Source organism: Novosphingobium aquae (assembly GCF_037572715.1).
In the GTDB taxonomy this organism is placed as follows: Bacteria; Pseudomonadota; Alphaproteobacteria; order Sphingomonadales; family Sphingomonadaceae; genus Novosphingobium; species Novosphingobium aquae.
Genome location: NZ_JBBHJY010000009.1, coordinates 1 through 113640 on the forward strand (window position 1 = coordinate 1; position 113640 = coordinate 113640).

At 57.0% G+C, this 113640-nt stretch carries 118 protein-coding genes, 3 tRNA genes and 2 pseudogenes (1 of these 123 only partly in view); 67 read left to right on the top strand and 56 right to left on the bottom strand.

Annotated features, from left to right (window positions below; genetic code table 11):
* Positions 1 to 90 precede the first annotated feature (90 nt).
* The 11 genes from WG900_RS15905 to WG900_RS15955 all read right to left on the bottom strand — a co-directional run bounded on the left by WG900_RS15905 (position 91) and on the right by WG900_RS15955 (position 10677).
* Positions 91 to 945 carry an SDR family NAD(P)-dependent oxidoreductase gene (locus WG900_RS15905; RefSeq protein ID WP_339968628.1) on the bottom strand — a complete coding sequence of 285 codons (855 nt, stop codon included), beginning with the start codon at positions 943 to 945 and terminating at the stop codon, positions 91 to 93.
* Between the two features lie 4 nt (positions 946 to 949).
* Entirely contained in the window at positions 950 to 1699 is a 750-nt protein-coding gene (locus WG900_RS15910; RefSeq protein ID WP_339968630.1) for an SDR family NAD(P)-dependent oxidoreductase, read from the bottom strand.
* A gap of 87 nt (positions 1700 to 1786) precedes the next feature.
* Positions 1787 to 3862, bottom strand: a complete 2076-nt coding sequence (locus WG900_RS15915) for a hydantoinase/oxoprolinase family protein (RefSeq protein ID WP_339968632.1) — start codon at positions 3860 to 3862, stop codon at positions 1787 to 1789.
* A gap of 202 nt (positions 3863 to 4064) precedes the next feature.
* Positions 4065 to 5864 (bottom strand): hydantoinase B/oxoprolinase family protein, encoded by a 1800-nt coding sequence (locus WG900_RS15920; protein ID WP_339968634.1) that lies wholly within the window; start codon positions 5862 to 5864, stop codon positions 4065 to 4067.
* A 100-nt stretch (positions 5865 to 5964) separates the two neighbouring features.
* Positions 5965 to 6585 carry a MarC family protein gene (locus tag WG900_RS15925; RefSeq protein WP_339969023.1) on the bottom strand — a complete coding sequence of 207 codons (621 nt, stop codon included), beginning with the start codon at positions 6583 to 6585 and terminating at the stop codon, positions 5965 to 5967.
* Positions 6586 to 6587: 2 nt separating this feature from the next.
* Positions 6588 to 7301, bottom strand: a complete 714-nt coding sequence (locus WG900_RS15930; protein WP_339968637.1) for a hypothetical protein — start codon at positions 7299 to 7301, stop codon at positions 6588 to 6590.
* Positions 7298 to 8200 (bottom strand): bifunctional methylenetetrahydrofolate dehydrogenase/methenyltetrahydrofolate cyclohydrolase FolD, encoded by a 903-nt coding sequence (gene folD / locus WG900_RS15935; RefSeq protein ID WP_339968638.1) that lies wholly within the window; start codon positions 8198 to 8200, stop codon positions 7298 to 7300. The genes WG900_RS15930 and folD overlap by 4 nt, the downstream gene beginning before the upstream one ends.
* A complete protein-coding gene (locus WG900_RS15940; protein WP_339968640.1) occupies positions 8197 to 8496 on the bottom strand; it encodes a YggT family protein in 300 nt (99 codons plus the stop codon). The genes folD and WG900_RS15940 overlap by 4 nt, the downstream gene beginning before the upstream one ends.
* 89 nt (positions 8497 to 8585) lie before the next feature.
* A complete protein-coding gene (locus WG900_RS15945) occupies positions 8586 to 9077 on the bottom strand; it encodes a hypothetical protein (protein ID WP_339968642.1) in 492 nt (163 codons plus the stop codon).
* Positions 9078 to 9123: 46 nt separating this feature from the next.
* Positions 9124 to 10020, bottom strand: a complete 897-nt coding sequence (gene argB / locus WG900_RS15950; RefSeq protein WP_339968644.1) for an acetylglutamate kinase — start codon at positions 10018 to 10020, stop codon at positions 9124 to 9126.
* Positions 10021 to 10041: 21 nt separating this feature from the next.
* Complete coding sequence (locus WG900_RS15955) at positions 10042 to 10677, bottom strand: queuosine precursor transporter (protein ID WP_339968646.1); 636 nt, start codon at positions 10675 to 10677, stop codon at positions 10042 to 10044.
* A gap of 119 nt (positions 10678 to 10796) precedes the next feature.
* Here WG900_RS15955 and WG900_RS15960 point away from each other — a divergent pair, with 119 nt between their 5' ends.
* On the top strand, positions 10797 to 12047 hold the full coding sequence (locus WG900_RS15960) for a NupC/NupG family nucleoside CNT transporter (RefSeq protein ID WP_339968648.1): 1251 nt from the start codon (positions 10797 to 10799) through the stop codon (positions 12045 to 12047).
* 119 nt (positions 12048 to 12166) lie between these two features.
* Complete coding sequence (locus WG900_RS15965; protein ID WP_339968650.1) at positions 12167 to 12646, top strand: thermonuclease family protein; 480 nt, start codon at positions 12167 to 12169, stop codon at positions 12644 to 12646.
* On the opposite strand, the gene WG900_RS15970 is transcribed toward WG900_RS15965, so the two are convergent.
* Positions 12628 to 12795, bottom strand: a complete 168-nt coding sequence (locus tag WG900_RS15970) for a hypothetical protein (protein WP_339968652.1) — start codon at positions 12793 to 12795, stop codon at positions 12628 to 12630. The genes WG900_RS15965 and WG900_RS15970 overlap by 19 nt on opposite strands.
* A gap of 617 nt (positions 12796 to 13412) precedes the next feature.
* Between WG900_RS15970 and WG900_RS15975 the strand changes: the two genes are divergently transcribed.
* The 7 genes from WG900_RS15975 to WG900_RS16005 all read left to right on the top strand — a co-directional run bounded on the left by WG900_RS15975 (position 13413) and on the right by WG900_RS16005 (position 19208).
* Positions 13413 to 13499, top strand: a tRNA-Leu gene (locus WG900_RS15975).
* A 203-nt stretch (positions 13500 to 13702) separates the two neighbouring features.
* Positions 13703 to 13774, top strand: a tRNA-Thr gene (locus tag WG900_RS15980).
* 155 nt (positions 13775 to 13929) lie between these two features.
* On the top strand, positions 13930 to 14118 hold the full coding sequence (locus WG900_RS15985) for a helix-turn-helix transcriptional regulator (protein ID WP_339968653.1): 189 nt from the start codon (positions 13930 to 13932) through the stop codon (positions 14116 to 14118).
* A gap of 94 nt (positions 14119 to 14212) precedes the next feature.
* Positions 14213 to 14596 carry a hypothetical protein gene (locus WG900_RS15990; RefSeq protein WP_339968655.1) on the top strand — a complete coding sequence of 128 codons (384 nt, stop codon included), beginning with the start codon at positions 14213 to 14215 and terminating at the stop codon, positions 14594 to 14596.
* A 799-nt stretch (positions 14597 to 15395) separates the two neighbouring features.
* Positions 15396 to 16550 carry a type IV secretory system conjugative DNA transfer family protein gene (locus WG900_RS15995; protein ID WP_339968657.1) on the top strand — a complete coding sequence of 385 codons (1155 nt, stop codon included), beginning with the start codon at positions 15396 to 15398 and terminating at the stop codon, positions 16548 to 16550.
* A 36-nt stretch (positions 16551 to 16586) separates the two neighbouring features.
* Positions 16587 to 18143 (top strand): type IV secretory system conjugative DNA transfer family protein, encoded by a 1557-nt coding sequence (locus WG900_RS16000; RefSeq protein WP_339968659.1) that lies wholly within the window; start codon positions 16587 to 16589, stop codon positions 18141 to 18143.
* Positions 18144 to 18344: 201 nt separating this feature from the next.
* Positions 18345 to 19208, top strand: coding sequence for a hypothetical protein (locus WG900_RS16005; RefSeq protein WP_339968661.1), 864 nt, complete (start codon positions 18345 to 18347; stop codon positions 19206 to 19208).
* Here the strand turns inward: WG900_RS16005 and WG900_RS16010 are convergent, their stop codons facing one another.
* Positions 19209 to 19433 (bottom strand): hypothetical protein, encoded by a 225-nt coding sequence (locus WG900_RS16010; protein WP_339968663.1) that lies wholly within the window; start codon positions 19431 to 19433, stop codon positions 19209 to 19211.
* An 89-nt stretch (positions 19434 to 19522) separates the two neighbouring features.
* Between WG900_RS16010 and WG900_RS16015 the strand changes: the two genes are divergently transcribed.
* The 34 genes from WG900_RS16015 (at position 19523) to WG900_RS16180 (ending at position 48714) form a co-directional block, all read left to right on the top strand.
* Complete coding sequence (locus tag WG900_RS16015) at positions 19523 to 20080, top strand: CHC2 zinc finger domain-containing protein (protein WP_339968665.1); 558 nt, start codon at positions 19523 to 19525, stop codon at positions 20078 to 20080.
* Between the two features lie 161 nt (positions 20081 to 20241).
* Complete coding sequence (locus tag WG900_RS16020) at positions 20242 to 20376, top strand: hypothetical protein (protein ID WP_339968667.1); 135 nt, start codon at positions 20242 to 20244, stop codon at positions 20374 to 20376.
* A 204-nt stretch (positions 20377 to 20580) separates the two neighbouring features.
* Entirely contained in the window at positions 20581 to 21048 is a 468-nt protein-coding gene (locus WG900_RS16025; protein WP_339968669.1) for a hypothetical protein, read from the top strand.
* A gap of 313 nt (positions 21049 to 21361) precedes the next feature.
* Positions 21362 to 22105, top strand: coding sequence for a hypothetical protein (locus WG900_RS16030; protein WP_339968671.1), 744 nt, complete (start codon positions 21362 to 21364; stop codon positions 22103 to 22105).
* Between the two features lie 1081 nt (positions 22106 to 23186).
* A complete protein-coding gene (locus WG900_RS20240; RefSeq protein WP_417598204.1) occupies positions 23187 to 23333 on the top strand; it encodes an LIM domain-containing protein in 147 nt (48 codons plus the stop codon).
* 2 nt (positions 23334 to 23335) lie between these two features.
* Positions 23336 to 23857: a terminase small subunit gene (locus WG900_RS16035; RefSeq protein ID WP_339968673.1), complete on the top strand. Its 522-nt coding sequence runs from the start codon at positions 23336 to 23338 to the stop codon at positions 23855 to 23857.
* Positions 23858 to 23897: 40 nt separating this feature from the next.
* The gene (locus WG900_RS16040; protein ID WP_339968675.1) at positions 23898 to 25277 is read left to right on the top strand and encodes a terminase large subunit domain-containing protein; all 1380 of its coding nucleotides are present in this window, start codon (positions 23898 to 23900) and stop codon (positions 25275 to 25277) included.
* Positions 25278 to 25292: 15 nt separating this feature from the next.
* Positions 25293 to 27284, top strand: coding sequence for a phage portal protein (locus WG900_RS16045; protein ID WP_339968677.1), 1992 nt, complete (start codon positions 25293 to 25295; stop codon positions 27282 to 27284).
* A gap of 33 nt (positions 27285 to 27317) precedes the next feature.
* Positions 27318 to 27962 (top strand): HK97 family phage prohead protease, encoded by a 645-nt coding sequence (locus WG900_RS16050; protein WP_339968679.1) that lies wholly within the window; start codon positions 27318 to 27320, stop codon positions 27960 to 27962.
* Positions 27963 to 28023: 61 nt separating this feature from the next.
* Positions 28024 to 29238 carry a phage major capsid protein gene (locus tag WG900_RS16055; protein ID WP_339968681.1) on the top strand — a complete coding sequence of 405 codons (1215 nt, stop codon included), beginning with the start codon at positions 28024 to 28026 and terminating at the stop codon, positions 29236 to 29238.
* A gap of 4 nt (positions 29239 to 29242) precedes the next feature.
* Positions 29243 to 29461: a hypothetical protein gene (locus WG900_RS16060; RefSeq protein ID WP_339968683.1), complete on the top strand. Its 219-nt coding sequence runs from the start codon at positions 29243 to 29245 to the stop codon at positions 29459 to 29461.
* 75 nt (positions 29462 to 29536) lie between these two features.
* Positions 29537 to 29977: a hypothetical protein gene (locus WG900_RS16065; protein ID WP_339968685.1), complete on the top strand. Its 441-nt coding sequence runs from the start codon at positions 29537 to 29539 to the stop codon at positions 29975 to 29977.
* An 87-nt stretch (positions 29978 to 30064) separates the two neighbouring features.
* Positions 30065 to 30859, top strand: coding sequence for a hypothetical protein (locus tag WG900_RS16070; RefSeq protein WP_339968687.1), 795 nt, complete (start codon positions 30065 to 30067; stop codon positions 30857 to 30859).
* A 221-nt stretch (positions 30860 to 31080) separates the two neighbouring features.
* Positions 31081 to 33774 (top strand): hypothetical protein, encoded by a 2694-nt coding sequence (locus WG900_RS16075; protein ID WP_339968689.1) that lies wholly within the window; start codon positions 31081 to 31083, stop codon positions 33772 to 33774.
* Positions 33775 to 33789: 15 nt separating this feature from the next.
* A complete protein-coding gene (locus WG900_RS16080) occupies positions 33790 to 34356 on the top strand; it encodes a hypothetical protein (protein WP_339968691.1) in 567 nt (188 codons plus the stop codon).
* 50 nt (positions 34357 to 34406) lie between these two features.
* Complete coding sequence (locus WG900_RS16085) at positions 34407 to 34658, top strand: hypothetical protein (protein WP_339968693.1); 252 nt, start codon at positions 34407 to 34409, stop codon at positions 34656 to 34658.
* A complete protein-coding gene (locus tag WG900_RS16090; RefSeq protein WP_339968695.1) occupies positions 34655 to 35017 on the top strand; it encodes a hypothetical protein in 363 nt (120 codons plus the stop codon). The genes WG900_RS16085 and WG900_RS16090 overlap by 4 nt, the downstream gene beginning before the upstream one ends.
* Before the next feature lie 4 nt (positions 35018 to 35021).
* Entirely contained in the window at positions 35022 to 35459 is a 438-nt protein-coding gene (locus WG900_RS16095) for a hypothetical protein (RefSeq protein WP_339968696.1), read from the top strand.
* A gap of 22 nt (positions 35460 to 35481) precedes the next feature.
* Positions 35482 to 35652, top strand: coding sequence for a hypothetical protein (locus WG900_RS16100; protein ID WP_339968698.1), 171 nt, complete (start codon positions 35482 to 35484; stop codon positions 35650 to 35652).
* A 3-nt stretch (positions 35653 to 35655) separates the two neighbouring features.
* A complete protein-coding gene (locus WG900_RS16105) occupies positions 35656 to 36639 on the top strand; it encodes a phage tail tube protein (protein ID WP_339968700.1) in 984 nt (327 codons plus the stop codon).
* Between the two features lie 7 nt (positions 36640 to 36646).
* Positions 36647 to 36982 (top strand): hypothetical protein, encoded by a 336-nt coding sequence (locus WG900_RS16110; protein ID WP_339968702.1) that lies wholly within the window; start codon positions 36647 to 36649, stop codon positions 36980 to 36982.
* Positions 36983 to 37081: 99 nt separating this feature from the next.
* Positions 37082 to 38500, top strand: coding sequence for a phage tail tape measure protein (locus WG900_RS20245; protein WP_417598215.1), 1419 nt, complete (start codon positions 37082 to 37084; stop codon positions 38498 to 38500).
* Positions 38497 to 39939, top strand: coding sequence for a hypothetical protein (locus WG900_RS16125; protein ID WP_339968704.1), 1443 nt, complete (start codon positions 38497 to 38499; stop codon positions 39937 to 39939). Before WG900_RS20245 ends, WG900_RS16125 begins: the two co-directional genes overlap by 4 nt.
* Before the next feature lie 14 nt (positions 39940 to 39953).
* Positions 39954 to 41036, top strand: a complete 1083-nt coding sequence (locus WG900_RS16130; RefSeq protein WP_339968706.1) for a hypothetical protein — start codon at positions 39954 to 39956, stop codon at positions 41034 to 41036.
* 2 nt (positions 41037 to 41038) lie between these two features.
* Positions 41039 to 41494 carry a hypothetical protein gene (locus WG900_RS16135; protein WP_339968708.1) on the top strand — a complete coding sequence of 152 codons (456 nt, stop codon included), beginning with the start codon at positions 41039 to 41041 and terminating at the stop codon, positions 41492 to 41494.
* 17 nt (positions 41495 to 41511) lie between these two features.
* Entirely contained in the window at positions 41512 to 41799 is a 288-nt protein-coding gene (locus WG900_RS16140; RefSeq protein ID WP_339968710.1) for a hypothetical protein, read from the top strand.
* A 7-nt stretch (positions 41800 to 41806) separates the two neighbouring features.
* On the top strand, positions 41807 to 42658 hold the full coding sequence (locus tag WG900_RS16145; protein ID WP_339968712.1) for a hypothetical protein: 852 nt from the start codon (positions 41807 to 41809) through the stop codon (positions 42656 to 42658).
* A 692-nt stretch (positions 42659 to 43350) separates the two neighbouring features.
* Positions 43351 to 43947: an ERF family protein gene (locus tag WG900_RS16150; RefSeq protein WP_339968714.1), complete on the top strand. Its 597-nt coding sequence runs from the start codon at positions 43351 to 43353 to the stop codon at positions 43945 to 43947.
* Between the two features lie 10 nt (positions 43948 to 43957).
* Positions 43958 to 44359 carry a single-stranded DNA-binding protein gene (locus WG900_RS16155; RefSeq protein ID WP_339968716.1) on the top strand — a complete coding sequence of 134 codons (402 nt, stop codon included), beginning with the start codon at positions 43958 to 43960 and terminating at the stop codon, positions 44357 to 44359.
* Positions 44360 to 45344: 985 nt separating this feature from the next.
* Positions 45345 to 45581: a superinfection immunity protein gene (locus WG900_RS16160; RefSeq protein WP_339968718.1), complete on the top strand. Its 237-nt coding sequence runs from the start codon at positions 45345 to 45347 to the stop codon at positions 45579 to 45581.
* A gap of 436 nt (positions 45582 to 46017) precedes the next feature.
* On the top strand, positions 46018 to 46377 hold the full coding sequence (locus tag WG900_RS16165; RefSeq protein WP_339968720.1) for a hypothetical protein: 360 nt from the start codon (positions 46018 to 46020) through the stop codon (positions 46375 to 46377).
* A 950-nt stretch (positions 46378 to 47327) separates the two neighbouring features.
* A tRNA-Thr gene (locus WG900_RS16170) sits at positions 47328 to 47421 on the top strand.
* Between the two features lie 2 nt (positions 47422 to 47423).
* Positions 47424 to 47780 (top strand): RusA family crossover junction endodeoxyribonuclease, encoded by a 357-nt coding sequence (locus WG900_RS16175; RefSeq protein ID WP_339968722.1) that lies wholly within the window; start codon positions 47424 to 47426, stop codon positions 47778 to 47780.
* A 133-nt stretch (positions 47781 to 47913) separates the two neighbouring features.
* A complete protein-coding gene (locus WG900_RS16180; RefSeq protein ID WP_339968724.1) occupies positions 47914 to 48714 on the top strand; it encodes a hypothetical protein in 801 nt (266 codons plus the stop codon).
* Position 48715: 1 nt separating this feature from the next.
* Here WG900_RS16180 and WG900_RS16185 read toward each other — a convergent pair whose 3' ends face one another.
* The 3 genes from WG900_RS16185 to WG900_RS16195 all read right to left on the bottom strand — a co-directional run bounded on the left by WG900_RS16185 (position 48716) and on the right by WG900_RS16195 (position 52091).
* Positions 48716 to 49804, bottom strand: a complete 1089-nt coding sequence (locus WG900_RS16185) for an HNH endonuclease family protein (RefSeq protein WP_339968726.1) — start codon at positions 49802 to 49804, stop codon at positions 48716 to 48718.
* Complete coding sequence (locus WG900_RS16190) at positions 49801 to 50889, bottom strand: adenine-specific methyltransferase EcoRI family protein (RefSeq protein ID WP_339968728.1); 1089 nt, start codon at positions 50887 to 50889, stop codon at positions 49801 to 49803. Before WG900_RS16190 ends, WG900_RS16185 begins: the two co-directional genes overlap by 4 nt.
* A gap of 71 nt (positions 50890 to 50960) precedes the next feature.
* On the bottom strand, positions 50961 to 52091 hold the full coding sequence (locus WG900_RS16195; RefSeq protein ID WP_339968730.1) for a tyrosine-type recombinase/integrase: 1131 nt from the start codon (positions 52089 to 52091) through the stop codon (positions 50961 to 50963).
* A 359-nt stretch (positions 52092 to 52450) separates the two neighbouring features.
* Between WG900_RS16195 and WG900_RS20250 the strand changes: the two are divergent.
* Both WG900_RS20250 and WG900_RS16205 read left to right on the top strand, forming a co-directional pair.
* A pseudogene (locus WG900_RS20250) lies at positions 52451 to 53020 on the top strand (tyrosine-type recombinase/integrase); the annotation flags it as partial.
* Entirely contained in the window at positions 53021 to 53674 is a 654-nt protein-coding gene (locus tag WG900_RS16205) for a tyrosine-type recombinase/integrase (protein ID WP_417598315.1), read from the top strand.
* Between the two features lie 43 nt (positions 53675 to 53717).
* Here the strand turns inward: WG900_RS16205 and WG900_RS16210 are convergent, their stop codons facing one another.
* Positions 53718 to 53930 (bottom strand): helix-turn-helix transcriptional regulator, encoded by a 213-nt coding sequence (locus WG900_RS16210; RefSeq protein WP_339968732.1) that lies wholly within the window; start codon positions 53928 to 53930, stop codon positions 53718 to 53720.
* Positions 53931 to 54109: 179 nt separating this feature from the next.
* Here WG900_RS16210 and WG900_RS16215 point away from each other — a divergent pair, with 179 nt between their 5' ends.
* Together WG900_RS16215 and WG900_RS16220 are read left to right on the top strand one after the other, a co-directional pair.
* A complete protein-coding gene (locus WG900_RS16215; protein WP_339968735.1) occupies positions 54110 to 54400 on the top strand; it encodes a type II toxin-antitoxin system RelE/ParE family toxin in 291 nt (96 codons plus the stop codon).
* 22 nt (positions 54401 to 54422) lie between these two features.
* Entirely contained in the window at positions 54423 to 54785 is a 363-nt protein-coding gene (locus tag WG900_RS16220; protein WP_339968737.1) for a HigA family addiction module antitoxin, read from the top strand.
* 273 nt (positions 54786 to 55058) lie between these two features.
* Here WG900_RS16220 and WG900_RS16225 read toward each other — a convergent pair whose 3' ends face one another.
* Complete coding sequence (locus WG900_RS16225) at positions 55059 to 55361, bottom strand: Abi family protein (protein WP_339968739.1); 303 nt, start codon at positions 55359 to 55361, stop codon at positions 55059 to 55061.
* 108 nt (positions 55362 to 55469) lie between these two features.
* Positions 55470 to 55964 carry an Abi family protein gene (locus WG900_RS16230; RefSeq protein ID WP_339968741.1) on the bottom strand — a complete coding sequence of 165 codons (495 nt, stop codon included), beginning with the start codon at positions 55962 to 55964 and terminating at the stop codon, positions 55470 to 55472.
* A gap of 380 nt (positions 55965 to 56344) precedes the next feature.
* Here WG900_RS16230 and WG900_RS16235 point away from each other — a divergent pair, with 380 nt between their 5' ends.
* On the top strand, positions 56345 to 56941 hold the full coding sequence (locus WG900_RS16235; RefSeq protein ID WP_339968743.1) for an IS66 family transposase zinc-finger binding domain-containing protein: 597 nt from the start codon (positions 56345 to 56347) through the stop codon (positions 56939 to 56941).
* On the opposite strand, the gene WG900_RS16240 is transcribed toward WG900_RS16235, so the two are convergent.
* Positions 56827 to 57744, bottom strand: coding sequence for a HEPN domain-containing protein (locus WG900_RS16240; RefSeq protein ID WP_339968745.1), 918 nt, complete (start codon positions 57742 to 57744; stop codon positions 56827 to 56829). The genes WG900_RS16235 and WG900_RS16240 overlap by 115 nt on opposite strands.
* 574 nt (positions 57745 to 58318) lie before the next feature.
* Here WG900_RS16240 and WG900_RS16245 point away from each other — a divergent pair.
* Together WG900_RS16245 and WG900_RS16250 are read left to right on the top strand one after the other, a co-directional pair.
* Entirely contained in the window at positions 58319 to 58546 is a 228-nt protein-coding gene (locus tag WG900_RS16245) for a hypothetical protein (protein WP_339968747.1), read from the top strand.
* Positions 58547 to 58581: 35 nt separating this feature from the next.
* Positions 58582 to 58992, top strand: coding sequence for a nuclear transport factor 2 family protein (locus tag WG900_RS16250; protein ID WP_339968749.1), 411 nt, complete (start codon positions 58582 to 58584; stop codon positions 58990 to 58992).
* Positions 58993 to 59286: 294 nt separating this feature from the next.
* On the opposite strand, the gene WG900_RS16255 is transcribed toward WG900_RS16250, so the two are convergent.
* The gene (locus tag WG900_RS16255) at positions 59287 to 60564 is read right to left on the bottom strand and encodes a TolC family protein (protein ID WP_339968751.1); all 1278 of its coding nucleotides are present in this window, start codon (positions 60562 to 60564) and stop codon (positions 59287 to 59289) included.
* A 192-nt stretch (positions 60565 to 60756) separates the two neighbouring features.
* On the opposite strand from WG900_RS16255, the gene WG900_RS16260 reads away from it, so the two are divergent.
* Genes WG900_RS16260 through WG900_RS16270 form a run of 3 tightly spaced genes read left to right on the top strand, consistent with a single transcriptional unit; the run spans position 60757 to position 64909 of the window.
* The gene (locus WG900_RS16260; RefSeq protein WP_339968753.1) at positions 60757 to 62013 is read left to right on the top strand and encodes an HlyD family secretion protein; all 1257 of its coding nucleotides are present in this window, start codon (positions 60757 to 60759) and stop codon (positions 62011 to 62013) included.
* Entirely contained in the window at positions 62010 to 64181 is a 2172-nt protein-coding gene (locus WG900_RS16265) for a peptidase domain-containing ABC transporter (protein WP_339968755.1), read from the top strand. The genes WG900_RS16260 and WG900_RS16265 overlap by 4 nt, the downstream gene beginning before the upstream one ends.
* Positions 64178 to 64909, top strand: coding sequence for a 2OG-Fe(II) oxygenase family protein (locus WG900_RS16270; protein ID WP_339968757.1), 732 nt, complete (start codon positions 64178 to 64180; stop codon positions 64907 to 64909). Before WG900_RS16265 ends, WG900_RS16270 begins: the two co-directional genes overlap by 4 nt.
* 7 nt (positions 64910 to 64916) lie before the next feature.
* On the opposite strand, the gene WG900_RS16275 is transcribed toward WG900_RS16270, so the two are convergent.
* The 17 genes from WG900_RS16275 to WG900_RS16355 all read right to left on the bottom strand — a co-directional run bounded on the left by WG900_RS16275 (position 64917) and on the right by WG900_RS16355 (position 81497).
* Complete coding sequence (locus tag WG900_RS16275; protein WP_339968759.1) at positions 64917 to 65819, bottom strand: hypothetical protein; 903 nt, start codon at positions 65817 to 65819, stop codon at positions 64917 to 64919.
* Between the two features lie 163 nt (positions 65820 to 65982).
* Positions 65983 to 67647, bottom strand: a complete 1665-nt coding sequence (gene tnpC, locus WG900_RS16280) for an IS66 family transposase (RefSeq protein ID WP_339968761.1) — start codon at positions 67645 to 67647, stop codon at positions 65983 to 65985.
* Positions 67648 to 67706: 59 nt separating this feature from the next.
* Complete coding sequence (gene tnpB / locus WG900_RS16285) at positions 67707 to 68048, bottom strand: IS66 family insertion sequence element accessory protein TnpB (RefSeq protein ID WP_339968763.1); 342 nt, start codon at positions 68046 to 68048, stop codon at positions 67707 to 67709.
* A complete protein-coding gene (tnpA, locus tag WG900_RS16290; RefSeq protein WP_339968765.1) occupies positions 68045 to 68398 on the bottom strand; it encodes an IS66-like element accessory protein TnpA in 354 nt (117 codons plus the stop codon). The genes tnpB and tnpA overlap by 4 nt, the downstream gene beginning before the upstream one ends.
* A 165-nt stretch (positions 68399 to 68563) precedes the next feature.
* On the bottom strand, positions 68564 to 68749 hold the full coding sequence (locus WG900_RS16295) for a hypothetical protein (protein WP_339968767.1): 186 nt from the start codon (positions 68747 to 68749) through the stop codon (positions 68564 to 68566).
* 166 nt (positions 68750 to 68915) lie between these two features.
* A complete protein-coding gene (locus WG900_RS16300) occupies positions 68916 to 69788 on the bottom strand; it encodes an NmrA family NAD(P)-binding protein (RefSeq protein WP_339968769.1) in 873 nt (290 codons plus the stop codon).
* A 64-nt stretch (positions 69789 to 69852) separates the two neighbouring features.
* The gene (locus WG900_RS16305) at positions 69853 to 70395 is read right to left on the bottom strand and encodes a flavin reductase family protein (RefSeq protein WP_339968771.1); all 543 of its coding nucleotides are present in this window, start codon (positions 70393 to 70395) and stop codon (positions 69853 to 69855) included.
* 86 nt (positions 70396 to 70481) lie between these two features.
* Entirely contained in the window at positions 70482 to 71240 is a 759-nt protein-coding gene (locus WG900_RS16310) for an SDR family NAD(P)-dependent oxidoreductase (RefSeq protein WP_339968773.1), read from the bottom strand.
* Positions 71237 to 72568, bottom strand: coding sequence for a histidinol dehydrogenase (gene hisD, locus WG900_RS16315; RefSeq protein ID WP_339968775.1), 1332 nt, complete (start codon positions 72566 to 72568; stop codon positions 71237 to 71239). Before hisD ends, WG900_RS16310 begins: the two co-directional genes overlap by 4 nt.
* 26 nt (positions 72569 to 72594) lie before the next feature.
* The gene (locus WG900_RS16320) at positions 72595 to 73449 is read right to left on the bottom strand and encodes a fumarylacetoacetate hydrolase family protein (RefSeq protein ID WP_339968777.1); all 855 of its coding nucleotides are present in this window, start codon (positions 73447 to 73449) and stop codon (positions 72595 to 72597) included.
* 31 nt (positions 73450 to 73480) lie between these two features.
* Positions 73481 to 74242: an SDR family NAD(P)-dependent oxidoreductase gene (locus tag WG900_RS16325; RefSeq protein ID WP_339968779.1), complete on the bottom strand. Its 762-nt coding sequence runs from the start codon at positions 74240 to 74242 to the stop codon at positions 73481 to 73483.
* Between the two features lie 63 nt (positions 74243 to 74305).
* Positions 74306 to 76438 (bottom strand): TonB-dependent receptor, encoded by a 2133-nt coding sequence (locus WG900_RS16330; RefSeq protein ID WP_339968781.1) that lies wholly within the window; start codon positions 76436 to 76438, stop codon positions 74306 to 74308.
* A 208-nt stretch (positions 76439 to 76646) separates the two neighbouring features.
* Positions 76647 to 78368 carry a CocE/NonD family hydrolase gene (locus WG900_RS16335; protein ID WP_339968783.1) on the bottom strand — a complete coding sequence of 574 codons (1722 nt, stop codon included), beginning with the start codon at positions 78366 to 78368 and terminating at the stop codon, positions 76647 to 76649.
* A 3-nt stretch (positions 78369 to 78371) separates the two neighbouring features.
* Positions 78372 to 78806: a GlcG/HbpS family heme-binding protein gene (locus WG900_RS16340; RefSeq protein WP_339968785.1), complete on the bottom strand. Its 435-nt coding sequence runs from the start codon at positions 78804 to 78806 to the stop codon at positions 78372 to 78374.
* Positions 78807 to 79022: 216 nt separating this feature from the next.
* Positions 79023 to 80054 carry a LysR family transcriptional regulator gene (locus WG900_RS16345; protein WP_339968787.1) on the bottom strand — a complete coding sequence of 344 codons (1032 nt, stop codon included), beginning with the start codon at positions 80052 to 80054 and terminating at the stop codon, positions 79023 to 79025.
* A gap of 18 nt (positions 80055 to 80072) precedes the next feature.
* Positions 80073 to 80840 (bottom strand): SDR family NAD(P)-dependent oxidoreductase, encoded by a 768-nt coding sequence (locus tag WG900_RS16350; RefSeq protein ID WP_339968789.1) that lies wholly within the window; start codon positions 80838 to 80840, stop codon positions 80073 to 80075.
* Between the two features lie 33 nt (positions 80841 to 80873).
* Positions 80874 to 81497 (bottom strand): TetR/AcrR family transcriptional regulator, encoded by a 624-nt coding sequence (locus WG900_RS16355; RefSeq protein ID WP_339968791.1) that lies wholly within the window; start codon positions 81495 to 81497, stop codon positions 80874 to 80876.
* Between the two features lie 170 nt (positions 81498 to 81667).
* Between WG900_RS16355 and WG900_RS16360 the strand changes: the two genes are divergently transcribed.
* Positions 81668 to 82894: an acyl-CoA dehydrogenase family protein gene (locus WG900_RS16360; protein ID WP_339968793.1), complete on the top strand. Its 1227-nt coding sequence runs from the start codon at positions 81668 to 81670 to the stop codon at positions 82892 to 82894.
* Positions 82891 to 83862, top strand: a complete 972-nt coding sequence (locus WG900_RS16365; RefSeq protein WP_339968795.1) for a VOC family protein — start codon at positions 82891 to 82893, stop codon at positions 83860 to 83862. The genes WG900_RS16360 and WG900_RS16365 overlap by 4 nt, the downstream gene beginning before the upstream one ends.
* 161 nt (positions 83863 to 84023) lie before the next feature.
* Here the strand turns inward: WG900_RS16365 and WG900_RS16370 are convergent, their stop codons facing one another.
* Together WG900_RS16370 and WG900_RS16375 are read right to left on the bottom strand one after the other, a co-directional pair.
* Complete coding sequence (locus WG900_RS16370) at positions 84024 to 85601, bottom strand: N-acyl-D-amino-acid deacylase family protein (RefSeq protein ID WP_339968797.1); 1578 nt, start codon at positions 85599 to 85601, stop codon at positions 84024 to 84026.
* Positions 85602 to 85624: 23 nt separating this feature from the next.
* Positions 85625 to 85975 (bottom strand): RidA family protein, encoded by a 351-nt coding sequence (locus WG900_RS16375; protein WP_339968799.1) that lies wholly within the window; start codon positions 85973 to 85975, stop codon positions 85625 to 85627.
* Positions 85976 to 86278: 303 nt separating this feature from the next.
* Here WG900_RS16375 and WG900_RS16380 point away from each other — a divergent pair, with 303 nt between their 5' ends.
* From WG900_RS16380 to ggt, 4 genes are all read left to right on the top strand, one after another.
* Positions 86279 to 89272 (top strand): TonB-dependent receptor domain-containing protein, encoded by a 2994-nt coding sequence (locus WG900_RS16380; protein ID WP_339968801.1) that lies wholly within the window; start codon positions 86279 to 86281, stop codon positions 89270 to 89272.
* Positions 89273 to 89315: 43 nt separating this feature from the next.
* Positions 89316 to 90245: a LysR family transcriptional regulator gene (locus tag WG900_RS16385; protein ID WP_339968803.1), complete on the top strand. Its 930-nt coding sequence runs from the start codon at positions 89316 to 89318 to the stop codon at positions 90243 to 90245.
* 77 nt (positions 90246 to 90322) lie between these two features.
* Positions 90323 to 91609, top strand: a complete 1287-nt coding sequence (locus WG900_RS16390; protein WP_339968805.1) for an FAD-dependent oxidoreductase — start codon at positions 90323 to 90325, stop codon at positions 91607 to 91609.
* The gene (ggt, locus tag WG900_RS16395; RefSeq protein ID WP_339968807.1) at positions 91606 to 93339 is read left to right on the top strand and encodes a gamma-glutamyltransferase; all 1734 of its coding nucleotides are present in this window, start codon (positions 91606 to 91608) and stop codon (positions 93337 to 93339) included. The genes WG900_RS16390 and ggt overlap by 4 nt, the downstream gene beginning before the upstream one ends.
* A 79-nt stretch (positions 93340 to 93418) precedes the next feature.
* On the opposite strand, the gene WG900_RS16400 is transcribed toward ggt, so the two are convergent.
* The 3 genes from WG900_RS16400 to WG900_RS16410 all read right to left on the bottom strand — a co-directional run bounded on the left by WG900_RS16400 (position 93419) and on the right by WG900_RS16410 (position 97163).
* Positions 93419 to 95761 carry a TonB-dependent receptor gene (locus WG900_RS16400; protein WP_339968809.1) on the bottom strand — a complete coding sequence of 781 codons (2343 nt, stop codon included), beginning with the start codon at positions 95759 to 95761 and terminating at the stop codon, positions 93419 to 93421.
* 87 nt (positions 95762 to 95848) lie between these two features.
* A complete protein-coding gene (locus WG900_RS16405; RefSeq protein WP_339968810.1) occupies positions 95849 to 96253 on the bottom strand; it encodes a C-glycoside deglycosidase beta subunit domain-containing protein in 405 nt (134 codons plus the stop codon).
* Positions 96246 to 97163, bottom strand: a complete 918-nt coding sequence (locus WG900_RS16410) for a sugar phosphate isomerase/epimerase family protein (protein ID WP_339968812.1) — start codon at positions 97161 to 97163, stop codon at positions 96246 to 96248. Before WG900_RS16410 ends, WG900_RS16405 begins: the two co-directional genes overlap by 8 nt.
* Before the next feature lie 152 nt (positions 97164 to 97315).
* On the opposite strand from WG900_RS16410, the gene WG900_RS16415 reads away from it, so the two are divergent.
* Positions 97316 to 97939, top strand: a complete 624-nt coding sequence (locus tag WG900_RS16415; protein ID WP_339968814.1) for a TetR/AcrR family transcriptional regulator — start codon at positions 97316 to 97318, stop codon at positions 97937 to 97939.
* A gap of 380 nt (positions 97940 to 98319) precedes the next feature.
* Here WG900_RS16415 and WG900_RS16420 read toward each other — a convergent pair whose 3' ends face one another.
* The 6 genes from WG900_RS16420 to WG900_RS16445 all read right to left on the bottom strand — a co-directional run bounded on the left by WG900_RS16420 (position 98320) and on the right by WG900_RS16445 (position 103170).
* Positions 98320 to 98670 (bottom strand): hypothetical protein, encoded by a 351-nt coding sequence (locus tag WG900_RS16420; RefSeq protein ID WP_339968816.1) that lies wholly within the window; start codon positions 98668 to 98670, stop codon positions 98320 to 98322.
* Between the two features lie 183 nt (positions 98671 to 98853).
* On the bottom strand, positions 98854 to 99903 hold the full coding sequence (locus WG900_RS16425; protein WP_339968818.1) for a hypothetical protein: 1050 nt from the start codon (positions 99901 to 99903) through the stop codon (positions 98854 to 98856).
* A gap of 134 nt (positions 99904 to 100037) precedes the next feature.
* The gene (locus WG900_RS16430; protein ID WP_339968820.1) at positions 100038 to 100760 is read right to left on the bottom strand and encodes a hypothetical protein; all 723 of its coding nucleotides are present in this window, start codon (positions 100758 to 100760) and stop codon (positions 100038 to 100040) included.
* A gap of 143 nt (positions 100761 to 100903) precedes the next feature.
* Entirely contained in the window at positions 100904 to 102238 is a 1335-nt protein-coding gene (locus tag WG900_RS16435) for a zinc-ribbon domain-containing protein (protein WP_339968822.1), read from the bottom strand.
* Positions 102239 to 102281: 43 nt separating this feature from the next.
* Complete coding sequence (locus WG900_RS16440) at positions 102282 to 102593, bottom strand: hypothetical protein (RefSeq protein WP_339968824.1); 312 nt, start codon at positions 102591 to 102593, stop codon at positions 102282 to 102284.
* Positions 102594 to 102876: 283 nt separating this feature from the next.
* A complete protein-coding gene (locus WG900_RS16445; RefSeq protein ID WP_339968826.1) occupies positions 102877 to 103170 on the bottom strand; it encodes a hypothetical protein in 294 nt (97 codons plus the stop codon).
* A gap of 142 nt (positions 103171 to 103312) precedes the next feature.
* On the opposite strand from WG900_RS16445, the gene WG900_RS16450 reads away from it, so the two are divergent.
* The 4 genes from WG900_RS16450 (at position 103313) to WG900_RS16465 (ending at position 105172) form a co-directional block, all read left to right on the top strand.
* On the top strand, positions 103313 to 103558 hold the full coding sequence (locus WG900_RS16450) for a hypothetical protein (RefSeq protein ID WP_339968828.1): 246 nt from the start codon (positions 103313 to 103315) through the stop codon (positions 103556 to 103558).
* A gap of 3 nt (positions 103559 to 103561) precedes the next feature.
* On the top strand, positions 103562 to 103951 hold the full coding sequence (locus WG900_RS16455; RefSeq protein ID WP_339968830.1) for a hypothetical protein: 390 nt from the start codon (positions 103562 to 103564) through the stop codon (positions 103949 to 103951).
* 135 nt (positions 103952 to 104086) lie between these two features.
* A complete protein-coding gene (locus WG900_RS16460) occupies positions 104087 to 104374 on the top strand; it encodes a hypothetical protein (protein ID WP_339968832.1) in 288 nt (95 codons plus the stop codon).
* Positions 104375 to 104869: 495 nt separating this feature from the next.
* Positions 104870 to 105172, top strand: a complete 303-nt coding sequence (locus WG900_RS16465; RefSeq protein ID WP_339968834.1) for a hypothetical protein — start codon at positions 104870 to 104872, stop codon at positions 105170 to 105172.
* Positions 105173 to 105197: 25 nt separating this feature from the next.
* On the opposite strand, the gene WG900_RS16470 is transcribed toward WG900_RS16465, so the two are convergent.
* The 3 genes and pseudogenes from WG900_RS16470 to WG900_RS16480 all read right to left on the bottom strand — a co-directional run bounded on the left by WG900_RS16470 (position 105198) and on the right by WG900_RS16480 (position 109167).
* Positions 105198 to 106826, bottom strand: coding sequence for a hypothetical protein (locus WG900_RS16470; RefSeq protein ID WP_339968836.1), 1629 nt, complete (start codon positions 106824 to 106826; stop codon positions 105198 to 105200).
* A gap of 915 nt (positions 106827 to 107741) precedes the next feature.
* Positions 107742 to 108185: pseudogene (locus WG900_RS16475) on the bottom strand (transposase); the annotation flags it as partial.
* A gap of 283 nt (positions 108186 to 108468) precedes the next feature.
* Positions 108469 to 109167: a hypothetical protein gene (locus WG900_RS16480; RefSeq protein WP_339968838.1), complete on the bottom strand. Its 699-nt coding sequence runs from the start codon at positions 109165 to 109167 to the stop codon at positions 108469 to 108471.
* Between the two features lie 441 nt (positions 109168 to 109608).
* Between WG900_RS16480 and WG900_RS16485 the strand changes: the two genes are divergently transcribed.
* Positions 109609 to 110154 carry a hypothetical protein gene (locus WG900_RS16485; RefSeq protein WP_339968840.1) on the top strand — a complete coding sequence of 182 codons (546 nt, stop codon included), beginning with the start codon at positions 109609 to 109611 and terminating at the stop codon, positions 110152 to 110154.
* A 150-nt stretch (positions 110155 to 110304) separates the two neighbouring features.
* On the opposite strand, the gene WG900_RS16490 is transcribed toward WG900_RS16485, so the two are convergent.
* Complete coding sequence (locus WG900_RS16490; protein ID WP_339968842.1) at positions 110305 to 111015, bottom strand: SHOCT domain-containing protein; 711 nt, start codon at positions 111013 to 111015, stop codon at positions 110305 to 110307.
* 221 nt (positions 111016 to 111236) lie between these two features.
* Here WG900_RS16490 and WG900_RS16495 point away from each other — a divergent pair, with 221 nt between their 5' ends.
* Complete coding sequence (locus WG900_RS16495; RefSeq protein ID WP_339968844.1) at positions 111237 to 111980, top strand: hypothetical protein; 744 nt, start codon at positions 111237 to 111239, stop codon at positions 111978 to 111980.
* Between the two features lie 43 nt (positions 111981 to 112023).
* Here WG900_RS16495 and WG900_RS16500 read toward each other — a convergent pair whose 3' ends face one another.
* On the bottom strand, positions 112024 to 112449 hold the full coding sequence (locus WG900_RS16500) for a hypothetical protein (RefSeq protein WP_339968846.1): 426 nt from the start codon (positions 112447 to 112449) through the stop codon (positions 112024 to 112026).
* 54 nt (positions 112450 to 112503) lie between these two features.
* Between WG900_RS16500 and WG900_RS16505 the strand changes: the two genes are divergently transcribed.
* Complete coding sequence (locus WG900_RS16505) at positions 112504 to 112776, top strand: hypothetical protein (RefSeq protein WP_339968848.1); 273 nt, start codon at positions 112504 to 112506, stop codon at positions 112774 to 112776.
* 60 nt (positions 112777 to 112836) lie between these two features.
* Here WG900_RS16505 and WG900_RS16510 read toward each other — a convergent pair whose 3' ends face one another.
* Both WG900_RS16510 and WG900_RS16515 read right to left on the bottom strand, forming a co-directional pair.
* Positions 112837 to 113442, bottom strand: coding sequence for a hypothetical protein (locus WG900_RS16510; RefSeq protein WP_339968849.1), 606 nt, complete (start codon positions 113440 to 113442; stop codon positions 112837 to 112839).
* Positions 113443 to 113553: 111 nt separating this feature from the next.
* Positions 113554 to 113640: the 3' end of a hypothetical protein gene (locus WG900_RS16515; protein ID WP_339968851.1), read on the bottom strand. The gene runs 276 nt beyond the window's last position; only the last 87 of its 363 coding nucleotides appear in the window; its start codon lies beyond the right edge, outside the window — the gene reads right to left on this strand; its stop codon occupies positions 113554 to 113556.

Here is a 113640-nt window from a genome sequence, read left to right on the forward strand (position 1 = left end):
CCCTAGATACCCCTGCTATGATCGTCGGCCCGGACCTGATCCGGGCCTAGGCTTTTCTATCAGCGGTTGAGAAAGAAGCCTGACCCCGGATCAGGTCCGGGGTGACGCGGAATTTGTTGAAGAGACTAGTTCCTCGCTCAATGCCCAAAGCCGTGCACCATTCGCCGGGTCGTGAGCCGTCGGATTGGGCACGCGCGGTGCGCAGCGGTGATAGTAACCGCCGTTGTCGATCGACTCCGCCGGCTGCGAATTGAGCCACAGGAGGGTCTCGGCGCCCTGCTCCGGCGCGATCTTTTCCATCGCATCGGTATGCACGCGCGTCGTCTCTGGAACGTGGGCGAAGAAGTTCGAAGCGACGGTGCCCGGATGGAATGAAAAGGCCAGCAGCCCCTCCCCGCCATAGCGCCGCGCCAGTTCCGCGGCGAAGATCACGTTCGCCAGCTTGCCCGAGCAATAGGACGCGCCGGGCGACTGCTTCAGTGAGTCCTGCAGGTCGTCCCAGTTTAGCCCGGGGATCATCTCGCTGCCGTCGCTGCTGGTGTTGATCACGCGCGGCTGCGGCGCAGCCAGCAGCAAAGGCAGCAGGCGTGTGGTCAGCACAAAGGGGCCGAGGTGGTTGCCCGCGAAGCACTCTTCCAATCCCTCGGCAGTCACCTTTGGCTCAGGGATCATTCCGCCGGCATTGTTGGCCAGCGAATCGATGCGGTCTGTCAGCATCGCAATCTCGTCCGCCAGCCGCGCAGCATCGGCCATCAACGACAGGTCGCCGCGCAGCATGGTGACATCACCGCCGGGAGCTGCCTCACGCAGTTCGGCCTCCGCCGCCGCGCATCGCTCGGCATTGCGCCCCACGCCAATCACGCGCCAGCCTTCACGGGCCAGGGCCTTTGCGGCGGCAAGGCCTACCCCGGCGCTGGCTCCGGTGATGACGGCGGTTTGAACCACGCTCTCAGCTCACCACCCGCCCGCCGTTCACACCGATGGTCTGGCCGTTCACATAGCCCGAATCCTCGTGGCACAGCCAGGCGCAGGCATTGGCAATGTCATTGGGTTCACCCATGCGGCGCACCGGAATCGCCTGAAGCAACATCTCGGTCGGGATCTGGAACTTGTCGCGGTTGGCCTCGGACATGATCGTGCCCATCACCGATCCCGGCGGGATATTGTTCACCGTGATGCCAAGCGGCCCAAGCTCCTGCGCCATCGAGCGGGTCAGCGTGATGACTGCGCCTTTCGAGCTGGAATAGGTACACATGCCGACCGCCCCGGTCTGCCCGCTTGACGAGGAAATATTGACGATGCGGCCCCAGCCCTTCGCCTTCATGTCGCCGAGCACTTCCTGCGCGACGATGATCTGGCCGAGCACATTGATCTTGTAGACCACTTCCCAGCGCGCCTCGGTGATCTCCTCGAAGGGCACGAAATCGGTGACGCCGGCATTGTTGACGAGGATGGTGATCGGCCCGAACTTTTCGCGCAGCTTGGCGACCGCCGCCTTGACCTGCACGCGGTCGGAAATGTCGGCACCCAGCGCAATCGCCTCGCCGCCCGCAGCCTCGATCGCTGCGACCGTATCGGCGCAGAGGTCCGCCGTCAGGTCGAGCACGCCGATGGCCACGCCGTCCCGTGCCAGCCGCTTGGCGCAGGCCGCGCCGATGCCTGCCTGTCCGCCCGTTACCAGTGCTACCTTGTTTGCCATTGCGTGATCCTCCCAATCAGAAAGGGCGACGCTATGCCGGGGCCCGGCCGAAAGAAAGGACATCGCGCGGCATATCGTGGAGGCGGATCAGGCCTTGATTAGCTCGTAATCGCCCGAGGCATCGACCAGCGCCGACCAGCCCGGATAGACGACGATGGTGGTGAAGGTCTCCTCGATGATCGCGGGCGCCGGGACGGTGTGACCGGGGGCGAGATCGCTGCCGAGATAGACCGGCACATCGCCGAAGCCTTGCCCCAAGTTGGCGCGCCGGGTCCTGGCGGCGACCGGGGCGCTTGCTGCGCTGGCCGAGCCGCCCCTTGCCGAAGGGCTTGGCGTTGCGACATGGCTGGCGAGGCGGACGCCGGTGACTTCCGGCACTTCGTGGTCACGGATGTGGTTGTATTCCGCCATGTGCCGCGCGTTGAAGGCGGCGATGGCGCGCTCGCCCAGCGCCTCGTCGACGAAGCTCAGGTCTCCCAGCGCGCCTTCGGGGGCGATGTCGAAAGTGAGCGAGAAGTTCTGCCCCGGGTAGCGCATGTTGATGCGGTAGTTTGCCTTGACCTGTTCGCGGGTAAACCCGGCCCCGGTGAAATAGCGCTCCGCGCGGGCATCAAGCTCGCTCCACAGGCTGCGCAGTTTGGCAAGATCGAGCACATTGGCCGGGGCGATCAGCGAGCGTTCCTCGTCGATCGCCGGATCGGCGACCAGCGTGCCGAGCGCGGAGAAAGTCGGCGATGCCTTGGGCACCAGCACACGGGTGATGCCAAGGTCCTCGGCCTGGATCGCGGCGAAGGCCGGGCCGTTGCCGCCATAGGCCAGCATGACGAGGTCCTTGGGATCAATGCCCTTGCCCGCCGTCGTGCGGCGCACGCCCTGGCTCATGCTGGCATTGACCACGCGCCAGCAGTCAAAGGCGGCTTGCTCAGGATCACCGTGGCCCATCTGATCGGCGATGGCCAGGAACGCCTCGGCAACACCTGCCTTGGTCAGCGTGAAGCTGCCGCCGGCGAACCCCTCGTCGGTCGAGAGAATGCCGAGCATGACCAGCGCGTCGGTCACCGTCGGTTCGCTGCCGCCGCGTCCATAGGCCATCGGCCCCGGCTCCGACCCGGCCGAGCGCGGACCGACCTGCAGCGCGCCGGCGTGAACGTGGCAGATCGAACCGCCGCCTGCCCCCAGCGTCTCCACCTTCACCATCGGCACGCCGATCAGGTAGCGGTGGTGCATGTTCCAGCCCGCCTCGGCCGGTGCCTCGCCATCGATGACGAGGCTCATGTCATAGGAGGTGCCGCCCATATCTACGCAAAGCAGGTTCGGGCAGCCCTTGGCGCGGCCGGCGTGGGCCGAACCGATCACCCCGCCCGCCGGGCCGGAGGCGAGCACGCGGATCGGCGAGCCTTCGATATAGTCGACGCTCATCACCCCGCCTGATGCCTGCATGACCATCAGCTGGCCGGGATAGCCGCCGTCCTTCAAGCGCGTGACCAGCCGGTCGAGGTAATGCCGCACGCGCGGCGCGACGAAGGCGTTGACCACGGTGGTGCTGGTGCGGTCATATTCCGGCGCGCGCGGCAGGACTTCGTGGCTGAGCGAGACAGAGACGCCGGACAGTTCCTCGGCGGCGATCTCGGCAATGCGCTTTTCGTGGGCGTTGTTTACATGGGCAAAGAGCAGCGACACGGCGAGCGATTCCACGCCCTGCTTCTTCAGCTGGCGGCAGGCATGGCGGACGCTGTCTTCGTCGAGCGGCTTGTGCACCGTGCCATCGTGCAGCACGCGCTCGCTCACCGTGAGGCGGCGGCGGCGCGGGGTGATCTGCTTTGGCGGGGCAAGGCGGACATCCCAGATGTCTTCCTTGTACCCGCGCCGGTATTCGATCTCGTCGCGGAAACCTTCGGTGGTGATCAGCCCAGTCAGCGCGCCGTTCATTTCGATAAGCGTGTTATCGGCAACGGTGGTGCCGTGGACGATGGCATTGCACTTTGCGAGGAAGTCGCCGAGCGACAGCCCTTCCTTGCCCGCAAGCGTTTCCAGCCCCTGCATCACGCCCAACGAGCGGTCCTCAGGCGTCGAGAGGTTCTTGTGGAGGACGACCGCGCCCTCCTTCAACATGGCGAAATCGGTGAATGTGCCGCCGATGTCGATGCCGATGCGATAGGTCATGCGGCGCACTCCAATCCAACCGATCCTTCAATGTCATCCTGAACTTGTTTCAGGATCCATTTCTCCCCACGATCGGAGCGCGATTTGGCACACTTGCTGGCTGCGTGTGCGCCTGGCCGGATGGCACTGTGCTTGAGGCCCGATGGATCCTGAAACAAGTTCAGGATGACGGGTTTGGTCCTGGGGAAGGATACTGCATTCCTCATGCCGCCATCTCCGCCCGCAGGGCCGCAGTCGCCCCATGGTCCACTTCGATCGTGTAATCCCCAAGGCTGCCGGTCAGCACCACGCCGTACCTGGCCCGCGCGGCTTCGATGCTGACATATTCGTCGAGCACGTCTTCCTTCACCGCCTCCGGATCGCGCAACAACGCCGGGCCAAAGCCTGCGCCGCCGCCGTGCTGGTAGGCGATCACCGCGTCCGCCGGCAGCTGCGCCTGAGCCGTCCGCTCGATCTTGTATTGACCCGGCGAACCCCATTCGAAATGGTTGGTATAGGGGATCGCATCATCACCGCCGCACATGCCGCGCAGCGGGTGGTCGGCGCTGACCATCCACGCCATGGCCATGGTCGGGCCGAGCACCTGCTTGACGTTGAGACTTCCCGGCGAACCGCGCCACTGGCCTGCGCCGCCGCCATCGGTGGTCATTTCGCGGCTGATATTGAGGATCGGGAAGCGCGCCTCGGCGTCCTCCGCTTCGGATAGCAACAAGTTGCCAAGGCTGACCGGGCACGAGCCCCAGCCATCGATCCCCTGCACCGCCGACGAGTCCATCGAACGGCAATCGACGCCCTGATCCATCCACATGCCCTGTTCGTTGAAGCCGATCACCGCGTTGGGCATGCCGATCTTGTAAAGCTGCGGCTGGGCGCGCTCGGGCACGACGGCCGACAGGGCGAGGCACACCGCCTCGGTTATCTCGCAGGCCGGGTGGAAGGAGCCGAGCGCGGCGGGTTTGTTCGGCGGCGGCTGGGCAATGCAGCCTTCGGGGATGACGATATCGACCGCGTCGAAGCAGCCCTCGTTCTTGACGATCGTCGGATCGACCATCGCCACCACCTGCGTCATCACATAGCTGCGCGAATTGGCAAAGGTGTTCCACACGCCGACCAGATCCTGCCGGTCATCGGTGCCAGTAAGGTCGACCGTCAGGCTGTCCCCCGCGACGGTGCAGGTTACGTGGACCTTCACGTCCTTGGTGCCCATCGTATCGGCATCGATCAGCACGGTGGCTTCATAGGCACCGTCAGGCCAGCCGGCGAATTCGGCGCGCATACGGCGCTGGGTGTGCGCGATCGAATGGTTGATCGCCGCCTTGATTGTCTCACCGCCATGCCGCGCGATCAGCGCTTCGAGCCGCTTTACTCCCTGCTGCACGCCGCCGATCATCGCCGCGAGATCGCCGGCGATGGTGGCGAAGCGGTTGTTGCGCACGACCATGTCGAACACGTCCTTGCGGCGCTGGCCCCGGTGGACCAGCTTGACGCAAGGGAACTGCACGCCTTCGGTGAACACGTCAGTTGCCTCGAGCGTGAAGCCGCCCGGGTCCTTGCCGCCGGTATCGCCCTGGTGGGCCTGGAGCGAGATGAACAGGATAAGCTCACCCTCGGGCGAATAGACCGGCGCATAGACGCAGTAATCGGGCAAGTGGCCGCCGCCGTGATCGGGATCGTTCGACAGCAGCACATCGCCCGGGCCGATGTCGTAGTCCTCCATGTTCATCAGCGCCCAGCGCACCATCATCTGGTTGACGAAGGTCAGCTGCGGAGTGCCAATCGCGCCCATCGCCAGCCGTCCGTGGGCATCGACGATCGCCGCGTTGCGCTCGTTCGACGAATTGATGATCGGCGATGACGCCGCCCGGCCCAGATGGGTCGCGCTTTCAAAGCACACGGTTTCAAAGGCCCCGCGAATGATGTCGGCGGTGACCGGATCGATCTCGGCAGTCGTCGGCAGGGGCGCGCGCCGGGCGGCGAGTTTGCGATTCAGTTCGAAGGACATTGTACGCCTTCCCTCTCCAGTATTTCCGAAGGGGTTAGGCGGGCAGGCAGGTTGGGCGCTCTACAAAGAGCGCGGGTTCATATGCAGCAGGCGAAAGGGATCAGCTCAAAACCTGCTTGAGCCCGTCGACGACATATTGCGCGGCCAGCGCCGCCAGCAACACGCCGAGCAGACGGGTGATCACCGCCTCCACGTGCTTGCCCAGCAGCTTCATCAGCGGCGCGGCAGCGATCAGTGCGAAGAGCGTCAGCAGGACCACGGCGAGCATGGCCCCAAGGATCACCAGCGTCTGCTCCGTCCCTTCGGCGCGGGCGGTGAGCAGCATGATCGTGGCGATCGATCCGGGACCGGCGATCATCGGCATGGCCATCGGGAAGACCGAGACGTCCTCCACCTCGGGCGTGCCACGCAGATCCTCGGCGCGTTTTTCGCGCCGTTCGGTGCGCTTTTCGAAGACCATGTCCATCGCGATGAAGAACAGCATGATGCCGCCAGCAATGCGGAACGAGTTGAGCTCGATATGCAGCGCGCCGAGCAATTGTTCGCCGAACAGCGCAAAGACGAGCAGGATGATCGCCGCGATCAGGCAGGCCCGCATGGCCATCGAGATCGCCTGCTTGCGGCTCGCGCCCGAGGACAGGCCGGCATAGATCGGCGCGCAGCCCGGCGGGTCGATGACCACGAACAGCGTGACGAAGGCCGAGAGGAAGAGGTCGATCAGCACTACTTCGCCGGAGCCTCGACCGATTCAATCACCACCGGGCTTTCAGCGCCGTCCTTCTTCCACGAGACGGAAAGGTTGCGTGCGCCATCGGGCTCAACCGTCACGTCCCACCACAGCGTGCCATCGAGCGACTTGCCCGAACGCTTCGCCGGATCGAGCGGCTTGAGGTCCTTGGCCTTGACGTCCTCGAACCGGGGTGGCGGACCTGACGGACGCTTGCCCCGGTCCGGGCAGTCGGCGATCTGGCCGGAGAGCATTTCAGGTGCCAGCAAGGGCTCCTTCAGCTCGTCGCCATGATCGAGCACCCACTTGTATTTGCCGTTTTTCTGCCGCTGCCAGATTGTGGTGAAATAGCCGGTGGTATCCTTGGCACCCTGCCACGCGCCGTGGCTGACCATCAGCGATCCGTCGCAGCTCGACCAGACGATGTGCGGTTGCCATTTCACCGATTCCGGCGGATTGGCACGGCCTTTCAGCCACTGCTGGGCGTAGACCATCTGCGGCACGAACATCACCGCGTCGGCGGTCGCGTTGGCGGCAAATGCTGTCCATTGGCCCTTTTCCTGTGCCAGCTGGGCAAAACCAACTTCAGCGGCAATTACAGCCGAAGGGTTGGCGTAAGAATTGCGCATGGCGCGCGCATCGCGCTTGTCCTGCGCGCCGGCACTTGCGGCGAGCGCCAGCAGGACAAGACCAAGCAGGGCCTTCTTCACAGCGTCGACTCGTCGAATGCGACGCCGGCATTGCGGTGCGCGGCAACCAGCGTGTTGCGCAGCAGAACGGCGATGGTCATGGGGCCTACTCCTCCGGGAACCGGCGTAATGGCGCCAGCCACCTGAACTGCCGATGCATAGTCCACATCGCCGACCAGCTTGCCCTTGGGCGAGGTTTCGCTCGGCGGCAGGCGGTTGATGCCGACATCGATCACGGTCGCACCGGGCTTGATCCAGTCACCCTTGACCATTTCGGCGCGGCCAACGGCGGCGACAATGATATCTGCGCGGCGCACCACATCGGGCAGGTCCTTGGTGCGGCTGTGGGCAATCGTCACCGTGCAGCTTTCCGCCAGCAACAGCGCCGCCATCGGCTTGCCGACGATGTTCGACCGCCCGATCACCACGGCATCGAGACCGCAGAGCGAGCCGAGCTTGTCCTTGAGCAGCATCAGGCAGCCCAGCGGCGTGCACGGCACGAAGCCCGGCAAGCCGACCGAGAGCCGGCCCGAATTGATGATGTGGAAGCCATCGACATCCTTGTCGGGGCTTATCGCCGAGATCACTTCCTGTTCGTTGATGTGCGCGGGCAGAGGTAGCTGGACAAGGATGCCGTCAACTGCCGGATCGGCATTTAGGCGCTCGACCAGATCGAGCAGCGCGCCTTCATCGGTGTTTTCGTCCAGCTTGTGCTCGAACGAGTTCATCCCGCATTCCACGGTCTGCTTGCCCTTGCTGCGGACATAGACCTGGCTCGCCGGGTCCTCGCCCACCAGCACCACGGCAAGGCCGGCCTTGCGCCCAGCATGAACCTCGAACTGGGCGGCGGCCACGGCGATGCGGGCGCGCAGGTCTTCGGCGAAGGCCTTGCCATCAATCACGGAAGCGCCCTGTGTCACAGGTAATTGCCCGCGTAGCGGATGAGCGCGTTGCGGATCAGTTCAAGCACCAAGAGCAGGACCAGCGGCGAGAAATCCATGCCCCCGGTGTTTGGCAGCAGCTTGCGGATCGGATTGAGGATCGGATCAAGCAGTCGGTTGATGCCTTGGTACAAGTTGAGCAGAAACGTGTTCGATCCGCTGATCACGTTGAACGAGAACAGCAGGCTGAGCACTACCATGACGATGATCAGCACTTGGAGAATCTGGCTGAGCATGTTGAACGCATCGAAGAAAATTCCGAAGATCACCGGCACCGGCAGCCCCCTCCATTTGGTGTAAATCTGCGCGCGTGATAGCGGCAGGCCGCGCCCGTGTCACCCGCGCACTACACTGGTCCGTTGAATTAGGACGCGCCCTCGGCTGGACGGAGTTCCGACATCTCGACATGCCAGAGCCGGTCTTCCGGCGTCGATCCCGGAACCTCGTTGCTGCGGCGCAGGCCGATCCTGCCGGTTTCGACCACGCGTCCGCCATCACGGATTACGATCGGGGCGATATAGACCAGCGATCCAGCAGCGCCTTCGATGCGCGATTCGTCGAAATGAAGCGACAGCGCGCGGTACTTGCCGAAATGCGCGCGCAAGGTGCCGGGGCTGGTTTCGGGAAAGTTGCCCCATGCGGCATCGGCGGCTTCCCAGTCATGCGCGCCAAGGGCGGCGCCGTAATAGGCAAGCACGCGCGCCGGATCTTCGACCTGCGACAGCGCGGCACGATCGAGAACAACCTTTTGCCGGCCCGGTTCGCTGGGGGCGGGAGCCGGCGAGCGATCACAGCCGGACAGCGGGACCAGCGCGGCGAGCGCGGCAGACAGAGACAAAACTTTCCGGGCATCCATGGCAGCGATACGCGCGAAGCCCGCGCGTGTTCCCGGCTTGCCAAAATCAGGCGCGGATCAGCGTGCCCGCGCCCTTTTCGGTGAACATTTCAAGCAGCATCGCATGGCTCACCCGGCCATCGAGAACGACGGCAGCCTCGCACCCGGCCTCGACCGCGTGGACGCAGGTTTCGAGCTTGGGGATCATGCCGCCGGTGATCGTGCCGTCCGCCTGAAGCCCGGCAATGTCCGCCGGGGTCAGGTCGGTGAGCAGGTTGCCTGCCTTGTCGAGCACGCCGTGGACGTCGGTCAGCAGGAACAGCCGCGCCGCGCCGAGCGCACCGGCAATTGCGCCGGCCATGGTATCGGCATTGACGTTATAGGTCTCGCCATCGTCGCCCACCGCGATCGGGGCGATCACCGGGATCATGCCGGCGGCGCAGATGGCATCAATGATCGTGGTATCGATCTTGGTCGGTTCCCCTACAAAGCCGAGGTCGACGACGCGCTCGATCTGGCTGTCGGGATCGCGCGCGGTGCGCTGCGCCTTGGCCGCGGTGACGAGGCCGCCGTCCTTGCCCGAAATGCCCACGGCCTTGCCGCCAGCCCCGGCAAGCCAGCCGACGATCTGCTTGTTGATCGCGCCCGACAGCACCATCTCGGCAATGTCGGCGGTTTCCTTGTCGGTCACGCGCAGGCCGTTGATGCGCTGGCTCTCGACGCCGAGCTTCTTGAGCATGGCATCGATCTGCGGACCACCGCCGTGGACCACCACCGGATTGATACCCACCGCGCGCAGCAGGACCACGTCCTGCGCAAAGTCATGCGCCAGTTCGGGGTCGCCCATCGCGTGGCCGCCATACTTCACCACGAAGGTCCGGCCTTCGTAACGGCGCAGGTAAGGCAGCGCCTCGACGAGGGTTTCAGCCTTGGTCAGCATTGCGGGATCGTGCGGATTTGCCATGGCGCGCGCATTAACTCCTTTTTACGCTGCGTCCACCCGCTTTGCCAGCTTCACCGCGGCCCAGATGATAAGCGGCACCAGCACGGCGGAGAGCACGACCTTGGCGATCATCTGCCCCACCATCAGATTGAGGATCGGCCGTTCGCCATAGAACGAGACCGAGATGAAGATCAGCGTATCGACGATCTGCGACAGCGCGGCGGCAATGAACCCGCGCAAACCAGCGCCCCCGGCCGACCCGCGCAACCGGTCGAATATCCAGATATTGAGCGTGACCGAAATGCCGTAAGCGAGGATTCCCGCCGCCATCATCCGCCACGACTGGCCAAGGATGATCGGGAAGGCCTCTTTCGCCGGCGGATACATATCCGGGTCGGTCGGCAGCGTGAGCACGAACAGGCTAAGCAGGATCGCGCCGACCAACGGGGCAAAGCCGAAGCGCACAAAGCGGTCGGCCATCGCCTTGCCATGCATCTGCGCCACCGCGCTGGAAATACCGACAAGGGTGAGGAACGGGAAAATACCCGCCTCCACCGCCAGCGGGCCGATGGACACCTGCTTGGCGCCCAGCACCCCGGCGATGGTCACCATGCCCCCATAGAAGAGGGCGAGGAAGAGGAGCGACAGCGGAAGGGCGCGCGGGTTCGTTTCGGTCATGGCAACAAGGTCTAGCGAGGATGCGGCGACTGGGGAAGGGTTTGCCACTGGGGCTATCCACCGGGGATTGCGCGCGTTAGTCTCATGCGAAACCGAAAGTGGCGGGGAGCCGAATTCGCATGAATATCGTCAAGAGTCTGGCCGGCATGGCCCTGATCCTGCTGATTGCCTACCTGCTCTCGTCCAACCGCAAGGCGATCAAGCTCCGCGTGGTCGGTGCCGCCTTTGCGCTCCAGGCCGGTTTCGCCGCACTGGTGCTGGCCACGCCATGGGGCCGCGCGGTAATCGGTGCGATGTCGAACGGGGTGAGCAACCTGCTCGGCTATGCGCAAGCCGGGATCGACTTCCTGTTCGGCAACCTCGCCAAGCCCGAACTCGGCGGATACAGCTTCGCGATCTCGGCGCTGCCGGTCATCATCTTCTTCGCCGCGATCGTCTCGATCCTTTATTACATCGGCCTGATGCAGCTGATCGTGAAGTGGCTGGGCGGCGCGATCCAGTGGATTACCGGCATTTCCAAGGTGGAATCGCTCGCCTCTGCCGCCAACATCTTCGTCGGCCAGAGCGAGGCCCCGCTGGTGGTACGCCCCTACCTCGCCGACCTCAGGCCCGCACAGATCTTCACGATCATGTCGGTCGGCATGGCCGGCGTCGCGGGCACGATCCTGCTCGCCTATGCCGCGATGTTCGGTGACCAGAAGAACTTCTACCTACCCTACCTGCTCGCCGCGAGCTTCATGTCAGCGCCAGGCGGCATCCTCATGGCCAAGATCATCATGCCCGACGAAGAGGGCGAACTGGGCAAGGATCCCGAACTGGAAGGCGAAGTGACCTTCGGTGAGGAAAAGCCCGCCAATATCATCATGGCCGCTGCCGAAGGTGCGCAGACCGGCGTGAAGCTGGCCGTCGCGGTCGGCGCGATGGTGCTCGCTTTCGTGGCGCTAGTGGCGCTGGCCAATGGTATCCTTGGCGGTATCGGGGGCTGGATTGGCCGGCCCGACCTCTCGTTCCAGCTGATCCTCGGCACGATCTTCGCCCCGGTGTTCTGGCTGCTCGGCGCGCCTGACTGGGCGGAATCGCTGCGCGCTGGCGGATTTTTCGGCACCAAAGTGGTGCTCAACGAATTCGTCAGCTTCATCGAACTGGGCAAGACCGCCGACCTGACCGACCAGACCAAGGCGATCGTCACTTTTGCCCTCTGTGGCTTCGCCAATTTCAGCTCGATCGCGATCCAGATGGCGGTGACCGGCGGCCTCGCGCCCAACCAGCGCCCGGTGATTGCGCGGCTGGGCATGAAGGCCTTGGCGGCGGGCAGCCTGTCCAATCTGATGAGCGCGGCGCTGGCCGGTCTGTTCCTCAGCCTATTGTGACCTGTTCCTCAGCCTGCTGTAACTCGCAGATTTGCGGGGCTGATCACTCCGATTTGGCGGTAAACCACGGATAAGCGCGGATGGCGCGGCGCGCCGTTTGGGCGCTGTTGCGCTGGGCTATGGCCCTTGCAACCCTGGCCGCTGCCCTCTTCGCTCTTTGCACCGATGGCCCCCGCAACAGCTGCGTCGTCGATGGCGACACCTTCTGGCTGGCCGGCGAGAAGATCCGCATCGCCGATATCAATGCCCCCGAAACCCACGGCGCGCGCTGCGCCGACGAGCGCCAGCGCGGCGACAAAGCCACGATGCGACTGGCGGAGCTGCTCAATTCCGGCCGTTTCGAACTGGTCGGCGGCGCCCGCACACACGATCGCTATGGCCGCCGTCTCGTCACCGTCATGCGCGGGGGCAGATCGCTTGGCCTGACGCTCGTCAATGAAGGGCTTGCCGAAACCTGGAAAGGGCGCCGCTCGGAATGGTGGTACCTATGGGGCCTCCCCCTCCGGTTGATGCTGCGTGCGGAAATCGGAGGGGGAGGCAACGCGGAGGGAGGGCAATCCTTCCGCGCGGGGAAGCTGGGTCAGCTGGGCGGGCGATAGGCGCGGCGCTTGCCGACGCAGGCTGGATCGCTGGGATCCCCGGCCATCAGGACCATCCCGGGTTGGGCTTGGCGAACTGCCTCGACTTGCGCCGGACAGGTGCCGCCAAGCCCCCGCGCCGCGACCATGCCAACCAGCGCCAGCGCCACGAAGGCTCCGGTAACGGCAAGGTCACGGCGACGGGAACGCCCGGATAGGGAAAACAGGGAAAGAGAAGCTGGGGACTGCACAGACCCAAATTCACCGCCGTGGGTTAGCATGGAGTTCAAAGGCGCGGTGAGCGCGAATGGTTTCCCGCGTTAAGCCTGTTTGTTCGGCATGCGCCGCGCAGATGTCACAATCCCAGACCAGGCGTAATGCCGTGATGGAAGGAGCCGCCCCCCCCCCTGAAACGCGCACCTGCAAAACGCCGGCCGTCCGACATCGCGCTGCTCTCGCTGAACTGTGATGGTGACCAGATCGCATCATCGCCCGCAGCGGGGCCAGCCTTACCCGGTCGATACCGCCGGCGCCATCAACACCCGGGAACGCGATCGCTGACCTGGCATAAGGTCAAGGCGAACCTGCCTTCGGATTCGCTCATGGCCCTCCAGCGTCCATGCAGGAGGCCCCCTCAATCATGGACAATCTCAAGCAATAACGCCACAATTCGCAGATGCTGCGCCATTGCACTCATGCAAAGTCAACCTAGCCGTTGACAGGTGCCCCCGCACCCCGCTATCGGCCCGCTCCTACCCAGCGTAGTGCACTTCAGCACTGCGCCCGTGCCCAGATGGCGGAATTGGTAGACGCACCAGCTTCAGGTGCTGGCGCTCGCAAGGGCGTGGAGGTTCGAGTCCTCTTCTGGGCACCATAACTTTTTCCAAAGCATTGAAAACTAACGATTTCCCTTCGGGGTCCGATTATTTTCCACCTTTCTATCCACCTTTGAGCGTGCGCTTTTATGCGGCATCATGGTACGATATGGGGAGATGAAACTCTCCAACATCCTCGCATTCATCCTGATCGTACTGCCACTAATGGCCTGGCATGTCTGGAAGGAGAGGCATAAAACATAGGCGATTAGCTCAGCGGCAGAGCGGCGGACTTGTACTCCGACGATGCCAGGTTCGATTCCTGGATTGCCTACCTCGCGCAGTTACAGCAGCGATGCATAATTAATAAACCATCGCAGTGGCGAGCCGCACCCTTCCGCCTTAGGGCGGTTTTGTGTATCTAAGCCCCACCTAGGTTTCCAACCCTGGGGTCATTGCGCAACGACTCCGCTTCGGAGTGTTGTTGCGATGAAATTGCTCTCAAAAAAAGAGGTGACCCAGAAGGTACTTTATTCGCCAGCCCACATTGCCAGGCTTGAAGCTGATGGACGTTTTCCCAAACGGGTTGTTCTCGGTCCGAGCCGTGTAGGGTGGTTGGAGAGTGAGATAGACGACTGGATTGCTTCGATGGTAGCAAAACGGGACAGCTCCGGGTAACACCGGAGTAGGAGGGCGGTGTAACATTCGTGTTGCATCGCCCTTTGCTTTGTACTACCAACCTTATCCCCCCCGCCAACATTGAGGTACATCCATGTCATCCGTCCTTGAGAAAATCCGTGAGCTTGATGCTCAAAAAGCACAGCTCCTTTCCGAAGCAAAGAAGGAAGCAATGGCGGCAGCACACAAGGCCATTGCTTCCCTCGCTGAGCTTGGCTTCAATTATTCCCTGGTACAAGGTGAGGGGAGCGGCTCAATCTCACGTGCGCCGCGTATGCCTGGCACCCGTCGCAGCGGTGTCCGCGAGGAAGTCCTAGCAGTGATTGAAGCCAACCCGTCCGGTCTTGGCCGCGCTGCTATCCTCAAAGAAATGGGCGCAGAAGATAAGGCCAGCCAGCAATCAATCAGCAATGCACTAGCGGCATTGAAGAAGGTAGGTACTGTTACCGCAGACGGTGGCTTGTACAAAGCCAGGTAGCTACTAAATAACTACTAGTACCAAATGGGCGGGGAGCAATCCTCGCCCTTTTTATTACGCCACAATCCACGGAACGTGACTAGGTGCATGACTATGTATTGTTCCTAGCAAGGGCGGTATGGAAGAAACCTCACAATACCGCCTCACTGTTCACTATTCCGCAAACTGTTCGCATGGCTGACCGCCATGACCCCCCTAGAGATTTCCCTCTCTTCGACTTCACGTCCGTTCGCTCCGTTCTTTCAACTCTAGGGGGGTCATGGCGCTGGCGCGCTCAGACGAACAGTTTGCGGACTATACCCTTCCTGTGCTGGCGCACCGGACAGATTCCACGTTACATGTTACAATTCACGGTACATGTATAAATGCAGCCGATGCAAAGGATTCTTTGCGAAAGAAGACGTTACTAGAACAGGTGTGAATAAGCACAAGCCGGAATATCTGTATTACAACTGTAGAAAATGCAACACTGAGAAAATGCAAAAATACCGTGCCACTAACAATGGACGCTTGAACACAAACAATGCCGCCTACGCCTCATTTGCAAGAAACAAATATCAAGTTCGCGCCCGAGCAATCCTAAATCGTGCTGTAAAGTCCAGATTAGTTATTAAACCCGCGACCTGCTCTCATTCACATTGCACTGAAACGAAAATTGAAGGCCACCACCCAGACTACACGAAACCCCTCAATGTTATTTGGTTGTGCCGTACCCATCACTCACAAATCCATCGAACTGTGTAGTAAAATTACAGGTAGGCTGTTCCTTGACGAGAGGACGGCATCGCTACGGCACCCGTTGCACCGCTCGGCGCTCTACCGTACTGAGCACCGTTCTCTCCTCATGGCGCATTCATACATTCTGGGTCAATCAGGTGTCGGCAAATCGACTTTACTGAAACAACACATCATCACCGCTATCGCTAAAGGACACGGTGTCTTTTACCTTGATCCCCACGGACACGATACCGACGAGCTACTTCACTACATCCCCAAAGCCCGCCGCAATGACGTGATACTTTTCGACCCTTCCCGAGAAGAAGTTGTGGCTTTTAATCCTCTCGAAGACATCACCAACGTACCGCTCGCTGTTTCGATTTTGCTCGACACAATCAAAGATGCCTGGGGGTACGGCGATATGCCAACCCCGACGATGGACATGTACCTCTATTTCTCGCTGTCGGTCCTAGCTGAAACTAAAGAGACATTGGTGCAGCTTCCGAGACTTCTAACGGACAGAGCTTACCGGACAGGCCTAACGGACATCATAAAAGACGACGTAGTACGGGACTTCTGGAATGTCTTTGATGGCATGACGGGGAAGGAGCAACGCGCCGAGATATCGTCAACGCTCAATAAGGCTCTTATGCTGATAGCCGACCCTAGAGTGCGCCGTGCGCTTGGCTATCAGAAATCATCCTTCACCTGTGGCGACGTGGTAACTGGAAAAATCTTCCTCGCTAGGCTTCCTCAAGGACAACTTTCTAAAGGACGGGTGGCGCTGCTTGGCTCTGTCCTTTTGTCCTTAATGCACCAGGCGTGTCTCTCCCGTGACGGAGCGGTCCCCTTTGAGTTCTTCCTGGACGAGTGCCACCTACTCGCTCCCTCAGTGGTCAAGGAGATGCTTTCAGGCGTGCGAAAGTTCAACGTCCACCTCACCCTAGCTCACCAGTACATCGACCAGCTCGACAAGGACTACTTCTCAGCGGTCCTAGGCAACTGCCAGAGCCTCACCGTTTTCCGTACCTCTATGGACGATGCAAAGCGCCTAGAGGACCGTTTTGGGGTCAATCAGATGTCTATCAGCTTCCAAGAGCTTGCGCCGTTCACCGCCCGCCAGTTCCCTTTCAGCTCCCGCACCCCAACCCTACACGTTGCGCCATTCGACAAAGCTCCCTACCCTCGCAGTCTGAGGGATATCGAAGAGCATCACCGGCGCTCGCTTTGGCGGTAGCTGTGGCATTGTCTTCACCGTGGAGTGGGGGATTGGATGGAATACGTGTTAACTGGCCTACTTACCGTCGCGGTAGCTGTGACAAATTTTATTTGTTCCATTCTGGTCCTCCAAGTCAGCATTAAGGACCGCCACTCTCTAGGTATAGCTATCAGTGCCAGTAGCATTATTATTCTCATCGGCGGGATGGTAATCGCTGGACCTGGTAGCAACAGCGCCAATACATCATGGCAGGTGATAATGGGCATAGCTCTCGGCCTGTCCTGTTTTCCGACTGTTTCGGTAGGTATGGAGTGGTGGGAAAAAGGGAAGGCAAAGCCCGAGCCGGAAGTGGTCCCCGAACCTGTCAAAGAACCCGAGCCGGAACCCGAACCAACACCGGAAGAACCCGCCTTTCATATCAAGCCGGAGCTACGGACTGAGCACGTCATGGTGGTCGCTGGCAGCGGTGGAGGGAAGACGCAACTTTTCCAAAATCTACTCCTGCATGACATCGCCCACGAATGCACTGTGATCGTGATAGACAGCCAAGGGCAGCTTATCGACAACCTCTTGCAGGTGGTCGCTGCTAAAGACCTGGTCCACCTCACCCCTACCGATAAAAACTACCCTCTAGCGCTCAACCTCTTTTCCAAGGGCATGGATAGCTCGCTCTATGAGTACATTTTCAATTCTTCTGGCGAAACCCTCACCCCAAAAATGGCGACAGTATACCGCTATGTGTCCCGTCTGGTATCTGTCATTCCAGGCGCTACACTCGACACTATGCGGCAGATACTCGAAGAGAATGGCGCTCAGAAATACCAGGAATATTTCCCTCAGCTCCCCCCTATCGCCCGCTCATTTTTTGAAACAGAGTTTAATGACAAACGGGCCTACGGCGAAACTAAGTCGGGTGTCCTCAGACGGCTTTACTCACTGCTAGAGAATGACGCCTTCGCTGCCATGTTCACCTCACCGGAAAACAAGCTCAATTTAGAGCGTGAGATATACGGCCAGAAGATTATCCTCATTGATACCGCCAAGCGCATGATGAAGGGCGAAACCTTCCGCATCTTTGGTCGCTTCTTTATCGCTCAGATTGCCCGCGCCATCTTTAACCGTGACAAGCCATATCCTCACCCCGTCTACATCTACATTGACGAGTTCGCGGACTATGTGACCGAGGAGGACATGATAATTGAGCTATTTACTCAGGCACGTAAGTTCAACGTAGGGATGACGGTAGCTTTTCAGTTCCTGGCGCAGCTACCTGATAAGGCATTGCGAGCGGTCCTCACCAATACTGCTACCAAGGTAGTGGGGAATGTATCAGCCGCCGACCGTCGCACAATGGCGAACGAAATAGGCATCAACCAGGAGGCGCTCAACAACGTACCGAAAGGCCGCTTCCTCTTCGCTAGCAATGGCCTCGGTACGCAGTGGTGGGATGTACCGCTAGGGAAGCTGGAGAGGCTAGGGAAGCGGTCCAGTGACGAGCTGGAGGTGATACGTGACCGAATGCGGAAGGCGTACTCGTATCAGCCAAGCGCAGAAACGACGGAAGCATCAGCGGTCCAAGGATCAGATCCCTTCGCTGACTTTGAAGAATGACCGCCTCATGGCAACCATATTGGACAGAAGCACAAAATACCGCCCGTCCTATATCGGCTTAAATCTCAATGCTATGCTTATAGCATGGAACGAAAATCTCGATACAAGCGCCCGGCGACCCCGAAGAAGCTCACTAGGTGTGACACCACTCTGGACGCTGTTCAGGCTATCTGGGAACATAAGTACCTACGCAGCGCCCTCATGCCGGGATTGCTCCCTTCTCGCAGCGCTAAAGGCCTGGAGCACACCAGGACACTCCTTCATGCGGGCTGGTTCGTCACTAAGCCCGCAGAGACACAGGGCGATCAATTCGCAGACGACTGGCACACCCTGGACACTCTTGGACTGGACTATCTCAAGGAGCACCGTGGTCTCTCACCCCGAGCCGTCAAATTCTACCGGCCCCGTGGCGACTATCGCGGCGATTTCTACCACAACCTTGGCGTAACCGAGGCAATAGCGAACATTCGCGCCGGGCTACACCAGGAAGAGGCCAGCTTTATCCCCCAGGAGCAGATCGAGTGGGATTTCGGCAAGTACGATGAGTTGCCTATCGCCTTCCCCGCTAAGACCTCAGCCGTCCTCAAGAATGGCCCTGTGTCCTGGGAAGGTCATATCCAACCGGATGCTGTCTTCGGTGTTGAGTACCCAGGCGGCGGGAAGAACTATTTTGCGCTTGAGTACCAGCGAGCCGGTCCAGTGCGGACCAACGTGCTCAAGGGTGTGTCGTCAATGCTCAAGAAGTACCTAGCCTACGCCGACGCTCATACAAGCAAGACGTTTAAATCTGAGTGGGGCATCACAGGCCAGAAAACGCCCCTGTACGTGCTTTTCGTGTTCACAACGGAGATTGACTACCGAGCCTCTCTAAAACTCTGTAGCGAGCTATTTCCGAACGGAGCACCGATGTTCTTTCACGCTCATATTGCTCCGACACGGAAGACGCCTGGTGGCTTCACCAAGCCTGCCTATCCGTTCCCTGAGATTGCGACGATGAAGTGGGAGCGCGTGGGGTGTGGTCCGAAAGCTATCTATGAAAAAGACCCCACCGAAGTGGGGCCGTAGTTACTGTGCCGAGATGAATGTCTCAGCCTTTTGGAGAAGGGCGGCTGCATTCAGCAGCTCGTCATGATTGAAGCTGTTGCCAGCTTCCCATTCACCTGCACTGTTTTTGTACGATCGCTCCAGCGTCACATTGTAGAACGACTTGCCGCCATCCACGTCGTTCTTCCAGACATTGGCAGTAACGAAGCCAATGCGGAACTTCTTGATAGGTGCATTACCGGACATGGTTTGTCTCCTTTGCTTGTCCACTACCAGCATACCACGACCTTGAGTGGTACAATGACGCTAGGTGTTCATTGAGAGGAGTAGCTGTGATGCATGACTTCCAGCAGATTAAGAAAGACTACCCCATCGCCCAAGTGGCAGAGCTTCTAGGGCTTACGCTGAAGAAAGCTGGCAATACGTTTCGCTGCCAATGCCCCAGCGGCGAAGGCAACGAACGCGGAATGGTGATTACACCAGACAAGGGTATTTTCTACTCATTTCCGAAGCAAAAAGGAGGCGATGTTTTGTCCCTGGTCAGCTTCGTCAAAGGATGCTCACTGACAGAGGCCGCGAGTTGGCTAGTCGGTGACACAAAGCCCGAGAAGAAGCGGGATAAACCCGACGAAGTGCGCGAAAGTAGCGCAAAAACGGAGACAGCCCAACCCGAGGAACGTGGTTTCCGCGAGTTGGACTATCTTCAACCTGAGCACGATGCGGTTTGCGCTATAGGTTTCGACACTGATGACGCGAAACGCATCGGAGTAGGGTACAGCCCAAGAGGTGTACTCAGGGGCACAGTCGCTATACCAGTAAGGGATAGGTCAGGCAAGCTTTTAGGGTACGTAGGCGCTAGAGACGTGGTTCTGCCGTCCTCTTGGCACTTTTAACAATGGGGAGGCTTCGGTCTCCCCTTTTTTTATAATAAAGTTCCCCTACTCATAGCTCCTCTTAGTGTTTCATGGATTGCTACTGCGCCAAATCCCGACCGTTTCCACTGCTAAAAATATGTGATTGATAGCGAGTCCCAGCAACGGAAAGGAATGGGACAATGTTTGAACAACCCAGCACCCACAAGCGCGACCGCCTCCAGCGCAACGCAGAACGTCGCGAAGGCTTCAAGCGTGATCTTAAGGAGCTTGGCCGCGCCTACGTGAAGGAAGGGAAGAAGTTCCTCGGCCTCTGATACCTCTAAGTAATGTGAGAAATACCCCGCCATTGTGCGGGGTATTTTTTTGTCAAGATTATTTTGCCTACCTCATAGTACTCCCCTGCCGCTCACTCTGACCATCTCAGCTCATACCAACAGGTGACACCAGTAAACGAATCGCTATGGTGACCTGGCTGGATCAAGCCCCAGCGTATTAGCTACATAAACACAAAGAAAGGTATGAAAAACACAACACAAGAGAAGAGCAAAGTCCTTAGTCTGGCTGAGAAGCGGAAGCTCGAAAGTCTGATTCTTCAGGACATCGAAGAGGCTGAACGCGCTTTTAACCGTGATGCAAGCAACCAACGCGCTGAGCTTATCAAGCGACTTGAAGCGAAACCACCGGCTGATGTTAGTGAGCAATTCACCAACTACCAAAAAAGCCAGAAGACCGCGTCATTAGCTGAAGAGAAAATGGCTGAGCTAGGTTGGAAGCCTACAGGTTATGGTGACACAAAGCTGGTGATACAGACCTACGGCATTATTCCAAAGGAACTGGTCGAATTTGATGAAAAGGTGACTAATAACCAAGCTACATTAGCTTCGTATAAACGATCCTTTGCCATCAAACTTTTTGCAAACGGTGTAGAGGCAAGCAACCTATTCACTGAACTTGCGAAAGAAATTTCGAAGCTCGTCTCGAAATAGGGGCTTATGTGCAGCGAAAATGAGAACCCTCCACTCTTTGTGGCAGGAAAGCTACCAACCTATAAGGGGTACATAGTAGATTATCGTTGTAGACAGTTCAGGTCGCAACCGGAAGATCACGGATGGATAGACTTCATTGACTTCAGCAGTTTGCGCGGCGATGAGCTATTGACCGAGATGATACGGGAAGGCCTGGTGCCAGACGATATACTATCTTGGCTCTTTTAAGGTAACTGAGACCCTCGCGAAAGCGGGGGTTTCTTTTTGGTGGTATACTTTCGGTAGCAATTTTGCTCTTTGAAAGGAAGCTACCATGACGCTTGTTCTCCACGCTGGAGCCAACCCCATCGACCTGGATGGCCTTCGCGCACTCCAAACGCCGGAACCTACGGCAACTCACTTCCCTCTCGCTCACTTCGACCTGGTCAACATGGTCGTATATGCCCTCAACTACTTTGGGCATGAAGTGGTAAGCCAGGAGTTTGGCGTCACGCCGGACGGGATGAAAATGTACGGCCAACTTACGCTCAAAAGCGACTACGGCGATTATACAGATTTGGTCGGCCTCGCGAACAGCAACAACAAGACCGTTCCTGTGTCGCTGGGCTTCGGTTCCAACTGCTTTGTTTGCGACAACTCAGCTTTTGTGGCTGAGACCGTCGTTCGCAGGAAGCACACTGCCAATTCCAAAAGGCAGCTCCCTGGCATCATCGCTGAGATTATCGAACCGCTTAAACTTCAACGCCAGTCGCAGTTCAAACAGTTCGAGGCGTACAAGCACACATCCCTTACGGACGAGCAGGCCGATCACATCATCATGGAAATGTATCGGCGGGGGATTATCAACACCACCCGCATCCCCGAGGTGCTGGACCAATGGGAGAACCCCACATGCGACTACGGCCCGAAGACCGTCTATCGGCTGTTCAACGGCGCGACCTGGAGCCTCAAGCCCAAGGTCATGGAACAACCCAGGCTCACCCAAGAGCTACATCAGCTCATGGATGGTCTCGTGGAATATGACCCCAACCAACTTCTCCTACTTCCAGCAAACTAAACTCAGAGCCAGCACTTCGGTGTTGGCTCTTTTCTTTTTTAGAAATCTCGGCAAGACCAACTTTCCCCTCTCAAGGGACCATGACACTCAATCGGTCCGCCAGAAGGGGTCGAGGCACCTAGACGGTAGGGAAGGGCACACCACAACACCATCCGAGTAAACCTTATTTAGAGCCGTGGATTGCTGTGGGAGTGGTGTAACTGGAACATAGATGATATTATGTCTATATGATATATATATCATTTTGTTACTGCTCAAAGTGTAGGTCTTGGGACAAGCCTCTCATTCGGAATTCACGCATTCAGACTAGCTTAAGTTGTAGACAGCACTATTATTGTCGGGGGTGCACTAGAGAACGAATTAAGAGGTATTATGATAACAATAAGGAGCGAGTTCGCGCGATTATATACAAGTCTATAAAGAAGCATAACTCCAGGCATAATGCTCGCCAAAGAGTGCTTTATGCCGTAAAAATAGGTAAACTTAAAAAACCACTAATCTGCGATGTATGCAACGAAGAAACAAAAATCTTTGGTCATCACGCCGATTATTCAAAACCGCTTGAAGTTTGTTGGCTATGTATAGATTGTCACGCACGAGCTGATATCGCACGACGGGCCGCTTCGCCGAAGTAGTATAATATTTCTAGCCCTTACAATCTATAGGGCTTATAAGATGGAGATATAGTATTTTCACAGCCTCAGAGGGGCAGTGAGCGACCCGCACTCTGGTATCTACTAGGGTGCGTGGTTAGTATAATTCCCGTTATCCCCACTCCCCCGCGCAAGATATGCAAGCACATAGGCGTATACTATACTCATGCCACCCTATGACACTATCAATAACCACTCTGCCAATGCGCCACGAGTCAAGAGCCGCCTACGTCGCTAGGGTATGGTATGAGCGAGGTATCCAGTTGGGTCTCTATCTCTCAGACGTGCCATTTGATGATTTGAGGCCAGAGGTCAGAGTGGAGATTATAAGCGAGGCCCTTCGCTACACCAGAAGATCACGTCTCATGCCGCACAAGCGATATGACGGAAAAAGAGTAAGGTGGGTGTGGCTGGAGGATTAAATTTTTATGCCACCAACTAAGATAATTAAATGCGACGAATGCGAGCAAGACCTCACTGGAAAGATACAGGTTTATACAAAGGATGGGCGTGTGCTGTGTGAGAGGGATAATTGGAGAGAGGGCGAGAAGGAGGTTAAACGTGATACTATTTAAATATGTCAACAGCTAAGAAAGCTACAAAACCAAAGGCGGGGAAGCATCCAGGCGGGCGACCTACAAAGTACTCCGCAGATATTTTGAAGAAAACGTGGGAGTATATCGCGTCATGTACCGATGAGGAGTTTGAGTACCATAAAACGCAAGGGATTTCCTCAAACACCTTTGAGCGAAAGATACGGGTGAACATCCCGACGATGCAAGGGTTATCTCTACACCTTAAGGTAAACCTTGATACTCTCAATGAGTGGGCATTATTACACCACGAGTTTTCCGGTGCGATAGGGGAACTTAAGGCAGAGCAAGCCCGCCGCCTTATGAACAACGGCTTGAACGGCGACTATAGTCCACAAATGGCAAAGTTCTTACTCTCCGCAAACCACGGCATGAAAGAGCGTGTAGACGCGACAACAAACGACAAAGACCTGCCCGCCGCCGTTCAAGTGAATAATCTTAAAAACCTCACCGATGACGAACTCATCAAACTTACACAAGGAGATACAAGCGGAACTAGCACGTAGGGAACTAGCAAGGCGTAGCTACGGCCACTTTGCTCCTTATGTGTATGAAGACTACCTTGATAGTTGGCACCTTCGTGTGCTCTGTGAGGCCCTGGACCGTGTAGAGCGTGGCGAAATCCGCTTCTTGCTCATTGAGGCACCGCCCCGTCACTCCAAGAGTCTTAATGTCTCCCAGCTCTTTCCAGGCTACTTAGTAGGGAAAGACCCCGACCGCTCCGTCATTGTGTCGTCTTATTCGGGCGACCTAGCCGCAGACCACGGGCGCGAAACCCGTAACCTCATCAACTCTACCCAGTATCAGAACGTCTTTAAAACCCGCCTAGCCCCAGACAGTACCGCGAAATCCAAGTGGAACACCCAGAAGCACATTGAGGGTGAGGGCGGAGCAGAGGGCGAGTGGAAGAACGCCAAGGGTGCATATAACGCAGCCGGTGTTGGTGGCTCTATCACTGGTAAAGGTGCCGACTACTTCATCGTCGATGACAGCCTCAAGGACCGCAAGGAAGCTGAGAGTCAAGTGATCCGCGAAGGAGTGTGGTCCTGGTTCCGCTCAGTGGTCCGTACCCGCCTCACCCCAGAGGGCGCACTCGTAGTGATGGGAACGCGCTGGCATACTGATGACTTAGCTGGCCGTATTCTAGAGAATGACACTTGGCGCGACTATTTCGCGCCGCACAATGGCGAGAAGTGGGTGCGCTTGCACCTTATGGCGATAGCAGAGACAGCCGAGCCGCCTTTCCGTGAAGAAGGTGATGCCCTTTGGCCTACTCGCTACTCACTCACTGAGCTTGCCGACATTAAGAAGTCACTTGGACCGTATGAGTGGGAAGCCCTCTACCAGCAACGCCCTATCAGCTCTGAGACGCAAGAATTTAAGCCTGCCTGGTACAAGTATCGTACTCATACTGAGGTGGCAGCGCTTAAGCGAAAAAATCGCTACCTCACCCTAGACACCGCAGCATCAAAACGAGATAGCGCCGACTCCACAGGCCTTTGTGACAACCTGATTGACACAGAAAACTTTTGGAACCTTAAAGCCTGGAAGCTCAAAATTGCACCAGATCAGCTTATTGAGCTACTTTTCTCCCTCCATCTAGCTAACAAGTACGACAAAATCGGCATTGAAGAGGGTATGTATATGCTCGTCATCAAGCCTTTCTTAGACAAAGCCCAGCGGGAGCGAGGTATCTACCTCCCTATCGTACCGCTCAAACACAACAGTACGCAGAAAGAAGTGCGTGTGCGCGGTCTTATTCCACCATATGCCGCAGGCTCTATCTATCACATCGAAGGCGAGTGTACCGAGCTTGAGTTTGAGCAGTCCGCTTTTCCTCATGGAAAACATGACGACGTGGTGGACGCTGAGGCCTACCAACTCCAAATTGTCGGTAGTGGCGGTGGTGGTCTACTACTAGCCTAGTGTATAATTTTGTATATGCCTCAACTCTTCAAGAGCCTCTTTAAAACTAAATCTATTGCCAGCCCAATCGTGACATTCTCTAGTGGTTTTGAGAACGCCACCGACATCCACAACCTCAACTCATACAAGGACAGTTTGTACCTCTATATCGGCGTTTCGATGATTGCGAAGCGCGTCTCTGGTATTCCGCTTGAGCTGTACAAGATTAAAAACAAGAAGGGAGACGTAGCAGAAGTATTTGAGCACCCACTCCTTTCTCTTCTAGCGAAGCCTAATGCCCTACAAACTCCCCGCGAGTTCATGGAGCTATCGGCTACCCATTACATTCTCGCTGGCGAGGTGTTTTGGTTGTTAGATCGCAACGGCGCCAGCATCAATGCAATGAGCATCTTGCGCCCTGACTATGTCCAGGTGGTACTCTCCCAAGACCGGAAGACCGTCGTCGGTTACGAGTACACAAACGGCACTATCTACCGCTTTAAGCCGGAAGATATCATCCATATCTCAAACATTGACCCATCAAACCCGCTTCGTGGCGTCGGTGTGGTCCAACCGGCTACCTCTCGCATCCTCACCGAGATTGAGGCCACCAAATACCAGGCCAGCTTCTTCAAGAACCAAGGGCGACCAGACTTTGCTGTATTCGCTGACCAGGACGTATCCGAGGAAGGTGCGGCTGACTTCCGAGCACGTTGGAAGCGCATCTTTGGCCGCAACCAGGGCGGCAATGTCGCCATCTTTGGCAGTCAGGTGAAGTCGGTCCAGGAGCTGAACAAAACCCCGAAGGAAATGGACTTTATCGCCACTCAGAAATTCCTCCGCCAGGACATCCTCTCAGCCCTTCATATCCCAGAGGAAATGGTAGCGAGCGAAGGCTCCAACCGCGCGACCTCTAAGGAGGCGTACAAGATGTATCTCCAAGAGGCTGTTATTCCGGTCCTGGAGGCCCTTGTGGACGGCATGAATGCAAAGCTTGTGCCGCAGGTAGACCAGGCTGTCTTCATCCACTTCGATGACCCAACGCCGGTAGATCGTGATCTTCTCCTAAAGGAGACCACCGAACTTAAGAAGAATGGCATCATCACCGCCAACGAAGCCCGCTCTATGTACAACTACGATGCGATGGAAGGCGCGGACACGCTATCAGCCGTACCAGCTCAACCAGCCCAAACAGACCCAGCACTCCAAGACCAGGCTAAGAACTATATCCGCAAGCGTCCAATCCTAGCGCTCAAGCTCCAGGCTATCGAAGACGTTGTGGCAGCCCTCCAAGCGACCGAACCTAAGCGTCAAATGAACAGCATCTTCCCTAACCAGAAGGCCAAGGACGCCTACGCCAAAGCGGTAAACGACAACATCGACCGCAAAGCTGAAAAGGTAAAGGACACCTTAGACGATTTTCACGCCGGTATGCTCAAGCGCATCCTTGCTACCGATCTAGATGTACACTCATTCATGGACGTGCAAACCGAGAAAAAGGCCGCTAAAGACCTCTTTACCCCTATCATGGTGAAACTGTACAAGGAGGGTGGTCAAAGCGCTCTAGACGCCCTTTTCAAGAAGGCCAGCGCAGATCACTTCTTTGTTGACCAGGTCCTACTCACCGCCATTGAAGGCCGAGTAAACTTCTTCACCAACTCAATCATTGATACCACCTTTGAGGTGCTTAAGAGCAAGATTGTGGACGGTATCAAGGAAGGTCATAGCATCGAGAAAATCGGCCAATCTCTCCGAGATTACTTCGACGATATGAGTGTGAAACGTGCTCGCACCATCGCCCAGACCGAGACGAACTTCGTACTCTCAAAGGCTACCAATGACGCCTACGCTCAATCGAGTGTGGTGACTGGCAAAGAGTGGCTTACTGTCGGGGATGACAAGGTACGGCCTGAGCATGAGGACAACAATGGCGCGATTGTGAGTAAGGGCGAAGCATTCCCGAATGGTGAACACTACCCCGCAGAGGCGTCGGTAAACTGCCGATGTGTGTTGCTTCCGACCGTATAAAGCCCATTTTTAAGCGTCTGATATAATTTAAGTATGATTAAGGAGTTCCAACAAAAAGCACTAGAAATGACTGGCAAGCGCATTGACATCGACGTCACTGCTAAATCAGTCACCATCGACGAAAACAAGCACACTGCTACTTTCGTTATGTCCACCGCTAGAATTGATCGCCACGGCGACATTGTGGACCAAGATAGCTGGATTCTAGAGCACTTCGCTAAGAATGCCCCTCTATTCTGGGGCCACCGATCAAACGACTTCCCACTAGGTAAGTGGACAAAGGTATGGCTTGAGGCCGACCCCGAGCTACCAGGCGAGCAGATGCTCGTTGGTACTGCTGAGTTTGCGGTTGACGTACACCCTGACATCGCCCGCGCCTGGGCTCATGTGGTCCGTGGTGACCTTAATATGGTCTCTGTTGGATTCATCCCTCACGTTGTCGAATACGACGAAGCAAAGGACGCTTTTGTCCTTAAGAGTTGCGAACTTATGGAGTGTTCACTCGTTGGTATCGGCGCGAACCGTGGCGCTTTAGTAAAGGACGCCGATATAAAGGACAAACTTATTGAAGTTAAAAAGGACATTGAGGACAACATCCAGGAAACTGACCCGTCCGCTATCCGCAAACGCAACGCTATCACCCTTTTGAACAAGGCCATCCGACAATACACCAAGTGAGCGATATAATTGTACCCCTGTAATGGGCGCTCTTTTAAAAAATTAATCCATTAATACATTTATGGAAGATGAAACAACTGTTGACGTAGCTGCTGAGCAAACCACCGACGAAGTGGCTAAAATGCTCTCTGTTGCGACACAAAAAGCTGTTGAAGCTGGCGCGAAGGCCAATGAAGCAGCACTCGAAAAGGCAACTGAATCAGTTGGAAAGTTCTTTGACGCTGTATCAGCTAAGGCTGTTGCTGGCACTTCTAAGGTAGTTCTCCAAGACCAAAAGACAGCATCATTTGACGCTGATCAAGTGCTCAAGGATGCGAGTGCTCTTCTCCGCTCAAAAGGCTCAGTAGGCTTTACCTTCAAGAGTGAATCAGAACTTGATTACCTTGCTAAGGGTACAGATCGCACTGATCTAACTGGTGTCGTTATCGAACCAGATAAAGACGTTGAAATCAGCCGTCCTGCCCTCCGAAATACTTTCGTTGAGCAAATTGCGAATGTAGTTCCTACTACTTCTGATTCTGTAAAGTACACTGAGGTGCTCACCACAACAGGTGCGCCAGCTACTACTGCTGAGGCAGCCGCAATCCCAGAAGTAGACCGTACTTTTGGTATCGTCAGTGTCCCACTCCAGAAGATTGCCGGTATTTCAAAGCACTCAAATGAACTCTTGAAGTACGGTGCTGAGTTGGTTGCGGTCCTTAAGGACATGCTCGCAGTTGACCTCAACCTTATCGTTGATGGACAGCTTCTTAGTGGTAACGGGACAGCTCCGAACCTCCAAGGTGTACTTGGTGTCGCAGAAGTCCTTGATAGTGCTGCTATCGGCGCTCAAGTAGTCCCAAATGCCAACCTCTTTGACGTTTTGCGTATTGCAATGACAAAGATTGCGACCGCTGGGAAGGGTAAGTATGTAGCTAACTACATCGTCCTAAACCCTACCGATGCAGAAGAGCTTGACCTCACAAAGAACGCAAACGGTGACTACATCATGCCATCATTCGTGGCTGCTGGCGGTCAAACTATCAAGGGTGCCCGTGTTATTGAAAACACAGGTATCACTGCTGGTTCATTCCTTATTGGAGACTTCCGATACCTCAATGTCCGTCCAAATGGCGGTGTTGAAGTTGACTTCAGTAATTCAGATGGGACTGACTTCGCAAAGGGCATTGTCGCTATCCGTATGCAACGATACCTCGCTGCTTACGTGAAGAACAACGATAGCGCTGCCTTCATGACTGGAGACATCTCTGACGTTAAGGGCTACCTAGCAGCATAGTCGTATGAAAGCTGGCGACATTATTGAGAACTACCAAGGTAAATTCGCCAAGGTTATCGAGATTAAAGGTTCACGTTTTGGTCTATCCGCATGGGTATACAAAAAGGATGTAGCCGCTCTCGAAACCGTCCCAGTGATCTACCTGAATATGTTCGGATTGAAGCAAGTACTCAAATCAGAGGAGGCCAAGGCTCCAAAGGCCAAGGCTCCAAAGGCTGAATAGCTAGTAGGGAGGCTGAGTATATCGGCCTTCCGCTCAAGCTACTGAGCTTGAATTATAAAAATAAATTAAATTACCGTGGCAACATTCAACAAACTCAACGGATTTGTCGAGCACCTCGCCGAAAAAGTTCACAATCTCGGCTCAGACGTACTCACAATCGCCCTCTCGAACACCGCTCCAGGCTCAGAAGGCACTCCACCAACCGGCTCAACCGCCGCTTGTATCCTCGCTAACGTCACCCAAATCGCTTATACGAACCTCTCATCCCGCGTTATTACGACCACATCGTCAGCGCAGACAGCAGGCACGTATAAACTCACTCTGACAGACCTCACCTTGACCGCTACGGGCGCTGTAGGGCCTTTCCGATATGTCTATATCTACAATGACACTGCAACCACTCCAGCGGATGCACTCATTGGGTACTACGACTACGGAAGTTCTATTTCCCTAGCGACTGGTGAAAGTCTCACCATCAACTTTGACGACGCAAACGGCGTGCTCACACTCGCATAGCGACTGATAGAAAATAATTGAAAGCCCTTAGCACTCGCTCAGGGCTTTTGTTATACTTAGGGTAATACAAATTTAATCGTCTCATCAATGTCAATTTCAACCGTAGATGGCTACTTCGCCGCAGCAAAACAAAATATCCCTCTCACTAAGACCGCTTCACGCACTAGTGTAGCTCTCATCCCTTTTAGTACCTTTGACCTTGCTGGAAACCCAGGGGCAGGGACACTCGCAGGTTCATCAACCGCCGCTGGTATAGTGCCAACAGACGCAACCGCAGGCTGTCCGGTCATCAATGCCTTTGGAGGTGGCGCAACCGGCTACCTCACCCGTGTGGACTACGCAAACACTGTCCTGTCCCGCCTGGCTATCTACGACATGCTATTCAAGGCCGGAGCCTATGCTTTCAACGCTGCCACTACCCTAGCCTCACAACCGTCATTCCTCGGACGCTGCCCAGATGGAGCCGGAAATGGTAACGAAATCTGGATTGAAGCGGTTACAGCCTTCACTGGTAACTTGAGTATCGCCGTCACCTACACCAACCAAGCTGGCACGACCGGACGCACCACAGGAACAGTCGCGACCGGAGCAGCCCTCACTGTTGGCCGTATGGTCCAACTCCCACTCCAGGCTGGAGACAGTGGAGTGCAGAAGATTGAAAGTGTGACCGGCACTGTGGCAACGGTGGGGACGTTCAATGTCCTTGTCCTTCGTCCCCTTTGGAACCAACGCATCACCGTCGCAAACGGAGGCGGTATTGACGACTGGTTTAAGACTGGAGCGCCTATTGTGTACGCTGACAGCGCTATCATCGCTGTACCTCAAGCTGACTCAACCTCTACCGGCTTACCAGACATTATCATCGAGATAGCCAACGCTTAAATATGGCGAGCCCGTATCTATCAGGGCGAATTGGTAGGATTCAATCGGCCCACCTATTCAAAGTCAAATATGGAGCCGCGCCAGCAGCAGCACGGACTGTTTTCGATGCGGGTAGTCCGACTGTGGCGTCACCAACATCGGGCTTCAAGCAAGCTACGGTAAACGCTGCGCTCGTACCTTCCACACAGACGAACTTCCCTACCTATGTTGACCTTTCCAGGATGGGTATCACGAATATCGAAGAAGCAAAATCCGTCCGAGTGTACAGTGATGCTGCGAAGACTGTGGAACTACCGCGTGAGATTGTCTCAGCGGAAGAGATGTATGTGAAGATCAGCTCACTAACCTCGACAACGACTATCTATGTTGATTGGCTATCGAGTCGGGCTGATTATGCAGCTACCGATACATATGGCCGCAACGCTGTATGGTCGGACTATTTTGCTGTGTGGCACTTCCACGGAGACCCTGCGCAAAGAGTTGTAGATGCAACAGGGAACGCGCGTAATTGGACGGAGCGTATATCACCCACAGCCTTTGCTGATATCACCGGCGACCCGAACGCTGGTCTTAAAATGGATGGTCTCCTCTCTGGAAATACTAGCTCTACTACCTTGTACGACTGGCTGGATATGTCCTCAATCCAAGGCAACCTTGGAGCAAACCCATTCACCCTTTCCGTGTGGTTCAATCCAAGTGCAGTACCATCGTCAGCCATACCACTACGCCTCATTGGTGAGGAGCAAAACGACGCATCTGGTCGAAAGAACTTTTCAATCGACATCGTCAATACGGGCGCTGTAACTTTTCAGGCCAGTCCTGACCTTACAGCTTCTTTTTCAGTGACCACCTCGGCCTCCGCTTACTCAGCATCGCAATGGAATCACTTCGTTGGTCGTCGTCAGACTGACAACTTCCCGTCTGTGATGGTCAACGGCACAAAGACCACAGGTGGCACAGCCGTCACCACCACATACACCGCTGGAAATAACCTTTTCTGTTTAAATCGCCGGTTTAATACATCATATTCAACAGCCTACCGATACGCAGATGGTGTATACGGAGACGCCCGTTTGCGACTTTCTGACGTCGGAGATAATTGGATTACCACCGAATATAACAATATCTACTCTGAGTCTTCTTTCTGGGGGACATGGACGACTGTTTCAAGTGGTCCAAGTCCGTTAGACGCTGCCGTCGCTGCCTTCACAGAGACCGGCTTCGCCACTCCCCTCACAAGAGCGCTCCAGGTCGCGGCATCAGCTCAGACATACACCGAGACAGGTATCGCAGCGACGCTCTCAAAGGCGTACACGATGGACATCTCCGCCGCAGCATTTGCTCTGTCTGGATTAGATACAACCTACCAACGGACATACTCTTTACCCGCTACGGTAGCCACCTTCACTCTGACTGGCATCAGTGCTGAAACCCTCCTCAACCGTACAATCGCCGCCGTTGTCGCTACTTTCACCCTCTCAGGAGTGGGAGCAATCGTAGCTATTGGCAAGATTATGGATGCCACAGTCGCGACCTTCACAGAAACTGGTATCGCCGCGACTTTCTCTCGCACCTACGCCCTAGACGCTGCCCCTGGCACCTTCACCCTCACCGGCATCGCGAACACTCTTCCACGCACTTACGTGATGGACGCTGCCCAGACCACCTTCACCCTCACTGGCTATGCCTCATCTTTCCCTCTCGCGAATGTGATGCTCGCATCGACTGGAGTGTTCACTCTGACTGGGACTGACACCGCACTCCCGCGCGCGTACATCATACCGGTCACAGTTGGCACCTTCACCCTCACCGGCATCGCCGCTGTGACGGCCTACAATCGCGTCCTAGACGTCTCCGCCGCCTCTTTCGTGGAAAGTACCGTCTCAGCTACTTTCTTAAGCTCCTACGTCATCCAGGCGGCTCTAGCGACGTATGTGGAGACGAACATTGACGCTGTTATCGCGAAAGTGTTCCTTATCGACGGAGCAACGGCGTCCTTCACGCTTACAGGCATCACAACCGGCGTTTCAAAGGGTGTGGTGCTGGACGCCACAGTCGCGACCTTTACCCTCTCTAGCATTGACGCGACCTTCCAGCGGTCACTGGTATTTGACGCCACCACAACACCATTCACCCTCTCAGGTGTCGCTTCAACTCTCCCTAGGGCGCACATTTTCGATGTCGCTGTAGGTGCGTTCACCCTCACAGGCATTGCTGCTAGTCCGCAGAGAAACATCATCCTTGACGCAGCAGTTGGCTCTTTCGCCTTATCAGGCTCCACCACCGGCCTAGCCTCCTTGCTCCTACTCTCAGGGACCACCGCTACATATGCCGCAACCGCCATAGACGCGGCCATCCAAGCGACCGGCAGTCTTAGCGTGACATCTGGAGTGTTCGCACTCAGCGGAAGTGATGCAGAGCTTGCAAAACAGTTTGTACTAGCCGCAGCCCCTGGAGCGTTCACAATGACCGGAAATGCTACGACGTTCCAAAAGGTCTTTATACTGGACGCCGTAGCTATGGCCTACACTCAGGCAGCTCAGACTATCTCATTCCAGAAGGAGTCGCGAATTGACGCCGAACCCGCACTTTATACAGGTCTGGACAGCTCAATAACTTTCATTTCTGATCACTATGCGACGGTGGGAACAGGAAGCTTCACCCTTTCAGGAGTTGACGTTGAGACTACCTACGACCGGCCTCTCATTGTCGGTGTAGGTATCTTCGCAGTCTCCAGCTCGCCTGTAACCTTCCCGATCGTCACACCTGACATTACGGACCCATTCTCAGACGGTCCAAGTCCATTTGACCAGGCACCGAGGCCATTCTCTTCCAGCCCGAGCCCATTCAACTCACGAACCCGCATTTTCACCCCTCGTGAGCCGGTCGCTACTCGGCCCCCAAAGATTTACTAGTGTTATAATCTAAGCATGGAATACACTGATAAAACAGCGGTACAAAACTACCTCCTTACCAACATAGAAAACACTTTTGACACACAGCTAGCGGCGTACATAACCGCCATGACTGAATTTATTGACCAGAGAGCGGGGTATCCTATCTATCGAAACGCTGAAAGCACCAACCTATACGACGGCCAAGGTGACAATCTCCTCTCTATCAGTCCGGTATGTACCAATGATACTGTCACAACCATCGACGTGACCATTGACGGTGTAGCTGTTGACCCGCTCATGGCTCCATACAACAGCGTCACCAAGCGTGAGCTTGTCCTACGGGGTGAGGTATTCCCAACGGACTACGCCAACGTCGCAGTGACCGGCATCCATTCATTTGAGCCTACGCTTCCCGAGAAGATCAAGTGGGCTTGCACCGTGCTCGTGGCTGGCATCATCAATCAGGTGAACAACCAAACCGAGGGCGTCCAGTCCGAGAAGATAGGCGAGTACCAGGTGTCATACAAGGACCAGGCAGCCCGCGCTGACTTCACCCGAGCGCTTGAAATCATCGACGGCTATAAGCGCATAATGTTCTAAATATGCTCTCAGACCACTTCACAGATACCGTCACCGTTTCGCGTAGCACAGTGACCGGCAATAAGACTACTTATACACAGGTAGGTGACGCATTTGCGGCTCATATACAGCCTTTAGGCGACAAGTACGGCCAGGCAGATATGGGGCGAACCGGAAAGACCTTCCGCATGTTTACTCTCACCGAGGTACGCATTGGCGACCGCATCACCGACCAAACCACCACAAAGTATGAGTGCTACGGCCTTGCTAAGCAAAAGTTTCGAGGCAAGACGCATTATGAGGCCTTACTCCGCAGCGCATGAGGATAGAACTGGACATCGACGCTGTCGTACTCCAGGCCTATCTTAAGCGTTATCCCCAGGCAGTAGACGCAAGTATTAATATATTTAAGGATAGAGTGGGGTACACGCTTGAGAATGAAGCGAAGAAGATAGCTCCCGCCATCACCGGAAATCTTCGACGGCAAATGTGGTACTACCGAGGCGCAAAGGGTGCAGCTCTCTATTCGTATGCCGAGTACTCTAAATTTGTGCATGGCGCGCCGTACTACCAGAACAAAACAAAGCGCCGCGTCACACCTTTCTTTACCCGAGCACTCAAAAACAAGAACACCTTTATTAAGGAAGAATCCCGCGCCATCCTAGGTCGGGTGCTAAAATAAGCGTATGAGTTACCTACCAGAACAAATCCGTGAGGCGATCATCACTCGCATCACCGATTTCGCCACCACGCAATCGTCCTTTTACCGCACCCCGTCGCCAGCTCTGGACGCATCCTGGCCCGCCTTCATCCTTGAGTACGGCGAAAACCAAAACCTTTGGAACGGCTCAGAGAGTGATAAAAAGGTGTTTTTATTCAACCTCTATGTCGCTTACTCTTTCAATCCAGCGGATGACGACAGTATCGAGCTAGCTGAAAAGGCTATCTCCGACAGCATTGGTGAGCTGTACCGTGTCGTATTTGAAAAGCCTGGCTGTCTCAACCTAGCGAATGGCTGGGTCCGCGTCTCAAACGTGTCCTGGGGCTATGGTGGCAGCGAGGATGTGCCGCTTCGCATGGCGACTATGCAGATTGAGGTAAAGGTCCACCAAGACCGCTCATAAGGCTAGATGCTATACTATCTATATGCAAAAGGATATTAATACACGAAAAGGCGGTCACGCTACCGACATGCAGCCAGGCGAAGAGGTAGTACAAACCTACAACTTTCCTTCCCTTGGTGTATCTGTAGAAGCGAAGACTATGGATGAGGCATTAGAAAAAGCAAAGGCGATGTTTAAAAAAGATAACAAATAGCATATGACATTAGTACGTGGAGAAGATTACGCAGTAGGTGTAGCGATGGAGACCACTCCGAACACCTTTGTTGCTGCTACTGATTATGTGAGAATGCGTGAACCGGCTACCATCCAGCCAGTCGTTGAAAAGGTAGATATCAAGGAGACCCGCGCAACTGGCGTTTCTTCTAAGGGTCAGGAGATTACGATGACAAAGGTTGAGGGTGAAATTCCTCTAAACCTACGTTTTCGCTCAATCGGCTACTTCCTTAAGTCACTCCTTGGAACACTCACTTCCGCAACCGAAGCCGGTGAAACAATCGTTTATCGTCACTCGCTTTTGCTCAATACTGCTGTCGTTCAACCTAGCCTTTCCCTCTCAATGGCTCGTGGCTCTTTCACTCATAAGAAAGTGACCGGCGCAGTCGTCTCAAAGATGTCCCTCAGCTTCCCTGTTGACGACGTCATCAATGGTAATGTGACCATCAAGGCCCAAGGCGAAGCGACTAACTCAAACTTTACCGCCGCCTACGCTTCTACCGACCACCTCGCTCCTCACCAGACCGTCACTCTCAAGATCGCGGCGGATGTTGCAGGACTTTCCAGTGCAACCGCTATCGACGTCACCGACATGAAGATTGAGCTTGACCGTGGTACTCGTGAAAAGTTGAGTATCTCATCAGCTACCCCAATCGGCATGGTAGCCAAGCTCCTTTCTATCAGTGGTTCATTCACAATGGACAAGGACGACGACACCTACCGTGACCTAGCACTCGCTAACACTGTCAAGGCGCTTCAAATCCAAGTCAAGAACACTGCCCAGACTATCGGAGTGGCAGCGAAGCCAGAGCTTACTATTGTCCTTCCAAACGTGACATTCACTACCTCAGAAAAGCGACCACTTGACGACACTATCACCGAGGAAGTGTCATTCGTAGCGAACTACGACGACACCGCAGCGAAGGCTATCAGCATGTCTCTCGTAAACGAGAAGACCTCATACTAATCTCTTTATGGAATTCACCAAGGAAATTGAAACACCTATCGGCAAGCACAAGGTAGTCTTTAAGACTATGGTGACAGGGGCCGAGCGGGAGCAAATCGACGCTGCTCAAATGGAGTTTGTCCAGACTACCGACGGCAAAGAGTTTAAAGTGACCGATATGAAGAAGGTAGCCACCGCCTCAAAGCACGCGCTCCTTAAAATCTCGGTCCTCTCTATCGACGGTGATGAAATCGAGTGTTTCGCTCGCCTTCAAAAAATGTACGAACCAGACTACGCATTTGTCTGTGACGAGATTGAACGAACGCAAAAAAAAATGAAGGCATCGACCTCACCGGCATCATAACTATCTGTGAACACTTCGGTTGGGACTACTACACCTTCTATCGCCAACCGGACTTCTTCATCAGAGGAATAGTCAAATATCTAAAACAACAATCACAAAATGGAATCCAACGTAAAGGTTAAAATTGACGCGATTGATAACACCAAGGGTGCTTTTGCTAGTCTCTCTTTAAACCTGGAAAAAGTTGGTGAAGCCACAAGCTCAATGCGATCAAAAATGGAGGACCTCCAGCCGACCTTTCAGAAAATGGCGGCGGTCGGAACAGCGGCCTTTGCTGGCATAGCCGCCGCCTCTATCAAGAGCATCCATGCCTACGCTGAGGTGGAGCGAGCTCAGCGCCAGCTTAACAACGCCGTCATTAATGTCTCTAAAGGAACAAAAGAGCAGATTTCTGAGATAAACACACTGACTGCCGCCTTGGAGAAGAAAGCAGGCGTCGATGCAGACGCTTTAACAATGGGAGTTGCCCAGCTATCTACCTTTGGCCTTTCTACCAGCGCTGTTATCAACCTCACCAAGTCCCTAGCCGACCTCACCGTGAACCAGAACGGCGTCAACGCGACAAGTGAGGAGTACATCAGCAATGCCAATACCATTGCCAAGGCACTCAATGGGCAGTTTGGCGTACTGGAGCGGTCCGGCATTCGCTTCACGGAGGCGCAACAGAACCTTATTTTATATGGCAACGAGACGGAGCGTGTTGCCGCCCTCCAGGAGGGACTAAATCAGAACCTTCGAGAGACTACCGATACTGTAAGTGGTATAGATTTAAATGAAGCCCAGCTTTTGCGCTCAATCGAAAGCATTACCGAGGCGCTAGGACAGTCACTTGCTCCAGCATTTGCCGATATTGCTCAAAAGGTGCTGCCTATCATCCAGAGTTTTGCTGACTGGGCTGCGAAGAATCCTGAACTTACTGAAAAAATAGTTTTAGTAGCCGCCGCCATCGCCGCACTGATTGCAATAATGGGCGCTTTAGGGCTTGTCTTTTTGGCCTTCAACCCAATCGCCGCTGGTATCGTACTCGCCTTCGTAGGCGTCTCGGCTATCGTGTACGCTGTCAAGAATGCAATGGAGCAGTTTGGTGCCTCTTGGTCCAATGTTTGGACTGTAGTAAAAGACGCCACGCTTATTGCTATTGATGCAATGCTAGGGCCTCTTGATGAGATTGTCTCAGCAGTTGCCAGAGCGATTGAAGCCCTCGCATCGCTTCCAGGCGTCAAGAGCGCTGTCTCTATCACGAAGAACGCATTTAGCTCAATCACAGACCTATTCAGGGCGGATGGAGGTCCGGTCTCATCAGGCCGTGGCTATATCGTGGGGGAACGTGGCCCAGAATGGTTTGAGCCAGGTCAGAGCGGCACCATCATACCGAACCACGCCCTCGCCGGTGCTGGTGCGGGCGGCGGCACAAACATCACCCTCTACATCTCCGGCACATTCCTTGACGACCGCCAAGCGGCCAAGCGCCTAGGCACCGAGATCATGGGGATGCTCAAGCAAAACACTCGCCTATGATAACGATCACCCACAACGGTACTGACATTACGGACAAGGTGAGCCTAGACGGGTTTGAGATAAACGACGAGCGTAACAGCACCCGCGACACCCTCAACTTCACTGTCGAAAAGCAACCCAGCGGATTTACCCCCGTCCTAAACGCTGAAATCATCGTCACTAAGGATAGTGTGCGGATCTTCGGCGGCTCAATCATCTCAATGCAGACCGCTATCGAAGCGGCACCAACCGTCATCTACTCCGTTGATTGTGTCGATTACACCCACCAGATGGACCGCAAGCTAGTGATAGAGCGCTTCCTGGACCAAACCGTCGAGGACATCATCACGACCCTCGTGGCAAGCTACGCGCCGACCTACACCGTGGCAAACGTCGCAGCCGCCAGAGTCATCAGCCGCATCAGCTTCAATCGCCTCACTCTCTCTGAGTGCTTCGACAAACTAGCTAAACTCAGCAATTACAGTTGGTATGTGGACTACAACAAAGACATCCATTTTTTTGAACGCAACGAGGAACCGGCCCCCTTCAACCTCTCCGACACCAGCAACAACTTCGTTTTTTCCAGCCTACGCATCAAGTCTGACCTCTCGCAACTCCGCAACATCATCCAGGTCCAGGGCGGCGACCAACCTACAACATCACGCACAACCCTAGCTGCTGGAGACGGTGCGAAGACTGAGTTCCCGACAAACTTCAAATTCTCATCAACACCTACCGTTACCGTCAACGGCGTGTCTAAGACCGTAGGGACTGAATATATCGATACGACCGGCTTCGATTGCTATTGGAGCTTCCAGGAAAAGTACGTCCGCTTTGACCCTACCGCCATCCCACCCGTACCGACCGGCCCAGCCACCACCAACATCGCTATGACCGGAACACCGCTTGTCCCGCTTGTTGCCGTGGTCCCTGACAACGAGAGTGTCGTCACATATGGCGAGTTTGAGCACTCAGTCATCGAGAAGTCACTTCAAAGCCAGGACGAAACCATCACCCGAGGCCTGGCCGAGCTAGAGGCCTACGCCGCAGCGATCACCGACGCTTCTTTCGATACCTACACCCCAGGCCTCAAGTCCGGCCAGCTCATCACGATCGACAGCACCTTGCACGGTGTTACCGCTGATTACGTCATCCAGAGCGTCAGATTTCGCCCGTTCCCGAACGGTAGCGCTATAGATGGCGTTTGGTCCGTCACCCTCGCTTCAACCGCCTCTATGACGCTCGTGGAGGCTCTCAGAAGCTTGCTCAAGAAGGAAGAACTGGAGGCCGACGAGATGGAAGTGCTTTTGGCCTTCTATCGCTACGCGGACAGTGGGAATGGCGATGATACAGTAGACGACGCCTCATATACGACTAGGCCGTACTACCTCGCTAATGGCGCGGGGGTAGTATCAGCTGGAACCCCGTTCATTTGTAATTTTGCGAAACTGGAGGCGTGATAAACTACTAGTATATGGCAGCACCCTTCGATGATGTAAACGCAGTACGAAAAACGTATTTTATTCGTGAAAGCGAACGCGACGTAGCTACGCCAGCGAACAACACAGGCTATCTACCGCAGCTCGAAGCTGACGCTAAAATACACCGCGCATTTCTTCCCATGTCGCGGAAATTTAATGTGTTTGAGGCGATGAACGGCACCACCACACCGGTCCCTGTAACCTTAAGCCCTGACGGTTCAATCATCAAATCAGATGCCAATGTGACCATGCGCCAATCATTTTTGGGCTTCATGAAGACGAACCAAGCATCTGTTGATCCATCTGTACTAGGGACTCCTGTTAGTGGCAGTGGCGCTACTACGTCTTTCACCGCAAACGCTGGGAATAATCGAGTAATCCTTATATTTGCTGCGGTAGGAGATAACTCTGGTATCGCTTCCCTTCCGTCTGCTTTTTCCTGGAATGGTCAATCATTCACTTCGGTTATAACTGCCTCAGGTAACTCAAACTGTAAGATGCAGGCGTGGGTACTACCAATCGGAGACAGTGCTTCAAACCAGACTTTCAACATCACGCGCACAGGCGGTAATGGTTCAATCTCAAATATCTTCCATGCAGTTTGTCTTGATAAGACGAACCAAACACTTCCGGCCAACGCTTCGATAACTGGATTCAACGCGGCAGGAAATGCTTCTGCAACATTAGTACCAACTCAAGTGTATGGAAAAACTGTGATTGCTGCCTACTCTCGTCTGGGCACAGCAAATGTAACCACAGCGGGCGCAACAGATATTATTTCTGGTGGAGCAGAGGAATCAGCTATTGTCACACATGAAGGGAATGTCTCCGTCACAATGACCGGCACCGCAGATAATGCTGTCATTGCTGTTGCCCTGGCAGGTGTGAACGCGACTCAAGCTGACGTAGAGTTTGACGGTATTGTAGGAGGGTTTTCTGGCCTCACTATCGGCTCAAAGTACTACGTTTCTGATACCATTGGTACTATCCAAACAACTCCAGGAACCAATAACATCCCAATCGGCATCGCAATATCGGCCACAGAAATCCTTATCAAGACAGCATATCCAAACTAGGTATGGAACTACTCGACACAGCTAAAGCGCACGGCACCTTTCAAATCCTCTCAGTCAAAAATGGTAAGGTCGTTTTTGAATCTGAGGTGATGGAAAACCTCCTCCTTAATGCCTATTGGGCGCTCTTAGTCCAGCACAACGCTGGCACCGCTGCCAGCGCACTCAAGTTCACCACCTTAGACATCGGCTCTGGATCAACCGCCGTAGCCCCAGGCGATACCGCCTTGGACACAATGGTGCTAAATGGCATCATCCCAGCTCGCACCACACCGGCTACCGCTTCAATCGTCATTGAGTTTTTCATCACCGACGCAGAGTTGGCGAACGGCACCTACCGTGAGCTTGGTATGCGATGCGCTAGTACGCTTGTCACCCGAGCGCTCTTCACCACGCCATATGTCAAGGCATCAGGGCGAGATACTATTATCCGCTACACTGTGAGCTACACGTCAACCTAGTCTGATATAATCTACCTATGCCACCCGAAAGCAATTACTCCATCAAAGAAGTCCTTGAGCTACTCCTCAAGCCGATTGAGAACGCAATTATAGACCTCAAGCGCACCGTCGAGGGGCAAGAGCTGAAAACAGAAAAACGCTTCCTCGCTTTTGACAAGGAACTCAACGAACTACGCAAGGAAGTGGAGCGGCTCAATAGTGGCCTAGCGACTGTCAAGAATGACAGTAAGTGGTACAAGCAAATCGGCACCTGGGTATTAGCTACCGGCGTCGCTATCGTCACCGCACTTATCAAATCTAAATAACTAGCATATGGAACCACTAGCAACCGGAGGTCTCAAGAGCGGGTACGACCCGCGTGACTACTGGTATACCCCTCTCGGCAAGGGCGCTATCGACTGGACTACCGGCTTTGATATTGAAAAGCTCCTTGGCTTCCCTATCGCTTCCAAAGACCAAGGCCGCTCTTTCTCATGTGGCGGCCAGGCCTGGAGCTACTATGCCGCTGTGCTCGAATATTTTGCCTCTAAGAGCTACGAGGAGCGCTCAGCCCGACATATCTACTCCCACACGCATGTCGCCCCAGGGGGAGGCTCTCGTGGCCGTGACAACTGCGACTTTGTGAAGACCCAGGGTGTAGCGAAAGAAGCGGACGCCAGCTCATACGAAAACGGCAAAGCCCCGAGCGAAGCCTTCGTCACCACTAAGCCAACCCTCTCACCAAATGCCCTATCTGACATCGCCAACACTAAGGCACTCTCGTATCTCCGCATCCAGGGCGACTTCGACATGGTGGCCCAGGCGGTAGCTGATAACTACGGCGCGATCATCCTCATCCAGGGCGAAGACAACGGCACCTGGCGCAGCTCGTACCCGCAGCCGCCATATAAGCGACAATGGGCACACTGGCTGTACTGTGGCAAGCTCAAGACCATCAAGGGGAAGCGGTATATCGGCGTCAAGAACTCCTGGGGCGACAAGACCGGAGTGAAGGGATGGCAATGGCTAAGCGAGGAGTATTTCGCCTCAGGCGCTATACCCGAAGCCTGGACGATGCAGTGGGACTACACCCCGTCCAAGCGGATCGTCATCATGAAACAGATGATTGCGATTTTAAGCAAAGTTATTCCACTACAAAAGTTACTCTTAACCTACAAAAAATAATATGAAATCTATCATAACCGCTCTCTGGTACTCGTCCAAAGACCCGAAGAAGGTATCTCTCTCTGTCCGAGCTTTCCTCGTTTTCCTTATTCCAGTCGCTATGCAAGCGCTAGGTATCGCCTGTCAATTTGGCTACCAATGCAACTTTCAATCCGAGCAACTCACCGATGTAGTGAACGTGATAGCCGACGCGGTATTCTACGGCCTCTCATTTGTTGGTGCTCTTGGTACGGTATACGGACTACTCCGAAAAATTGTCCGTACACTCACTGGGCAAAACCTCTCTTTGCAAAAGCCTGAGTAGATGCTTTAATACCCCAGCTACAAGTGTAGCTATAAGTTCTGCAAAACCCACCGATACACATCGTGATAAATTGAATTTGTGGGAGGTTCACCGTACACAAAATAGCGCCTTAAATGGTGCTTTTTTGTATTCCACCATAGTTATACACACCTTACCACTACCCTTTTTCACACAAAGGCGTACTATATACAGAGATACGAAAGTATCAATTATTAGCCTAGTACATACAGCCTATGAGTACACCTTCTAAGCTCGGAGACAGGGAACCAACAAAGGATGAAGTCCAGGCCCTAGTCACTCGCTTCATGCAACCACGGAGAGGTCCGCGGGCAAAATCCACTAGCCCGTCCGATGGCCTACCCCCCCCACAGCCAGGAGGGGGAGAGACATGGAACGAGAGGGCCATAAGGGAGGACTCAATAGACCACTCATAAACAACAATATGAGCATACATAAAAAACTTCTTGAGTTTCAAAAACTCGGGATAAGCATCAAAAAAGATGCCAACAATCCACACTTTAAAAGCAAGTATGCCGACCTTTCAGAAGTCATCGGCAAAGTGCGTCCGGCGCTAACTCAATGCGGCATCGTGATGACACAGCTACCAGACGAAATCGGCCTCATCACCGTATTGCATGACCCTGATACCGATACAGCCATCACAGGACGCATCAACTTCATCGGTGCCAGCGATATGCAGAAGCTAGGAGGCGCAGTCACCTACGCCCGTCGCTACTCACTCGTGACGATGCTCGGCCTGGAGGATGACGACGATGACGGGAACCAAGCGGCGACGAAACCACCAACGGCTCCCAAAGCCCCACAAGCGCCCGCAATGACTATCGAGCAAGCCTTCACGATACTTCGCAAAACAACCGACCTTGCCGCCCTCACAGCAGCCTACAAGGCGCTTCCAGTGGCAATCCGGAAGGACAACGAGGTCATCGCTGTAGCCGCAGAGGTCAAAGCAACATTTTCAGCATAATCAATAACCTATGTATCTCAACAAAGCGATGATCTACGGCAACCTTACCCGTGACCCCGAGCTAAAGGCACTCCCAAATGGACAGCAAGTCTGCTCACTCAGCCTCGCTACCAATCGCTCGTACAACGACCGAGATGGCAAGCGCCAGGAGGAGACTGAGTATCACAACGTCGTGGTGTTCGGAAAAACTGCCGAGAATTGCGCGAAGTACCTTACCAAAGCCTCACCGGCATACGTCGAAGGCCGCATCCAGACCCGATCATGGGATAAGGATGGCGTGAAGCAATACCGAACTGAGATAGTGGCAGATATCGTCCAGTTTGGTCCAAAGTCTGGGGCTACTACAGTAGTACGCGACGAGGACGCACATCTCCCAACCGATGAAATCACCGAAGAGGAAATCCCATTTTAGTCAACTAAAGCCGCCTATGTACAAATACAACAAACGCCTAAACCTATTTACCCGCCACTCAGAGACCACAAAGTTTTTCGACTTCAACAAGAACGATACCGGCCTGGCTATGGGCGCACTCTTCCTCATTATCGTCGGATTTGCGGGACTAGCAGCTCTCTAACATGCCCACCATAAAGCCCGCATACCACTGCCAATGGTGCAATCGCAAAATCAGCGACCCGACCCTCAAAGCGAAAAAGCACTTTTGCTCGCAGCGGTGCCAGGCGCTTTATGACCAAATTATCAAGCCTACTAAGCAACGCAAACACGTATGACCACGCAACAGCAAGCATCAGCCGAGCAGCTCCCGCTTAAAAAGCGCATCCTATCCTGGTATCAGAAGCAGCCAGGCGTATGGCGAGCGAGTGGAGACATCCAGCGCCTTGTCACCATGACAACCGCCTACACCCCAGCGAACGCCACCAGACGGCTTCGAGAGCTAGCGGAAGAGGGCGAGCTGTCTGTGGAGATACGAGATAAGCACAGTTGGTACTGCTATAAGCCACACCACACCAAGCAGGTGAGCGAGTTCATTATCAAAGACGGTCGCGCTATTGAAATCATTAAAACTATAACCGTTTAACAGTGAAAAAATTATCAAAAAAGGCTGCTGCTGAGTTTTTGAACACTGAAAAGTTCAACAAGCATCACCGGCCACGATCTAAAGCTAGGCACGCCATCGATGCATTAAAGCCAGGTGACCGGATTCTCCTAGAAAGAGGAACGGACTACATAAACCACACAAGTATCCGCTTCCTCGTAAGATCATGCGAAATCGAAAACGGGTTCAAGCGTAGTTTTGACCGCAAGGCTACAGTAGACGGAAGTAAGGTACTAATCGTAAGAATCATATGACCCCTGTCAAACGCCTCCTAGCCGACACCGCCGTTATCGTCATCGTGCTAGTCGTGACCTATACCATTGCTAATCTAATAAACTAACTATGAACTCAAAACTTACCGAACCAATCGTACCCGAGAAATACCGAGCACAATACACCCGCATCTGCATCGCTTTCATCATCGCCGGTATCTCATTCTTCTACCTCTTACCAACCGCAATCGCCTACGGTCGCAAGCACAACACCGCGTCTATTTGTGTCATCAACCTCTTTCTAGGCTGGACACTGATTGGCTGGGTGATCGCACTGGCTATGGCTGTAGCACCGCGCAAAATCTAAGAACTCTAACCACCATGAATCAAAATAACAGAGAAGAGGAACCAAAGTATCCACATGTACCCTGCGTTCACGGAGTTGATGTAAATGTACCGTGCATTGAGTGTAAAAAGTTTATGGAAAACCTAGCCCCCAACCCACATGAACAATTATAAACGCCCAACCGAAGCAGAATTAAAGAGAGCCAGATTAGCAATCTTATCAAGTAAATGCCGCTCATGAATCAAGATAACAGAGGAGAGGACTTATCCACCCTTAACAACATCAGTGTATGAAAGTAGTACATATTTTTGCAGCATTAACCCTAACATGGATGGTTGCACTGTCGTTTTCAGTTGCATTAAAACTCATCGAAATGGGGTTTCTATCAGCTTGTGGATTCCTCATCTTTGGTCTTTTAACAGGAATGGCAGAAGACGTATACGATAAGTAAAACCCTATGACATCAAACACACCAAACACCAAGAGTAATGAGGAAATTTTATTTGAGTTCTGGAAAAGATACGGAAATACAAACCCATTTGATAGTAGTTCCCAATTTGACCCTAAAATAGCTGGCATACTACCAAAAGTGATTGAGGAATATTTTATGGAAGCCCTCACCCTCAAAGACCAAGCACATAAAGCGGAGGTGGAGGAGGCAAAGCGTAAAGAGGTAGAGATGTTTATGTATACCTTGCAAGAGCGAGGTAATACCATTCCTGCCAACTTAATTCTCAATGAAGTAGTAAATTACGCCTACGACAGAATGAAAGAGATAGCCACCCCCTTACCAGAGAGCGATAACCAGGTGCTATAATTTCTCAATGCTACAAAAAGGAAAGACGTATCACCGCCACGACCCAGGCGGCCACATCGCAACCGTCGATATAACCACTGACGAGGACGTGCGATATCACCAAGGTTTAGTTGACAAGGGCTATAAGTATATTGGCCTGGACACGACACCTGACTTCGACCTTCCTGACGTAGGGCCGAGTAAGCCCCGTATACATACAGCCCCAGGCGAATCAGTTTGCATTTCATGTGAGGGCTAACACCACCCGCTCCGGCGGGTTTTGTTTTGTCCGGTGTATAATGGATTCAGGCCAGTACATCACAGGAGGCACCTATGCACAAAACAACATGTGAGTGGTGCTTCTCCATAATCGAAATGAAAGCGCTACCTCAGACCCACGAGCGTATCTATTGCTCTAGCAAGCACATGGTCGCTGACGTAATGTTTTGCGTCAGGTTCGGCGCACGAATACCGCTCGCAGTCACCATCGTAGAAGGAAACACTATTACGCACGCCCGTGTGTATCGGAAGAAAGGAGGAAGCGATGAAAAATGCTAAGACCAAGCGCATCTACTACCCACCTAGGGAGCTCAAAAAGGCCCCTGAGAGCCGAGGAACGCTTCAACCCAGGTTCTGTATCGGTTCATGCAAAATATGCCCCTATTGCAACAACTGAAGGGAGGTGATCTAAATCAATCAGGGGCACTAGTCCCCGTTTATACACTGCCTCCCTCTTACCAGGGAGGCTTTCTTTGCTATACTCTTGGTGTGGTTTGGTCCACATAGGCTGTATTACTTGATACGTTGTACGCAATTATCCACCTTTCACGCGACGAGGGTGGATTTTTGTATGCTAAAATGTTAGTGCGCCTCCCACCCAGGCGCGGCTACTAATAATTTTCATACTCCGAAGAGACGTACAACAATTACACTCCTTCTTAATCCCGTTCACCCGAGCGGGATTTCGTACAGAGTCGATAGCTTAATGGATAGAGCAGCGAGCTAGTACCTCGTGGTGTGCCGACAGCTAAGGCACCTGAGTAGGTTCGATTCCTACACGACTCACAATGAAATTCACTATCACAATCCCCGAGAAGATAAGCCTTAACAAGATTTATGCGGGCATCCACTTTCGGGAGCGGATGCAGCACAAGGAGCAGTACCAATGGGCGGTCCACACGTCCAAAATTGACCGCTACGAGGGTTTGTACCCCGTACACATCAAATACCACTTCAAGCTCACTGGCAGCCGCCTAGACATCGACAATCACGTCTACATGACAAAGATGGTCGCAGATGCTCTCGTGGCGTGTGGCGTGATACCTGGCGATGAGCAGGAGTATATCGGCGCAATCACGATCACGGCTGAGAAATTGAGGAAGGGGGAGGTGAATGTGGTGGAGATGGAGTTATCCCCATTGTAATAAGTTTGGGAGTGATACGGCTCCACCCGAGTACGGTATACTTCTAGGGCGAGATTTTCTCGCTTTATAAACCTTACGCACAAAAAGCTGGTCACTCGTAAGGTTGCCAGCTTTTTGTGTCCAAAAATTGAATATGATAAACCCTTGGTTTAAATTTTACGGCGGAGAGTTTCTCTCTGACCCTAAGATTGGCAGCATGTCTGCCCAAGAACGATCCTGTTGGATCACGCTGCTATGTTTAGCGAGCACATCATCCACGCCCGGCCTAATCGAATATCTCACAGTTGAGGTATTGCTTGAGAAGTCTGGCATCCGTTTTGACCCCTACCATCCAGAGGAGTGGAATGCCCTTCTAGGCATACTCACGAAGTTTGAAAATATGAGAATGATTATAAAGTCCGACACTGGGCTAGTTGAATTAGTAAATTGGAACAAGCGGCAAGCATCCGCGATGACTGTAACAGAGAGGGTAAAAAAGCACCGCTTAAAACAAAGGTATAATGATACCGATGTAACGTCCGTAACGAATGGAAACGAAACTGCTAACGATAGAAGAGAAGAGAATAGAATAGAAAAGAATATAGAGACTAAAGAGTCTACCTCCATCTCTTTTTTGAAAACGGTCCCGGCAGATGTTTTGGAAGAGTTCAGGAAGGAGTACTCAATCTCCCCAAAAGGCATCCAGAGCAAAGCTACCGACCTTCTCCTTTGGTGCCAGTCGAAGAGTAAAGTCTACAAAAACTACAAGGCCTTCCTGGAGAATGCTATCAGGAAGGACCAGGTCCAGCTCCGCACTCAATATCCCCTCCCGAGCACTCCTTTTGTTTCTCAGTCGGTAAAGGAGGCATCAGAGATTACGCCAGAGCAACTTAAGGCGAACAGAGAGCGTATCGCAAAGATGGGAGCGACATTGACAGAGCAGTTTAAAAAGTAAGCTACTTCCCACCCTTGCGTCGATTGTGCTCCAAGCAAAGCATTTGGCAATTCGCAGCCGTGGTCTTGCCACCTTCATGCCACGGCGTCACATGGTCGGCCTCCATCGCCTCAAGTTCGTACTTGGTGCCTGGACCACATTCGAGACAGATGCCTTTCTGCCTCTCATACGCCTCACGCCGCATCGCAGGGCTGAACGCACGAATGCTCAGATGCTTTTCTTTGCCATCGAGCAGATACGAGTAGATGCCCTTCTTGCGCTCCACATCCTCATCAGCCATCAACCGAGTGACCTCAGCATCAAGCCACTTTGAATCTAGCGGCTTCGCCTTGAACTCATTGTAGAGCTCTCCCCAGGACACTGACTTCATTTCGGAGCGGTACGTCGGGTAAGTCGCTTGGACCCAGGCAATCACAGCCTGGAAATACAACCACAGCTCGTTGGCATTCGGGTCATGTTGGTGAAGAGCCATGTAGCCCTCAATGTCACCGTTGTTTATCCACCTGATGGCCGTCTCAAGGTACGCTTGACGGTTTAGCTCACCAGGAACGTACTTGCTGCCAATGCCATAAGCAGGACACCCATTCTTGCTGAAATACCGCTTCGCGTCGGTCACCCATGGTCCAGAATACACCGCGTTACGTAGCTCTTGGTTTGTGAGCTGAGCGCCAGCGATATTGATCGTCTGGAACCAATCCAGTTTCTCGCTATCGGTCCCGCTGCATAAGTACACCATCAGCTTGTAGCTGCGGACCAGCTCCTTCTCATCGGGCTGGAGATTGTAGAAATAGCGGCTCTTAAACGCGAAATCGCCAGCAACGTACTGGCAGATGGAAATTGTCCGTTGCTGCCCGTCAATTACCTCAAAGCCACCCTCATCACGAACTGCCCAGTACATGACATTGAGAGGGAAGCTCTTGAATACCGTTTCAATGACGGCATCCCGCTGCTTGTCTTTGTAGATGAACTCACGCTGATACGGAGGACGAATGTCGAGCTGACCCCCGAAGCCGACTACGCCAGATTCCTCATTATCCTCGTACCCATCAGTCAGTTCACCGATGGTAATCTCCTTGAGCTCAATCTTCATCCTGTTGCCCCTATACGGCGGATAAACAATCGCCGGTAAATACCTCGCACCGGATAGCCCACATCGAAATGCGTACCCGCTCCGAAAGAGTCGGTCCGCACGACACAGCCGAGTGTTCCAGTGTTCGACTTCTTGCGAACACCATCTACTACCCGCTCTTTCTGCCCATACTTCTTGGTAGTCGGATAGTTGGTCCCACTCAGTCCTAAAATCTCAAATTGGTCAGGATTGTGCTTGTCCAAGAAGGTCAACGGCACACCCATCACACCATCGAAGTCCATAGGGATATCCGCCACCTTCGACACCTCAATCGCGTCGTAGTTGTCATAGGTGGGGTAATCGACTGGATTGTACTTTTTATAGAGGATCAGATTCTCATGCCGCCGCGCAATGTCGAGATTGGTAAACCAGCAGGCGTTACCGAGGCTCCGCCATTTCTGTCCGGTCTCATCCACCCAATAGCGCGTCTCACGCGGGGCGTAGCTATCAGGCACCCGAAACCGCATATCGCCACTATTGGCACCTACCCAAAGCTTGTTATCTTTGATGAGCTGGAAAATCTCTTTGTAGCTGATGGCGTTCTGATTGCCGACGATTACAAACTTTTTGCCGTGCTTCATCAGCTGCGCAACGTACTCACGGAAAAGCGAGAAAGGAGGGTTTGTCACTACTATGTCGGCTTGCTTCAACAAGTCTATGCTCTCTGGGCTACGAAAGTCCCCGTCACCTTTAAGCGGACGCATCCCGATTTCAGCCGGGTCCGGCACCATGTTGTGGTTTTTGTCGCCCTCGTATTCCAGGTAGATCGCTTGTTCTGAATCATTCTGGCTGAATAAATCAGCAGCTTGGCTTTTGTAGCAGGTCGCGATTAAGCGCTTGAGGCCAAGACGTTCAAAACTGTAGCTGAAGAAGTGGAAGAAGTTACTCACTCTGGGATCGTCGCAGTTACAATAGACGACCTTCCCCTCAAAGTGCTTTCGGTAATGCTTCAGCTCGCGCTCAATGTCCGTCAGCTCTGTGTAGAACTCGTCTTCCTTCGCAATCTTGGCACCCACAAGGCTGCGATTGAGACTTTTACTAGCCACGAAACTTCCCCATTTTCAGCACTACGAGGAGAACAGATAGAGACTCCGCGACCCCAGTCAACGTAAGACCTCTAATCCATAAGGAACGCTTCCCACGTAGCCAACAACGCCCGCCGCTTCACCAGCCTATCGCTCCGCTGATACGCTCCCACCACGCCACTATCCACCGCATGACCAAGGCAAGCCTCTTTCGTCTCGTGGTCCGCATCGGTCGTCTCTTCGGCCCAGGTGCGGAAGGTGGCCCGCAAACCGTGCGGCCTGGCGTCGTACCCATTCTCCCGCATGAATTTGCTCATCGCCACGTCACTTATCGGCTTCCCCATCGCAGACAGGAACAAAAACTCGCTACCCTGGCACGCCTCCACTATCGCCACCGCCTCACGACACAGCGGTACACGGTGTGCCTTTCCGGTTTTTGTCCGCTCCGGTGGCAGCGTCCACACCCCGTCCTTAATCTCATCGAACCGCGCCAATCGCACCTCACTAGTCCGAGCGCACGTGAGCATGAGGAAGCGCAAGGCACGAGCCGACACCCCGGCCTTCGTCCCGAGCCACTGATAGAACTTTGGCGCATCGACATAGGGCAGTGAGGGGATATGCTCGACATCATGCCGCTGCTTCCCGAGCAGCGCTTTCGCTTTCATCGTCGCTTGAAGGTCCACCGCGAGACCGAGCGCCGCAGCGTGCTTGAGCGTCATGTTCATACGGTTCATGATTTTGCGAGCCGCTTCCGGCTTCGTATGCCAGAGCGGTTCTAGCAGTTTGACCAGCTCGTGTTGGTCCACACTCTCAATCGCCAGCTTGCCCAGCTTCGGGATGACATGCACCTCAAGCGGCGACATCCAGCGGCCAGCCACACCGTCACCTTTCAGCTCCGCCTGCTTCGCCTCAAAACAGCCCTTTATGGCAGCTTTGACGGTGAGACAATGAACAGGGCGCTTTGCGCGGTTTCGCGTCTCTATCGGGCAAATCTGGCTCCTGACGGCCTGTCTAGCGGCAGTCGCAGCCTGTCTCGCTTCCACTATCGAAACATCAGGCCAGCGCCCGAGGCCAGTCTCCTTGCGCTTGCCCTCAAAGACATAGCGCAGTACCCAACTGCCACGACTCTTGCTGGATTTCCAAAGCCACAAGCCCTGGCCGTCCGCGTGCTTCCCGGCTCCAAGGTTCTTTGCACCGGTCGCTGAGAGAGCGTTGGTTTTCATTCCACCTTCTATTCCACCTTTTGACCTGTGCTGGCATGTATCACTATGAGTGAGGGTGAGCAAGGGACAGCAAGGCTATCAGCCACTTACGGTCAACATGGTGCGCCATGAGGACTCAAATCATGCCTCTTCTGGGCACCATTTTTCCGTGTCAGGGCATCCCGCAAGGGTCGGAAAACCGGCGGAAATCTGCCATTTTCAAGCCTCACCACTCCCGGGGTATGCCAAGCGATATCAGGCAATCCGGGGCCATGGGGTGCCACGATTGGGGCGATATGGCCCCAGGCAAAAGTCGATGGCACCATGGCCCTGAAACGCCTTCGCTGGACCTCTCCCGGACCAGCTGAGGAGAATCGACCGTGGCGCTGAAAGAGCTGCAAATCCGGTCCATCCGTCCGACCGACAAAGTAACGCAATGCACCGATGAACGAGGCCTCTACCTTGAGGTCCATCCGAACGGGCCGAAGCTGTGGCGCTACAAGTATCGCTAGATGGGCAAGCAAAAGCGCCTGGCCCTTGGTCGCTATCCCGATGTCGGCCTTGCCGAGGCACGGAAACGTCGTGACGATGCTCGCAGGCCGCTCGAGGACCGGACGGACCCGCTGGCAAAGCGCAAGCATGAGAAGCTGGTCGCCGTATTCAAGGCCGCTAACACCTTCGGCGAGATCGCGAAGGAGTATATCGACAAGCAGGTGGCACAAGGTCAGGCCGATACCACCACGCAGAAGGCCAATTGGCTGCTGGAGCAACTGGAGCCTATCGCGGCACGACCGGTGGCCGACCTCAAGCCCATCGACCTTCTGGCCGCTCTCAAGCGGATCGAGGCCAAGGGGAAGTATGAAACGGCGCGGCGCTGCCAATCCTTTGCCGGTCGCGTTTTCCGGTATGCGGTCGCCACCGGGCGCGGCGAGAGCGATCCCAGCTCGATCCTGCGCGGCGCGCTTGTCGTGCCGAAGGTGAAGGATCATGCAGCGATCCTTGATCCCAAACAGATGGGCGAACTTCTGCGTGCGATTGACGCCTATACCGGCCATGCCATCACCCGCCTCGCCATGCAGGTCTCGCCGCACGTCATGGCGCGGCCCGGTGAACTGCGCATGGCAGAATGGTCGGAATTCGATCTCGACAATGCCGTCTGGAAAATCCCAGCTGAGCGCATGAAAATGCGCCGCCCCCATGAAGTTCCGCTGTCCCGGCAGGTGCTGGCCTATCTGAATGAGCTGTTCGCGCTGACCGGTCCGGATGGCTACGTCTTTCCGGCATTCTACACTTCGCGGCGACCACTGAGCGAAAACACCGTCAATCAGTCGTTCCGGCGCATGGGCTATGCTGTGGGGGAAGTGACGGCGCACGGGTTGCGAACCACCGCCTCGACCCTGCTCAACGAGAGCGGCAGATGGTCCCCGGATGCCATCGAAAGGTCGCTTGCCCACGCCGACGCCAACAGCATTGGCGGCGTCTATAACCGGGGCCGCTATTGGGAGGAACGTGTCGCCATGCATCAATGGTGGAGCGACTATCTGGACGAGATGCGCGCCGCTGTGCCGATCAGCCAACCGGCAAAGATCAGGGCGCGCGCGTAGCGCATGCCCTGGATCCCGGCGACGCAGCTCTCAAAATGGCACATTATGAATTTTGGCTCGGCAGATCTTCGCGATACCCAATCGGGTCGGCGATCCAGCGGTTGACCGATGACTCCCGCCAGACCGCACCGTAAATGCTGATCTTCACCTGGCGCGGGAACGTGCCCTCGGCGATTTTGCGGCAAAGGGTAGAGTGCGACAGTCCGGTGCGGTCGAGGACTGTCCTTAGACGAATGATGCGGTCTGGTTCGGGCATGGTCGTGGTTCCATTGGTTGAGCGTTGATGACACCCCTGCGAACAATCTTGGCCGTGCAAATTCGTGTGAAAAGGGGATTTGTCGGCACATCGCATTGTGGCGCAGAGAAGCTAGCAGACGGTGCGGTTGAGCGTATGGCGTAACTTGACGCCGAACACTTTTTCCACTAGGAGACATCATGCGAATCCGAAACGTGATCCACAAAGGGTTGCGACGCTTTCTCGAAAATGATGACGCCAGCGGGCTCCAACCCGCCGTCGTTGTAAAGGTGCAGCGCATCGTTTCCTTCCTCCAGGACATGGAGATCGAAGATGAGCTTCGCACTGTGCAGAGCTGGAAAGCCCATATGCTGACCGGCGACCGCAAGGGGACATGGAGCCTGTTCGTCACCAAGAACTGGCGGATGACGTTCCGGATCAACCGACAGGAAATCGAGATCATCGACCTCGATTATGAAGATTATCATTAGGAACTGGCACTAGGAGCTGGACATGAGCGCGATTGCAGGCATCCGCATGAAGAACCCGGCCCATCCGGGCGGCTTCGTGAAGTCCGAAATCATCGAGCCGCTGGGCCTGTCGGTGACGGCGGCAGCGCAGGTGCTGGGCGTCACCCGCGCGACGCTCTCTACGCTTCTCAACGAGCATTCGCAGCTTTCGTCCGAAATGGCGCTGCGGATCGAAAAGGCGTTCGGCGTGTCAATGGACACGCTGATGCGGATGCAGAACAGCTACGACATTGCGCAGGCACGAAAGCGCGAGGGTGAGATCAAGGTTGCGCCGTTCAAGGGGCTGCCGAGTGACGCCCGTTCTGCGGCTGCGCGCGAAACAGCAGCTGAAGAACGGCCGAGTTGATGCAATGGAAATACACCCAAAATGTGCAGAGGTTTACCGAACGGCAAAAACGCTAAATCCAACTATGCTTTTTGTCCGTTTTATAAACCAGCACGTGTCCATCGCGCCCATCAAGGTGCTCACTGTTACAAGGTCCGCCATTCAATTTTCCAGCCAGCAGAACACAGATCAGTTGCGCTTGGCTTACGTATTACCGTCCGCTGCCCAAAACAATTCTACGACTACCGGATCGACGAAGTGACAGAAGGCTGGTCATTGCCACAACCTCCGGACTTACCACTCGGCCGGGAAACCCATCGAGAGGAGATCGCCCGTGGGGTGCGTCTTGAGGTGCGACTTGAGGTCCGAGAGCCAAGTCGAATCTGGCGCGACTGTCCTGACGACATGGCCGATCGTGGTCAGTCCGTTGTAGAGATTGGCTGGTACTTGGTTGGCCGCCTTGTCAAACGATACAAACAGATGCGCCGGCTTTTGCGCCAGCTTTGGCGGCTGCAAAAAGCCGCGGTTCCACAGCCTGCCGTGATGAGCGCAGATCTTGCGAATGTCGGTAACATGGCGGATCAATGGTACCAACACGGTCTCCGGCAGTCCTAACGGGGCAGCGATTCAGTTTCTGAGGGCACGGTCGGCAAGATTCGAATACCAGCGTGATAGCTGACCGAATGACATCATCGCTGCGACCATTCAGACGGGCGGCCGCTTGGGAATGCTGTAGGTTCTGCGATAATGATCGATGTAGGTTTCCGAGGAGCGCTGCACCGCTTGCTGCAATTTGCGCCTGCTGGAACGGAATTCGCGCGCTTCGCGATAAAGCTTTGTCTGCAGGTAAGCATGCCCATCACCAAGCTGCGCAAGTTGATTGGCCCAGCTTCCCCGCAGCGCGACTTCGACGTGCTCGGTTCCCCGCATCACCAATCGGCGCAGGATGCGATCGAAATCGTATAGGGCCGTCACGTTGTCGAAGGTTGCGCCGGGCTGGAACCGTGGGCCGGCCTGTCCCTTGGGGAATTCAAAGTAGAGCCAGTAGGCGCTGAGACGATAATAGCTCACGTGGCGCAGCCAGTATTCCGCCACGGCATCGTCGTCATTCCCTTCGCCCGCAGGTGAACGATCTGTTCGTCGATCGTCAGTGAGGGCTTTGTGAAGGTTTGAATCATGCAACTGATCTTGTATGATCAAGCACCTGAAAACAAAAGACCCGCCCAGTGTGCATATCCTTTCGGACAGAGGCCGGGCGGGTGCGATTGCTTCGTCAATAGGGCGTACTTCGGAACAAATCAATAACTGACGTACTCGGCATCAATGGACGTCGACGAGCGCGGCTTAGATTTGTCCCGCTTTGTCCGCAGATATGCGATTGAGGCTCGCAGACATCGAATACCAAAACCGACCGAGGCCCGCGTGCATGAACTTTGCCTGATTGGTGAGTCGGCGCAGAGTCTCGCTGAAGGTCGCGTGTCGCTCGCCGTGCCGAGGCCTCGGCCTACCCCTCTTCAGCGGGGCATGCCCAGCAACGCCCCCGAGTTCGAGAGAGGGGCAAGAATTTCCGTCACAGAGAAATGTCAGTTCTGGGGCATTTTACTCTGCCATCAACAACTGGAGCGGACCGCACTGCAGGCGGCGACTGCGACTCTGCGGGCAAGGCTGGAACCAGAGCGCCGATCCCCGCGCACATCCCGCGCCTGACAACACTGCAGCGGCCTGAGCCTTGCGGCTGCGGTGGTACCGAAACCTTGATCTGCGAAGACGTCACCGAAGTACTGGATTATGTGCCGGCTCGCTTCCGTGTCCTGCGCCATGTCCGCCCTGGCAAGTTCTTCTCCGTTGAAGGAACTCCACCGTCGCAGGACAACGCCGCCCCACCGAAAGCCTCACGCATACAACACTACGTCACCCCAAGCACCCCTCCCGCGCAGCGGGTTAGTGCTCTGGTCGGCTGCTGCCCCAAGACGCCGACTCACACAATGTCCGCTATCAGCTTATCTCCGTCCCGAAGCTGCCTAAACGGAGTGCCCCGAGGAGCGGTCATTCCGGACGTCGTTCAGGCTTTGCTCTCCAACTCCGCGATCCGCTCCGAACAGATTTCATGCACAACTTGGCCAAGTTCTTCGACCCGCTGGCCGAGCCAAGCCAGCTCTTCGTCGCTGATCCGGTAGTGCTTCGAATACCGCGCCTTGACGTAGGCTTCCTTGAGCTTCTCGAACAGCACGCGGTGCTTGCGGTCATCGGCGGGCCAGACGTATGTCAGGCGCCGGTCAAGCCGCTCCGACTGGGTGCGGAGAAAGCCGAGATTGTGCACGTGCGGTGTGTAGAACGTCACCACGAGCAAAACGCAGTGATATAAACGCTCACATGCCTGGTGAAGCTCAAACGCAGCTTTGTTAGTCCATCCGCGAGCCGCCGCTTCTGTGCCTTGGATGAGAAACTGCTGAGCACTTGGAAGCCACTCGTCAAAGTATTCTTGGGCCATCGCCAGCGCCTGCTTCGGCGTCTTTGGCTTGGGCGTGTGTAGTTCGGTATCATCGCTTTGGTAAAACGCGATCCCGTCCTGCGCGACGTCCATGAAGAAGTAGCGGCCGTGGGCTAGCCCGTCGTTCACTTCCTGCAGTGTGTGCACGATAAAATTCACCGGCGTCTTGAGTGCGCCAGTGATGCCATATTCTCGCATCAGCCGATCATCGAGCTTGGCCCAGTATTTGACCCGGTCGGTGAGGCGCTTGTCGTTGACGATAATCAGCAGATCGTAGTCGCTTTTGTAGCCTTTGGCGGTGTGGGGTTCGTCGATCCATCCGCCCCGCGCGTACGAGCCGTAAAGGATGACCTTGAGAATTCGCCCCTGCTTCTTCCACTCGTGCTTTGCGAGGGCAAAGGCATCGCCAAATTCTTCGAACAGGATCTGCAACACATGCTCAAGCTCGCGCTGCTTGTTCGCTGGCAGGTGGTCAAGGTCAGTGCGCATCGGGCAAGTCTAGCAGAACGAAACAGGAATTGCCCATACCCTGAACTCGAGTTGACTCGACAATGGCGCAAATTTCCGCAGCGGACATGGCCTTGTCAGCGATCCGGCTTCGGGCCCTGCCCTTCTCAGCCACCACGCGATCAAAAGTCGAAGCAGCCATTCTGGCTCGGCTTCCTTTCGTACAAGACCAACTTCCTCAACCTCAAAAGCGGGACGTCCCTCTGCTTCATTTTAGGTAAAAATTTGGGATTTGGCTTTGGCAGAAAGTCCCAAAATCTTGCTAACCACCGAAGGGGCCTCGGCACCGTCAGTTCCTACGCTCCCTTAGTTCAGCGAAGATCGCAATCGCTCTGGTTGCCACCGGCAGCACTGCGCTATCTTACAAATATCGCGTTTGTTAAGTGCTCATCATGCGCAAGCCGGAAAGAATGGAAATCGAGTTTGTCATTTTGGCTGCTTGTGTCCTTGCTCCCGCAGGATACCGGCTGATACGGACGGTTTTCGCAGCCATCTGATCGCTAGTGCCGATCGAATTGGATCAGCCAATTCGGCCCCGCTGGGCAAGGATACAGTTATGGCAACCACCAATCCCGCCGAATTAGCCGTCGATCAAGTTGTCAAATGGATCGATCTGTACCTCACTGAACTCGCTGCATTGGAAGTGGCCGCTATGGGCGGCCCAGCCGACACCCTGCTGCATATCCATGGTGAGCAAGTCGCTGCTTCGACAATCAGGTTGGCGCTAGAAAGCAGAGCCTACCTTCTTGATCTGGCCAGCTCTGTGTCGGATGGTGTGCAGTGATATGACGTCAAACCTGATTAGTTGATTGGAGTGCCATGTCTTTTTCCGGGCCTAGTGCAGACCGTCTTGCCATCCGCGAGTTGTTGGACAGCTATACTGATGCCGCCGCCCGAATGGACCGAGGTGATTGGCTCGCGTGCTGGACCGACGACGCGACATGGTGGACGCATTATTTCGATGTGTCAGGCAAGGCCGCAATTGCTTCGACCTATGATGGGCTCATGGCAAATGTCGAGGTGACAAGCTTCATCGGTCAACTCGGTTCATGCGAGATTGACGGGGATCGAGCGGAATGCCGATCCTATGCGCAGGAGCATCTCGTATTCAAAGACGGTGCAGGCAGTCACAAGCTGGTTGGGCGGTACGAAGACACATTGCGGAAAGAGGATGGGCAATGGCGGTTCCAGGCCCGGGTGTACAAGGTGATGATTGAGGAGATGGGCTGACAGCAAGTCGCTTCACCTTCTTTCTAGTGAAGCCGCTCTCTGCAGATCAATGGATTTCTGGAACTCGCCTAGTATGCCTGCATGATGTTGCGCGAGAAATCCGACGACGCGGGCATTTGCCAGGCGCTTAGAAAGATAGCCAATTGCAAGGACCAGATCGAGGTGATCTTTCCCGTAATTTGCTTCGATGGAATGAAACTCACGGTCCAGATTTTGTCCCGCGCACCTGGTTCGATTGAAGCGCTCAAGCGACAGTGGATTTCCCGACACAAGCAAGGAAATACCTAGTGTAGTCTAACGTTTACCAATGGCCTGATAAAGCCCGATTTGTGTCAGCATTTGCTCCTGCCACAGCAACACCCCAGCTTCCTCCGCATCACTGCGCAACTCTTCTGCATCAATCAAAGTGCGGAGATCTTCCTCTCCCTCCAGATATTGGGCTTTGCCCAACGTTGCTGTCAGTTGCGATTCTGCAGTGATCTTGTCGATGATCGTGCGGCGATCTTGATTAAGACTGCGCTCGCGCATCAGATCTTCAACTTCGACAAGCGCGGCCAAGACTGTCTTTCTAAAAGTTTCGGCGGCTTCAAGTTGGTCAGCGCGGGCGACTGCCAAGTCTCGCTTGAGACTTCCGCGATTGAAGATCGGGGTCAGCAACGACGATCCGAGCGATAGAGACTGGGTGCTGGGTTGCCCGGTAAGCGCCTCGATCATTCCCACAAATGAGAGGTTGAAACTGGGGAAGAAGGCAGCGCGCGCAGCGCGTGCGTCTCCATCTGCTGCATTGATGAGTTCCTCCGCTGCTGAAATGTCGGGACGATTGGCAAGCAGGATACGCGGCGCCGGCAGTGCAATGTCCGGTATCTTGAGGTCGCTCGGCAGGGGATCTTCTGCCTGGAAACCCGGAGCCGGGCTCCCGGTCAGGCGAGCTAGGGTCGTGCGCGTCTGATCCAGATTGCGCTCGAGTGTCTTTTGCCGCTCGCGTAATTCGAGGACGCGGATCGACTGCAAGCCAAGTTCAACCCGAGTAGCTGCCCCGGCGCGTTGCCGTACCCGTACGATCCGCTCCATTTCCTCGGATCGCGCGATCACGGCGTCATAGATTTGCAGGCGGCGTTTGAGCGTAGCGCGCTGGACCCAAGCTCGGGCGACTTCGGCCTCAACCATCTGCCGGACAACTTGCAGCTCCCATGTTGCCGCCGCTGACCGCGACCGGCCAGCATCGCCTTTGGCTCGAACCCTTCCGAACAGGTCGGGATTCCAGGATGCATCAAGCCTCAGCGATTTTACACCGAAATCTAGGGTCTTGCCCGATGCTCTGCTGAATTCACGTCCGATTCCCGCGTCTGCCGTGACGTTCGGCAGAGACTGGCTGCGAATGCCCACCAGTTCCGCCCGCGCTCGTTCGACCCGAGCTGAAGCGATGCCGATATCAGGATTATTTTCCAGCGCTTGATTGATAAGCAATTTCAGCCGGGGATCGCCTATTAGTGTAGCCAGGTCTTGCTGAGGCTGCGCAGGTGGATCAATCGATTGGGCGGTCCACGCCAAGTCACCGATTTCATAACGCATGGCGGGAGCGACCGGTCCGGCGCATCCAGCTATCATCATGCTCAGCGGTATTGCCAGAAAAACAGGGGTCCGAGTAGCCATGGGCCTAAATTAACCCTCAGGGGTAAATATCGGCTTAGCGGTTGCTGGCGGCCGAAACGGCAGGGGCCGCCCGGGTTAACCAGATTTTCTCGAATCGCGGCTACTGCGCACGTGGATTATCACGTCGAACCGAGGTCTATGGCGCAACAACTTTTCCGTAGTGAAGTGATCGAGGCGGGCCGCACCCGCCTGTCTGGTCGCGTCATAGCGGCGACCCCGCCAAGCTCGTGGCTCTATACCATTCTCGCTCTAGCAGCGTTCACAATTGCCCTGCTGATTGCAGCGTTTGGTACTTACTCATCGACCACCAGCGTGCGCGGAGTTGTCGCTTATGATCAGGGCGTAGCGCGCATCTATCCCCGGACGACGGCGGAAGTTTCGAGGATTTTTGTAAAACCCGGACAGCATGTCGAGGCAGGCGAGCCGCTGGTGGAACTGGCCGTAGCGCAAGGAGCGCAAGGTCTTGCACCCCAGCTCAAGGATCTGGCGCGGCAGGATGCCGAACTTGCGCGGCAGTCGGACCTTGCTGGCATCGAGACAATCTCGCAGCTGGCGGCACTGACTCAGCGTTCTGCTGGGATTGATACGGCAATTGCCTCGCTCCAACGACAGTTGGTCTTGGCGCGCGAACAGGTCAGGCTCGCCGAGTCCGCCGCCCGCCGCGCAGAATCATTGGCCAGGGACCAGGCGGCGACTCAAAGGCAGGTCGAGGACGCGCGTTCGACGGTGCTTGCTCGCCGTGCGGAAGTTGAGGCGATTGCCGAACAGGTGGCTGCCCAGCGCTCGGCGCGGCAAGCGGCTGTAGCAGAGCGCACCCTGTTGACCGCAGGCGGGGCAAAGTCCGCTTCGTTGATCGAGGGCCAGCGCGCGGCCCTTGCAGGAGAGTTCAAGGCGCTCGAGCGATCTGACCGTTTGGTTCTGGTCGCTCCAGTGGCAGGTACAGTGAGCGATCTGACGGGCGAGATTGGCCAGCAAGTCAAACCGGATGCCTCGGTCGCGACAATAATCCCGGTAGGTAGCAAGCTCGAAATCTGGCTCTACGCACCTACTGGCGCAGTTGGTCACGCCCGCATCGGAAACGAAGTGCGCCTTCAGTTCGATGCGTTTCCCTATCGCACTTACGGAACCGGCTCAGGTCGCATCGCGTCAGTGTCTGGTGCAACCATTGAACCGACGGCGCTTGATCCGAGTTTGAAGATTTCGGAGCCGGTCTTCAAGATCGTAACCTCTCTCCAGTCATTTGCGCCGCGAGTGCAGGGCGGTGTCAAGATGTTGCGGCCCGGAATGACCGTGCAGGGAAAAGTTATGCTTGAACGGCGGAGCTTGTGGGCGTCGCTGTTCGGCTGGGGAAACAGGGAGCCCGCGTGAGCAGCTTCGAATGGCCTTGGTCACGGCGGATAGCGCCCATCGTCCAGTCGGAAGCGGCCGAATGCGGGCTTGCCTCGTTGGCGATGGTGGCTCGTCATTTTGGACATCGGGTCGATCTGGCGGGACTTCGCCGACGATTCCCAACGTCGCTCGACGGTTTGAACCTGCGCCAGATCATGGCGGCAGCCTCAGCGCTCGATCTTGCACCCCGAGCGGTCCGCCTTGAAGTCGACGAGCTTGGCCAACTCGCCTTACCGGCTATTCTGCACTGGGATCTCAATCATTTTGTAGTGGTTGAATCGGTTGGCTCGAGGTTCGTTGTCATCTTGGACCCGGCACGCGGCCGGGTGCGAATGCCGCGACAGGCAATCGGCCGCCATTTTACCGGAGTCGCGCTGGAATTGATGCCAACGCCGGACTTCAAACCCATCGAAGCGCGCGTCCAGACACGGCTCACCGATCTATGGAGCCAGCTTACCAACTTCCGCTCCGCCATAGCGCAGGTCCTGTTCCTGTCGTTGCTCGTGCAACTGGCCTCGCTTGCCAGCCCGCTGTTCATGCAAATGGTGGTCGATGAAGCTGTCAACGAGAGCGATGGCAGCCTTCTTACCGTGCTGTTGCTCGGTTTCGGCTTCATATACCTGCTGCAGTCTGTCAGCCGCTTTCTACGGACGTGGGTGACAGTCTGCCTTGGGCAATCGCTGACGTTTCAGCTTGCCGGTAACCTGATGCGCCATCTGCTGCGTCTTCCCGCCACGTATTTCGAGCGGCGCCACGTCGGCGACATAATGTCCAGGCTGGGTGCCGTCGGCCCGATCCAGTCCCTGCTCACTCACGGCCTGGTGGACGCGGTGATCGACACGACCCTTGTCATCGCAACCCTGTTTGTCATGTTCTACGTCAGCGTGCCGCTCGCGCTCATCGGTGTGAGTGCGACGTTGCTCTACCTGCTTGTCACGCAGCTTGCTCATCCGGCTTTGCGCCGGTTGACCGAGGAGCAACTGATAGCCCAGGCACAGGAAGAAAGTTATGTGCTCGAAAGCATCAGGGCCATGCGAGCCATCAAGCTTCACGGCTTCGAGGCGCCTCGCGAAAGCGGATGGCGCAACCACTATGCCGATGTCATTTCAGCGGGCTACAAGGCGCAGATGGCCAGCCAGAAGGTGGACTTCTTTGAGGACATCACTTCGAATTTGGCCTTCCTGCTGACGGTCTATTTCGGGGCATTGGCTGTAATCAGTCAAAGCCTGACGGTGGGCACGCTGCTTGCTTTCCTGTCCTACCGCAGCACGTTTTCGGCCAGTGCACGGGCATTGGTCAAGCAATGGCAAAAATGGCGCCTGCTGTCCGTCCATCTTCAGCGCTTGTCAGATATTGTCGGGGAACCCCGCGAGCAGCTTGCTCCAAACGTAGTGCGGCGGAGTGCGATCTTGCCCCCCGCCATTCGTGCCACCAATCTGACGTTCGCTTATTCGGCGCAGTCTGAGCCGGTGCTGTCACGCGTCAACTTTGAAATTCCCGCAGGATCGCTCGTCGCAGTTGTGGGCCCTTCTGGCGCCGGAAAGACGACCCTGATGCGCCTGCTGCTAGGTCTTCTGACTCCGCAAGGTGGTTCACTTGAAATAGACGGAGCACCGCTGGGGATGTCCAACCTCGCGGCGTGGAGAGCCCGAGTGGGAGCGGTCATGCAGGACGATTACCTGCTGTCAGGTACCCTTGCTGACAATATCTCGTTCTTTGATCCCACCCCGAACCAGGAGCGCATCCAGCGTGCGGCCCGCTTTGCCCGGATCGATGAGGACATCTCGAAAATGGCAATGGGCTATCATTCCCTTGTCAGTGACATGGGCGTGGCCCTGTCGTCAGGGCAACGTCAGCGCATCCTGCTGGCAAGGGCCATCTACCGTCAGCCCGACATCCTGATCCTCGACGAGGGGACGGCAAACCTTGACACGCAGACCGAGGAGATCCTCGCGCGGTCGATTGCGGGCTGGCCGATCACCCGGATCGCGATCTCGCACCGGCCGGCCCTCGTTCGGGTTGCTGACATCATCCTCGAGGTTGACGGAGGGCAGGTCACGATGCGCTCGCGCGCTGAAGCGGGCTTCGCTGCGCCGCGAGCCTATCAGGAGCCCGTGTCTGACCGAGTGAAAGGAGGCACAGCTTGAACATCCAGACCCGCCTTGCGCTTCCGCTGGAATTAAACCTTGGCCTCGATGTATCCAGGTATGCCGAGGAATTCCTCAAGAACGGGCACGTGCGCATCCCCCATATCCTGAATTCCGGCGCCCTCGAGTTGTACCGGCACCTTGATGCCGAGGCAAACTGGATGCAGTTGATCAACAAGCCCGGCGGCGGGGCTCATGAAATCCCTCGGGACGAATGGCGAAAGCCGCGAATGCCGGAGAAGGCCCGGATATCGCGCGAAATGTACGAAAATGCGTGCGACGGTTTTCAATATTGCTATTCGGCTTTGCGCGTCCCGGGCAAGGACGAAACTTGCATGGACCCCGTACTGACTCAGATAAGCCGGCTTCTGTCGGAGCCGGACGTGAAGGGCATGCTCTCAGCTATCACGGGGATATCAGACCCTGTTTTCACGGACGGCCAAGTGACGTCATATGGTCCGGGAGATTTTCTCACCGGTCACGACGACGACCTTGAAGGATCGGGACGGGCCGCAGCTTTTGTTCTTGGCCTGACACCGCAATGGCGCCTTGAGTGGGGCGGGCTACTGATGTTCCATGAACTGGGCGAAGTACCGTTCTGCGGGCTGGTACCACAATTCAATACTCTGGACCTCTTCACCGTCCCACGGTACCACAGCGTCTCGCTGGTAAGTCCCGCCGCGCCGCGGCAGCGCTATTCAATCACCGGGTGGCTTTCCCGAAAATAGCGGTCTGCTAGGTGTTTGTGACTTCCAAGGCTCCCGAGGTCCGGATCGAGATTTCGACGTCGATCACAAACTCGCTCCGGCGCGCGCGGAAATGCCGTGCCAAGCGGGGGTCGAAGAAGTCCTTCAGCATGGGCGGGCGGCGCGCGGCGAAATAGAACTCCGGATCGGCCATGACATCCTCGCTAGCTGTGAGCCGCAGTTCGTCCTTGCGCGTCACTGTCTCAACGACGCACCATGCATGGGTAAATCCGGCGCTGCGCAGGGCATAGGCCCGGTGATAGCCATTCTGCAAAAGCACTCTCGAGCCGCTGCGAATGCCGCTCAGCAGGTTTGAGCCAAAGCCGATTGGCACGCCGAGAAAGGCAGTCGCAGGATTCGCAAGCGTCAAGGCTGCCAAGTCTTCACCCGTCAGCAATATCGGGCGGTGATCGCGAAAATCGCTTGAGAAGGAGGTGAACTGGTATCGGGTCGAGCCCAACCTCTTGACCCGATATGGAGGGAACTGCCTTTCAAGCGGAAGACAGAACCCAAACAGTGCTTCCTGAGAAGGCTCTTGTCCGAGCGCCTCGGCAATTTGCCCGGCATAACCAGTCTCCACCTGGATTTGGGAGATGACCAGCTTGTCGAGCTCTACCCGTTCGAAGGAATAGGGAAGGTCGGCAAACGAAGACTTGAACCAGCGATGTTCTTCCACTTCGCGTGCCAGGGGAACGAGTTCGGGGGGGACAGGAGTGCAGTCGATGGTGTCAGGCAGGCCGGCTTCGCTCTGCTCCAGATCGTAATACAGATCATTTGCCGCTCGCCAGTCTGCGGCATGAACGCGGAGATCGCCTGGGTCCCCTCCGATGACCTTGTTGGTCTGGAAGTCGAGATAGTTCTCGAGTTGCGGCTGGCCCAGGATCCACACCATTTCCCGTTCATGGGACGCAACCGGTGATGAGGATGTCCTCAAGGTAGAATCGACCGGCGCACAAGTGTCTTTAGGGTTTTGCATACATGCAGTCTAACTTGCAGCTCTTACCAAACGGCAAAAACGATGGTAAGCATACGCCGAAGGCCGCGGCGTGGTTTGATCAGGCAGCGATTGCGTGCTGGTCGGCGCACCAGTTCCAGGGCAGAAGCTCATCAAGCCGGCTAACTGGGTGATCGGCAATGCGGGCGAGGACATCGGCGAGCCAAGCCTGTGGATCGACCTCGTTGAGGCGGCAGGTCTGGATCAGCGAGTAGGCGATCGCCGCGCGTTGGCCGCCGCGATCCGAACCGCAGAATAGCCACGACTTGCGCCCGAGTGGTACACAACGCAGTGACCGCTCGGCGGCGTTGTTCGAGAGGCACACCCTGCCATCATCAAGGAATCGGGTGAACGCGCTCCAGCGGCGCAGCATGTAGTTGATGGCTTTGGCGACATCGTGGTTGCGGGATATTTTGGCGAGTTGCGCGTTCAGCCAATCGTGAAGTTGGGTCATCAGCGGCGCGCTCAACTCCCGACGGACAGCGAGCCGTTCGGCCGGGTTCTTGCCATTGATGTCGTGCTCGATCGCGAACAGGGCGTCGAGCTTCTGCACTGCCTCCAGCGCGATCGGGTAAATGACCGGTGCCTTCTCGCCGCGGCTCTTCTTGCGTGCCGCCCCCTCGACGTCGGCGAGCTCGAAGAACTTCCGGCGCGCATGCGCGAAGCAACCTGCCTCCAGAATGGGCCCAGGCTGGCGACCGGCAACATACAACTCACCGTAGCCGCCATAGGCATCGGCCTGGAGTATCCCTGACCAGGACGCGAGATGCGCTCGGGGATGCTCGCCGCGCCGGTTGCGCGAGTAGTGGAAGATGACTGCCGGCGGATCGGAGCCGCCGAAAGGCCGATCATCGCGCACGTAATCCCATAGTCGGCCGGTATCGGTCTTGCCCTTGGCCATGACCGGCACAGTCGTGTCGTCGCCATGAAGGCGCTTGGCGGCAAGGACGTGGGCCTCGATCATCTGGTAGATCGGCATCATTGCGTGGCAAGCGGCCCCGATCTGGTCAGCCAACGTCGACACGCTGAGCGGGATGCCTTCGCAGGCAAAGCGATCAGCCTGGCGGTGGAGCGGCTGATGCTGGCCGTACTTGTCGAACATCAGCATGGCGAGGAAGCTGGGGCCAGCCCATCCGCGCGGGGTGACGTGGAACGGCGCTGGCGGCTGCGTGATCTTCTCGCAGTCCCGGCAAGCGAACTTCTCGCGTACGGTCTGGATAACCTTCCACGCACGCGGGATCACTTCGAGCGTCTCGGTCACATCCTCGCCGAGCCTGGACAGGCGGCTGCTGCCGCAGGCTGGGCACGAGCACGGTGCGGAAACAACCACGCGTTCGCGCGGCAGGTGCTCGGGGAATGGCTTGCGGACCGGCTTCTTGCGCTCGAACGCGGAAATGGCCGTCGTCTTCGCTGCGGCGGCTTCGGCGGCGAGCTCGTCTTCCGCCGCATCGGCTTCAAGATCCTCATACCCAAGCTCAAACTGGGCAAGCAGCCGTTCGGTGCGCTCGGCACTGGCCCCGTACTGCTCGCGGCGCAGCTTGGCGTTCTGCAGCTTGAGATGGGCGATCATCGCTTCGGTGGCACTGGCAAGGGCCCGTGCGTTAGCCAGCTCGGCCTCGACCACGGCGGCGCGTTGCTCGGCTGCCTCGGCCTTCTGCAGCGCCAGTGTCAGCAGCGCCTTGAGCGCTTCGGCATCATCCGGAAGGGACGAAACAGCGGCTTCCATGGGTGCAAGTGAATCACCACCAGGCCTTCGGATCAAGCCAAAAATGCATGACTTTGCGGCTATCCCGCACTCTGTGGACGCCAGGAATACTGCGGGTTACGCCAGTCGATCCCGTCCAACAGGCAGGCCAGTTGCGAGCTCGTCAGCGATACCACCCCATCCTTCGCGGATGGCCAGATGAACCGCCCCTTCTCGAGCCGCTTGGCATACAGCGACATGCCGACCCCGTCGTGCCAGATGATCTTCACCAGTGACCCGGAGCGGCCACGGAAGACCCACAGATCACCGCCGAACGGGTCCTTGGTGAAGTGCTGCTGGACCATTGCAGCCAGGCTCTGCATCCCGCGCCGCATATCGGTGTGGCCCATCGCGATCCACACCCGTGCCCTCGCCGGAATCATCGCATCGCCTTCAAGGCGGCCACCGCAAGCGCGGGCGAGGCCGAGCCAAAAATCCGCAATCGTCGACCATCGGCGAAATCCAGCACGATCGCGGCTTCCGGCTCCGCCGTCGGCGCGCTGCCGATCGCTCCCGGATCATCCTCGATGACCGCAGGAACAAAAGCCTCCTGAACCTGCCGCAAGGCCGTCCGGCGCCACAAGTAGATCAAACCCCGGGAAACGTCATGGCGACGTGCAACATCCGCCACACAGGCACCCGGTGAAAACGCCTCGCGCAAAATCTCAAGCCGATCCTGATCCGACCAATCCCGGCGGCGTCGCGCCCCCGTCAGCACCGTTACCTGCGTCATGGCTGTCCTATGTACGTCCTATCGCTCGACCCAAAGGACGTCCTGACACACCGGACGGCATCAGCAAGCGGGACTCACCGGACAGTTACAAACGATGCGACCGAGCAAGGAAAACAAAAAGGGGCAGGATTGCTCCCGCCCCTCATCGGATGGAAATCCGTTAGTTCAGCACTTGCTGTGCTTGGACTTCTTCGACTTCTTCGACTTCTTCGACTTCTTGCCGCACTTGCTGTTCTTGCTGCCCTTGCTGCCGCACCAGCTGCTGGGGGGCGTCGGCGAGTCACCGCAGGTGCGGCCCTTGCTGCCAGCGCCATAGACCAATTCCAGCTCGTTCAGATTGAGATCACGCATTATCCTGCTCCTGTTAAGTTGATTAACTTGCGACCGCCTGGAGAAAGAATTGCGCACCTATTCGGGGCTTGTCACTTTGATTCTATGGTTAATAAGCAGGTGTCTCGATTTGAACCACAATCGTCAAAAAGGCTAATGCTATCTAGACGTCACGCGTCAAAGAACTTCAGGCGAATTCCGAAAGAGTCTCACGCACGAAGCTCCTATAACTTCGAGGGGAGCGCCCAAGGAGGCTGGTGAATTGCTCGACATCGTTAGAAGAGGCAATAAACCCATTTGTCTGGAAGACCTCGAACATACGGCAAAGGTCGAAGGCAATTGATAGCGGCATGCCTTTCGCCATTTGCTCTTCTGCGGCGGTCAAATCATCCCCGACATAATGAATTGGCTTACCCAGTTCGCTGGACCAAATTTCCGTTGCAACTTCAGCGGTGATCACGTCGGCGCCAACCAGTTTGTGAGTTTCAACAGATCCTGCACGCGACCCACGCTCAAGCCGGATCAATTCGATCGCCGCGGCGTCCACGATATCCCTGACGTCCACCATCGATATACCGCGCGAACCTATCACCATCGGGTACACGCTGTGCTTAATCAGGACTGGAAGGGCATCAAGGTCGTTCTGCATGAAGTAGTTGGGTCTAAGTACGGCTCCGGAAAACCCGAGGTCTCGGATCGCGCGCTCGACGGCGACCTTTGCCGCAAAATGCGGCACACCGACAAACTTTTCAGCATCCATTACCGATAGGTAGACGATATTCCTGACCCCGGCTTGATGAGCCGCGTTCACCGCCGTGATTCCATGGTGCAGTTCATCGGGGCACACCGCATTTAGCAGAAACAGCGTGGAGACACCGTCCATAGCGGATCGCAACGACGCGAGATCAGCAAAGTCGCCCTTCACGACCTGAATGCTCATCGGGAAGGACGAAGTTTCCGGCGAACGCGTCATCACCCGGATGCTCAGGCCCTCGTTCGCGAGGCGTGCGCTCAAACCCGCGCCGACAGTTCCGGTCGCTCCGGTAATTAAGATCGTCATTTATCAGCCTAGCAGTAAGAGTAATTTCATATCCCGCTCAGATCCAGAAAACCGAAGCGCCCCATTAAACGTATTTTCCGTCTGCGTAGATCAAAGGGTCACCAGTAATGTCGGAGATGCATCGTGTGACACGCCCGACGAAAATGGTGTGACTGGCGTATTCTACTTCAAGGTCGACCACGCTTTCGATGCGCGCGATGGCATCCGTGAGTATCGGAATCCCGGATGTGCTGATCTCCCAATCTCCGAAGCGAAACTTGTCCTCTCCTCGCACCGCGCCGCCGAAAGCATTCGATACCTCTGCATGCTGCCGGCCAAGAAGGTTTACCGAAAACGGCTTGTTGATTGCCAATGAACCTCGCAGCGAGGCGGTCCTGTTTATGCAAACCAGCAGCGACGGCGGATCCATCGATAACGAGGTTACGGACGTGGCGGTCAAGCCAACGGGACCTCCTTCATCCGCACAGCAAACGACCGCGACACCTGCAGACAGGCGGCGCATAGCGTTTCGAAAGCGACCGGCAAGCTCCTGGTCCTGACTGGCCTGCTGTCCATTCTGCGAACTTCGCATGGCGCGGGCATCGCAGTCTCCGACATTTTCTTTCATCAACTTACTGCCTTTCCAAATCACGCGATCCCAGCTGTCAGAATGAAAACGAGGCGAGCCTTGAAGTTGAGCAAATCTCGCAGAATTCAGCCCGCGGTCCAGCCGCCGTCGACGACGAGACTGGTTCCGGTCATCAGTGCGGATGCATCCGAGGCGAGGAACAGGACCGCGCCCATCAGATCTTCGACCGTCCCGATCCGGCCCAGTTTGATCTTGGCCAAGACGCTGTCGCGGAAGGCCGCGTCTTCGAACATCGGCTTGGTCAGCGGGGTTTCGATGAAAGTCGGCGCGATTGTGTTGGAGCGGATCTGGTGCGGCGCCAGATCGAGCGCGATGGCTTTGTTCATGCCTTCGAGCGCCCATTTGCTGGCGCAGTAGAGGCTGCGGTTGGGACCGCCGACATGGCCCATCTGCGACCCCATGTGAATCAGGCTTCCCGGCCTTCCGACGGCGATCATCTGACGGGCGCAAGCCTGGGCAACGAAGAACGCGCTCTTGAGGTTAAGATCGAGCACCGCGTCGTAATCGGCCTCGGACACCTCCCACATCGGCATGGGGCGATTGGTTCCGGCGTTGTTGACCAAGATGTCGAACGCCTCGCGGCCGGCGAAAAAGCCAGCCACGGCATCGAGGTCAGAAACGTCGAGTGGCGCCGCGATGGCACCTTGGCCGATTTGTGCCGCCGCAACCTCGATCTCGCGGGCGGTGCGGGCCACCAGCGTTACGCTTGCCCCCGCTTGGGCCAGCGCGGCGGCGGCGGCCAGGCCAATGCCGCGCCCCGCACCGGTCACGACGGCGCGCTTGCCGTCGAGCCGGAACGAAGGGGTCTGCGGCAGGTCACTCACGCCCGGGTCAACTCGCTCGGTTCGACCTGGCCGGCGTAGGGGACGTTGCGCCCGCCAAAGCGGCGAACCCGGATATTGGCCTGCTCGCCATGACCGGCAAAGCCTTCGAGCGCACAAAGGCGGCTGCAATATTCGCCGACCAGGGTGCTCGCTTCGTCGGTCAGCACCTTCTGGTAGGTGCAGGTCTTGAGGAACTTGCCGACCCACAGCCCGCCGGTAAAGCGCGCAGCCTTCCTGGTGGGCAGGGTGTGATTGGTGCCGATCACCTTGTCCCCGTAAGAAACATTGGTGCGACTGCCCAAGAACAGCGCGCCGTAATTTGTCATGGTGTTCAGGAAATAGTCCGGGTCGGCGGTCATCACCTGGACGTGTTCGCTGGCGATCTCGTCGGCGACCCCCACCATTTCCTCGTAGCTGTCGCAGACGATCACTTCTCCAAAGTTCTCCCAAGCCTTGCGGGCATGTTCGGCAGTCGGGAGGATCTGCAGCAGCCGCTCGATCTCGGCCATGGTTTCACGGGCGAACTTTTCGCTGTTGGTCAGCAGCACGCCGGGGCTGTCCGGGCCGTGCTCAACCTGCCCGAGGATGTCGGTCGCGGCGATTTCCGGGTCGCAGCCGATCTCGTCGGCGATGATCAGCGTTTCGGTGGGGCCTGCAAACAGGTCGATCCCGACACGGCCGAACAGCTGGCGCTTGGCTTCGGCGACGAAGGCGTTGCCGGGCCCGACCAGAATATCGACCGGATCGATGCTCTGGGTCCCGATCGCCATCGCCCCTATGGCCTGGATCCCGCCGAGCGCGTAAATCGCATCGGCTCCGGCCATGGCCTGGGCGGCGACAATCGCCCGCGCTGGGGTGCCCTGAAATGGTGGCGCGCAGGTGATCACCCGCGGCACGCCGGCAACCTTGGCGGTGATCACGCTCATGTGGGCAGAGGCTAGCAGCGGATACTTTCCGCCTGGGACATAGCAGCCCGCAGCCTGAATCGGGATGTTCCGGTGCCCCAGGATGACACCGGGCATGGTTTCCACCTCGACATCGCAAATCGAGGAACGCTGGATTTGCGCGAAATTACGGACCTGGGCCTGAGCGAACTCGATGTCCTTGCGTTCCTGCGGGGTCAGGCTGTCTACGCACGCGTCGATCTCGGTCTGGGAAAGACGATAGTCATCGCGATTCCAGCCATCGAACTTGATCGACATGTCGCGGATCGCCGCATCGCCTCGCTGTTCGATGTCAGCCAGCGCCGCCTCGACAATATCGCGCACCTTGCGGTCAGCCGTCGCTTTTGCCTCCGATGTCACTCCCAACTTCAGATACCGTGCCATGTCGCTTATCCATCCTTCGGCCGAAATCAAACGACCACACGGTTCTCGATCGCGCCAATGCCGTCGACTTCGCAGCGCACCACATCTCCGGGTTGCAGAAAGACTTGCGGGTTCATGGCGACCCCGACGCCCTCTGGCGTGCCAGTCGCGATCAGATCACCGCTTTCCAGCGTAAAAGCTGTCGAGAGGTATGCGATTTGCTCCCAGAGACTGAACACCATCTCCGATGTGTTGCTTTCCTGGCGAAGCTCTCCGTTGACTGAGCAGCGCAACCCGAGAGCATGAGGATCGGCGATCTCGTCTGCGGTTACGATCCACGGCCCGATCGGACCATGGGTGTCAAAGGACTTGCCCATCGTGAAGGTCGGCGAATGAAACTGCCAGTCTCGGGCACTGACATCATTGCAAACCGTATACCCGAAGACGTGTTGATGAGCATTCTGCGCGTCAACCCCTTTAGCGGGAAGACCGATGACCGCAGCCAGCTCGACTTCGTAATCGAGCTTTTCGGTGACAGAGGTCACGATGTCATCGAAGGGGCCAGAGATGCAACTTGTCTGCTTGTTGAACCAGTACTGCTGCTGCGGCTTGGGCACGCCGAGTCGTTCGGATTCAGCAATATGCTTGCGATAATTCATGCCGATCGCAAGAAATTTGCCGGGTCGCTCTAGCGGTGCCAGCAATCGAACGTCAACGAGCGGAACAGTGCGTTCGCGCCTAGCCACGACTTCGCGGACGCGGGCCAAGGCGGCTTCTCCGCCGGCGATGATCGACAGCATGGTGGGATAGTCCTGAGAGATCGGATCCAAGGCAACGATCGTCTCGCCTTCCAGTGCTCCCAAACACACCTTGCTGCCGTCCTGAAAACGCAAAAGTTTCATAAAAGGGGCTCCAAATAGAATTGGCCTGCAATCACCAGGCTGTAGTTCCACCATCAATGCGGATATCGGTCGCAGTAATGAACGAGCTTTCGTCCGAGGCGAGAAAGAGCGCTAGGGCAGCGACTTCCTCCGGGCGGCCAGGTCGCCCGAGCATTATCTTCTTCAGCATAGGTCCACTGAAGTCTGCATGCTGCAGTAGCTCCTTCGTTGCGCCAGTTTCGATGAGCCCCGGCGAGAGTGAATTTGCACGGATGCCGCAGTGCCGACCCTCCATCGCAAAGTGTCTCGTCATGGAAAGGACAGCACCTTTGCCTGCAGAATGCGCCAAGCCGGGCAAAGCCTCGTACCCGATCCACGCGGAAACTGAGGCCATGTTGATGATAGCTCCGCCCCGGGTTCCCAGCGCAGCCCATGCGGCCTTCGTCAGATTGAAGACAATGCTGACTTCGGCTTCAAGCGTATCGGCAAATTGTTCGTGGGTCAGGTCATCAAGCCACGCAAACTGTGCATCGGCCGCACAGTTGAACAGGACGTCGAGCTGGCCGTAATGCGAAAGCGCAAAGTCCACCAATCGCTGACACATCGCCGGGTCGCGCGGATCACAGGGTTGGAGAGAAACCATGTCGCCGCCAGCTTCGCGAACAGCAGTGACACAGGCTTCGGCGGGTTGCGCATTAATGTCGCACCCGACCACTTTGGCCCCTTCGCGCGCGAAGGTCTCCGCAGAAGCACGCCCTATACTTCCGCCCGTGCCCGTGATGAGGCACACTTTGCCTGCAAGACGTCCAGCCATTTGCATTGCTCTCTTGGAAAGCAAGTCGGGAGGCCGGGCGACCGGTCCTCCCGACTTGCTCGATTAGAAGTCGAACGTCAGCCGGGCACCGAAAGTCCGGGGAGGCCCGAGCTGGGTTGCGGTGGGACCAGGTATGCCTCCCAGGGCTGAAGATCCTGGGACAGCCCTGTTGAGGAGGTTCTTGCCCCAGATGCCCAAGCTCCAGCGATCGTTGTCGCTGTAGTAGGTCAGTGAAGCGTCAACCAGGGTGAAGTCACCGAGAAGGTCGCCAGGAACGAGCGCAAAGTCTCCCCAGTAAGACGATTCATACCTGGCATCGGCTCGTGCCCGGATGTAACCCGAACGCATGGTGAAATCGTGGGAATACCCAGCGGTCACAGTCCATGTGGGAGCAAATGCGATCGGATTGCCGCTGTAGCTAACCCCATTGGGCTGCACGAAATCCTTGTAGGTGCCGTGCACGTAACCAACCGAAACATTTAACTGATCGGCAGATGACGGCTTTACAACGAGATCGGCTTGGAAGCCGTAGATATCCGTGCGCTTCGCGTTGAAGATCGGATTGAAGGCAGCGCTGATATCGTAGCTCTGCTGCAGCAAGTCATTGTACCTGTAGAAGTATCCTTCCAAATTGAGCTGGACCATGTCTTTCAGGAACCGGGATTTTATGCCCGCCGAGAACGCATTGAGGGTCGACGGCTTCACCGCATTGTCGAATGTGGCGGAATTCGCCTTCTCGTTATAGGTTCCCGGCGTGTATCCGGTCTGGAAGCCAGCGTACCCTAGGACCTTTGGCGTGATGTCATAATCGACTCCAATCTTGAAATCGACGTGGCGGTAGCTCTTGTCGAAAGCATAAAGCGCGCTGTCGTAAGCAACGCCCGCACCTTCACGCTTGAAATAGCTGGCACGTGCACCGGCGGTAAGCCGCAGCCGGTCGGTTGCCGAATAGGTCAACTGGCCAAATGCCGACAGATTATCAAGACGGTTACGGGTCACATTGCTGATGAAGACACCGCCACCGAACAGCCCGAAGGCCCCGCTGTTGGTCAGGCGTGATCCATACAGACCGACCAGCCAGCGCACTTTGCCGGCTTCTCCGGCAAGACGGAACTCCTGGGTGACTTGCTCATACTTCGAAGTCAGTCTGGCCGGAATCGAAGTCAGCCAGAAATTCTGATCGGAATCGATGTATTGATAGGAGGTGATGGAGGTCAGTGTTGTGCTGCCGATTTCTGCATCGATCTGCGCGCCGGCCACGTAGTTGTCGTAGCTCTGCCCAAGCGCAGTGATTGCCCCGAACGGAGCCAGAGGTGCCAGCGCCCCTGTGCGGGTGTCATCCCATGGGTCATCCGGATGGAGGTAGGCCCCGTTCCGGACACTCATCGTTGCCACATCGAATGACCGCGTGACAACGTTGATCGGGCTGCCGTTCTTGGTCGCGACAGATCCCCACAGATACAGGGAGACGGCATCGGACGGCGAGTACAGAGCGGAAAGGCGACCGGTGAAGTCCTCCTGGGAATTCGCGCCGCTCTTCTGATAACCATCGTGGCGCACGTAATCGACAGCGCCGCGTATCGCCAATTCCTCCGAGACAGGAATGTTCTGGACAGCCGTTGCGTGGAACAAGCTGTAGTTCCCCCCCTCGGCGATCAGCTTTGTCTCGTAGCGATCTGACGGGCGATTGAAATTGACGTTGACCGTGCCACCCATTGCCGTGCCACCATAGAGCGTCCCTTGCGGGCCAGGCAGCACTTCAATCTGCGCCACATCGAGAAAACCCGCGCTTGCGCCCTCGCGCGGCGTCGAGACGCCGTTCACGTTTAGGGCGACAACTGGCTGTACGTTCGCGAAATCAAGGGAGGCGCCCACGCCCCGGATGAAGATCTGCACGGACTGCTGCTCGATCTGGAAGCGCGCACTCGGCACCAACGTTTGCGCGGCCGGGAGATCGCTAATCCCGCGGGCAACCAGGGTATCGCCGGCAATGGCAGTGATCGCAGCCGGCGTCTTTTGAAGCAGCGTGGAGCGCTTCTCAGCGGTGACAACGATGTCCTGTACACCCGCATCATCGCCGTTTGCCGCGTCGGCGACGTCCGGTTGCTGCGGGAGAGCCTCTTGGGCGAAGGCTGCTCCGCCGTGGCTAAGCGCCAGAACCGAAACACAACAAGCGAACTTTTGCTTCCAAGCCATGCTAAACCTCCCTCCAAAATAATTTCTAATGGTCTAAATTCTCTACTAATTGTCCATACGACATAGATCAGATATTTTAGTCAAACGTATGAAATACATATCAGAAGCGACGTATTAATTTAAACTTGTTTCTAGTTATATTTATACAACCAAAGTCCGGCCAAGGGCGCAATTATTTGTAATTTGAACCACGCAATAATGTCAGAGTTCAAAACTTTGGCTGCTCATTTAGATCTCCCGCTTCTGAAATGTAGGTTCCGATGCGGTTGCCCCTCACGACAGGCACGAACAATGCAGATGGATGCTCGGCGTCGTGATGGATGGTCACCCATGAAGGGCGCTGCTGGACGACATGCCCCTTGCCCAACCGGGCGAAGAACGTGTCTGATCGATCAGTGTCGCTGGAACTTACGCCGAGTGCCAGGCGATGCCCCTGCTTGAACACATTCGCTGTCGGAATCAGGTTGATGTCGAAGCGGTGGGGCGCGCCGGGCGTAAGTTCAGCCTGCGCGTTAAAAGGATATTGCCAGAGCCACGGCTTCGAGAGCTCCGGATCAGTCTCACGCATGCTTCCTTTGAGCCAGCCGCGCGTCAGGAGCGTGCGCTCACCGTCGGGAGCGATTTCCCATAACGTCAAAAAGAGCAGCAGCTCGGGCTGGGTGCTCGACGCATAAATCGTTGCGGTAAGCGGGCCGACAACTTCGGTCTCCTCGACCATCGGCGGCGTGGTGAACAGGATTCCGCCACGTTCGTTGTACCGGTTGTCCTCGTAGCTCGTGCCACCTTCATGCGGCCAGTGCTCATGCTCTGATAGAAGCCCCTTGAAGTGCAGATAAAAGGGCTGCCAGACCGTTTCTGGTAGCGGCCAAGTGTGGCTCTGCTTCCAGTTACCACCGCTACCCATCACGTAGAGATTGACGGCAGGTTCCTCGAGATAGCCTGTATCATTGTCTTTGAGCCAGTGATCGAACCAGCGCAGGGACTCCGCCGCATATTGGTAAATGGGTCGATCGAGATACATCGGAGGTCCAACGACCAGCTTCTTTGGCGCGGAGAGTTTTTCCCAAGCCCTGAATTCCCCGGGCAAATGCAGCATGTACATGTCCCAGGAAGCACCGATCATCATCGGGATGCGGATGTCTTCAAGGCGAGGGTTGCGCTCGGCCCAATAGGGGCCGTCATGCGCATTGATGAGCACGTCGATGATGAGCGGATGGCCGCCCTCCTCGGGAGCCTTGATAGCTTTGGCGAGGGCCGGAACGGCCATCAGATCCTGATCCGCGCGCAGCTCCTCGATCCGGCACCTGTACTCGTCCTCACCCAGGGCAATGCGAGACCAGCCCTTGATCCGCGATCCATCGAGATGTTCGGCCCAGCTCGTCAGGAAGCCGGCAGCGAGGATGCCGCCGTGATAGAATTTGTCCCGATAGAAATCATTGTAGCCGTAAAGCCCGAACACCGCCTTCAGTGCGGGGGGATTGCGCGCAGCCACCTGCTTCGCGCAGACCGAGAAATAAGACGCACCGAACATGCCGACGCCGCCCGTGCACCACGGCTGCTCGGCAACCCAGGCAATGACCTCGACGACATCGTCGACCTCGCGCGGGCTGTAATGAGCGTAGACGCCTTCCGACTGCCCCGTGCCGCGCGCGTTGACTATCACATGAACATAGCCGCGCCGGACGAAGAAGTTGGGATCTCCCGCCTCGGCCTGGGCATTGGGAAAGGTGATCGCCTTGGGAATAGACGGGGCGGATTGCATTGCCTGATCGTAGGCGTGGACGCCGATGATCGCGGGAAAGCTGCCAGCCGATGCCGGGCGGAACACGTCAACTGAGATGCGGACACCATCCGACATCTCGACCTTGACGTTTCGCTCGATCACAACCCCATGTTCGCGGGGCGACAACTGCCAATCGAGGGAGAACATGCGTCAGGCCTTCAGGCCGGCGAGCGCAGCTTCCGCAACCGCCAGATCCATTTCCGCCGTCGCGCCGCTGACGCCAACAGCACCTACGCAAACGCCATCGACCAGGATGGGCAGGCCACCGTCGATCACCGAGAAATCAGTCAGATGGGGCATCGTGATTGCCGAGCCCTCATCCGACCCGACGAAGGCCCGCACACCGGCGGTCGGCGCCCCGGTTACCGCCGCTGTCCAGGCCTTCTTGAAGGCCACCTGATAAGGCAGAACGGTCGCGCCATCCATGTGAGCGACTGCCTTGATCTGCCCCGAACGATCGACCGCCACAACGCACATGGGCACTCCCATCCGCGCGGCTTCGTCGACGCCTGCGGCGACAATCTTCTGCGCGGCTTTGAGCGACAGCATGAGGGTCGGTGCAGCAATATTCGCATTATCGGTCATGAGGCATCTTTCCAGAGAACTGAATTGATCGGGTCAGTCCCGCCCCCTTTGTGAAGGACGGGGCTCGCTGACCCACCTCACCATCAACGACGCGATGGATTGTGGAAAATTGTAGTTATGAATGGCTCGTATTAGGGGGCTTTATCGGAACCGCAGCGCGCGTGCGGTGCCCGGCATTCGCTGTCGGTATTAGCGCATACGACTATGCCGAGGTTATCACTGGGCATCAAAGGCAGAAGACTGGGAGAAGCCCTTCAGGAAATTGCGCAGCCACATATGCGCCGGGTCATTATCGTTACGGCGGTGCCAGATGAGTTTGTGATTGAGTGGCGCAAGTTTGAATGGCGGCTCGAAAATTGCGATCTTGCCAAAATGAGCTGATCGTTCAGCAACCTGGCGGGGCACCACGGCAGTCATCGAGGTGCCAATCAACGCTTCAATCGCCAAAGCGTATGTGGAAACGAGCAGTGCCGTCCGCGGTCGCTCTGGCAACGCGCTCAGGGCGCGTTCCACCGTACTGCGAAAGTCACCCCCAAAACGTGTTTCGACATGATCGGTCGAGCAGAAGGCTTCGTAAGTTACACCTTTGCGAAAGCATTCATTCGATTGGTCAACAACCAGGACATATTGATCGGAATAGAGTGGTTCGCTCGCTAGGGCGTCGGCGTCGTTGATCGGATCCCACAAACCAGGCTCGTACAGCTGGATTGCCAGATCGACGTCACCGTCCTGAAGGCGCCGAAGCAGGCCCGCTGTCACGAAGATGTCGATCTGGCAGCAGAGATTTGGTGCCGCTCGTCTGAGGCTTCGCATTGCCGGAACCCCGAATATCTCGGCGACCGAACTGGACATAAGCAGGTGAAAGTTTCGGCTATCGTTTTCCGGGTTGAATTCGGACTGCCGATTGAGGACCGCCCGGATGTCGAAAAGCAGCTCCTTGGCGGGTTGCACCATTTGCTGACCAAACGGCGTGAGCTCCATTTGCCGACCGACCCTTTCCAACAGCTGGTCGGCAAACTGCGTGCGCAATTTGCTGAGTGCTATGCTCATTGCCGGCTGGGTAACACACAGCCGGGACGCGGCCCGGGTCACGCTGCGCTCCGTCAGAAGCGCATCCAGCGCAACCAGGAGATTGAGATCCATCCCATCAAGATGCATCTTCTTGCCTTCTTCGCATGCGCGCCCGCGCTTCAACCGGGGGGCTGAAACAGCCTCCGTTGCTAGCAGCGCCGGCGCTTCGGTCGGCACCGCCGAGCAAGGATCTGGTCAATTGACCAGATATCCGCCGTCAACAGGCACCGCGGCACCATTGATGAAAGATGCGTGGTCAGAAAGCAACCATGCCACGGCTTCGCCGATTTCACGCGGCGCAGGAAACCGGCCCATCAAATGGCGGTCTTTCGATCGTCCCAGGAATGCCTTGAATTCGGGCTGCTCTGCCAGGCGCGAGATGAGGTCGGTCTCCACGATACCCGGCAACACGCTGTTCACACGGATATTTTGCCCGCCAAGTTCAACAGCGGCGGCGCGAGTAAGGCCCACCACACCGTGTTTGGCCGACACGTATTCGGCGGCATTGGCGATCGCGATCTGAGCAAGACCGGAAGCAGTGTTGACAATCGCACCCCCGCCGCTGCGCAACATTGCAGGCGCCTGGTGCTTGATACAGAGAAAGACGGCGGTCAGATCGATCCGCAGCGCGCGCTCCCACTGTTCCAGACCGAGTTCGGTGAGGGGAATGTTGCTCTGCTCTACACCGGCATTGTTGAACGCCCCGTCGAGCCGACCATAATGTGCGAGAGTTTCCGCCACTAATTGCTCGATGGCCGCTTCAGACTCTAGATCAGCTTCGAGGTAGATAGCCTCGCCGCCAGCTTTGCAGACGCTTTTCGCGACAGCTTCACCAGCAGTCTGTTTGATATCGCTCACGACCAGTCGCGCGCCATGTTCAGCAAGGACTGCGCAGGTTGCCGAGCCAATCCCCCCGCCACCGCCTGTCACGAGGATCACCTTTCCATCGAGCATCTTCTTCATCAGCCATCCTCTCTTCGTGAATGAGTCACCTGCTCACTGAACAACGATTCCAGCAGCAAGTCTGATCTGCTTGTCGAACGTCTCCGACACGTCCTCGGCACTGACCACGCCCAGCAGAACGCGCTCATATGCATCGCCGAGCGACGCCCAGAAGAACGCGCCAGCTCGCAGCCGCGCTTCCTCTGGGCAGTACAGGTTCGCGAGGATCCGCTCGATGACGGTTATGGCTTGGCCCGGTCCTCCCTCGTAGAAGATGTCGCCAAGGCCGCTGAAATGGTTGATCTCGCCGACCATCATGCGGAAGAGCATGACAATGTCGCGCCGGGTGATGAGGTCGACCACGATGTGGCCATAGTCGATCAGCATCGACCTCGCCTCCTCCGCAGTCTCCGCACACTCATAACGGTCCGGCATCAGCATTTCTTGGCACTGATCATTCAGGCAGGCGATGAACAGCGTCCGCTTGTCGGCGTACTGACGGTAAACCGTCATTTTGCCGACACCAGCTTCCTGCGCGATGCCGTCCATGCTTGCGCGCTCATACCCACTGCTGAGGAATACCCGCTGAGCCGCCTGAAGGATCTGAGCCTTCTTCAGCGCAACACGGGCGAACCGCTTGTCTCCGGGATTCCACTGGCGGCGATTTTCACTGCTCATAATGATACGATACCGTCTTGTCTCATATGAAAGGAGGTTCTATTAGAGCCCGACTCGCGACGCAAGGAAGAAGTTGGATTGCGCGAATGCGAGCGAACAATTCCGAGCTTCGGCAACAGCGGCCACCCTCTCCACTTTCCGGGCAGGTCGCGGAAACAAGGAGATGGATCTTGAGCTCATTTGACCGTGCAGCAGGCAGCGCCTTCTGCTTTCCGAACCAACAGAACTCCGAGTTCTGCGCGCGGGCCGCGGCGCTTCGCGATCTCATCAAGACCGAGGCCGCCAAAGAGGAGAATCGCGGAGCAACGTCGTTGAAGGCGGTCGAGGCGATGCGCGAAGCCGGGCTCTACTGGTTACTGGTGCCTGAAGCCCTTGGTGGTTCCGACACGGGGGTGAGCGAGATCACGGCGCTGGCCGAGGAGGTCGCGAGCGCTGATTCCTCGACGGGCTGGTCACTCGCCGCTCAAAGCATTGCAACCATGGTCGCCGCCACCTTCTGCTCGGACGCTCACGTCGAACGAATGTTCGGCGGCGCGCGCCTGCCGGTGATGAGCGCAACCTATGCGCCGACTGGCAAGGCGGTGCGGTCGGGCGACAACTACACTGGGAGCGGCCGCTACAGCTTCGGCAGCGGCATTTCCCATGCCGATTGGGTATCTTCGGCCTTTGTGCTGCAGGAAGGCGGCAAGCCGGTATTGCAGGAAGACGGCCAACCGCGCGTGGTTGGCGCCTTCCTTCCCGCAGACCGCGTCAATATCCTTGGCAATTGGGACGTGGTCGGGATGGAGGCGACCGGCAGCTTCGATTATGAAGTGCCCGAGCAGACTTTCCCCCTCGACTGGACTTTCAACCAGTATTGGACCGAGCCGATGCGGCAATCAAAGGCCGCAACGATTGGAACTCTGGTTGCAGTGTGCGCCGGCCATGTCGGGGTAGCGCTTGGAGTTGCCAGGCGCTCTCTTCACGAAGCGGCGCATTCGGCGAGTTTGAAAAAGCGTCTTTATGCGACGGCCTCCATCGCCGACACCCCGACGTTCAAGATCGACTTCATTCGAAACGAAGCTCTTTTCCAAGCAGCGCGAGCCAGGACTTACGACCTACTCGCCAAGGTCGATCGCAAGGCTGACGCCAATCAGCCACTTACCGATGGCGAAATTCAGCAGATCCGGCAGGTGACGACCTGGACCCATCAAGTCTGCCGCGATGCCACGCTGCTTGCATACAGCTCGGTTTCTTCGTCGCTTCGTCGACCGAGTATTCTTGCGCGCAATGCAATGGACGCAGCTGTCGCGGGTCAGCATTTCATCGTCAACGATATGACAATGATCGATGCTGCCCCCGCCATCATTGATCAATGGGCCGACGAGAGCGCCCAAAGCGTGGGAGGCCTCTGGTGAGCCAGAAACGACTTAAGGGGACCGAAACGGTCGGCGTCCATTCACTTGACCATTTTGCATTGACCGTCCCGGATTTAGAGGAAGCGAGGCGGTTCTTCGAGGCGTTTGGTCTCGAAGCAAAGGAAGGTGAAGGCACCCTTGAACTCTACACATTTGGTTCTCACCATATGTGGGCGAGGCTGCAACATGGTCCCGCCAAGCGCCTGCACTATCTGAGCTTTGCTGCCTATGCGGAAGACCTGTCGCATTTCGAAGAACGGCTCGGCAAACTGGGCGTCGAGCGCGTGGACGGTCCTCAGGGCGCTCTGGACAAAAGCGGCATCTGGTTCCGGGACCTGAACGGCACCCCTGTCCAGATCAGGGTTGGTTGCAAGAAGACGCCTGATACCAAGCAAGCGATTCCGCCAGCTCAAGGGCCCGCAGCCGTCAGAAACGCGCCGCTACGGGGTTTTCTGCCACCAGTGCGCCCGTCGCGGCTGTCACATATCCTCCTCCTGGTACCAGATGTTCCGGCGGCCGTCGCATTTTACGAGTCCACGCTAGGACTACGACTTTCTGACAAATCTGGGGATGTTGTTGCATTCACGCACGCGATGCACGGGTCCGATCACCACCTAATTGCCTTTGCTCGATCCAACGGTACTGGGCTTCATCATTCGAGCTGGGACGTTCCGACGATCGACGACATCGGCCGAGGTGCTGGGCAGATGCAGGACGCAGGATATGAACATGGCTGGGGCGTCGGTCGCCACGTGCTGGGCTCCAATTACTTCTACTATGCGCGGGATCCCTGGGGCAGCTATGCAGAATACTCGTTCGATATCGATTACATTCCCGAAGGCACGGTATGGGAACCAACCTCACCGCCTGAAGATAACTCCTTCTACCTCTGGGGGCCCAATCCGCCTGAGGATTTTACACACAACTACGAGTGTTCGGAGTGGCCGATTGCACCCAAGCTTGGGTAAAGTCCGGACTTTGTCAGGTGTGAGCAAATATGTAGCGAAGGAAGCCCTTTGAGGCAAAGATCAAGGTTTCATCAAAAGTGCAGCATGAGTAGCCCCTAGATTTCTGGACGCCTTCGATCCTAATTTTGAGGACAGGTCGCCATGATTTTGCTGGATATAGGCTACTGTGGGCATACCCCTGCTTTTGCGCGTCGAAGCAGCGGCATGCCTGCGGCCATGCCGGTAGGTTTGCCATCATCGATCTTGATCCGGCCATTTACGACAACGGTTCGCATGCCAATCGAAAACAGGGTGGGATGGGTGTAGTCTGCCTGCGGCCCGAATTTGGCTGGGTTGAATACGACCACGTCCGCGAAGTTGCCGTTCCGGAGCTCGCCCCTGCCTTCCAGTCCGAAGATCCGCGCCGTGCGCAGGGTGCTCGAGGCGATGAAGGTGCGCAGGTCGATCACACCCCGCTCTCGCACATAGGTCGCATATTTGCGGGCGAACGACGCGTAATAGCGCGGGTGGCCGGTTGAGGCGTCCGAGCTGGTGACCACCCAGTCGCGCTTCATGAAGGCGGCAATGTCGTCCTCGCTCTGGTTGAACGAGGCGATGCTGACTTCACTGACCTTCAGGAGGTCGAGCGTCGATGCAACCGGATCAGTGCCCCTTTCGCGGGCCAGGACGGCGAGTGTTCTGCCCTTGGCCCAATCGGGGCCAGTCGTGATCAACACGGCCTCTGCCCCGCCCCGTCGCCGCAGGTTTTCCGCGATCTCCGTCCGCAACCGATCCCGGAGTTTTTCGTCGGCAAAGCGGCTAAGCATGGCCGCGCGGCCGCCGTCCTGCGCCCAGCGCGGAATGAGCGCCGCCGAGAGTCCAGTGCCCGAGGCCGACCACGGATACTGGTCAGCATGAACCACTTGCCCTCGCGCCCGTGCCGCCTCGACCCGGGCGATGACCTGCGGCGCCGATCCCTGAACGTCGACACCAAGCGCCTTTATATGCGCGATGTGCACCGGGATCTGGGCATCACGGCCAATCGCAATCGCTTCGTCCACCGCACCGAGCAGGCCGATCGAATAGCTGGATTCGTCGCGCAGGTGGCTGTCATAGACCCCCCCGGCGGCACCGGCCACGCGGGCGAGCGCCGCAACCTCATCCTGCCGCGCGAAACTTTGCGGGGCGTAGAACAGACCGGTCGAAAGGCCGAGCGCGCCCTGGCACATGGCCTTGGCGACAAGCACCTTCATCTGGCTCATCTCCGCCGGGGTCGGCGCGCGGTCGGCATTACCGATCACCGCTGATCGCACCCCACCAAAGCCGACATAGGTGGCAAAATTTATCCCATAGCCCTGCCCGCCCAGCGTCCGTCCAACATCCGGATCCCCGCCGCCATCGACACCGATGAAGGCCGTGGTCACGCCCTGCGTCAGAAACGGCAGCAAGAGCCGCTCGACCGGACTGTCCGAAGCCAGCGCAGCCCCGGCATGCGTATGCGGATCGATGAACCCGGGGGCGACAATCATGCCCCTGGCGTCGATCGTCCGTCCCGCACGTCCCGGCGCCTTGGGGCCGACATAGACGATGCGATCCGCTTTGATGGCAACATCACCGATGAACGGCTGCGCATCACCTGTGTAGACCTGTCCGCCCCGGATCACGATGTCGGAGTCCAGTTGCGGGTTGCGGCCTGCAGCCGCAGGTGTGAGCATCAGGCAGAGGAGCGATGCGCCAAAGCGCAGGGCAGAAGTTTTCATGGCCATCGCCTCATCTCAATCCGTTACGCGCCGCGCCAGGCGATGGCTTCGATTTCAACCATTGCGCCGGGTGCGACAAGGCCGGAAACGACGACCGAACGCGATGGGTAGGGCTCGGCGAAGTATTCACGGTAAATGGCATTGAATTCGGCAAAGTCGGTTGCATCCGTCAGCCATACGGTTGCCTTTACAACGTCGGAGAATCCGCAGCCGGCCGTCTCCAACGCAGACTTCAGGTTTTCCAGCGCCTGCCGTGCTTGCGCGGCAAAGCCTCCCGCCACGATCTTTCCGTCCGCGCCGCGTGCAAGCTGGCCCGACACGTAAACTGTCGGGCCAGCGATGGTGACGCGCGACAAGGGGGGTGGCTGGGACATGCTGGTATTCCTTCCGGGTGTTCGTCCGGTTCGAGATAACCGGAAGCAGACTGCATCACACCGACTGGCTCGGGTCCATAGCCTTTCGTTAATCGCAGGGGCTGGGAGAGCAATGGCATCCCGAAGCGAAGCATTCCGCGAATGCCGGGCTCGCTCGTTTGCGTCGATCTCGCTGCGTTACCCATAACCCGCTGTTATGCATCGGACACAGATTTGTAATGAGGCAAGCTTTCGCTTTGACATTTTTGGTGCAAGAAAGCGTCCAGCACGAGTCAAATGCTCGGGTAACCAGGGGGTTTCAGCATGAAAATTTCGGCCAGGGCCATGCGCATTGCGTTTCTCGCGGGCGTTTCCACGATTGTCGCCTTGCCTCATGCGGCGCTGGCACAAGACAGTGCCCCCCAGGCCGCAGAGGACGAAGCAGCGGCATCCAAGGAAATCACCGTTGTCGGTAGCCGCATCGAAAATGCGAAGATCGCCGGAGCCTTGCCGGTCACGCTGGTGGGTGAAGACGCGATCGCCGCGAACGGCAGCGTTTCGGGCGATGATCTGTTCCGCGCCATTCCGCAGGCGGGCGACGTGCAGTTTCAGGAAAGCCGCACCACCGGCAACCTGAATGACGCGCGCGGCGACAATTCCTCGATCAACCTGCGCTCCGTCGGCACCGGCAATACGCTGGTGCTGGTCAACGGCCGCCGCATGATCCTCACCCCCGGCACCCAGACCGAAAACTTCGTGCCGGTGCAGACCGCCAACACCAACTCGATCCCGGTGGGTGCGGTCCGCCGGATGGAAGTGCTGCGCGATGGCGCGGCAGCAATCTATGGCGCGGACGCGGTGGCCGGCGTGGTCAACGTGGTGCTCGATGACCGCTACACCGGCATCAAGGTCGATGGCCGCTATGGCTTTGCCGACGGCACGAGCGAAACCACATTCGCCGCCAAAGCCGGGATGAAGACCGACACGGGACATTTCCTGATCTTCGGCAGCTACACCCACCGCACCCCGCTGTTCGCCAGCGAGCGTCCCTTCTCGGCGAGTGAGAACCACCTGCCAGCGCTGATCGGTACGCCTTGGGAGGGCGACACCGGGTTCGATAACCGCTCGACCTCCTCGCCCTGGGGCAGCTTCACTACCGTGCCGGTGACCACGGTACGGCAAGGCACAGCCACGCTGACCACTTCGGGCGTGTTCCATATCGAGCCGACCGGCAACACGGCGGCGGGCTGCTCGAGCACCGTGATCAACGGCAATCTCTGCATCCGCTCGGGCACGATCACCGGCGCCAATGACCGTGTGCTGCGTTATGACGAGAACCCCGATCGCACGATCAAGGGCGGGCTGGACCGCATCAACCTGTTCGCCACGTTCAAGCAGGACATCGGCAGCGTCGAACTGTTCGGCGAGGCGGGGTACTATCACGCCGAGCTCGAAGGTCAGCGCGAACAGTCCGCGCCGATTTCCAGCGCGGTGATCACCGTGCCGGTGACCAATTACTGGAACCCCTTCGGCCCGACGACATTCGGCGGCGTTGCCAACCCCAACCGGCTTGCCGGCCTTACCGGCGTGCCCACAACCGGCCTGCCCGTCCGCATCACCACGTACCGCCCTGTCGACACCGGCCCGCGCGTGTTCGAGGTGACCGACGACATGGCCCGCGGCCTGCTTGGCCTGCGCGGCAGCTTTGGCGGCTTCAAGTGGGAATCGGCGTTCACCTATTCGTGGGCGCGGACCGACGATTTCACCAAGAACGCGATCAGCAATACCAAGTTCCAACAGGCGCTCGCGCTGTCGACGCCGGATGCCTACAACCCGTTCAACGGTGGCAACCAGACCAACTATTCGCTCGGTGATGGCACGCCCAACAGTGCGGCAACGATCAACTCGTTCCTTGTCGGCGTCCACCGTATCGGCAAGACCTCGCTGGCGACCTGGGACTTCAAGGTTTCCAATTCCGACCTGTTCAACCTGCCTGCCGGCCCTGTCGGCTTTGCCAGCGGTGTCGAACTGCGCCGCGAAACCTATCAGGATGATCGCGACGCCCGGCTCGACGGGACGATCACCTATACCGACAGCGTTTCCGGCATCGTATATGGCACCGACGTGATGGGCGCGAGCCCCTCGCCGGACGTGAAGGCTCGCCGCACCATCGCCGCCGCTTTCATCGAATTGGCCGTGCCGCTCATCTCGGATGAGATGAACGTGCCGCTGATCCAGTCGCTCGATCTGCAGCTGGCCGCGCGTGACGAACACTATTCGGACTTCGGCAACGTGCTGAAGCCCAAGGTGGCGGGTGTCTGGTCAGTGATGGACCAGCTGAAGTTCCGCGGCTCCTGGTCGCAAAGCTACCGCGCACCGAACCTCGCACAGTTCTACAGCGCGGGCACACAGGTGGCGAACACCCGCACCGACTGGGCGCAGTGCCGCATCAACGCCACGACCTGCGCCGGCGTCTCCACGCTGGAAGTCCGCTCGGGCAATCAGAGCCTGAAGCCTGAGGATGCCGAGACCATCTCGGCCGGTGTGGTGATCCAGCCGCTGCCCAACCTGACGCTGACCTTCGATTACTGGGCGCTCAACGAAATGGGCGTGATCGGGCTGCAGGGCGCGCAGAACCAGATCCTGTTCGATTACCTTGAACGGCTGAGCGGGCGCACCAACCCCAATGTCGTGCGTCTGGCCCCGGTCGGCACGCAGACCGTTGGCGACCTGACCTTCGTCAAGGACGATTACTTCAACCTGGGCCCGCGTAAGCTGCGGGGTTTCGACCTTGCCGTCAGCTATGACATGGGCAAAACCCCGCTCGGCCGCTTCAGCTTCGATATCGTCGCTTCGAAACTGCTCAAGTGGGAGCAGACCGCATCCGACCTTCAGGCCAAGCTGATTGCCGCCAATGCGGCAGGGACGCTTGGCACCGGCATCACCATCACCCAGGCCGGCGATCAGGTGAAGCAGAACGGCAACCCGCAGTGGCGCCTCAACGGCAGCATGACTTGGAAGTCCGGCCCGTTCAGCGCCGGGGCCCAGGTCAACTATGTCGGATCGGTGTTCGATACGGGCACGGCGCTGGTCAATGGCCAGTTCTATGAAGTGCCCAGCTTCACCACGGTGAGCGCCTATGTGCAGTACCGCGCACCCAAGGACGCCGGTGTGTTTGCCGGAACCCGCTTCAAGGTCGGCGCGCGCAACCTGTTCGATACGCCGCCGCCGCTGACCTCCTCGAACTATGGGTTCAACGGTGCCCTGGCCGATGCCACCGGGCGGTTCGTCTATTTCGAACTGTCGAAGGAATTCTGATTTTGCACCGGCCGCATGGCTGCGGACCTGACGGGTTCATGCCATGCGGCTGAGGCAGATCGAGGTCTTCCACGCGGTTTACGCCAACGGGTCGATCAGCGCGGCGGCGCGGGCGCTCCATGTCTCGCAGCCGGCGGTCAGCAAGGTCCTGCGCCATACCGAAAGCCAGCTCGGCATTCCGCTGTTCGATCTGGTTCGCGGGCGGCTGGTCCCGACGGACGAGGCGCATGCCCTGTTCCGCGAGGTGGACGAGGTGTTCCACCGCGTCACCTCGCTGCAACTGACCGCCAACAACCTGCGCAATTCTGGGGCGGGACACCTGCGCATCGGCATCGTGCCGTCACTTGGTTTTGAAGTCCTGCCGCAAGTGATCGCCGATTTCCGGGTGAAGAACCCCGAAGTCACGTTCGACATCAAGACGATCCACCACAGCGACGTCCTGCGCTCGCTCTATGAGCGCGAATGCGACATTGCCTTTGGTTATGATCCCCCGGTCCACCCCCGGTTGACGCTGCGCAAGCTGGCTGCTGCCAAGCTGGTGGTGATCGCGCCGACAGGCACGTTCGACAAGGGCCACACCAGCGTATCGGTGGCCGATATCCGCACCCGGGATCTGATCGGCGTTTCGAGCAGCGGACCGATTGGTGATATCGTCGCGGCCGCCCATGCCCATGCCCATGCATATGCCAATGCCAACGCCCAGGTTGACTTCCGTGAGGTCGCCTCGGTTGACACCTATTACATCGCCGCCTCGCTCGTGCGGAAAGGACTGGGCGTGGCCATTGTCGATGAATTCACTGCCCGCGCCACGGCGAACCGGCTGGTCGATGTGATCCCGCTCGCGCCGGCGCTGGAATTCGGCGTCCATGCCGCATGGCTTGAGGACAGGCCGCTGTCGAAGCTCGCCGCGCGGCTGGTTGATCTGATGAAATCCGCCCTGCGCGCAGAGGTTCAAGTGCCGATCCGGGCATAACCGCAGGCTATACCAGAGCCTCAACATGGTTCGGTGCATGTGCTTGTTTCACGCCGCGCCTATTTTACGATGCAGACATGCTTTTAACTGACCAAAATGGCTGGGAAACGACAGGCGAGACGGTGGAGGTGGCGAGTGGATCGCGCCGTGCCCCGCGCTCCGCCATCGTCATTGGCGCCGGGGTGGTCGGCTTGGCAACGGCCTATGCGCTGGCGCGGCGGGGCGTGGCCGTGACGGTGATCGAAAGCCGCGATGCACCGGGCTGCGAGGCCTCCTTCGCCAATGGCGCGCAGCTCAGCTATGCCTATACCGATGCGCTCGCCAGCCCCGCGTTGCTGCGGCATATGCCCGGGATCGTCCTCGGCATGGATCCCGCGACACAGCTGCGGCCTTCGCTGGACCCGAATTATCTCGTCTGGCTGCTGCGCTTCCTGCGGAACTCCACGCGCGGCCGGTTCATGCACAACACGCTGGCCGGCCTGAAACTCGGGCTGGAATCGCGGCTGGCCATGCAGTCGCTCCAGCAGCGCCACCACCTGGACTTCGGCCATCAGGTCACCGGCAAGCTGCACATCCATGCCTCGGCGGAAAGCCTGGCGTCAGCCCGCACGATCGTCGCCGCCAAGCGCGTCCATGGTGCCGAGCAGCACGTGCTCGATCGCGCCGAGGCGGTCCGGCTGGAACCGGCGCTTGCCGACCATGGCCCCTTCGCAGGCGCGATCCATACCCCCGGCGACGAAGCAGGCGATCCGCACCGTTTCTGCATTGCCATGGCAGCCCTGTTGCAAGCCCGATACGGCGTCGTGATAAGGCTGGGCACGACAGTGCAGGACATTGCCGAGGATGACGCTGAGGCCCGGGCGACCACGACCACCGGCGAGCAGCTGGTCGCCGGAGAAGTCATCATCTGCGCCGGCATCGGATCGGGCAAACTGGCGCGCCGCTTGGGACTGCGATCCCTGCTGATGCCGATGAAGGGCTATTCCTTCACCGCCATGCCCGGCACGGCGAACCTGCGGGTCAGCGTCACCGATGTGGCCCGCAAGATCGTGCTCTGCCCGCTGGACGGCATGGTGCGCGTTGCCGGACTGGCCGAGATTGGCGAGCGATCCACGGCCACCGATCCCAAGGCTCTGGAAAGGTTGCGCATCGCGGCGCGGGCGAGCTTGCCCAGTGCCGCGAATTATGACCAGATCGCTCCAGGCTGGGCAGGGATCAGGCCGATGACGGCCAGTTCCCTTCCCCGTATCGGGCCGGTCAGCCCGCGCATCGCGGTCAACATCGGCCACGGGATGCTCGGCTGGACCTATGCCATGGGTTCGGGCGAGCGGCTGGCGCAGTCAGTTCTGGAAAGGGTAGCATGATGCAGGGGCTCTGGAAGACCATTCGCGGCGGGATGCTGGCGATCAGCGCGGCGGCCATGCTGGCCTCGCCGCTGGCCGCGCAGAAGAAGCAACTGCTTGAATACCCGAGCATTCATTCGCCCGTCGTGGGTGAACGCGGCATGATCGTCTCGCAGAACGCAATTGCCAGCAAGGTCGGGGCGGACATCATCCGTCGAGGCGGAAATGCGGTCGATGCCGCAGTCGCCATGGGCTTTGCGCTTGCCGTCACCCTGCCACGCGCCGGCAATATCGGCGGCGATGGCTTCATGCTGGTCCACGATGGCAAAAGCGGACAGGACCTGTTCCTCGATTTCCGCTCGGTCGCGCCCAAGGCAGCGACTTTGCCGATGTTCCTCGACAACAAGGGCAGGGAATCGGACGGCGCCAGCCGGGGCTATCTCGCTCCGTCGGTGCCGGGAACGGTAGCCGGCCTGTTCGCGGCGCACAAAAAGTTCGGCAACCTGCCATGGGCCAAAGTGGTGGGCCCGGCACTCGCGCTGGCCCGCGATGGTGTGGCCCTTACACCCGACGAGGCCTTCGTGTTCAGCTGGGGCAAGGACCGCCTGTCCACCAGCAAGGCCGCCCGCGCCGCCTATTACAAGCCCGATGGCTCGCTGTATCGCGCAGGTGAGGTGATGAAGCAGCCAGATCTCGCCTGGACGCTCACCCAGATTTCCCAGCGCGGCGCGGACGGGTTCTACAAGGGCCCGGTCGCGGCAAGATTTGCCGCCGACATGAAGGCCAATGGCGGCATCATCACAATGCAGGACCTCGCCGATTATCGCGCGGTGGAACGCAGGCCCCTGCGCGGCACCTATCGCGGTTTCGAAATCGTCACCGCCCCGCCTGCCAGCGCTGGCGGTGCGACCTTGCTGAACATGCTCAACATTCTTGAGAACTTTGACATCAAGGCCAGCGGCGCAGGATCAGCGAAATCGCTGCACCTGATGGCCGAGGCGATGAAGCTGGGTTACGCTGATCGCTACAAGGTTCTGGGCGATACCGATTTCGTCAAGGCGCCGGTCGCCGGGTTCGTGTCCAAGGCTTACGCACTCGACCGATCCAGGCTGATCGATCCTGAAAATGCCAAGCCGGCCGAGGTACTGGGCGCGGGTGATCCCTGGAAGTTCGAAAGCCCGTCGACCACGCACTTCTCGGTTGCTGATGCCAATGGCATGGTCGTTTCCACGACCTACACCCTTGGTGCGGATTTCGGTTCGGGTGTGATGATTGCCGGCACCGGCGTGCTGCTCAACAACCAGATGAACAACTTCAGCCACGCGCAGGCCGCCAAGGCGATTGCCGAGGGCAAGGCGCCGCCGCCCAATGCCATGGCACCCGGCAAACGCATGCTGTCCACCATGATGCCGACGATCGTCATGAAGGAAGGCAAGCCCTGGCTGGTCACCGGATCGCCGGGGGGCAGCACGATCATCGACACGGTACTGCAGGTGATCGTCAACGTCGTCGACTACAAGCTCAACGTCGAGGAAGCCACGCACCAGCCGCGCATCTTTCAGGACGCGAGCGACAAGCTGCGAGTCGAGCCGAATTTCAATCCCGACACGGTCCGACTGCTCGGCGCGATGGGGCATCCGATCACTTCTGACGAAACGATGGGTAGTGCCCAGTCGATCATGATCGACGGCGGTCTCTACCTCGGTGCCGCCGATCCACGCCGTCCGGGCGCTCAGGCCATCGCCCCCTGAGCAGCTATATGCCGGCGCAGGTCAGCGGCCGTTCAAGAAGCTTCGGGCCGGGGGCTGAAATCCCCGGCCCGAATTTTCCTCAGAACCCGAAGCCGAACCGCAGGCCGATGGTGCGCACCGAGTCGAAGTTCCACCGCTGGATATAGGTGGTCACACCGATCAGGCCGTCGCCCGGTTCGGTTTCGATCGAGATCGGCCGCATTTCATTGAAGCAGTTCTTGCAGAACACCGCGGCGTTCCAGTTCGCTCCCTTGAAGCCGAAACTGGCACCGATCGTATCCCAGCCCGGGATGGTCGAGCCGGGGGCATAATCGACCAGCAGCTTTGAGCGGTGATAGTAGCTTAGGTCCGCCGTGAGCTTCAGGGAGTCCGAAATCGGACGCTCGTAGCTGGCGCCGATCACCGAGGTGAACTTTGCCGCCAGAGGGATCTGCAGGCCCGACGCATCAAAGGTTCCGGTTGCCGTGCAGCTGGCGCTGACCTGGCCCGGATAGCACTGACGGCCCGGATAGCTGTTGTACTTGGCATCGATGATCGAAGCCGATGCGGACAGCGTCAGCCCGTCGGCCACGCGCGCCGAGGCGCTGATGTCGATGCCCTTGGTTGTCGACTTGCCCGCATTGCCCAGCACGACGGTGCGCAGCGCGGAATCGAAGGCCTGGACCTGCAGGTTCTCGAAGCGGGTGTAGAAGCCGGCGATGCTCAGGTTGACGCGGTTGTCGAGCAACGACTGCTTGATGCCGATTTCGCCGCCCTTGGAGATTTCGGGACGGACTGCGAGGCTGACGTTCGGGGCAGGCGCGGCGTTCGAGAAGCCGGGGCCCTTGTAACCATGGCCGTAGAATCCATAGATCAGTGTCTCGGCCGACGGCTGGTAATCGAACCCGACCTTCCAGCTGAAGTTGTCAGCCGTGGTCGTGCCGCTGTAGCGGTTGTTCTTCACACCGAGGGTGACGAAGTAATTGCGGGTGTTCTCGGTAAGGTCGAGGCTGGCCTTGTCGTGCGTGTAGCGGCCGCCAGCGATCAGCTTCAGCTGGTCGCTTACCTGGTAGGTGAACTGGCCAAAGGCGGCGAGGCTTTCGTTGCTGATCTTGCCCGCACAGTCCTGACCAAGGAAGCTCACATTGCTGACCGGGCAGGCGGCCGGCGGCGCGCCGAGCGTGGTGGCGCCGACGCAGAAGGGGAAGTTGGGCAGGAGGAACGAAGGAAAGCCGTTATTACCGCCGCGCCCGCCGGCAAAGACATCGGACGAGTGATAATAGAACAGCCCGACCTGACCGCTCAGCGCGTTTGACGAAGGCAGGGCCAGGCGCAATTCGTTCGAAAACTGGTTGAACTTGTTCGTGCCACCGTTGCTGTCAAAGTAGTTGGCCGGTGTATGATCGGAATCGAACGTCTGCGAGATCGAGAAGGTTTTCCACGCCGTAATGTTGCTGATTTCCCAGCCATTGGCGAGTGCCCAAGTCAGCTTGCCCTGAACGCCCCCGGTCTTAAGATCACGATAGAACGGCGCATTGACTGCAGCGTCGAGGTTGCGCGGCCCCGGTGTCACGCCGGCGCCGGTGAGCAGGGCCCCGTATTGGCTGCCCGTGCCGAGCGCGCGGTAAGTGTAGCTGTAGGATCCGGTCGTGCCGGTCTTCTTGGAATAGTCGCCGATCAGGTACAATTGCACGTCGGGGGTGATTTCGGTGAGCAACTTGGCCCGGACCGCAATCTGCTCGTTATCGCTTTCTGTGCGACCGGGGCCAGTCTTGACGTAACGGGTCACACTGTCCTGATGGCTGTAGAGGCCGTTGACGCGCAGCGCGGTGTTTTCGCCGATGGCAAGGTTGGCCGTCGCGCGGAGCTGCGCGCCCAGGCCATCCTTTCCGGAGCGGTAGCGACTGGTCAGTTCGCTATCGAATGACACGGTGTTCTCGCCCAGCTTGGGCCGGGTGCTGGTGATGTTGATGACGCCGGCAGAGGCGTTCTTGCCGAACAGCAGGCCTTGCGGGCCGTTTAGCACTTCGACGCGCTCGATGTCGTAGAAGCCGTTGGCGGCAAAGTTGCGGCTGCCCAGGACGACGTCGTCAACCATCTGGGTGACACTTGATTCCACCGTGTTGGCAAAGCTGGCCGTGCCCACGCCGCGGATGGAGAATGAATTGTCCTGCCCCGCCTGCAGGCTGGGGGCGAGCTTGGTGACAGATGCCAGGTCGTTGATGCCGTTCTTCTGGAGCGCATCGGCGCTGACCACGGTTACGCTGACCGGAACCTTCATCACGTTCTCGCTGCGGCGCTGTGCGGTAACGATGATTTCGCCGTTATCGGCGTCGTCCGCTTCTGGAGCGGCAGCCTGGGCATAGGCCGGGGCAGACGTAAGCAGCATGATGGCCGCGATGGATGCCGACTGGATCAGCCGGGTTTTTCTGCTGGTGTTCATTGTTTTCTTCTCCCTCTTGAGTTCTGCGGTAAAGCTGATGCCCCGCCAGCCGCAGATCCGGCGCCGTGCCGCGGTGTTCCGCGGGGTTCAGGGCAGGATGATCGTCGCGTGGCGTTCGTTGCGAACGATGGCGGGCTGGAATTCGGGCGGAAAATAGGGGTGGCGATAGCGGATCGCGCTACCCACAAGGTGCACACCGCGGGTGAGGCCACCTTCCTTCGGCACGACGACCGTGAAGTGATCGCCAACGTAGAGCCGCGTCTGCGTCGCCTCGTTCAGCTCGGCGAGCGTGTATTCCCGCTCACCAAGACGAAACAGGTTGTTCTCCGCCGGGTAGAGGACGCCATCGACCGTGATGTCGACACCCTCGATCAGGCTCAGGCGCGAGGAGCGATAGTTGGCCTGACGGAGGCGCACCTCAAAGCCGGTACGAGCGCCTTGCGGGCCGACATTTCGGAATCCGGTGCTCTGGATATGGCTGCGTTCAAGCATGGGCCGTCTCCAATTTGGCGGCGTCGTATTGGTCTTCGAGCTGGCGGATCAGCGCGTGCTGGCGGCGCACCTGCTCGATCGCGACCCACGGATCGCGCGCGCCTTCATATTCGCTGGAAAGATAGCCCGAGTAACCGAGGTCCTTCAGCTTGGGCACGATGCGGTCCCAGGGGATCTGGTGGTCGTGCAGGTTCTCGTCGATGCGATGGAACTTGGCCTGGATGAAGGGTACATACTTGATCACGTCGTCGAGGTGTTCGACCGGCACCTTGGTGCCGTAGACCATTTCGGGAGCCCCCTTCTTGATCGCCTCGAAATCCCCCCCGCCCCATGCGTCAAGCGGGCGGTCCTGGAAGATGCCGGTGTCGATCATCAGCCCGAAGTGCTTCGTGCCGGTGCGCTCGATGAAGTCGATGTAAGCGTTGGTCACCGGATGGCGGATCGGCGTCGGCGCGTGGATCTCGGGCAGGATCATCAGGTCGAGCTGATTGGCCAGATCGAGGCAGCGCTCCACCGCCCCTTCCCAGATTGGATCGGGGGTGAGTTCGCGGTCGATCACTCCGAACTTGGGACGAATGAACTTGAAGCCAAGCCGGTGGGCGAGCCGCAGGTCCTGCGCGATCTGCGCGGCGCCTTCTTCGGCGCTCATGTTCCGGTCGATCTGGATGCGGGTATCGACCCAGCAGGCGAAATTGGTCGGCTCAAGCTTGTGGCGCTCGATCAGGCTGAACCAGGTATCGATCCAGGCAGCAGGCGGCTCCGGATAAAGCGGCACGCTGGTCTCGCCGAGGATTTCAATGCCGGTCGACCCGGTATCGGCAACGTGATCGAACGCATCTTCCAGCGTCATCACCGTCCCGAAATCGTCGGTGTAGCTATACAGCGACACACCGTAGCGAAAGCCTGTCACGATCCTCTCCCATACACGAACGGATACACCGAATCTTATTGAACGGTGATTATTCGCCCGCCTATTAAATGTCGTTTAATAAGATTGCAAGCGGAGACTGGTGACGCAACGATGCCTTGCGCAACGGCCAAAAGCTGGCAAAGCGTGGCACCATGACCCGCATGAAACGGCAGCAGAAAGAGCTTCGGGGGCAGCCCTCGCATCGTGAGGATCTGCGCGGCGAACTGCTGGCGGCGGCTGTCGCCCTGGTTGAGCGCGAAGGCCATGAAGGCCTGTCCATGCGCAAGCTGGCTGACGAGGTCGGGGTCTCGCCCGGTGCGCCCTATCACCACTTTGCCGACAGGCGCGCATTGCTGGCAGCTGTGGCGCTGGAAGGTTATCAGGCGATGCTGAACCTGACCGAGGTGAATGAAGGCGGCGACAAAGACCCTCGCGACAGCCTGTTCAACGTCTCTGTCTCGTTCATTCGCTTCGCTGAAAAGAACCCGCACATGTTCACCCTGATGTACGAGAGCGAGCTTGTACGGCCGAAGCTTTCCCCCGAACTGGCCGCAGCGCAGGAAGAAGGCTTCCAGCTCCTGCGGGCACTGGTGGCAAAAGTTACCAGCCACCTTTCCGACGATGAGCGCGCTGTAAGGGTGGCAACGATCTGGAGCGCAATCTTCGGCTTTGCTCTACAATCGAACCGGGCCATGATCCGCGCCTATCCGCTTGAGCCCGCACCCGATCAACTGGCCCCCGAAATCGTGAGGCAGGCCCTGCGGCTGCTCGATTGACGCTCTCTGCACCTGACAATGCGCCAATGACGCGGCAGCCGAAGGGCGTTTGCGGACGGGACCGAATGGCAGGGGATATTCGCCCTGTCAGCGCAACGAGCCCAGACCCCGCCCATCCAAGACCCGGTCAGGCGACCGATCATGCTTCGGGCTGAGCCTCCCAGAGCGACCAGCCGGACGGACTTTCAATCAGTCCTTTTTTCAAGCTATTGCAAAACCTGGTTGGCCATCCAACCGGGTCTGGGGCCATCCAAAGCTGAAAGTGCCATAATACGCACAAATTCGCCTTCCCCAGCGGAAGCGCCTTCCAGCTTATCTCTCTGATTTTCTTTGTGAAAGTGGTTGTGCCGCTTACAGGATTCGAACCGGTGACCCCATCATTAGCTGAGCTGGCTCCGTCCTTGGGCAATCAACGCCCCAAACGCATCATCTAGCACCCCGTATTTGACGTTGATCGCTTCGAATGGGTCTGATCCGTCATCACCCTCGAGGCTCTGCCTCAATTCGTTCAGTAGCGTTGCAGATTCCGGTGGCAATATCAGTTCCGCAACAGCGACGGTTTGCTCGATTCGCTGCCTTGCCGACCTGTACTCATCATTGAAGGCAACCTTGGCTTCATCAGAGTAGCTACGAAGGCCCTCCATATCATCAGCCCATCGCCCCAAAATTAATTGCATTGCGCCTAGAGCCGTGAGGACATCGGCATAAGCCGTTAGCCGCCTTTCCGACATTTTCTCTTTTTTGAATCGCGCAAAGGCCCAGTGTCCTGCCGCCCCAGCCAACTAACGATTATAGATTATTTACAGATAGTTAGATCGGTTTTTGGAGAGACTGTGGGCCCCAAATGTCGGCCCCATCTGTTGCATCGGTCTAGGCCCTCAGGCCGGCAGCAATTGAGTAAGTCAGCCACCTAGCTAATCGCGTTTTGCTTTCCCTACGCGTTTGTCAGGCGTGAACCATCCACCGTCGGTCTCGTAGATTTCACCTTCATCACCAATCCTGCCGACTTGCTTGTCAGGCGTGAACCAACCGCCGTCGGTCTCGTAAATTTCACCATTCTTGCCGACCTTGCCCACCTGCTTGTCGGGCGTGAACCATCCGCCGTCGGTTTCGTAGATTTCGCCGTTCTTGCCGATCTTTCCTACCTGCTTGTCGACCGAGAACCAGCTGCCATCATTTTCGTAGATGTTGCCATCCTTGTCGACCCGGCCAATCTGCTTGTCGGGATCGAGCCAGCCGCCACCGCCCTGATAGATATTCTGCCCGCGCCTTCCGACCATCGGCATGCGCCGCATCGGACTGGGCCCGGAATCGACGTCAAGCACCTGCCCGACAATCCAAAGCCCGACGGCGATGACGATCAGACCGATAACGATATAGACGGTAATGATTGCCAGCATGGCGAGCATCATCGCGGACAGCGTATATCCGAACATGCGCAGCGATCCGGCGACGAAACGGTCACCGCGCCGGCTGGCAAACACCGCCCAGCGGCCGCCGGCCCAAACAACCGGGTACATGACCCAGCGCATGATGCGGCTGTTCGAGCCGTCGAAAAAATCGTGCAGGCGGAAGTACCACTTATCGACCCAGCCAACGATGGACAGCGCCTTTGCGGAACTTGCCAGGGCGATAGGCCAGCTGACAAGCAGCGGAATGCCCAGGCCAGTGGCAATCAGCATCAGGCCGCCCCCCCTCGTAAATCCACCAAGGATAGCCGCCAGCAGGGCACAGATGGTCAGGCTGGCCAGAAGCGTGTGGCGCGCCCATAGCTGCTTCACTTTTTCGGCGAAATCCCCGGTCAGGATTGGCGGCGGTTCATCTGTCGCAGAAGGATCCGTCCCGGCAACCCTGGCCCAACTGCCATTGACGTTTCTCGGGTCGACCAGCGCGGCACCGTCGCTTGCGCAAAATGCCAGGGTCAGCGGATAGACTTGCATGCAGGCCGGGCAAACCTTGGCCACTCGGGGATCGATGGCTCCGCAGCTGGGACATGAAATCGCCCCGCTGGCTTGCACCGCGCCGCAATCGAGGCATAGGCATCCCGCTTCGTCAGACATGACCATCCCCTCCATTCAGGTTTGCGCAACCACGCGGATCAGACACAGCGGATCAATTCGCTGATCTCCATGCGATCGGTTTGCCAGACAAAACGCAGCGGCATGAGGTTGTCCTGCCGGATCAGCGCATAGCCGATAAGGATAGGACCACCGGCCACTTGGCCATCCCGATTGAGCATCACTTCGAGTTTCAGGGCTGGATAGCCCTTGTAATTGAGCAATCCCGCATAGACGTATTCGCCGTATGTCGATCCGTCCGTCTTGACGATCCGGGCAGCCACTTCGCCCGGCATCCGGCTAGCGTTTGGAAAGACGGGGAAGCCAATCGACATGGGGTCGATCACCACCAGATTTCTCGCCCGGACCGGATCGCGCGAAAGCTCCTTCTGGAATTTCTTCGCGATGACGGCATTGAAGTTTTCGCGCGTGAAGCGGGTGCCATCCTCGTTATCGACCCAGTTGTAATCATAAGCGGTGCCGTCAATGCCGATCAGTGCCGTCGACAAGCCCTTGCTGTGCCTGGATGAAACCATGAAGCGATCCTTCACCGGCCGGCTCGACAAGGTGACCACGTCGGTCAGCAACTTGCCATCCGCCTTTTTAGCCATGAAGCTGTAAGTGCAGGCAGGCCAGGTGCCATAGTTGCGGAAACCGGCGAACCCCTTGCGGGCAGCCTTGTGTTCGTTGAATGACCGCAGGTTTTCCTTGTCCAGCGTGGTGCGCACGCGGGATTTAGCCCCACCGGCCAAGAGGTTCTGCATCGCCCCCGACAGTGCTTTTGCGAGCGGGTTCTTGCCATCATCCGCAGCCCTTGTCGGCGTCGCAGCAAAGGTCGTAATCGCCGCAAGCACAGCCACAAGGTGCCGGCAACGGTGCCAATGGCGGCCGGCGTTCCCACATGAAATCATTGCACCAATCCTCCCCTTGCGCGGCATTCACCAAGCGGCAAGCGCACTTCGGCAGCGGAAGGCAGCAAGCAGTTTATTGAAGCGGCACCGGACGAGGTGCCTGAATTCGGCGTCGCCCGGGAAGCAGACTGCAAAGAGGCGGCATTCCTTTCCGCGCTTCGCTGTTGCAAGGCCGGGCGGCGATCCTGCACCGGCTGGCTCGGCTGCTCGTTGGCAGCTTGAACAAGGCCGGCATCCTCAGGGTAGGCCGCCGACTCAGTTGATGCTGCGGGCGTTTGCGCCGCCAGATCTTTTACCTCGTTGATGCCGTATCGCTCTTTCAAAGCATTGAGGATAGGCCTCGCGTCTTCCAGTCCGATCAGGCTGCCGCTCAGCGTAAACCCGCTCGCGGGCGTATAGGCCAGCTCGACATCGGGCTGGCCAAAATTCTGAGCGATCATGCCGTTGATCTCATCCAGCGAATCCGCCGCCGGGTGTCGCACTGCCACCGTATCGTTGACTGCGCCAATCCCAGGGTAGGCATTCACCAAAGCGAGCAGCTGCTCGCGCTGATCCTGATTGTCGACCGTACCCGACAGAACGATGGTGCCATCCGGCCCGAGCGTGGACAGAACGCGGCCAAAACCCCTTGAGGTAATTTCGCCCTGCAAACTGCTCACTACGATCGCTGGATCTGTGCGGTTTGCATACCAATAGGCGCTTCCTCCACCGGCAAGAACGAGTGCGGCAATTGCTGCAAGTATTGGCCCCTTGCGCTTTGGTCTGCTCCCGCCGTTGTCGGCCTCCCAATCGTCGCCGGACGTCTCCTGAACGGGCGGTTCGCTTACAGAAGGCGGTTCGACGGTCGGGGCATAGGGGCGCTGGCTGCTTTGCCTTGCCTTCTGGACAGGCGGCGGCGCGTACGCCACCGGCGCAGTCACTACCGGAACCAGCGGTGCCTGCTCAGGCTCAGGCTCAGGCTCAGGCTCAGGCTCAGGCTCAGGTGCGGCCATTATCCCGGATGATACCTGCTGCATGCTCTTGCCGCATCCGGCGCAGAACCGCACTGTCGGCCCATTAGCCAGACCACAGTCCGGGCACGGCACGCCGTCCAATTCGCTCTCAGCCAGGATGGGCTGCGAAGGGTCCTCAGACCGGTCCTCAGCGTCGGGAAGCTCACTCTGGTCGAGGCGAGGAGGTTCGGCGAGCGCTTCGAAATCGAGAATTTCGGCAGCGAACTGCGCGGAAAAGCGAGCAGTTTCCTCGTCGATTTCACCAAGGTGCGCGCCGCAATTGCCGCAGAATTGGGCGTCCTCAGTCCTAGGCTCGCCGCACTTGCCGCAGAAATTCATTCGCAATTGCCCCTGGATAGGCGGTGCTTCATTCCCGCGCCCTTCATTGTGGACCGCGCGTGTTCATCTCGATCTCGACTTGGCAGAGCGCCAGCTGCGCCTCAAGCCGCAGTTGAAAAGTGCGCGCGAGCGCCCGGGAATAGCCGATATAGCCGCCGATTGCGGCACCGATCAGACCGCCAATCGGCCCCACCCGGCCTGCCGAGCCAGCAGCAAATCCGACCGCCGCCCCGATCAGGCCACCGATGATGGCCGAATTGAAGGCAATCCGATCCGCCGCCCGGTAGAGCGCATCGGCATAGGATTGGATCACCACCGGGTCATAAGCAACCCGTCCCGTCGTCCGCTGAGCCACGGACGGATTTTGAGCGGGAGCGGGCGTCCACGCAGGTTCCGAAGGCCTTCCCGCGCGCGGATCTGGCGCGAAGGCATCGTCATCCGGATCCGGCGCTGCGGGTGGGGGCGCTGGAGGAGGAGGTGGTGGTGGTGGCGCCTTTGCTCCGCAGCTCGTGCAAAAACGGGCGTTCGCCGGCATGGGCGCCGCACAAGAATTACACGATTCCGCAGTCATATTCCCCCCCAGGCTTGACCGACAATCCAGCACCAGGCGGCCCCCGGCCGCAAGTGCTGTCACGCCGTCAACTTGGCGCAACCCGGCTTGTCGCACAAGCTCTGCGATAACCGGCAAGGACGAATTTAGCCCCGACAATGCCAATCAGTGTCTTGGTTTGGGTCTTTTGATTGAGACTCGAAGTCATTCCTGTTCGACGATTGACGCCAAGCCAGTGATCGGCAACCATTTCAGAATGGCTGTCCCGATTGATGCAGTGCTGATCCAGAACCTTATCCGGCAGCGCTGGGATTCCGTCGACGAACTGGTTTTGGATGGGAACAGCGCTGCGAAAGCGCAATCCAGAAAACCGGATCGCCACGTGACCGCGCCACAATTTATCGCTGGCTTCAGCAGGGGCTGCCAAACCGCCGGAGCGAGATATTCGGACTTGCGGCGACGCTGGATGTTGATCCTCTCGTCCTGGTGAACCTTGATGACGGAAATTTCCTCAACGGTTGCCCATGATCGGGTCCGCTCTCCTCGCCGATGCCGAGGAAGCCCTTGCTTTTCAGCAAAGCGCCAAGGCCGACCGTGACGCAAAGGATAAGATCGAGGTTCTTAACGGCAGCGGCATTTATGGCATCAGGCGGCTTTGCGACTTTGCAGTCCGGCGTGACGGATCGTTGAGGCTGGGGGGGATGCTGGCGGCCTACGTAGTTGCATTCGTCATCCTTCTGGCCGCCGGACTTTCCGGAGACAGGAAATAAATCATGGCCCTGTGCGCTCCACTCGGTCTTTTCGCCCTGGCCAAGTTCGCCGACGAAAGCCTGAATTCGGCGGTGGCCAAGGCACTGGCAAAGGCTGCAGACATCAAAGCAGACCTTGAGCAACGGCGGCTTCGGGAAGTGGGCTTGGCAAGAGCAATCGAGTCGGACCGGCTGGACGCAGTCCAGCGCGAATTCACCGCGCGGCTTGCCATGCTTGCGACCGAAATCCTGCGGGCGGATTCCGCCCTTGATGACCGTGCGAAGAAGGCTGCGATGGTGATGGACCGATGGAAATCCCATCTGGAGGGCGAAATGAACAAGGCACTTACCGCCAATGGCAATCCAGCCCCTCCGCGCCTGCTAATTCTGGGACGCATTGCCGCGCAACTTTAGAAGCTCACTTCAATGTCAAATCGATTTGAAACTTTGTCGGGAATTGCAAATTCAAGTCAGGGCGGAAAGTGCAAGGTCTGGTGTGTCCCCCATGGCTACTACATCGACCAATGCATTTCTTATGACACCCGGCAGGTGAACTACACCGAGACCAAGGTGTCGATGAAGCGCCCCAAGGGCGTGGTCAGCCATGTCGATCTGTTCGCTGCCTTTCACCGCAAGTATCTCGACACTCTGCTCGGTCGCCGCGCCGAAAATAAGCAGAAAGCCGAAGCGGAAAGGAACGCGATCCTTGATGCAAATGCTCGCGGCGAGGCGGACCTGCTCACAGCAGTTTTTGTCATCGGTGGCTTCCTGGCCCTTATGTTCTTCTTCCTTCTGATCGCGATCGAACGGCACCAGCGCAAACTGGCCAGCGACTGAATTGGATCGGGCATGCCGGACAAATCTTCCGGCTTGCCTCGGTTGTGGGTTTGCCGTGGGAACGATTATCGAGATCCACTACCACCAAGGGCAACGCTACATCCCGCCGCACAGATCAGAGCGACGCTTGAGTGGGTCTGGCATGGGTCAGGCCCATTTCCCTATCCAAAGTGACCCAAGCAGGACCCAAATCGGTTCCTTGCTCAAAGGCACTTCTAAAGCAAGTTTCGGGATTCCCTTGTGAAAGGGATGGTGCCGCTTACAGGATTCGAACCTGTGACCCCATCATTACGAAAACGAAGGTAAAATCTGGAATTATCTATTTAAATCAAATATATAATAGAAGAAAGGGTCGCCACCTCTGCCGTAACCCAAGCCCTGCCCAAACTCAGCAAAGCTCCAAATTCCGCGTTTTCCTAGCCAAAGCACTTTGGCCCAATGGAATCCTGAATCGCGGCCCGGTCTATACCCGGTTTGCGTCTAGCGCGAGGGTCTGTGCGTAGCTCTCCGAACCTGCGCGCCGGGCGTCCGCTGCTACAGGTCGAGGACATCCGCGCTGCCACCGGCGGCGAGAACGCGCTGCTGGAAGCCCGCGACGAAGGATATTTTACCGTCGATGTGCCGAACTTCTGGGAGAGGCCCGAGATGGCGGGAATGCTGCGCGATGTGCGGGACAAGCCTGAAAAATATGCGTGGATTGGGACTGGTCATAACATACACCAAGATACGGGCGTGGCCGAATATGGAAGATATGACGAAATAGAGACCATTCTTGCAGACCTTCGACGCACACATTGAGTAGCAGTTAAAAATACTGCTGTTCTCAAGGGCGAAATACAGGACCTTCTGGATTGGATGCTTTGCGCTCAAATTCCTGAACCGTAGACTTAGAAGCCTGTTTGATCTCAACCATTTCTCCTCCTCTCCATGCCAGAATTGATGTTACATCACGGATTGTCATTTCAACCCAGTAGATATTCATACTTGGATTTACGGGAGTCGGAGAATTACCGAGAATCATACGATCAGGAGATCCATCACCCTTACTTTGTTTATAAAATTTTGCGGTGACAATGACGCCACAGTCCTTCGTGGATACAATGTCACTGTCGCCCTTAAAGAATCCCATTAGGGTTTGCGTGTCTCTAGTTTGTGCTTCACCATATCTAATGGCGCAGTACGAGGCTACAGGCTTCTGCCTTGCTAGTAATTTCTGAGAAAATTCGCCCCTTTCATATACCAAGTTGTGTGATCTAAACTGCAATTTTTGGGTGTAACTTTGGCCAGGGCTAAAGTACCAACGCTCAAGAGGAAGAGGAGATTTTCGGTCCAAGTAAACCCATGCGACTACGAGCGCCGTTGTGTCTTCAAAAATATAGGATGGTGCCCCAAAGCGCTTTTCCATCTCGGGAAGCAGAAGGTTAAGCTTGCGGGGCGCATCCGTCGAACTATTTTCCGATCTATTGATAAAATTTTGCGCTCTCTCTAGGCCAAATATCTGGCCAGCAGGAGAAAAATGTGCGGCCAAAATATCGGATTGCCCTGGATGGAACTGGTTCGCCGGGCGATCAGTAGAAGAAATACAATCGAAGCAGAAAATGAGACTGCCAAGATAAGGCTTCGACAGCTTTCTGGCTGCCTCCATCATCTCCCGGTCGTTATCCTTACCCGTCGACTCAAATTTGTGGGACTCAGCATTTTGTCGGCCTGCGATACTCACCGAACGACCATTTGCAGCGCATATACCTTTCATGGCCTCACCCTCGGTCATGCCAAGCGCGACGCCACGAAAATTCAAGAAGCTGTCTGTGCTGCGATTGGAGGACCAATCACGCCGGCAAGGCTCCGTCAGTAAGACTTTCGTCAAATCTGTAATCGTTTGCGATTTTGGATTTTGCGCACGCCAGAGCTTGTATGCTTCAGTTAGGATCGAATCGCGACCTAAGGCAAGGGCAATGGATGACCGTCGCGCCTCAATTTCAGCCAGAACTTCAGCGAATTGTTTGACGAGTCGCTGCTTATCAGCAGCAGAATTTCCAGGAGCAAATTCAGGTGCTTGCTCCATCCTTTTCAGAGCTGCCTGATACCCCCCCGCCCGTTCGAGCGCGAACGACAACTCTTTGTCGTTGTCGGTTAAAAAATACGCCAACTGCTCCACACGCTGCGGATGGGAATCTGCATTTTCAATTTTCTCCGCCAGTTGCGCTTTCGCCGCTGGCAACAAACGATCATATTCGGTACGAACTTCGGGCGACATGCCCTCAAGCAGATTGGCGATTGCACCGTTTCTTGGGTCCGAAATGTCTGCATGACGCGAAGAACCAGCCTGAGCGGACTTCGGTGCGGCAGCATCCCCGTCTTTCATCCCAAGCCAACCCTTGACCTTGTCGCAGCCGCTAAGTCCGATGCAAAGCACGACTGATCCGGCAAGCGTGAGTGCCTTTTTGTTCATCATACCCCCGTTTGAATGAGACTAGCCTGGCTTACGGTTACTCGCATTGAAAATTGGTGCCGCCAACCGACCGTTAGTAAGAGTATATTTTTGCCATGCCACCGTGCCAACCGGCGTCAAAGAAAATCCGCCTGAAATTTTCCGACCGCAGATAATCGATGTTGGTGTATTGCACCTGACCCCGATCGGTGAGTTCTGATCCAACGGTTTGCCATCGGGTCCTTGCAGCGAAACAAAGTTCGTGCTTTCGCCCTTGATCCCTCCATACTGTGCATTCAGAGCATCGAGCAGTTTTTCGGGCTTTGGCATAGTCTCCGGCGCGCCCCCGTACCTAACGGAATGGGTCACGGAAACCGCTTGCAGCTTGTCTTTGGGGCCAGCGAGCAGAACCTCGACCCCTTCGGCGCTGGTATCGTGCGTACGTTCAGCCTCAAGCAGCCACATATCGATATTGACCGACTTGCTGTTATCGGTGGGGAAGTAGAAATTCCCGTTCGCATAAACCGATGTAACCTTGTAACATTTCAGCAGATCGCGGATTTCTGAGGCTGGCATCCCGATATGGATGCCAGCAAGGTCATTAGGACCACCTGGTGCCGGGAGGCCTTGTCCTTCACAATCGTTGTGATCGATAGCCCAGTCTGGAACATCAACGTCCGCTGCTCTGGGTGGGCCTGGCCGTGATGTGGTACCCACATCGGAATTTGGTTGAGCTTGACTTTCGGTATCTATTACCATCTCAGCATTTGACTGCTCATTGCCACACGCAGAAAGCATCAGATAACCGCCTAAAACTGTACTGGACGCCAGCCACGTAAACTTCTTCATGAGTTTGCAACCCACCCCCCGCAAAAAAATCTTGGCATGGCCAATATGGCCAATATGGGCAAGCTGGTCTAGAGCGTTTTCCGTTAATTCGGGTTCATAGCCGCACGATCTGAAGTAGTTGGCGCATTCTTCAGGTTGGAAGATGTCGACGAGCCTGCCGATGAGATCCCATAGGCCGGTGACGGTTCGTTCGCCCCCTTTGCGGAGCATGGCCTTGAGCCGGGAGAAGGCCTTCTCGATTGGGTTGAAGTCCGGGCTGTAGGGCGGGAGGAAGCGCAGGGTTGCGCCGGCCGCTTCGATGCTCTCCTACACCGCGACCCGCTTGTGGCTCGAGAGGTTGTCCATGATGACGACGTCGCCGGGGCGCAGCTCAGGCACCAGGACCTGCGCGACATAGGCTTCGAACCAGTCGCCGTTGATCGGTCCGTCCAGCACCATCGGCGCAACCATGCCGGTCATTCGCAGGCCAGCGACCAGCGTGGTCGTCTTGCGGTGGCCGTGCGGGAAGCCCATCCGCAAACGCAAAGGCCGGATTAGCTCGGTCCACCAGCGGACGGATGCAATCGGTGCCGAGTACACAGCGGCAGTGCTGGTGGCTTTCAGTCGGTAGGACAACGTGCAACCAGAATAATGGTCATAAGCGGGGCTAAATTTCAGAGCCTTGTTGGAAGGCAGATAGGGCATCGCCGTCAGAGCGCGGGCCGGCTGGCGCAAGGGATCAAGGTCAGGCAACATGGTTTACGCGCCCAGCGGGCCCCCAGCGGGCAGAGAGGGCGGGTTTGGTGGCAGAACCTACCCCCTCGCCGCCCCCCCCTCAATGCTGCGTCACCGGCTGGAGAAAGGCGTCGGTTTCGAGCTTGAGGGCATCCGCCCAAAGCGGCGACTTGGTGAACAGCCGTTCACGGCCAGACCGATGTTCGATCAACAGCCCAGCCCAGGCCAACGGGCGCAGCACATGGACATATATCAGGGAGCGGATTTGGTGGTCCATCTCGGGCATACCCGTCACCAGTGAGGCAAAACCACTATCAGTTATGCCGGTCTGCGCTTCGATGTTGAGGAGGTTGAGGAACACACTCCAGTTGCCCTGCAGGCGATCACCAAAGCGGGTGTACGGGGTTTGATCTAGATCGCACAGGTAGTAGTTTGCCAGCACTGCCCACAACGTCGCGGGCTGTTGGCGCAGAGCCTGTCCAGCCTTCGTGAGGCAGAGCTTGCCCTTGTAATGCCGCACCAGCCGCGCACCCAGCCAAACATCATGCAGGATGGCCAACGGCATGAAGTCCGCCTCGTTCAGCACCTTGTTCAGGCCGTAGAGGTAATCGGTGCCGTAGTGCGACCAATCGAAAGCCTCAGCCGCCCAGTCCACAAAATACCGCTTCAGAGCCTTGGATGGCGTCAGGCCGATCGGGCCATTGGTCACGATGTAGTCGAATGTCTTGAGCGTTGCCGTCAGCAGCGGCGACAGGCGCAGCGCAGGTGCTTCGTCGTGGAGCGGCTGGAACGGGATCATGGCCCGAGCTTATCGTTTTAGAGGCGTGGAAGGAAACAGCGCGTTTGCAACTGCGCTGGCCAAACTTACCTAAGCCACTTCCCCGGAGAAAGCTTGCAGCGCATTCTCAGGCAATCAGATCCGCCTTGGCGCGACATGCAATCACGCAATCTATGTTGAAGTAGCACGAGGCTGCTCAGCTAATCGCCCAATTTACGGCGCAAGTTGACAAATGGAGAATCATTTGATATAAGCAATCTCAGAAGTATTTAGAAGTTAGGTCGCCAGCCATGTGCTCGCGGCCTTTTTTGTTGTCTTTGCGCGACGGAGGTCACGATGCTTGTAAACGCAAACTACGATCTAATGAAATCTATAGATGACCGATACCAGCGGGCCTCACGCCTAAATTCTCGTGATCACTACAGTATCTTCTACGGACCACTACGTCCAAGCAAGTTGCTCATGATCAATGCAAATCCCGGCGGTACTCCCGATAATTACAGCACTGTGGACGTAATGAATGGCGCGCACGAGTATATAGAAGGTAGAGCAAGCGGTCCCACAACCGCTAATGGCGCCAAAATCCTGCATCACATCATAGGATCGGAAGATCCGGAGACCATCAGGGGGATTCAGGTGCTCAATCGCTTTTTTCGTCGCTCACCCATGCGACCATCCGCAAGTCGGGAGGCGCAATACATGGAAGAGGCAAGGCCCTTCCTCGAAGAACTGATTACGTACATTCAACCAGAAGTCATGCTTTTCGGCGGTGATGCTGGCGTCGACCTATTCGCAAAGGCGCACGGCGGGTCTGCGGAAGGAGATTCTCCGGTCATGGGACCGAACGGGCCTTATGAAGCAGTGTATTTCCGGCAGTATGAACTACACTTGCCTTACTATCGCTCGATTCCTGCTTATTCGATTTACCATCCCAGTAAGTTGAACAGCGTGTTCCGCGAGCGAGTATTTCCCCTTCTGCGAACTCATCTCGGATCACACGCGCCCTGACAGACACTTTCGCATTGATCAAAGGTTGCTCAATATCATGGGAAAGCGGGAATGTGTGCTTCGCGATATTTCCAGGGCAAACCGCCTTAGCCGTACTGTCACCGATCTAAGTTCGAGCATATGAACGCCAGCACGCGGTAAATTCACTGCTTAACGAAGCAAGATTGCTTTCTGAGCACCGAACTCTTCGTCCGAGAGGGCACCTTTGCTTTTCAATTCAAACAATTTGGCCAATTCATCTGCCACCGAGGAGGCCGCTAACGTTGATGAAGGCTGCCGCACCTCGACCATTTTGCGCTCAATGACCTCACGTAGCTGGCGGAACGATGCCTCCTGCTGATGGGTGAACATGACTGTGTTTTCGTCCATCGTTGCGTCCCATATGCCTCGATTGCTCTCGATCCCACCGAGTACGGTGAACTGGAGAAATCCAGACATTATGGGCGTTGCGCCTCGAAGCTGGGTGGCCGTTATGCTTCCGTAGGCAATCCTTTTCTCACCCGCCAGACCGTGGAGTATGACACTCACTGTGCCTTCTCGAGTGATAGACAGGCTGTCGGCGAGCAATTCAATCGTTGCACCTAAACCGCGAAAGACTGTGCCACTCGTTTGCTGATCCATTGAGACTAAGCCGCTCGGCTGCGGACTTTCGTGCCCGGATGGAACGGCGCGCTTTCGCACCAAGAGCCATATTATGAGCGCCGCGGGGATCAACACGCCGGGAGCTAGTAGGAGGCTGACGCCGCCGCCGAAATCGGCTTCAGTGATCCAGATAACTGAGATTATCAGCAGAAGGCCGATCACTGAGATAAGCCCAAAGAAGGCTTTGAAAATCGCGCCTATTATCTTTCGCAGACCCACCACACCGACGCTCCCGAATGCCTAAGAGGCAGGGAAACGGTTAGGATTGATAGTTTGAAGAAGACTTAACCGGGAAGTCATATCCTTATCGCTATTGTGAGCAGCTTCGAAACAGACAGGGGACCCTTCGATTGACACAAGTTTGGAAAATCGAACAAGGTCCGGACTTCGTAACGCTCTACAGCGCGCACCGCATGCCCCATTCGTCCAGGCGAACCCCTATGGACTCTGCCCGTCAAGCTTTACGGTCGGCAGTCGGGGCCATTGCAGCGCAACCCGGTCAGATTCTGGAGGGGGTCTATTCCTCCCAAATTGACGGGTTCTTCGACGTGGAAAACGTTGTGATCTATAATCTTGAACCATCCACGTTCCGACGTTCGAGTAGTCACGGCCTGCGCGCGCGTCGGTGCCGAGCGTCCGATGCACCAGCCGCACAGGGATTTGGGCACAAACTCGATTACCGACTAACGCCGACACCTCGCATCCCGGCGACACCGTTGGTACATCTGCAGTTTGAACTGACGGCATTCCGGAGCGTTTTTGATGTCTGGTGGGCTGTCGCCAACGGCATCGCAGTAAGAAGTGCACCCGTGCCGGGTCGGTTTGGTCTTTATGTAGAATTGAGCTGCCCAACCCCGCCCGCCAATCCTGCGACCAAGATGTCAATCCTGTTCGATGGAATTGTCGCCGCACTCCAGAGGGAAGATCAGCCGGATCAAGAGGCGGTGAAACGGCTGGCGCTAAGGCATGGGATCGACGCCCATCACATAATGACGCGGCTTTTCCAGCCGATCAGTGACTCCATCACCTCTTCGAGAAGCTGCCAGCTTGTCAGGCCTTATCGGGGAGGTGTGCAGTGGCATCCTGCCGATGATCTGTGTGAAGACTGCACCCTCATAGTCAGCGAGGGGTCCGCCATCTGCAATGCTTACGTTTACGCCCTACCCGAGGTGCAGCTTAAATAACCTGCGCGAGGCTGCTTGCAATCGCGGCCCGTTGCGAAGGCCCTTAAGCTATCAGCTCCGCTTTGCCGCATTTGCCTGCGAACGCGTTCAGCGCTTCTGAAACAGCGTTAGATCCTGACGGCGGCGCGAGGGTGAAGAAGAGGATGTTGGGTGCGACGCGCCCGCGTATCACTGGGAGCTTCGCAATCGGTCCGCACCGATCCTCAAGTTCCGACCTGATCGACTGAGCCCGCGCAATCGGATCGCATTGGCGAGCGAACTGGATCGCCACGACCATCTTACCGGCCGCGAAGTGCTCCTGCGCCTCGCTGAACAAGGCATACTTCGGCGTGGCTCGCCTGGACATGGACGCGACTTCAAAACCGTTGTCCGGATCGAGAAAGAGCAGATCGGACGAAGCTAGCGCGGCAAGACTGCGCTGATGCCAGCCCGACCGGTCGGCGGGCGAAACCTCGTCGGCAAAATACACAGTGTCCGGTGGTAGCAGGCCCCAAGCGGCAACGTTGTTGAGAGTGCGGGCAGCATGATCCTCGAAGCCGCGAAGGCCCTGCAGCAATGCAGGGTCGGTTTCGTGCCACACGCCGCCCTTGAGGTGGTGCCGCTTTTCGCCGTCATTGTTGCCGGGCCGATCGACGGCTTCGGATTTAGTCAGATACCAATTGATGCCCAGTCGCACACCAAGCGATGCATGAAGGTGGCGAAGCAGGGCATACTTCAGGAAATCATGAGAATCGCCCAGGTATCGTTCCTGCATCTTCGCCCCATCAAACCGCTATACCTGAAGATCCAAGGATGACCGCAAACCAACCCCGCGCTAAGCGTCTCCCACACTAGGCGAGGATGTTCGCTTCCACAGCTACTTTTCGCGGTACTTTTTGGTGAACAGGTTTCGACCAAGTTCAACCAACTCAATGTCAATATGCCGAAGGCTGTCCCCCGCCCTACCTGACGACGAAATGTAAAATTCGAACCGCTCGCAAAATTCTTCGTATGGCTGCGCTTCGCGCTTCACCGCTCGGAATCCAGGAGTACGATCCCTCAGACCTGCAACGGCAAACCGATCCAAGATCGGAAACGCATCCGGGGCATGAAAATGTAGATACTTCGAAGCGAAAGACGCGCGTCCACTTGCGGGCAGCCCACTTTCGGTCAGTGTGCTACACGTTATTTTGTCCAAGCATCGATGCGCTTTCACAACCGCCTTTGCGTTGCACATAAATGGTTCACGAGCGGCGTTGGCGATCGCTTCGTCGAGCTTGTCGCGCTTTGCCACGATCGCTTGAGCTAGCTGATCCCATTTGCCCCCTAACCCACGCGCAACCGAATAAACGCGGGAAATGAACATGAGTTTGTTTCGAACTTGGCCAACATCGCCGTGAAACGGAAATTCACTGCACATTCGATAGAACGCTAGATTTCCTATTCCCCCCGCCGCCTGTTCGTCGATGGCTTCGTTGGGCATACTGATCTCCGATCAAGAGCTTGATCGCGATGGCAGTAGGCCTGGGTCAAGCAAAAACCTTTGCACAAAAACTAAGCCCCCGAACCCTTAGTGAATTCGGGGACTGCACATTCACTGCCGAAATCCGTCCGTCTGCCTGTTCCACGGCGGCTGCAGTCGATCGATAAAACCATCGGCAAGCTGATTGATCTCGAATGC

What these genes read in the sequence shown, in the direction of transcription:
- WG900_RS16110 (WP_339968702.1), top strand. Translation starts at nt 36,647, where the DNA reads ATGGAATTCACCAAGGAAATTGAAACACCTATCGGCAAGCACAAGGTA.
- WG900_RS15945 (WP_339968642.1), bottom strand. Translation starts at nt 9,077, where the DNA reads ATGGATGCCCGGAAAGTTTTGTCTCTGTCTGCCGCGCTCGCCGCGCTG.
- WG900_RS16185 (WP_339968726.1), bottom strand. Translation starts at nt 49,804, where the DNA reads ATGAAGATTGAGCTCAAGGAGATTACCATCGGTGAACTGACTGATGGG.
- WG900_RS16220 (WP_339968737.1), top strand. Translation starts at nt 54,423, where the DNA reads ATGAGCGCGATTGCAGGCATCCGCATGAAGAACCCGGCCCATCCGGGC.
- WG900_RS16060 (WP_339968683.1), top strand. Translation starts at nt 29,243, where the DNA reads ATGAAAGCTGGCGACATTATTGAGAACTACCAAGGTAAATTCGCCAAG.
- WG900_RS16320 (WP_339968777.1), bottom strand. Translation starts at nt 73,449, where the DNA reads ATGAAACTTTTGCGTTTTCAGGACGGCAGCAAGGTGTGTTTGGGAGCA.
- WG900_RS15965 (WP_339968650.1), top strand. Translation starts at nt 12,167, where the DNA reads ATGGCCCTTGCAACCCTGGCCGCTGCCCTCTTCGCTCTTTGCACCGAT.
- WG900_RS16510 (WP_339968849.1), bottom strand. Translation starts at nt 113,442, where the DNA reads ATGCCCAACGAAGCCATCGACGAACAGGCGGCGGGGGGAATAGGAAAT.
- WG900_RS16350 (WP_339968789.1), bottom strand. Translation starts at nt 80,840, where the DNA reads ATGAAGAAGATGCTCGATGGAAAGGTGATCCTCGTGACAGGCGGTGGC.
- WG900_RS16055 (WP_339968681.1), top strand. Translation starts at nt 28,024, where the DNA reads ATGGAAGATGAAACAACTGTTGACGTAGCTGCTGAGCAAACCACCGAC.
- WG900_RS16130 (WP_339968706.1), top strand. Translation starts at nt 39,954, where the DNA reads ATGGCAGCACCCTTCGATGATGTAAACGCAGTACGAAAAACGTATTTT.
- WG900_RS16005 (WP_339968661.1), top strand. Translation starts at nt 18,345, where the DNA reads ATGCCGGGATTGCTCCCTTCTCGCAGCGCTAAAGGCCTGGAGCACACC.
- WG900_RS16295 (WP_339968767.1), bottom strand. Translation starts at nt 68,749, where the DNA reads ATGCGTGATCTCAATCTGAACGAGCTGGAATTGGTCTATGGCGCTGGC.
- tnpB (WP_339968763.1), bottom strand. Translation starts at nt 68,048, where the DNA reads ATGATTCCGGCGAGGGCACGGGTGTGGATCGCGATGGGCCACACCGAT.
- WG900_RS16050 (WP_339968679.1), top strand. Translation starts at nt 27,318, where the DNA reads ATGATTAAGGAGTTCCAACAAAAAGCACTAGAAATGACTGGCAAGCGC.
- WG900_RS16495 (WP_339968844.1), top strand. Translation starts at nt 111,237, where the DNA reads ATGGACTCTGCCCGTCAAGCTTTACGGTCGGCAGTCGGGGCCATTGCA.
- WG900_RS15985 (WP_339968653.1), top strand. Translation starts at nt 13,930, where the DNA reads ATGAAATTGCTCTCAAAAAAAGAGGTGACCCAGAAGGTACTTTATTCG.
- WG900_RS16330 (WP_339968781.1), bottom strand. Translation starts at nt 76,438, where the DNA reads ATGGCTTGGAAGCAAAAGTTCGCTTGTTGTGTTTCGGTTCTGGCGCTT.
- WG900_RS16340 (WP_339968785.1), bottom strand. Translation starts at nt 78,806, where the DNA reads ATGACCGATAATGCGAATATTGCTGCACCGACCCTCATGCTGTCGCTC.
- WG900_RS16030 (WP_339968671.1), top strand. Translation starts at nt 21,362, where the DNA reads ATGACGCTTGTTCTCCACGCTGGAGCCAACCCCATCGACCTGGATGGC.
- WG900_RS15915 (WP_339968632.1), bottom strand. Translation starts at nt 3,862, where the DNA reads ATGACCTATCGCATCGGCATCGACATCGGCGGCACATTCACCGATTTC.
- WG900_RS16140 (WP_339968710.1), top strand. Translation starts at nt 41,512, where the DNA reads ATGCCACCCGAAAGCAATTACTCCATCAAAGAAGTCCTTGAGCTACTC.
- argB (WP_339968644.1), bottom strand. Translation starts at nt 10,020, where the DNA reads ATGGCAAATCCGCACGATCCCGCAATGCTGACCAAGGCTGAAACCCTC.
- WG900_RS16195 (WP_339968730.1), bottom strand. Translation starts at nt 52,091, where the DNA reads ATGAAAACCAACGCTCTCTCAGCGACCGGTGCAAAGAACCTTGGAGCC.
- WG900_RS16035 (WP_339968673.1), top strand. Translation starts at nt 23,336, where the DNA reads ATGTCAACAGCTAAGAAAGCTACAAAACCAAAGGCGGGGAAGCATCCA.
- WG900_RS16370 (WP_339968797.1), bottom strand. Translation starts at nt 85,601, where the DNA reads ATGAAAACTTCTGCCCTGCGCTTTGGCGCATCGCTCCTCTGCCTGATG.
- WG900_RS16125 (WP_339968704.1), top strand. Translation starts at nt 38,497, where the DNA reads ATGATAACGATCACCCACAACGGTACTGACATTACGGACAAGGTGAGC.
- WG900_RS16145 (WP_339968712.1), top strand. Translation starts at nt 41,807, where the DNA reads ATGGAACCACTAGCAACCGGAGGTCTCAAGAGCGGGTACGACCCGCGT.
- WG900_RS15955 (WP_339968646.1), bottom strand. Translation starts at nt 10,677, where the DNA reads ATGACCGAAACGAACCCGCGCGCCCTTCCGCTGTCGCTCCTCTTCCTC.
- WG900_RS16025 (WP_339968669.1), top strand. Translation starts at nt 20,581, where the DNA reads ATGAAAAACACAACACAAGAGAAGAGCAAAGTCCTTAGTCTGGCTGAG.
- WG900_RS16070 (WP_339968687.1), top strand. Translation starts at nt 30,065, where the DNA reads ATGTCAATTTCAACCGTAGATGGCTACTTCGCCGCAGCAAAACAAAAT.
- WG900_RS16375 (WP_339968799.1), bottom strand. Translation starts at nt 85,975, where the DNA reads ATGTCCCAGCCACCCCCCTTGTCGCGCGTCACCATCGCTGGCCCGACA.
- tnpA (WP_339968765.1), bottom strand. Translation starts at nt 68,398, where the DNA reads ATGACGCAGGTAACGGTGCTGACGGGGGCGCGACGCCGCCGGGATTGG.
- WG900_RS16415 (WP_339968814.1), top strand. Translation starts at nt 97,316, where the DNA reads ATGACCCGCATGAAACGGCAGCAGAAAGAGCTTCGGGGGCAGCCCTCG.
- WG900_RS16020 (WP_339968667.1), top strand. Translation starts at nt 20,242, where the DNA reads ATGTTTGAACAACCCAGCACCCACAAGCGCGACCGCCTCCAGCGCAAC.
- WG900_RS16135 (WP_339968708.1), top strand. Translation starts at nt 41,039, where the DNA reads ATGGAACTACTCGACACAGCTAAAGCGCACGGCACCTTTCAAATCCTC.
- ggt (WP_339968807.1), top strand. Translation starts at nt 91,606, where the DNA reads ATGATGCAGGGGCTCTGGAAGACCATTCGCGGCGGGATGCTGGCGATC.
- WG900_RS16095 (WP_339968696.1), top strand. Translation starts at nt 35,022, where the DNA reads ATGAGTTACCTACCAGAACAAATCCGTGAGGCGATCATCACTCGCATC.
- WG900_RS16430 (WP_339968820.1), bottom strand. Translation starts at nt 100,760, where the DNA reads ATGCAGAACCTCTTGGCCGGTGGGGCTAAATCCCGCGTGCGCACCACG.
- WG900_RS16015 (WP_339968665.1), top strand. Translation starts at nt 19,523, where the DNA reads ATGCATGACTTCCAGCAGATTAAGAAAGACTACCCCATCGCCCAAGTG.
- WG900_RS16485 (WP_339968840.1), top strand. Translation starts at nt 109,609, where the DNA reads ATGATCAATGCAAATCCCGGCGGTACTCCCGATAATTACAGCACTGTG.
- WG900_RS16080 (WP_339968691.1), top strand. Translation starts at nt 33,790, where the DNA reads ATGGAATACACTGATAAAACAGCGGTACAAAACTACCTCCTTACCAAC.
- WG900_RS16505 (WP_339968848.1), top strand. Translation starts at nt 112,504, where the DNA reads ATGATCCTCGAAGCCGCGAAGGCCCTGCAGCAATGCAGGGTCGGTTTC.
- WG900_RS16380 (WP_339968801.1), top strand. Translation starts at nt 86,279, where the DNA reads ATGAAAATTTCGGCCAGGGCCATGCGCATTGCGTTTCTCGCGGGCGTT.
- tnpC (WP_339968761.1), bottom strand. Translation starts at nt 67,647, where the DNA reads ATGGAAGCCGCTGTTTCGTCCCTTCCGGATGATGCCGAAGCGCTCAAG.
- WG900_RS16435 (WP_339968822.1), bottom strand. Translation starts at nt 102,238, where the DNA reads ATGAATTTCTGCGGCAAGTGCGGCGAGCCTAGGACTGAGGACGCCCAA.
- WG900_RS16390 (WP_339968805.1), top strand. Translation starts at nt 90,323, where the DNA reads ATGCTTTTAACTGACCAAAATGGCTGGGAAACGACAGGCGAGACGGTG.
- WG900_RS16450 (WP_339968828.1), top strand. Translation starts at nt 103,313, where the DNA reads ATGATCGGGTCCGCTCTCCTCGCCGATGCCGAGGAAGCCCTTGCTTTT.
- WG900_RS16180 (WP_339968724.1), top strand. Translation starts at nt 47,914, where the DNA reads ATGATAAACCCTTGGTTTAAATTTTACGGCGGAGAGTTTCTCTCTGAC.
- WG900_RS16300 (WP_339968769.1), bottom strand. Translation starts at nt 69,788, where the DNA reads ATGACGATCTTAATTACCGGAGCGACCGGAACTGTCGGCGCGGGTTTG.
- WG900_RS16175 (WP_339968722.1), top strand. Translation starts at nt 47,424, where the DNA reads ATGAAATTCACTATCACAATCCCCGAGAAGATAAGCCTTAACAAGATT.
- WG900_RS16275 (WP_339968759.1), bottom strand. Translation starts at nt 65,819, where the DNA reads ATGGTGTGGATCCTGGGCCAGCCGCAACTCGAGAACTATCTCGACTTC.
- WG900_RS16400 (WP_339968809.1), bottom strand. Translation starts at nt 95,761, where the DNA reads ATGAACACCAGCAGAAAAACCCGGCTGATCCAGTCGGCATCCATCGCG.
- WG900_RS16000 (WP_339968659.1), top strand. Translation starts at nt 16,587, where the DNA reads ATGGAATACGTGTTAACTGGCCTACTTACCGTCGCGGTAGCTGTGACA.
- WG900_RS16215 (WP_339968735.1), top strand. Translation starts at nt 54,110, where the DNA reads ATGCGAATCCGAAACGTGATCCACAAAGGGTTGCGACGCTTTCTCGAA.
- WG900_RS16010 (WP_339968663.1), bottom strand. Translation starts at nt 19,433, where the DNA reads ATGTCCGGTAATGCACCTATCAAGAAGTTCCGCATTGGCTTCGTTACT.
- WG900_RS16160 (WP_339968718.1), top strand. Translation starts at nt 45,345, where the DNA reads ATGAACTCAAAACTTACCGAACCAATCGTACCCGAGAAATACCGAGCA.
- WG900_RS16305 (WP_339968771.1), bottom strand. Translation starts at nt 70,395, where the DNA reads ATGAAAGAAAATGTCGGAGACTGCGATGCCCGCGCCATGCGAAGTTCG.
- WG900_RS16335 (WP_339968783.1), bottom strand. Translation starts at nt 78,368, where the DNA reads ATGTTCTCCCTCGATTGGCAGTTGTCGCCCCGCGAACATGGGGTTGTG.
- WG900_RS16420 (WP_339968816.1), bottom strand. Translation starts at nt 98,670, where the DNA reads ATGTCGGAAAGGCGGCTAACGGCTTATGCCGATGTCCTCACGGCTCTA.
- WG900_RS15990 (WP_339968655.1), top strand. Translation starts at nt 14,213, where the DNA reads ATGTCATCCGTCCTTGAGAAAATCCGTGAGCTTGATGCTCAAAAAGCA.
- WG900_RS16210 (WP_339968732.1), bottom strand. Translation starts at nt 53,930, where the DNA reads ATGCCCGAACCAGACCGCATCATTCGTCTAAGGACAGTCCTCGACCGC.
- WG900_RS16075 (WP_339968689.1), top strand. Translation starts at nt 31,081, where the DNA reads ATGGGTATCACGAATATCGAAGAAGCAAAATCCGTCCGAGTGTACAGT.
- WG900_RS16250 (WP_339968749.1), top strand. Translation starts at nt 58,582, where the DNA reads ATGTCTTTTTCCGGGCCTAGTGCAGACCGTCTTGCCATCCGCGAGTTG.
- WG900_RS16100 (WP_339968698.1), top strand. Translation starts at nt 35,482, where the DNA reads ATGCAAAAGGATATTAATACACGAAAAGGCGGTCACGCTACCGACATG.
- WG900_RS20245 (WP_417598215.1), top strand. Translation starts at nt 37,082, where the DNA reads ATGGAATCCAACGTAAAGGTTAAAATTGACGCGATTGATAACACCAAG.
- WG900_RS16235 (WP_339968743.1), top strand. Translation starts at nt 56,345, where the DNA reads ATGTCAGTTCTGGGGCATTTTACTCTGCCATCAACAACTGGAGCGGAC.
- WG900_RS16455 (WP_339968830.1), top strand. Translation starts at nt 103,562, where the DNA reads ATGGCCCTGTGCGCTCCACTCGGTCTTTTCGCCCTGGCCAAGTTCGCC.
- WG900_RS15960 (WP_339968648.1), top strand. Translation starts at nt 10,797, where the DNA reads ATGAATATCGTCAAGAGTCTGGCCGGCATGGCCCTGATCCTGCTGATT.
- WG900_RS16255 (WP_339968751.1), bottom strand. Translation starts at nt 60,564, where the DNA reads ATGCGTTATGAAATCGGTGACTTGGCGTGGACCGCCCAATCGATTGAT.
- WG900_RS16355 (WP_339968791.1), bottom strand. Translation starts at nt 81,497, where the DNA reads ATGAGCAGTGAAAATCGCCGCCAGTGGAATCCCGGAGACAAGCGGTTC.
- WG900_RS16470 (WP_339968836.1), bottom strand. Translation starts at nt 106,826, where the DNA reads ATGAACAAAAAGGCACTCACGCTTGCCGGATCAGTCGTGCTTTGCATC.
- WG900_RS16165 (WP_339968720.1), top strand. Translation starts at nt 46,018, where the DNA reads ATGACATCAAACACACCAAACACCAAGAGTAATGAGGAAATTTTATTT.
- WG900_RS16105 (WP_339968700.1), top strand. Translation starts at nt 35,656, where the DNA reads ATGACATTAGTACGTGGAGAAGATTACGCAGTAGGTGTAGCGATGGAG.
- WG900_RS16325 (WP_339968779.1), bottom strand. Translation starts at nt 74,242, where the DNA reads ATGGCTGGACGTCTTGCAGGCAAAGTGTGCCTCATCACGGGCACGGGC.
- WG900_RS16090 (WP_339968695.1), top strand. Translation starts at nt 34,655, where the DNA reads ATGAGGATAGAACTGGACATCGACGCTGTCGTACTCCAGGCCTATCTT.
- WG900_RS16480 (WP_339968838.1), bottom strand. Translation starts at nt 109,167, where the DNA reads ATGATCCCGTTCCAGCCGCTCCACGACGAAGCACCTGCGCTGCGCCTG.
- WG900_RS16385 (WP_339968803.1), top strand. Translation starts at nt 89,316, where the DNA reads ATGCGGCTGAGGCAGATCGAGGTCTTCCACGCGGTTTACGCCAACGGG.
- WG900_RS16405 (WP_339968810.1), bottom strand. Translation starts at nt 96,253, where the DNA reads ATGCTTGAACGCAGCCATATCCAGAGCACCGGATTCCGAAATGTCGGC.
- WG900_RS16240 (WP_339968745.1), bottom strand. Translation starts at nt 57,744, where the DNA reads ATGCGCACTGACCTTGACCACCTGCCAGCGAACAAGCAGCGCGAGCTT.
- hisD (WP_339968775.1), bottom strand. Translation starts at nt 72,568, where the DNA reads ATGGCACGGTATCTGAAGTTGGGAGTGACATCGGAGGCAAAAGCGACG.
- WG900_RS20240 (WP_417598204.1), top strand. Translation starts at nt 23,187, where the DNA reads ATGCCACCAACTAAGATAATTAAATGCGACGAATGCGAGCAAGACCTC.
- WG900_RS16155 (WP_339968716.1), top strand. Translation starts at nt 43,958, where the DNA reads ATGTATCTCAACAAAGCGATGATCTACGGCAACCTTACCCGTGACCCC.
- WG900_RS15920 (WP_339968634.1), bottom strand. Translation starts at nt 5,864, where the DNA reads ATGTCCTTCGAACTGAATCGCAAACTCGCCGCCCGGCGCGCGCCCCTG.
- WG900_RS16245 (WP_339968747.1), top strand. Translation starts at nt 58,319, where the DNA reads ATGGCAACCACCAATCCCGCCGAATTAGCCGTCGATCAAGTTGTCAAA.
- WG900_RS16150 (WP_339968714.1), top strand. Translation starts at nt 43,351, where the DNA reads ATGGAACGAGAGGGCCATAAGGGAGGACTCAATAGACCACTCATAAAC.
- WG900_RS15910 (WP_339968630.1), bottom strand. Translation starts at nt 1,699, where the DNA reads ATGGCAAACAAGGTAGCACTGGTAACGGGCGGACAGGCAGGCATCGGC.
- WG900_RS16045 (WP_339968677.1), top strand. Translation starts at nt 25,293, where the DNA reads ATGCCTCAACTCTTCAAGAGCCTCTTTAAAACTAAATCTATTGCCAGC.